The organism is Mucilaginibacter sp. P4_C11 (assembly GCF_056402115.1).
This window is the reverse complement of sequence record NZ_JBFUIA010000008.1, coordinates 1-115343: the sequence shown is the minus strand read 5'-3', so window position 1 is coordinate 115343 and position 115343 is coordinate 1. Positions and strand designations below refer to the sequence as shown.

General features: G+C 42.5%; 94 protein-coding genes, 1 tRNA gene and 1 riboswitch (1 of these 96 running past the window's edge). Of the genes, 56 read left to right on the top strand and 39 right to left on the bottom strand.

The window, feature by feature from the left end; all coding sequences use genetic code 11:
- The 7 genes from AC1DU2_RS09515 to AC1DU2_RS09485 all read left to right on the top strand — a co-directional run.
- Positions 1–561: the end of a RagB/SusD family nutrient uptake outer membrane protein gene (locus AC1DU2_RS09515; protein WP_477383910.1), read on the top strand. The gene continues 996 nt to the left of window position 1, outside the view; only the last 561 of its 1557 coding nucleotides appear in the window; its start codon lies beyond the left edge, outside the window; its stop codon occupies positions 559–561.
- A 10-nt stretch (positions 562–571) separates the two neighbouring features.
- Positions 572–1048 (top strand): hypothetical protein, encoded by a 477-nt coding sequence (locus tag AC1DU2_RS09510; protein ID WP_477383908.1) that lies wholly within the window; start codon positions 572–574, stop codon positions 1046–1048.
- 21 nt (positions 1049–1069) lie between these two features.
- Positions 1070–1489: a rhodanese-like domain-containing protein gene (locus AC1DU2_RS09505; RefSeq protein WP_477383906.1), complete on the top strand. Its 420-nt coding sequence runs from the start codon at positions 1070–1072 to the stop codon at positions 1487–1489.
- Positions 1490–1582: 93 nt separating this feature from the next.
- Positions 1583–3385 carry an arylsulfatase gene (locus AC1DU2_RS09500; protein WP_477384056.1) on the top strand — a complete coding sequence of 601 codons (1803 nt, stop codon included), beginning with the start codon at positions 1583–1585 and terminating at the stop codon, positions 3383–3385.
- A gap of 17 nt (positions 3386–3402) precedes the next feature.
- A complete protein-coding gene (locus AC1DU2_RS09495) occupies positions 3403–5283 on the top strand; it encodes an arylsulfatase (protein ID WP_477383904.1) in 1881 nt (626 codons plus the stop codon).
- A 4-nt stretch (positions 5284–5287) separates the two neighbouring features.
- The gene (locus AC1DU2_RS09490; RefSeq protein WP_477383902.1) at positions 5288–6019 is read left to right on the top strand and encodes a thioredoxin domain-containing protein; all 732 of its coding nucleotides are present in this window, start codon (positions 5288–5290) and stop codon (positions 6017–6019) included.
- A 51-nt stretch (positions 6020–6070) separates the two neighbouring features.
- Positions 6071–7612, top strand: coding sequence for an arylsulfatase (locus AC1DU2_RS09485; protein ID WP_477383900.1), 1542 nt, complete (start codon positions 6071–6073; stop codon positions 7610–7612).
- A 78-nt stretch (positions 7613–7690) separates the two neighbouring features.
- Here the strand turns inward: AC1DU2_RS09485 and AC1DU2_RS09480 are convergent, their stop codons facing one another.
- Positions 7691–8923: an RNA polymerase sigma factor gene (locus tag AC1DU2_RS09480; protein WP_477383898.1), complete on the bottom strand. Its 1233-nt coding sequence runs from the start codon at positions 8921–8923 to the stop codon at positions 7691–7693.
- A gap of 44 nt (positions 8924–8967) precedes the next feature.
- On the bottom strand, positions 8968–9321 hold the full coding sequence (locus tag AC1DU2_RS09475; protein WP_147055852.1) for a YciI family protein: 354 nt from the start codon (positions 9319–9321) through the stop codon (positions 8968–8970).
- 298 nt (positions 9322–9619) lie between these two features.
- Between AC1DU2_RS09475 and AC1DU2_RS09470 the strand changes: the two genes are divergently transcribed.
- A complete protein-coding gene (locus AC1DU2_RS09470) occupies positions 9620–10285 on the top strand; it encodes a Type 1 glutamine amidotransferase-like domain-containing protein (RefSeq protein WP_477383895.1) in 666 nt (221 codons plus the stop codon).
- A gap of 418 nt (positions 10286–10703) precedes the next feature.
- Positions 10704–11852 carry an acyltransferase family protein gene (locus tag AC1DU2_RS09465; RefSeq protein ID WP_477383893.1) on the top strand — a complete coding sequence of 383 codons (1149 nt, stop codon included), beginning with the start codon at positions 10704–10706 and terminating at the stop codon, positions 11850–11852.
- An 86-nt stretch (positions 11853–11938) separates the two neighbouring features.
- Here the strand turns inward: AC1DU2_RS09465 and AC1DU2_RS09460 are convergent, their stop codons facing one another.
- Together AC1DU2_RS09460 and AC1DU2_RS09455 are read right to left on the bottom strand one after the other, a co-directional pair.
- Positions 11939–13405, bottom strand: coding sequence for an oligosaccharide flippase family protein (locus tag AC1DU2_RS09460; RefSeq protein ID WP_477383891.1), 1467 nt, complete (start codon positions 13403–13405; stop codon positions 11939–11941).
- Positions 13406–13462: 57 nt separating this feature from the next.
- The gene (locus AC1DU2_RS09455) at positions 13463–14461 is read right to left on the bottom strand and encodes a glycosyltransferase family 4 protein (RefSeq protein ID WP_477383890.1); all 999 of its coding nucleotides are present in this window, start codon (positions 14459–14461) and stop codon (positions 13463–13465) included.
- Positions 14462–14628: 167 nt separating this feature from the next.
- On the opposite strand from AC1DU2_RS09455, the gene AC1DU2_RS09450 reads away from it, so the two are divergent.
- The 3 genes from AC1DU2_RS09450 (at position 14629) to AC1DU2_RS09440 (ending at position 19548) form a co-directional block, all read left to right on the top strand.
- Positions 14629–16182, top strand: coding sequence for a glycosyl hydrolase family 28-related protein (locus AC1DU2_RS09450; RefSeq protein ID WP_477383889.1), 1554 nt, complete (start codon positions 14629–14631; stop codon positions 16180–16182).
- Between the two features lie 237 nt (positions 16183–16419).
- Positions 16420–17976 carry a glycosyl hydrolase family 28-related protein gene (locus AC1DU2_RS09445; protein ID WP_477383887.1) on the top strand — a complete coding sequence of 519 codons (1557 nt, stop codon included), beginning with the start codon at positions 16420–16422 and terminating at the stop codon, positions 17974–17976.
- A gap of 216 nt (positions 17977–18192) precedes the next feature.
- Positions 18193–19548, top strand: a complete 1356-nt coding sequence (locus AC1DU2_RS09440; protein ID WP_477383885.1) for an O-antigen ligase family protein — start codon at positions 18193–18195, stop codon at positions 19546–19548.
- 415 nt (positions 19549–19963) lie between these two features.
- Here AC1DU2_RS09440 and AC1DU2_RS09435 read toward each other — a convergent pair whose 3' ends face one another.
- Positions 19964–20800, bottom strand: a complete 837-nt coding sequence (locus AC1DU2_RS09435; RefSeq protein ID WP_477383884.1) for a WecB/TagA/CpsF family glycosyltransferase — start codon at positions 20798–20800, stop codon at positions 19964–19966.
- Between the two features lie 480 nt (positions 20801–21280).
- On the opposite strand from AC1DU2_RS09435, the gene AC1DU2_RS09430 reads away from it, so the two are divergent.
- From AC1DU2_RS09430 to AC1DU2_RS09395, 8 genes are all read left to right on the top strand, one after another.
- On the top strand, positions 21281–24670 hold the full coding sequence (locus tag AC1DU2_RS09430; RefSeq protein WP_477383883.1) for a non-ribosomal peptide synthetase: 3390 nt from the start codon (positions 21281–21283) through the stop codon (positions 24668–24670).
- A 224-nt stretch (positions 24671–24894) separates the two neighbouring features.
- The gene (locus AC1DU2_RS09425) at positions 24895–25299 is read left to right on the top strand and encodes a hypothetical protein (RefSeq protein WP_477356698.1); all 405 of its coding nucleotides are present in this window, start codon (positions 24895–24897) and stop codon (positions 25297–25299) included.
- 81 nt (positions 25300–25380) lie between these two features.
- Positions 25381–26649, top strand: coding sequence for a glycosyl hydrolase family 28-related protein (locus tag AC1DU2_RS09420; RefSeq protein ID WP_477383881.1), 1269 nt, complete (start codon positions 25381–25383; stop codon positions 26647–26649).
- Positions 26650–26678: 29 nt separating this feature from the next.
- Positions 26679–27476 carry a polysaccharide biosynthesis/export family protein gene (locus AC1DU2_RS09415; protein WP_477383880.1) on the top strand — a complete coding sequence of 266 codons (798 nt, stop codon included), beginning with the start codon at positions 26679–26681 and terminating at the stop codon, positions 27474–27476.
- A gap of 6 nt (positions 27477–27482) precedes the next feature.
- Positions 27483–29810 (top strand): GumC family protein, encoded by a 2328-nt coding sequence (locus tag AC1DU2_RS09410; RefSeq protein WP_477383878.1) that lies wholly within the window; start codon positions 27483–27485, stop codon positions 29808–29810.
- A 66-nt stretch (positions 29811–29876) separates the two neighbouring features.
- The gene (locus AC1DU2_RS09405) at positions 29877–31019 is read left to right on the top strand and encodes a glycosyltransferase family 4 protein (RefSeq protein ID WP_477383876.1); all 1143 of its coding nucleotides are present in this window, start codon (positions 29877–29879) and stop codon (positions 31017–31019) included.
- Between the two features lie 9 nt (positions 31020–31028).
- Positions 31029–31466, top strand: a complete 438-nt coding sequence (locus tag AC1DU2_RS09400) for a GNAT family N-acetyltransferase (RefSeq protein ID WP_477383874.1) — start codon at positions 31029–31031, stop codon at positions 31464–31466.
- 129 nt (positions 31467–31595) lie between these two features.
- On the top strand, positions 31596–32990 hold the full coding sequence (locus tag AC1DU2_RS09395) for an undecaprenyl-phosphate glucose phosphotransferase (protein WP_477383873.1): 1395 nt from the start codon (positions 31596–31598) through the stop codon (positions 32988–32990).
- 339 nt (positions 32991–33329) lie between these two features.
- Here AC1DU2_RS09395 and AC1DU2_RS09390 read toward each other — a convergent pair whose 3' ends face one another.
- Both AC1DU2_RS09390 and AC1DU2_RS09385 read right to left on the bottom strand, forming a co-directional pair.
- Positions 33330–33944: a YdeI/OmpD-associated family protein gene (locus AC1DU2_RS09390; protein ID WP_477383871.1), complete on the bottom strand. Its 615-nt coding sequence runs from the start codon at positions 33942–33944 to the stop codon at positions 33330–33332.
- 84 nt (positions 33945–34028) lie between these two features.
- Complete coding sequence (locus tag AC1DU2_RS09385) at positions 34029–34928, bottom strand: helix-turn-helix domain-containing protein (RefSeq protein ID WP_477383869.1); 900 nt, start codon at positions 34926–34928, stop codon at positions 34029–34031.
- A gap of 802 nt (positions 34929–35730) precedes the next feature.
- Between AC1DU2_RS09385 and AC1DU2_RS09380 the strand changes: the two genes are divergently transcribed.
- From AC1DU2_RS09380 to AC1DU2_RS09345, 8 genes are all read left to right on the top strand, one after another.
- Positions 35731–36177 (top strand): protein-disulfide reductase DsbD domain-containing protein, encoded by a 447-nt coding sequence (locus AC1DU2_RS09380; RefSeq protein WP_477383867.1) that lies wholly within the window; start codon positions 35731–35733, stop codon positions 36175–36177.
- A gap of 440 nt (positions 36178–36617) precedes the next feature.
- A riboswitch (SAM riboswitch) is annotated at positions 36618–36731 on the top strand.
- Positions 36732–36948: 217 nt separating this feature from the next.
- On the top strand, positions 36949–38268 hold the full coding sequence (locus tag AC1DU2_RS09375; protein WP_477356719.1) for a peroxiredoxin family protein: 1320 nt from the start codon (positions 36949–36951) through the stop codon (positions 38266–38268).
- Positions 38269–38296: 28 nt separating this feature from the next.
- A complete protein-coding gene (locus AC1DU2_RS09370) occupies positions 38297–39625 on the top strand; it encodes a peroxiredoxin family protein (RefSeq protein ID WP_477383865.1) in 1329 nt (442 codons plus the stop codon).
- 66 nt (positions 39626–39691) lie between these two features.
- On the top strand, positions 39692–40360 hold the full coding sequence (locus tag AC1DU2_RS09365; RefSeq protein WP_477383863.1) for a YceI family protein: 669 nt from the start codon (positions 39692–39694) through the stop codon (positions 40358–40360).
- A gap of 190 nt (positions 40361–40550) precedes the next feature.
- Entirely contained in the window at positions 40551–41513 is a 963-nt protein-coding gene (locus AC1DU2_RS09360) for a cytochrome-c peroxidase (protein ID WP_477383861.1), read from the top strand.
- Positions 41514–41616: 103 nt separating this feature from the next.
- Entirely contained in the window at positions 41617–44382 is a 2766-nt protein-coding gene (locus AC1DU2_RS09355) for a TonB-dependent receptor (protein WP_477383860.1), read from the top strand.
- Between the two features lie 10 nt (positions 44383–44392).
- Positions 44393–45223, top strand: coding sequence for a DUF4397 domain-containing protein (locus AC1DU2_RS09350; RefSeq protein WP_477383858.1), 831 nt, complete (start codon positions 44393–44395; stop codon positions 45221–45223).
- 119 nt (positions 45224–45342) lie between these two features.
- Positions 45343–46077: a superoxide dismutase gene (locus AC1DU2_RS09345; RefSeq protein ID WP_477383857.1), complete on the top strand. Its 735-nt coding sequence runs from the start codon at positions 45343–45345 to the stop codon at positions 46075–46077.
- Positions 46078–47722: 1645 nt separating this feature from the next.
- On the opposite strand, the gene AC1DU2_RS09340 is transcribed toward AC1DU2_RS09345, so the two are convergent.
- On the bottom strand, positions 47723–47908 hold the full coding sequence (locus AC1DU2_RS09340) for a hypothetical protein (RefSeq protein ID WP_477383855.1): 186 nt from the start codon (positions 47906–47908) through the stop codon (positions 47723–47725).
- A 40-nt stretch (positions 47909–47948) separates the two neighbouring features.
- Between AC1DU2_RS09340 and AC1DU2_RS09335 the strand changes: the two genes are divergently transcribed.
- The 4 genes from AC1DU2_RS09335 to AC1DU2_RS09320 all read left to right on the top strand — a co-directional run bounded on the left by AC1DU2_RS09335 (position 47949) and on the right by AC1DU2_RS09320 (position 52676).
- Positions 47949–50135: a GH92 family glycosyl hydrolase gene (locus AC1DU2_RS09335; RefSeq protein ID WP_477383854.1), complete on the top strand. Its 2187-nt coding sequence runs from the start codon at positions 47949–47951 to the stop codon at positions 50133–50135.
- 133 nt (positions 50136–50268) lie between these two features.
- On the top strand, positions 50269–51387 hold the full coding sequence (locus AC1DU2_RS09330) for a hypothetical protein (protein ID WP_477383853.1): 1119 nt from the start codon (positions 50269–50271) through the stop codon (positions 51385–51387).
- Positions 51388–51648: 261 nt separating this feature from the next.
- Entirely contained in the window at positions 51649–51807 is a 159-nt protein-coding gene (locus AC1DU2_RS09325; RefSeq protein ID WP_477383852.1) for a hypothetical protein, read from the top strand.
- Between the two features lie 434 nt (positions 51808–52241).
- On the top strand, positions 52242–52676 hold the full coding sequence (locus AC1DU2_RS09320; RefSeq protein ID WP_477383851.1) for a hypothetical protein: 435 nt from the start codon (positions 52242–52244) through the stop codon (positions 52674–52676).
- A 362-nt stretch (positions 52677–53038) separates the two neighbouring features.
- Here AC1DU2_RS09320 and AC1DU2_RS09315 read toward each other — a convergent pair.
- Positions 53039–53126, bottom strand: a tRNA-Ser gene (locus AC1DU2_RS09315).
- Between the two features lie 266 nt (positions 53127–53392).
- On the opposite strand from AC1DU2_RS09315, the gene AC1DU2_RS09310 reads away from it, so the two are divergent.
- The 4 genes from AC1DU2_RS09310 (at position 53393) to AC1DU2_RS09295 (ending at position 56745) form a co-directional block, all read left to right on the top strand.
- Positions 53393–54364 carry a polyprenyl synthetase family protein gene (locus tag AC1DU2_RS09310; RefSeq protein WP_477383850.1) on the top strand — a complete coding sequence of 324 codons (972 nt, stop codon included), beginning with the start codon at positions 53393–53395 and terminating at the stop codon, positions 54362–54364.
- A 71-nt stretch (positions 54365–54435) separates the two neighbouring features.
- Entirely contained in the window at positions 54436–54915 is a 480-nt protein-coding gene (locus tag AC1DU2_RS09305) for a group II truncated hemoglobin (protein WP_477383849.1), read from the top strand.
- A 164-nt stretch (positions 54916–55079) separates the two neighbouring features.
- Entirely contained in the window at positions 55080–55868 is a 789-nt protein-coding gene (locus AC1DU2_RS09300; protein ID WP_477356748.1) for a diadenylate cyclase, read from the top strand.
- Positions 55869–55911: 43 nt separating this feature from the next.
- The gene (locus AC1DU2_RS09295; protein WP_477383848.1) at positions 55912–56745 is read left to right on the top strand and encodes a sterol desaturase family protein; all 834 of its coding nucleotides are present in this window, start codon (positions 55912–55914) and stop codon (positions 56743–56745) included.
- A gap of 114 nt (positions 56746–56859) precedes the next feature.
- On the opposite strand, the gene AC1DU2_RS09290 is transcribed toward AC1DU2_RS09295, so the two are convergent.
- From AC1DU2_RS09290 to AC1DU2_RS09260, 7 genes are all read right to left on the bottom strand, one after another.
- Positions 56860–60162: a GH92 family glycosyl hydrolase gene (locus AC1DU2_RS09290; protein ID WP_477383847.1), complete on the bottom strand. Its 3303-nt coding sequence runs from the start codon at positions 60160–60162 to the stop codon at positions 56860–56862.
- Between the two features lie 218 nt (positions 60163–60380).
- Positions 60381–61508 carry an acyltransferase family protein gene (locus AC1DU2_RS09285; RefSeq protein WP_477383846.1) on the bottom strand — a complete coding sequence of 376 codons (1128 nt, stop codon included), beginning with the start codon at positions 61506–61508 and terminating at the stop codon, positions 60381–60383.
- Positions 61509–61691: 183 nt separating this feature from the next.
- On the bottom strand, positions 61692–64640 hold the full coding sequence (locus tag AC1DU2_RS09280) for a beta-galactosidase (RefSeq protein ID WP_477383845.1): 2949 nt from the start codon (positions 64638–64640) through the stop codon (positions 61692–61694).
- Between the two features lie 487 nt (positions 64641–65127).
- Positions 65128–67326 (bottom strand): alpha-N-acetylglucosaminidase, encoded by a 2199-nt coding sequence (locus tag AC1DU2_RS09275; RefSeq protein ID WP_477383844.1) that lies wholly within the window; start codon positions 67324–67326, stop codon positions 65128–65130.
- A gap of 113 nt (positions 67327–67439) precedes the next feature.
- On the bottom strand, positions 67440–68915 hold the full coding sequence (locus AC1DU2_RS09270; protein WP_477356761.1) for a RagB/SusD family nutrient uptake outer membrane protein: 1476 nt from the start codon (positions 68913–68915) through the stop codon (positions 67440–67442).
- A 4-nt stretch (positions 68916–68919) separates the two neighbouring features.
- Positions 68920–72288 (bottom strand): TonB-dependent receptor, encoded by a 3369-nt coding sequence (locus AC1DU2_RS09265; protein ID WP_477383843.1) that lies wholly within the window; start codon positions 72286–72288, stop codon positions 68920–68922.
- 187 nt (positions 72289–72475) lie between these two features.
- The gene (locus AC1DU2_RS09260; RefSeq protein ID WP_477383842.1) at positions 72476–73558 is read right to left on the bottom strand and encodes a FecR family protein; all 1083 of its coding nucleotides are present in this window, start codon (positions 73556–73558) and stop codon (positions 72476–72478) included.
- A 311-nt stretch (positions 73559–73869) separates the two neighbouring features.
- Here AC1DU2_RS09260 and AC1DU2_RS09255 point away from each other — a divergent pair, with 311 nt between their 5' ends.
- Entirely contained in the window at positions 73870–76239 is a 2370-nt protein-coding gene (locus AC1DU2_RS09255; RefSeq protein ID WP_477383841.1) for an ABC transporter permease, read from the top strand.
- 150 nt (positions 76240–76389) lie between these two features.
- Here AC1DU2_RS09255 and AC1DU2_RS09250 read toward each other — a convergent pair whose 3' ends face one another.
- Positions 76390–76674 carry a hypothetical protein gene (locus AC1DU2_RS09250; protein WP_477356769.1) on the bottom strand — a complete coding sequence of 95 codons (285 nt, stop codon included), beginning with the start codon at positions 76672–76674 and terminating at the stop codon, positions 76390–76392.
- Positions 76675–77064: 390 nt separating this feature from the next.
- Positions 77065–77424 (bottom strand): nuclear transport factor 2 family protein, encoded by a 360-nt coding sequence (locus AC1DU2_RS09245; RefSeq protein WP_477383840.1) that lies wholly within the window; start codon positions 77422–77424, stop codon positions 77065–77067.
- Between the two features lie 181 nt (positions 77425–77605).
- On the opposite strand from AC1DU2_RS09245, the gene AC1DU2_RS09240 reads away from it, so the two are divergent.
- The 5 genes from AC1DU2_RS09240 (at position 77606) to AC1DU2_RS09220 (ending at position 83520) form a co-directional block, all read left to right on the top strand.
- Entirely contained in the window at positions 77606–78211 is a 606-nt protein-coding gene (locus tag AC1DU2_RS09240) for an RNA polymerase sigma-70 factor (protein WP_477383839.1), read from the top strand.
- A gap of 43 nt (positions 78212–78254) precedes the next feature.
- Positions 78255–78470, top strand: coding sequence for an addiction module protein (locus AC1DU2_RS09235; RefSeq protein WP_477383838.1), 216 nt, complete (start codon positions 78255–78257; stop codon positions 78468–78470).
- Positions 78471–78943: 473 nt separating this feature from the next.
- The gene (locus tag AC1DU2_RS09230) at positions 78944–79939 is read left to right on the top strand and encodes a FecR family protein (RefSeq protein ID WP_477383837.1); all 996 of its coding nucleotides are present in this window, start codon (positions 78944–78946) and stop codon (positions 79937–79939) included.
- 91 nt (positions 79940–80030) lie between these two features.
- Positions 80031–82697: a TonB-dependent receptor gene (locus AC1DU2_RS09225; protein WP_477383836.1), complete on the top strand. Its 2667-nt coding sequence runs from the start codon at positions 80031–80033 to the stop codon at positions 82695–82697.
- Positions 82698–82701: 4 nt separating this feature from the next.
- Entirely contained in the window at positions 82702–83520 is an 819-nt protein-coding gene (locus AC1DU2_RS09220) for a DUF4249 domain-containing protein (RefSeq protein WP_477383835.1), read from the top strand.
- A gap of 509 nt (positions 83521–84029) precedes the next feature.
- Here the strand turns inward: AC1DU2_RS09220 and AC1DU2_RS09215 are convergent.
- The 3 genes from AC1DU2_RS09215 to AC1DU2_RS09205 form a co-directional block, all read right to left on the bottom strand.
- Entirely contained in the window at positions 84030–84518 is a 489-nt protein-coding gene (locus AC1DU2_RS09215; RefSeq protein ID WP_477383834.1) for a hypothetical protein, read from the bottom strand.
- Positions 84519–84915: 397 nt separating this feature from the next.
- Positions 84916–85203 (bottom strand): type II toxin-antitoxin system RelE/ParE family toxin, encoded by a 288-nt coding sequence (locus AC1DU2_RS09210; RefSeq protein WP_477383833.1) that lies wholly within the window; start codon positions 85201–85203, stop codon positions 84916–84918.
- Positions 85203–85424, bottom strand: a complete 222-nt coding sequence (locus AC1DU2_RS09205) for a hypothetical protein (protein WP_477383832.1) — start codon at positions 85422–85424, stop codon at positions 85203–85205. The genes AC1DU2_RS09210 and AC1DU2_RS09205 overlap by 1 nt, the downstream gene beginning before the upstream one ends.
- A gap of 196 nt (positions 85425–85620) precedes the next feature.
- On the opposite strand from AC1DU2_RS09205, the gene AC1DU2_RS09200 reads away from it, so the two are divergent.
- The 4 genes from AC1DU2_RS09200 (at position 85621) to AC1DU2_RS09185 (ending at position 88612) form a co-directional block, all read left to right on the top strand.
- Positions 85621–85773, top strand: a complete 153-nt coding sequence (locus AC1DU2_RS09200; RefSeq protein ID WP_477383831.1) for a hypothetical protein — start codon at positions 85621–85623, stop codon at positions 85771–85773.
- 49 nt (positions 85774–85822) lie between these two features.
- Complete coding sequence (locus tag AC1DU2_RS09195) at positions 85823–86671, top strand: cytochrome b/b6 domain-containing protein (RefSeq protein WP_477383830.1); 849 nt, start codon at positions 85823–85825, stop codon at positions 86669–86671.
- Positions 86672–86673: 2 nt separating this feature from the next.
- Entirely contained in the window at positions 86674–87429 is a 756-nt protein-coding gene (locus tag AC1DU2_RS09190; protein ID WP_477383829.1) for a molybdopterin-dependent oxidoreductase, read from the top strand.
- Between the two features lie 154 nt (positions 87430–87583).
- A complete protein-coding gene (locus tag AC1DU2_RS09185) occupies positions 87584–88612 on the top strand; it encodes a TolB family protein (protein ID WP_477383828.1) in 1029 nt (342 codons plus the stop codon).
- Between the two features lie 66 nt (positions 88613–88678).
- On the opposite strand, the gene AC1DU2_RS09180 is transcribed toward AC1DU2_RS09185, so the two are convergent.
- The 3 genes from AC1DU2_RS09180 to AC1DU2_RS09170 all read right to left on the bottom strand — a co-directional run bounded on the left by AC1DU2_RS09180 (position 88679) and on the right by AC1DU2_RS09170 (position 91136).
- Positions 88679–89272: a hypothetical protein gene (locus AC1DU2_RS09180; RefSeq protein WP_477383827.1), complete on the bottom strand. Its 594-nt coding sequence runs from the start codon at positions 89270–89272 to the stop codon at positions 88679–88681.
- Between the two features lie 207 nt (positions 89273–89479).
- Positions 89480–90598, bottom strand: coding sequence for a metallophosphoesterase family protein (locus AC1DU2_RS09175; RefSeq protein ID WP_477383826.1), 1119 nt, complete (start codon positions 90596–90598; stop codon positions 89480–89482).
- A gap of 403 nt (positions 90599–91001) precedes the next feature.
- Positions 91002–91136, bottom strand: coding sequence for a hypothetical protein (locus AC1DU2_RS09170; protein ID WP_477383825.1), 135 nt, complete (start codon positions 91134–91136; stop codon positions 91002–91004).
- A 32-nt stretch (positions 91137–91168) separates the two neighbouring features.
- Here AC1DU2_RS09170 and AC1DU2_RS09165 point away from each other — a divergent pair, with 32 nt between their 5' ends.
- From AC1DU2_RS09165 to AC1DU2_RS09155, 3 genes are all read left to right on the top strand, one after another.
- The gene (locus tag AC1DU2_RS09165; protein ID WP_477356806.1) at positions 91169–91561 is read left to right on the top strand and encodes a DUF4267 domain-containing protein; all 393 of its coding nucleotides are present in this window, start codon (positions 91169–91171) and stop codon (positions 91559–91561) included.
- A gap of 17 nt (positions 91562–91578) precedes the next feature.
- A complete protein-coding gene (locus AC1DU2_RS09160) occupies positions 91579–91884 on the top strand; it encodes an NIPSNAP family protein (RefSeq protein ID WP_477383824.1) in 306 nt (101 codons plus the stop codon).
- A gap of 73 nt (positions 91885–91957) precedes the next feature.
- Complete coding sequence (locus AC1DU2_RS09155) at positions 91958–92539, top strand: Crp/Fnr family transcriptional regulator (RefSeq protein WP_477383823.1); 582 nt, start codon at positions 91958–91960, stop codon at positions 92537–92539.
- Positions 92540–92576: 37 nt separating this feature from the next.
- Here the strand turns inward: AC1DU2_RS09155 and AC1DU2_RS09150 are convergent, their stop codons facing one another.
- The 3 genes from AC1DU2_RS09150 to AC1DU2_RS09140 form a co-directional block, all read right to left on the bottom strand.
- Positions 92577–92750: a hypothetical protein gene (locus tag AC1DU2_RS09150; RefSeq protein WP_477383822.1), complete on the bottom strand. Its 174-nt coding sequence runs from the start codon at positions 92748–92750 to the stop codon at positions 92577–92579.
- Positions 92751–92881: 131 nt separating this feature from the next.
- Positions 92882–93562: a helix-turn-helix transcriptional regulator gene (locus tag AC1DU2_RS09145; RefSeq protein ID WP_477383821.1), complete on the bottom strand. Its 681-nt coding sequence runs from the start codon at positions 93560–93562 to the stop codon at positions 92882–92884.
- A 16-nt stretch (positions 93563–93578) separates the two neighbouring features.
- A complete protein-coding gene (locus AC1DU2_RS09140) occupies positions 93579–93734 on the bottom strand; it encodes a hypothetical protein (RefSeq protein ID WP_477383820.1) in 156 nt (51 codons plus the stop codon).
- A 233-nt stretch (positions 93735–93967) separates the two neighbouring features.
- Here AC1DU2_RS09140 and AC1DU2_RS09135 point away from each other — a divergent pair, with 233 nt between their 5' ends.
- From AC1DU2_RS09135 to AC1DU2_RS09115, 5 genes are read left to right on the top strand one after another with little or no spacing between them, the layout of a single operon-like run.
- Positions 93968–94348, top strand: a complete 381-nt coding sequence (locus AC1DU2_RS09135; protein WP_477383819.1) for a hypothetical protein — start codon at positions 93968–93970, stop codon at positions 94346–94348.
- 39 nt (positions 94349–94387) lie between these two features.
- Positions 94388–94792, top strand: a complete 405-nt coding sequence (locus AC1DU2_RS09130) for a hypothetical protein (RefSeq protein WP_477383818.1) — start codon at positions 94388–94390, stop codon at positions 94790–94792.
- Between the two features lie 18 nt (positions 94793–94810).
- Positions 94811–95377: a hypothetical protein gene (locus tag AC1DU2_RS09125; RefSeq protein WP_477383817.1), complete on the top strand. Its 567-nt coding sequence runs from the start codon at positions 94811–94813 to the stop codon at positions 95375–95377.
- 40 nt (positions 95378–95417) lie between these two features.
- Positions 95418–95831, top strand: coding sequence for a hypothetical protein (locus tag AC1DU2_RS09120; RefSeq protein ID WP_477383816.1), 414 nt, complete (start codon positions 95418–95420; stop codon positions 95829–95831).
- A gap of 23 nt (positions 95832–95854) precedes the next feature.
- Entirely contained in the window at positions 95855–97090 is a 1236-nt protein-coding gene (locus AC1DU2_RS09115; RefSeq protein ID WP_477383815.1) for a protein-tyrosine phosphatase family protein, read from the top strand.
- A 225-nt stretch (positions 97091–97315) separates the two neighbouring features.
- On the opposite strand, the gene AC1DU2_RS09110 is transcribed toward AC1DU2_RS09115, so the two are convergent.
- The gene (locus AC1DU2_RS09110; protein WP_477383814.1) at positions 97316–97531 is read right to left on the bottom strand and encodes a hypothetical protein; all 216 of its coding nucleotides are present in this window, start codon (positions 97529–97531) and stop codon (positions 97316–97318) included.
- Positions 97532–97887: 356 nt separating this feature from the next.
- On the opposite strand from AC1DU2_RS09110, the gene AC1DU2_RS09105 reads away from it, so the two are divergent.
- A complete protein-coding gene (locus AC1DU2_RS09105; RefSeq protein WP_477383813.1) occupies positions 97888–100425 on the top strand; it encodes a CHAT domain-containing protein in 2538 nt (845 codons plus the stop codon).
- Here the strand turns inward: AC1DU2_RS09105 and AC1DU2_RS09100 are convergent.
- The 6 genes from AC1DU2_RS09100 to AC1DU2_RS09075 all read right to left on the bottom strand — a co-directional run bounded on the left by AC1DU2_RS09100 (position 100399) and on the right by AC1DU2_RS09075 (position 107564).
- Complete coding sequence (locus AC1DU2_RS09100; protein ID WP_477383812.1) at positions 100399–101145, bottom strand: tetratricopeptide repeat protein; 747 nt, start codon at positions 101143–101145, stop codon at positions 100399–100401. The genes AC1DU2_RS09105 and AC1DU2_RS09100 overlap by 27 nt on opposite strands.
- 17 nt (positions 101146–101162) lie before the next feature.
- On the bottom strand, positions 101163–101711 hold the full coding sequence (locus AC1DU2_RS09095) for an RNA polymerase sigma factor (RefSeq protein WP_477383811.1): 549 nt from the start codon (positions 101709–101711) through the stop codon (positions 101163–101165).
- Positions 101712–101823: 112 nt separating this feature from the next.
- Positions 101824–102255, bottom strand: coding sequence for a hypothetical protein (locus AC1DU2_RS09090; protein WP_477383810.1), 432 nt, complete (start codon positions 102253–102255; stop codon positions 101824–101826).
- Between the two features lie 175 nt (positions 102256–102430).
- Positions 102431–103621 (bottom strand): hypothetical protein, encoded by a 1191-nt coding sequence (locus AC1DU2_RS09085; protein ID WP_477383809.1) that lies wholly within the window; start codon positions 103619–103621, stop codon positions 102431–102433.
- An 822-nt stretch (positions 103622–104443) separates the two neighbouring features.
- Entirely contained in the window at positions 104444–104833 is a 390-nt protein-coding gene (locus tag AC1DU2_RS09080) for a RidA family protein (protein WP_477383808.1), read from the bottom strand.
- 142 nt (positions 104834–104975) lie between these two features.
- Complete coding sequence (locus AC1DU2_RS09075; protein ID WP_477383807.1) at positions 104976–107564, bottom strand: ligase-associated DNA damage response DEXH box helicase; 2589 nt, start codon at positions 107562–107564, stop codon at positions 104976–104978.
- Between the two features lie 37 nt (positions 107565–107601).
- Here AC1DU2_RS09075 and AC1DU2_RS09070 point away from each other — a divergent pair, with 37 nt between their 5' ends.
- Entirely contained in the window at positions 107602–108321 is a 720-nt protein-coding gene (locus AC1DU2_RS09070; RefSeq protein WP_477383806.1) for a hypothetical protein, read from the top strand.
- Positions 108322–108404: 83 nt separating this feature from the next.
- Here the strand turns inward: AC1DU2_RS09070 and AC1DU2_RS09065 are convergent, their stop codons facing one another.
- From AC1DU2_RS09065 to nagB, 5 genes are all read right to left on the bottom strand, one after another.
- Positions 108405–111269: a M16 family metallopeptidase gene (locus tag AC1DU2_RS09065; protein ID WP_477383805.1), complete on the bottom strand. Its 2865-nt coding sequence runs from the start codon at positions 111267–111269 to the stop codon at positions 108405–108407.
- Positions 111270–111337: 68 nt separating this feature from the next.
- On the bottom strand, positions 111338–111841 hold the full coding sequence (locus AC1DU2_RS09060; RefSeq protein ID WP_477356824.1) for a DUF2059 domain-containing protein: 504 nt from the start codon (positions 111839–111841) through the stop codon (positions 111338–111340).
- Positions 111842–111844: 3 nt separating this feature from the next.
- Positions 111845–112951 carry an acyltransferase family protein gene (locus tag AC1DU2_RS09055; RefSeq protein WP_477383804.1) on the bottom strand — a complete coding sequence of 369 codons (1107 nt, stop codon included), beginning with the start codon at positions 112949–112951 and terminating at the stop codon, positions 111845–111847.
- Between the two features lie 25 nt (positions 112952–112976).
- Complete coding sequence (locus AC1DU2_RS09050) at positions 112977–113339, bottom strand: four helix bundle protein (protein WP_477383803.1); 363 nt, start codon at positions 113337–113339, stop codon at positions 112977–112979.
- Between the two features lie 81 nt (positions 113340–113420).
- Positions 113421–115343, bottom strand: a 1923-nt coding sequence (gene nagB, locus AC1DU2_RS09045; protein ID WP_477383802.1) for a glucosamine-6-phosphate deaminase, incomplete at its 5' end; no start/stop codon positions are given.

The following is a 115343-nucleotide window of genomic DNA, read 5'->3' as shown; positions in this document are numbered from 1 at the left end:
GCCAATGATAAACGTAAGCGGGTAAGCTTTGTAACACGTTTTCAAAGCCCTGCAACCAACCTGTACTATGGTAAGCTGAATGATGCTACAATAGCTAACGACTCGATCCCCTTCTTTAATAAATATTTTGACCCGAGTGTAGCTGCCAACGAAGCAGAATCGGGCGCTAATGTGCCAATCATCCGTTTTTCGGACGTGCTGTTGATCCATGCTGAAGCGGAGAATGAGCTGAATGGTCCTACTACTAAAGCTTATGCATCTATCAACCGGGTTAGGAAACGTGCCGGGCTTGATGACCTTTCGGGGCTTGACCAGGCATCTTTTCGCAATGCGGTTTATTTAGAACGAAGACTGGAATTTGTTTTTGAGTACCAGCGCTGGTTTGATTTGATCCGCGAACGTGATGCATCGGGCAAGGGCATACTTGAGGCGAGTTTGCTTAAGGTGGGCAAAACCAATGTAAGCAAAGGCGCGGCGGGTAAATTTTACCTGTTCCCGATACCGCAGCAGGAAATAGATAATAGCAACGGCAAGCTCACCCAAAATCCTGGCTGGCAATAAAACCATAGTGATGAAAAAAGTAATTGTTATCCTTTTGATGCTGACAGGCTTTTCGGGCCGGGTATTTGCCCAGGCGGCCCCTGTCGAAAGCGGCTCGCACGGTATCGACCCACGGGTAAGTGCTGCCGTGCTGCAGGTGCTTGATGAGTATATGACCACCTTTAATGCCAAAGATTTGAAGGGTTGGGAGGCCACCTACCAGTTTCCGCATTACCGGCTGGCCGGCGGAAAAATGTCAGTGTTAGAGAAAGCCGGCCTGCGCGATTCGGCCAAAGTTTTTGGCGAGCTGCATAAGGCAGGGTGGGACCACAGCCAGTGGGACCACCGCAATATTGTGCAGGCATCAGCCGATAAGGTGCACGTGGATACCCGGTTTTCGCGCTTCCGGGCCGATGGCAGCCTCATAGGGCAATATGAATCATTGTACATATTAACTAAGGAAAACGGCCGCTGGGGCGTAAAATTTCGCTCCAGCTACGCCGAATAATATCAAGATTAAACTAATGTCATGAAACAACTAAACATCATTATCCTGCTGCTCCTGGTGGTTACAGGTATACAGGCTCAAACTTACGTGCAAAAAAAATCGGCTAAAATTGTAGTAACACCCGAAGTAAGTAAAAAACTGCTTGCCGAGGTAGAGCAGGGTAAAGCCTACCTGGTAGATGTACGCACCCCGGATGAATATAACAAGGAGCATTTAAAGTATGCGGCCAATATCAATATCAAGGGTGCTGATTTTGCCGATCAGATCAAAAAATTAGACAAAACAAAGCACATATACCTGTATTGCCATTCTGGTAACCGCAGCGGCAAAGCTGCAGATTCCCTGGCAACGCTGGGGTATAGTTTGGGCTACAATATTGGCGCCATTGATAGCTTAACAAAGGTTGGCTTCCCTGCTCAACAGGCTCAATTTAAACCATAACATACACATATCATGAAGATATTAAACAAGTTGACAAAAAAACTGCCGGGGCATTCCGAAACCGGTTACCATAAAAAAACATGGCCTGTTATAATGGCCATTGGTTTAATTGGGTTGCAAAGTGCAAAGGCCCAAAATAATCAACCTTATGGCGGCGTGGTGGGCAAAACGCTTGATGATTCAAAGGAGTGGTGGCCCGAGCCGCATAAAGCGCCCGCCGGCGCCCCAAACGTATTGTGGATTATTTTAGATGATGTTGGCTTTGGGGCATCAAGCACTTTTGGCGGCATCATTAAAACCCCCAATTTTGATACGCTGGCCAGTAACGGGCTGCGTTATACCAACTTTCATACGGCTGGTATTTGTGCGCCAACACGGTCGGCCCTGCTTACCGGGCGTAACCACCACTATGTTCATGAGGGCGGTTTTTCGCACGTAAACTTGTCAGCTGGTTTCCCGGGGTATGATGGTCGTATCCCCTCAGACAAGGGAACCATTGCCGAAATATTACGCGAGAATGGCTACAATACTTTTGCAGTGGGCAAATACGGGCTTACGCCTGATGAAGACGCTACCGATGCCGGTCCCTTTGACCGCTGGCCTACAGGTAAAGGCTTTGACCACTTCTTTGGTTTCCTCGGCTCGGCTACAGATCAGTACAAGCCCGATTTGGTTGAGGATAACGCCCATGTAACACCGGATGGCCGCCACCTTAACGACCAGATAACCGATAAAGCCATATTTTACTTAACCCGTCAGCATAAAGCAGCGCCCGATAAACCATTCTTTTTATACTATGCCCCGGGTGCCACCCATTCGCCCCACCAGGTGGCCACCGAGTGGAGCGATCTTTACAAAGGCCAGTTTGATAGCGGCTGGGACGATTTCAGGGAAAAAGTTATAGCCAGGCAAAAACAACTGGGCATTATTCCGGCTTATGCCAAACTGCCTGAGCGCAACCCTCGCATCCCGGCCTGGAACTCACTACCGGCAGCCGAGAAAAAGCTGTATGCCCGTTTCATGGAAGTTTACGCCGGATATTTAACCTACACCGATCATGAAGTTGGCAGGCTTATTAATCATTTAAAACAAAGCGGGCAACTGGATAATACCTTGGTATTTGTAATCATTGGCGATAACGGGGCAAGTAAGGAAGGTACAGTTCACGGTGTTATCAATCCTAAAAAGAACTCAGCCAAACTGGTTGCAGAAGATACTTACCTGAAAACCAACATTGAAGATATTACCGATATAGGCACACCGCAGGCCACTACCAATTATCCCCTGGGCTGGGCACAGGCCGCTAATACACCATTTAAATACTGGAAACAGGATGCCAACTCAGAAGGCGGCACACGCAATCCGCTTATTGTGTATTATCCAAAGGGCATTAAAGATAAAGGGACTATCCGTACCCAATATGGGCATGTAATTGATGTGCTGCCTACCACGCTGGAGTTTACCGGTATCAAACTACCGGAATATATAAAGGGTGTTAAGCAAGACACTATACAAGGTACATCGCTGGTGTATTCCTTTGATCATCCTGAAGCGCCCACCCGCCATGTTTTGCAGCACTATTACATTTTTGGCTCACGGTCGGTTTATAGCGATGGCTGGAAAGCAGAGGCTGCGCACCACCCGGACAACGTGGAACTGGGTGATTTTAAGGTTGGACAGAATGTGCCCGATAAAAGCTTTGACGAAGATGTATGGGAACTGTACAACTTGAACCAGGATTTTAACGAACGTGTTGACCTGGCAAAAAAATACCCTGAAAAGTTAAAAGAGCTTAAAGCGGTTTTTGACCAGCAGGCTAAAAAGAACAACCTGTATCCGTTTATCGACTGGTACGATGTTTACCACCAGCGCATCCACAAAAATTATAAAAAGTAAAACTAAATAGTACGATCATGAAATACGCCTATCATCGAATTATAGCCCTATCGGCCATAGCTGTTGTGTTTAGCGTGCCTGCTTTTGCGCAGTTGCCGCAGGTACCGGTAACGCCGCAAAACATAGCACCTATTGATCCTTCCACTTATAAAGGCGTGGAGGGAAAAACGCTTGCCGAATCAAAAGAATGGTGGAACAAACCGCTTAAAGCCCCTAAAGGAGCACCCAATATTGTTTGGATATTGCTGGATGACGTTGGCTTTGGTGCATCCGGCACTTTCGGCGGGCTTATCAGTACCCCAAATTTTGATACACTGGCCAATAATGGTCTGCGGTATACCAATTTCCACACGGCTGGTATTTGCGCGCCAACACGGTCGTCATTACTTACCGGGCGCAATCACCATTATGTGCATATGGGTAACTTTGCCCACGCCTCTACGGCGGCCGGGTTCCCCGGTTATGATGGCCGTATCCCGGCTGATAAAGGCACCATTGCCGAAGCACTTCGCGCCAACGGTTACAGCACTTTCGCGGTGGGCAAATGGGGTGTAACGCCCGATGAGGATACCACGGCAGTTGGCCCGTTTGACCGCTGGCCTACTGGCAAAGGTTTTGACCATCACTTCGGTTTCCTGGAATCGGCGACAGACCAGTATCACCCGCCGCACTTGGTAGAGGATAACTTCCACATTAAACCAGATGGCCGTAACCTGAACGAGCAGATAACCGATAAAGCCATCGCTTATATTGACGCAGCACATAAGGCGGCGCCCGATCAGCCTTTCTTTTTGTATTACGCGCCGGGCGCCACGCATGCACCGCACCAGGTAAGTCATGAATGGAGCGACTTGTATAAAGGCAAATTTGATGAGGGTTGGGACGTATACCGCCAACGGGTTTTTGATAACCAGAAAAAAGCTGGCTATATTCCCGCTTATGCCAAACTGCCCGAACGTAACGAACGTATCCAGGCCTGGAACAGCCTGCCTGCCGATCAAAAGAAACTGTATGCCCGTTTTATGGAAGTTTATGCGGGGTATCTTACCTATATAGACAACCAGGTTGGCCGGGTTATCAGCTACCTGAAAGCATCGGGCCAGTTTGATAATACATTGGTTTTTGTGATGATAGGGGATAACGGCGCAAGTAAGGAAGGAACCGTTCACGGTGTCATCAACCCTAAAAACTCTGCTCTAACTACGCTTGAGGCTGATTACATCAAAAAAAACGAAAGCGATTACGAAACAATCGGCACACCCGAAGCTTCAACCAATTACCCGTTGGGTTGGGCACAAGCAGCTAACACGCCATTTAAATACTGGAAATCAGATGCCGATGCCGAAGGGGGGACCCATAACCCGCTGATTGTTTACTATCCAAAACTGATCAAAGAAAAAGGCACCATTCGCACCCAATACGGCCATGTTTCGGATATCTTCCCTACCACCATCGAAGCTGCCGGTTTAAAACTGCCCGGGTTTATTAAGGGTATTAAACAGGATACCTTGCAAGGCAAATCGCTGTTCAGCTCGTTTAATAATGCCCAGGCAAAATCGTTACATACCCAACAGTACTATTACATTTTTACTTCAAGGTCTATCTATAAAGATGGCTGGAAGGCCGAGGCTGCGCACCGCCCGGATAACGTAGACCTGATAAACTTTCCGAAGGAGAAAACCATCCCCGAGCGTAATTATGATAAAGACGTTTGGAAACTGTATAACCTGAACGAAGATTTTAACGAACGTGTTGACCTGGCTAAGAAATACCCGGAAAAGCTAAAGGAACTGAAAGATTTGTTTGATGCCGAAGCTAAGAAGAACCACATCTATCCATTTATCGATAGGGATGATATTAACAATAAAAGAATCCATCACCTCGAAAACAACAATTAAGATTATGAAAAACTTAAAAACTATTTTACTGGCCCTGCTGGTAATTTTTACCGGCGAGGTAAAAGCGCAATCGCCTGCTTTGTTATCGCTTGAAGCCTTTGCCGCTAAATTAAAACAGGCCAAAGATCCGCAGGTACTTGACGCCCGCGCTGCCGAAGAGTTTGCACAAAACCATATTAAAGGCGCTACAAATGTTGATGCCAAAGCTGCCGACTATCAGCAAAAACTTGATGGGCTGGATAAGGCTAAACCTACGTTTGTTTATTCAATAGCCAATGGCCGTAGTGCTGTGCTGTCGCGCGAGTTAAGGGCCAAAGGCTTTAAAGATGTAGAAGAGCTTCCGGGTGGTTTGGCTAACTGGATTGGCTCCGGCTATCCCATTATTTCAACTACTAAAAAAGGCGTGTCGCTTTCCAATGCCCAGTTTACCGAATTGGCCGCTTCATCGCCATTGGTTTTGGTTGATTTTGGATCGAGGTATTGCGGCGCCTGCAAAAAACTGGTGCCTGTGCTTGATTCATTGAAGGCCAATTCTGCCTTTACGCCCAAGGTGATCAGCATTGAAGTTTATGACAACACCGCCCTTGCCAAAGAGTTAAAAGTAAATGTGCTGCCAACACTGGTATTGTATAAAAACGGCAAGGAAGTTTGGAAAAAGCAGGGCTTTTCATCAACCACCCAAATAGCCGCCGTTGCCGATCAGGCGAAAACAGGCCTGGCTGCCAATGGTAAATAAAGCAAAGCTATGCTAAAACGAATTTGCTGCCTACTTCTTATTATATTGTATATGGGGCCTGCATTTGGGCAGGCCCCTAAACAAAAGCCCAATATCGTCATCATTTTGGCCGACGATATGGGCTTTTCTGATATCGGCTGTTTTGGCTCGGAAATCAGCACGCCTAATATAGACAGGCTGGCCAGCGAGGGCCTTAAAATGACCCAGTTTTATAACGCAGGCCGGTGTTGCCCATCGCGGGCGGCGTTGTTAACCGGTTTATACCCTCACCAGGCTGGTGTGGGCGATATGATAAAATATAAAGGCTCGCCCGCATACCAGGGATTTTTAAACGAAAACAGCGCCACCATTGCCGAGTTGTTAAAAGATGAAGCGGGTTATAATACCATAGTATCGGGAAAATGGCATGTAGGTTTGCAGCAATCTGCACTGGCCTATAATCGCGGGTTCGATAGGTCATTTACGATGTTGAACAACGGCAGCAGCTACTTTAATTCGGCACCGCTGTATAACGATGGCAGCAAGATTACTTTTATGCTGAATGATAAAGAAGTAACCCGCAATGATACTTCAAAATATCTAACACAGGCCATTACAGATTTTGCTCTCAAATCTTTAGACGAGATCGAAGCGCAGCAAAAACCTTTCTTTATGTACGTAGCTTATAATGCACCGCACTGGCCTATCCAGGCCTTGCCCCGGGATATTGCAAAATATAAGGGCCAGTACCTTAAAGGTTGGGACGTTTTGCGAAAACAACGCTACGAAAAGCAATTGGCGGCAGGTATCATCAAAAAGCAATGGCAATTATCTGCACGTGATAAGCGCGCACCGGCCTGGGATTCCTTATCTGCCGAAGAAAAAGATAAATGGGACACCCGTATGGCCATTTATGCAGCCATGGTTTACCGCATGGACGCTTGCATAGGCGAAATTATGACTAAATTGAAGCAACTGGGAAAAGATAAGAATACCATACTCCTTTTCGCCTCAGATAACGGCGGCAGTGCCGATGAAGTAAAAAGTTTATCTACGGTCATCCAAAAATCTGGCGTACCCGGCTCGGTAAATTCAATAGATAGTTATGAGATACCCTGGGCCAACGTAAGTAATACGCCGTTTAAACTGTTTAAACGCAATACGCATGAGGGCGGCATAGCAACACCACTCATAGCGTGGTATCCGGGGCACATTAAAGCAGGCAGCACCAACAGCAGTCCTGGGCACCTGATTGATCTGATGCCCACCTGTCTTGATCTGGCAGGCGTAAGATATCCAACTCAATTTAAAAACAGGCAGCTAACACCCCTGGCAGGTGTTAGTTTGGCTGATGCATTTAAACGCAAACCTTTCACCGGTAATAAAACACTGTTTTGGGAGCACGAAGGCAGCAGGGCCATAAGGAAAGGCAAATGGAAACTGGTTGCCGAGCCGGGGCAACCCTGGGAGTTATATAACCTTGATGCGGATCGGTCTGAAATAAACAATGTAGCAGATAAATTTCCGGCATTAGTCAATCAGCTGAAGGACGAATATATTCAATGGGCAGCAAAAGTGGGTGTTGTTGACTGGAGTAAAATAGCAAATCTTTGAGTGTCCCACCCCAAGTTTCCTTGCTGACCGTAGGAATGAAAATTCCTAATACGCGATCTTTTGACGTACGTATGCCGATCATTCTTCAAGTTCGTCTATTTTTTTCTGGATAATTTTTTTATCTGCTGATGTTCTGGCAATAGTCAGGGCGTTTTGAAAATTCGTTTTTGCTTTTTGGTTATCAATACCGGTATAAAGCTGGCCCAGCAATGCAAAATAAAACTGATTGTCCGTAAGGTTCAATTTTTCGGCTTCAACAATGGCTTCCTCCTTACTGTTTGCTTTAGCCAGCGCATAGGTACGGTTAAGCGCCGCTACAGGCGAATAGGCAATCTGCAAATAACGATTATAAAGCTGTAATATGTTTTCCCATTTCGCTTTAGTGTCCGCTTTCTGCGTGCTCCAATAGGCAATTGAGGCCTCCAGGTGATATTTTGAAAGTGTACTGCCTATAGCCGACTTGTTTAAATAATATCCGCCTTTGAGGATCATATCCGCATTCCACAGGCTTGTATCCTGATCATGATACAAAATTATTTCGCCGTTTTTATTTAACCGTGCATCAAACCGCGAGGCGTGAAAATACATCAGCGCAAGCAGGGCATTAACCGCAGGTTTATTGGTATGCTCATTGTCGGCAAGCATTTGGCATAGCCTGATGGCCTCAAAGCACAAATCCTGCCGCAGTACCTGATTTTGGCTAATGGAATAATATCCCTCGTTAAACAGCAGGTAAATGGTTGTCAGTACAACTTCAAGTCGCTTATCTATCTGCGCCGGAGCGGGAAGCTCTATTTTGATCTGCGCCTCGCGTAACTTTTCCCGGGCCCGATACAAGCGCTTGTTTATGGTTTCCTTGTTACTCAGGAAAGCCTCAGAGATCTCATCAATGCCAAACCCGCAGAGGATCCTGAGCGACAAGCCCACCTGGGCCTCAGGAGGGATACAAGGGTGGCAAATAGCGAACATCATTTGTAACTGACTATCGCTAATGTTTTGCGGCGATAAATCTATCTCAGTTTCATAGCGTCCTGAAAAGTCGCTTTTTACTTGCGGCGCAACTTTAGTTTGAAAAGTTAAATCGCGCTGTAAATAATTTTTTGCTTTGTTTTGAGCAACGCGATACAACCAGGCGACAGGATTTTGGGGTAGCCCGTTAAACCCCCAGGTTTGCGCGGCGGTGAGGAAGGTTTCACTGGCGATGTCCTCGGCTGTCTCCATTTCATCAAACCCAAAGCGCCTGCACAATACCGAGACTATCTTCCGGTATTCCGTCCTGAATAAATGTGGTATTAACTCCTGTTGTTCCATAAGCGGGAAAGCCCCTATAAATGTACAGAGGCTTTTTAAAGCTTTTAGTGTGCCCCATCATTTTTGGCAATGCGGCGTACTTCCATCGTATTGCCTTCGCCTTGCAAAACCGGGCAGCCTTTTGCAAATTCCGCCGCCTCGTCTGCAGATTCGGCTCTTACCACAATAAACCCACCTATAGTTTCCTTAATCTCGCCAAACGGACCATTGGTAACCATTTTGTTGGAATGAACCACACGGGCATCGTCAAAAGGCAGGCCCGTGCCGCTTACAAATTTGTTTTGGGCGGCGATACTGCCTATCCAATCCATGGTTTGTTTCATCCATATTTGCATTTGCTCTGGCGAGGCTATTTTTGTACCATCCTCATGTCTCATAATTAGCGCATACTCGTTCATTTTTTTAAGCTTTAATTGTTATTGAATTTATGAATTATAACCCGATAACAATTGAGGTTTTTGGAATTGGACAAGGGCTGCAAAAAAAGCATGCTCTCTCGTTTGACTGGCAGGGTTTAACTCAGATGTTACCGGCCATTCTTTACATGATTTTTTTGAAGCACATCAATATGGCATACCAATACACATCGTCGCAAAATACCTCCATATTGCCGCAATTGACCCACCGCTGTTTACGTCATGCATTTTATTTTTATACAATCATTATAATTACTTTAATCTATCAATTTGAAACATCATGAAGCTGCTTCTCACTTCTGCCGGCATAAGCAATACAAGCATCCATAAAGCACTTATTGACTTACTGGGGAAACCCGTTGCCGAAGCCCGCGCCCTTTTTATCCCTACCGCCATATACGGCATAGCCGGTGGGGCCGATATATCACGCAAGGTAATTTGCGGGCAGTTAGGCGATCCTTTCTGTGATCTGGGTTGGAAATCATTAGGAATACTGGAACTTACTGCACTGCCAACCATCAAAGAAGAACTTTGGTTGCCCATGCTGCAGGAGACTGATGCCTTGCTGGTTGGAGGGGGCGATTGCCAGTATTTGTGTTACTGGATGCAGCAATCGGGCCTGGCAAAACGTTTGCCTTCGTTATTGCAAAAGATGGTGTATGTGGGCTTAAGCGCCGGAAGTATGATCATGACCCGCTTTGGAACCACTTACGGTAACCATAATTTGCCGACCGAAAGTGATAAGTCGCTAAAACTGGTTGATTTTGCTTTACACCCGCATTTAGATCATGAATGGTTCCCGAAGAATTCTATGGACAATATTGAAAAACTGGCCGCTACGATAGCAGTACCTTCATACGCGATTGACGACCAGACCGCCATAAAAGTGACCGACGACGGCATTGAGGTTATCAGCGAAGGGCACTGGAAGCTGTTTAATCCCTGAAACCGGGAGGCGCGGTAAATTCGCGATAGCTATTTTATTCTATCGATTGTATGACTGTAAAAAAAGTAAAAAGCCATTTTTTTATCCGCTCCCCCTTTGTTTTTATGACGATAGCTTATCCTGGTGCCCGGAATTCCGAAAGATGGCATTCATTGTTTTAGCTAAAAACTCATTGATTGGAAATTTGCAAACCCTTTAAAACTTTTAGGGCATGTTAGGGTTTTTAATATAAATCTTATGGTATTGACTATTCTTTTCTCATGAACAATCCCAAATTTTTTGTAACGCTCTGGATTTGGAAAATAAAAGCCAATCAACTTATTAGTGGATATTTCAAAATCACTCCTCGCAAAAACGCTTTTCCCGGAAAACGCCGAAAATTTTTCATCATCGCCTAAAAAAATAGAAATAATTATTCATGGATCCATTTAATACCCAATTTATACGAAATGAAAAACGATGGCCGTGGATAGATTATGATAAGGGAATCAGTATTATACTGGTTGCTTACGGCCACTGCTATGAAACCCTGAAAGATCACGGACTGGCATTAGCGCAATATCCTTTTTTTAATTACATAGGCGTTTTTTTGTACGGCTTCCGTATGCCCTTGTTCTTTATTATATCCGGGCTGCTCATCGTAAAAAGCTTAAACAAAAAAGGATTACCCGCCTACATTAGCAACAGAAGCAATAATATACTACACCCCTTGTTTGTGTGGGGAATAATACAGGTTACGTTGCAAATTATCATGAACCATTTTACCCACAATGGATACACTGCAATAGATTATTTAAACCTGATCATCAATCCACGGCGAACGGGAATTTTCTGGTACCTGAATGCATTGTATTGCATCGGTGTAATTTATGCGTTCTTACACGTTAAGCTGAAGGTTGCCGGTTTGGTACAGCTGTGTATAGGTGCGGTGTTGTATGCGCTGTTCCCGCTGATGTATCATATTAAAGCAGGTTTGTTTACTGACATTTTTGAATATTATATCTTTTTTGCCCTGGGCGATTTATTGTCGGGCTTAATGCTTAACGATAAAAAAATGCAAGCCTACACGTCATGGAAATTTTTCATTCCCCTTGTTATTGCTTTTTTGGCAATTCAATATTATAGTACCCCCTTTAATTTACAGGCATCTGATTTTGGAATCAGGTATGTGGAAGTTAATAAACCTTACCTGTTTTTTGCACAGGCAATAATTGGCTGCGCCCTGTCAATCAATTGCTCTTTCTTTTTACAAAAACTACAGGCACTAAAATTCCTGCGTATTGTGGGTTATCATTCGTTGTATATTTATTGTGTACAAATAATTGTAATGACGGTAACACGCACTGTGTGCATGGGTATTTTACATATTACTTATGTGCCCGCACTGATATTTATTATCTGGACGGCCGGAATTGTACTACCCATTTTCTTTTATAATTTGTGTCTCCGATACGGTTTTTGGTGGTTGTTTAGCTACAGAAAACCCGAAAGGGAAATAACATACGTTAAAACTGCTGACATTTTTGGTTTTGTAAAACGCAAAAAGATAGCAGAAACAAGCCGATAAAAATGGACTTTTATTGTTTCGTTTAATATAGTGGCCGCCCTGAAAGCTTTGTTAAATACCAACAACTTAAACTAAACACGGTTTGCTTAAGCAATGGCGTTGGGTTTCACCACCAAAGCTTGTAGTTTTTTACCCGCAAAAATTATAATCAGCGTAATTACCCAGGCAAACGCAAAAAGCAGGTAAGGGTTCACTAATTTGCTTAATAGCATATAACCTCCTATAAATACAGTTGTCATGATATAAAATCCAAAAACCGATTTCAAAGACACCATTTTGCGCCCGAGCAGCAAAATATCCTGCGAAATGTGAAATACCAGGAACGAGGCAAATATGGAGTAATTTACTACGCTTAATGATTTGATATACAACACGCCTAAAAGGCACATAGACAGGTTTACTACCAATGCTATGATATTAAACAGCATATCTTGCTTTTCCATTTTCATGGCAATTAAAACGTTGGCCTGTAGCAACGCCGTTGGAAAAACCAGTATGGTTAAAAACATTTGTTTGGTGTATTCGGCATTGCTCAAGTAAGTGTTGCCAAAAGCAATGGGAATCAGTTTATCTGAAAAGGAATATATAAACGTAAAAGCCAGCCATCCGAACAATAAATAGTATACATGCATCTTTTTATAAAAAGCAAAAAAATCGGCTTTGTCGGGTTTTGAATAATGTTTTACAAGCAAAGGAAAAACCGAAGTTGATATAACTACAGGCAGTATCTGCGCTATTGAAAATATTTTAAACGATATTTCGTAATTGGCAACATCAAACGCCGTTAATACTTTTGATATGATGATGTTTGACATTCGCCAGTTGATGATAGATACTCCGCCGATGATGACAAACGCCCAGTTCATAATAACCAGGGCCTTCATATCATGGTACGTAACCCTACAGCGCCAAAGTGTTTTAACCGTAACCAGATTTGATGAACCAATAGTGAGGAAAAGGTTGAGGGTTAAAAACCGGATACCTATTAAAATAACAGATAATGTGATGATAGAAAACGGGTAAACAAATAAAAGACACCCGGCAACAAACTTTAAAACCGATTCGATAGTGAGGATGATAAAGGTTTTCTTTTGTTCAAAATTAGCAACGTTTAAGGATTTAATACCATTTATAAGGTTATCAAAAATAACGTTAACGCCCATCAATATAATTAGCACTCGTGTAAATTGATCGCCATAAATCAAAAACGCAAGTCCTACATTGATGACATAAAAGCCGATGCCGAAATATATCTGCATTTTGATAAACTTGCTTATCAGCGTTTCTTTATCATCAGTGTGTATGAATTCCCTGATAAACCATTGGCTTAAGCCCATGGTTGAAAACGCTGTGACTAATTGATAAATGGCGTTGGCCACAATATATTTTGCAAAAATGCCTGTCGGGTATTTTCGCGCAAGGATTACAAAAAACAGGCTAAGGAACAACGTTTGCGACATCTGGGATATAATACCCCAGCTGCTGTTTTTAAAAAGAGAACTTTGAAATAATCCTGAAATTTTATTGGTAATTGTATTATAAGCAATCTTCATTTTATCCCCGTAACTGTTTTTTTAATGTGTAAAATACGTTTGGCCATGAAGTTACAGTTATAAAGAATCAATAAGCTTTATATAGTTGTCAATCATTACGTTGTAGGTAAACATGGCTTCATAATGCTTGCGGCTATTCTGGCTCATTAGTTGGTAATCTTCAACTGATAAATTTACTATACCGTTAATATTATCTGCCAGCCTATTCCAATCATCTGTTAGTTCGATGCCATTAAAATCGGGGACCCCAATTTCTAAATTACCTCCTACATCGTTCACCAATAGCGGCTTGCCATGCATAATCCCTTCAATGAGCGATATAGGCAGACCTTCCTGCGTTGAAAAAAGCATCAAAAAATCAACCTGCTTTACCAGCTCGTCCACGTGCTCAACAAAGCCTAAGGCTTTAAAGTTTGTTGTTTTGTTACATTTTTCAACCAGTTCATCGTAGTCCGGCCCTTTACCGGCAAAAACAATTTCAATATCCGGGTGAAGCTTGCCTTTTAAATGATTGACGATTAATAATTGACGCTTCACATCAATAACCCGGGCCGAATATAGAATGCTGATGGTTTGTTGTTTTTTAAATGTAACAACCGGATTAGCTTCTCCCTGGTCCTTTATTCCGTTATATATTAAAGTGATTTTCCTGTTTTTAAGGTTAAAGTAGGTAAGCAAATTGTGGGTTACTTTTTTTGAAATTGACACGATATCACAAGGGAAAAATGAAAAGTGTTTGTGCGTACTGTATACATTATGCGCTATATAAACTATCCTTGTATTTAAAAAAAACAGCCGTTTAATAACCATGATCAAAGCCATGATATTGCGGGCATGCACCAGCAGTATTTTATTATTGAGGTAAAAAGGGTTGGCAAATTTTACATATTCGGCTTGCTTGATACCGTATTTTGGATGCAGTTTTTCGAATTCAGTAAATCCCAGTATTTTGCAATTATACTTATGCTTAATGCCGTTGTGTAAATCCAACAGTACTTTTTGCGCTCCGCCATATTCGTTAAGATCGGAGGTGGTTGATAATATTTCAAGAGCCATATTTAGTTTAATAGTTAAAAAATGGCGTCGTTTTAGGTAATTCCATGCAATGTTTTATTTTTTTTTACGTTGATACAAACTAAAAATTAAAATGTTTTCTATTTTTATTATTTTTGTTCTGGTTATTTAATGTTTTTACCTTTTTAGATAATTTAATACCCCTAATTATGAAGAAACTTTTAGTTTTAGTAGCATCTTTATGTTTAGTCGCGTGCAAAAAGGAAAATACTCCTTTAAATTTGTCTCAATCTGAATCATTTAGCAATTCCTTAACAATTAATTCATCCATTTCCGCTGCATCTTCAGTATCCGTAAACGTTAAAGATCACGGAGCCAAGGGCGATGGTGCGACTGATGACACAGAAGCAATTAAAAGCGCGCTTTTGTTTGCAAAAGCCAATGGAATTTCAAATATTTATTTCCCCAACGGCACCTACATGGTAGGCCAGACCGGTAACGGGGGTGGAATAATCCAACTGGTTGACGGCGTTGGCATGACTGGCGAGGGGCCTGCAACCTGCCATATTAAATTAACCGGAGGCCGAAAAAATCCAAACCCTTTATTTTATCAATATTATGTCGGCACGCCGTCTATCAGCAACGTGGTGATACAAGGTATAGATTTTAACGGCAACCTGGCCAGCCAAACTTTTGATGCCAGTTACCAGTTTTGTACGGCCTTGAGTATTAATAACGGCAAAAATATTGAAGTGAAAAACTGCAAATTTCAAAGCTTTCGCGGCGATGGCCTACTTTTTGGCGATGTTTTTGAGCCCAGTTTAAACGCAAGGATAGTGACCGGTGTAAAAGTGCATGACTGCGAATTTTATAACATATACCGCGAAGCAACCATGTTTTGCTGCGTAAACGGAGCATCGTTTTACAATAACAATGTTCATGGCGATGGTTACCTGGTTGGCGGGGTAGATATTGAGCGGCATAGCGTTAATGAAGCAGTATTGAACGTGTCTGTTTACAACAACAACTTCAACTTTGGCGACGGCTACGGCCCCGTTGAACGCGGCGGCCCCAAAGTAAGATATCGAAGAGCTGTAACAATGGGATTTTTTTACGATGGCTATAAAAACGGAATAGCGGATTCATTAAGCGGGCATCATAAAATTTACAACAACAAAATTTACCAGGGCCAAATTGATTGCTGGAACATTATCAATGTGAGTTTATCTGGTAATACCTTCAGCAATACTTACGAAAACATTACAGGCGTTAGTTATTTAACAGCCCCTGCTATCAACGTGTCTGACAACGCAGGAGCAACAGGTTTAATTAATATAAGCGCCGATAATAATATCATCCACTCGGAAATTGGTAACGGAATTACTTTTAAAAACTACACTAAAGTTACCGCAAATGGCAATACTATAACAGATACCCCCCTGGACGGCATAAGCATATTGGGCACCAGTGGCACTTTTTATGGCAACAACATAACAGATGTAGGTACATTGGCGGCGCCGGCTTCGGGCATCCTGATAAATGGTAATGCATCAGGTTTATACGTTGCAGCAAATACTGCAGGCAACACTACAACCGGTACCAACCGTACAACCGATTATGTGATAAAAATAGGAAGCGCGAATAATGGCGTTGTAGCTCCTAAAATAATTAGCAATAAAGGGAAGAATACTTTAAAAGGCATCGTTTCTGAATATTACTACCAGTTAAACTACGTTCAGGCTTCAAACAACACCGCCTTATAATTACAAAAGCAAGTTAAAAAAGGGAGAGTTAGTTTAAAACTCTCCTTTTTTTTGTCGTAATCAGCAGGCTGGGCAACATTTTACCCAATTGCCCGTAAACAGGCCGCTGCCAATAATCATTCCTGTTTTTTCAACAAAAATAAAAAATTTACGTAACAGATAATTTTATTAATTGTTTGTAACTATTTTGTCACAAAAGCCGTTAAACCGGGTGTGTTATTTGAAAAATACCCCCTCATGAAAAAAACTATTTTAATTCTGGCACTATTTTTTTTCGCTGCATGTAAAAAGGATAGTGTTATTTTAACCCCACAACCGGAAACTCCTTCTACAATTCAAACAGTTACTACATCATTAGCTGCTGTAACCACCCCGGCCGGCGCCTACAATGTTAAGGATCAAGGGGCAAAAGGCGATGGCGTTACCGATGATACTAAGGCAATCAGAAATGCTTTGATATATGCCAAGGCCCATGGTATGGCTAACATTTATTTGCCGGATGGCAGTTATATGATAAGCGAAACAGGCAACGGCGGCGGAATTATTAAATTGGTTGATGGTGTTGGTATGATAGGTAATGGGCCGGCAACCTGCCATATCAAACTAACGGGCGGCCGCTACAACCCCAATTCTATTTTTTACCAGGACTATGCCGGCACACCATCAATAACTAATATTACCATACAGGGTATAGATTTTAACGGCAACCTGGCGCTTCAAAAATTTGACGCTGCTTACCAATTTTGTCATGCACTAAGCATAAACAATGGAAAGAACATTGAAGTAAGGAACTGTAAATTTCAAAGTTTCAGAGGCGACGGACTCCTTTTTGGGGATTGTTTCGAAACCAAATTAAACCTCCATTTAGTATCAAATGTAAACGTGCACGATTCGGAATTTTTTAATATCTACCGTGAAGGCACCATGTTTTGTGCTGTAAACGGAGCATCCTTTTACAATAATAATGTACATGGCGATGGCTACCTGGTTGGTGGTGTTGATATTGAAAGGCACAGTGTAAATGAAACTGTGTTAAATGTATCTGTTTATAACAACATCTTTAACTTTGCCGACGGGTATGGCCCGGTTGAACGTGGAGGGTTAAAGGTGCGTTATCGCCGCGCGGTGACTATGGGGTTCTTTTATTCCGGCTATGCAAAAGGTGTTGCCGATTCATTAAGCGGCCATCATAAAATTTACAACAACAAAATTTATCAGGGACAAATTGATTGCTGGGGAATGCTTAACATAAGTATATCTGGCAATTGCTTTACCAACACATATGAAAACATTACCGGAACGCAATTTTTAACAGCTCCTGCTATAAACATCGCCGATCCATCAAATACAAAAGGACTTATAAAGGTTTCTGTTGATAATAACGTTATTAAATCGGCAATGGGAAATGGTATAATGTTTAATAATTATACACAGGCGCAGGCCAATACCAATGTAATTACTGGTACCCCTGCCGATGCTATAGCTATTTTGAATACCAGCGGATATTTTTACGGCAATAACATTACTGATGCAGGCTCAGTACTTAAACCGGCGGCAGGTATCCTGGTTAGCGGCAATTCATCAGGGTTAGAAATCACCACCAACCAGGCGGCTAACACAACGACAGGCAAATTACGTACAATGGATTATGTGGTAAAAATTGTAAGTGCTAACAACGGCAAAGTTGTTCCTAAAGTAACTAACAACAAGGGTCATAATATGCTTACCGGTATCGTATCCGTATACTGGCTCCAGGCAACGCTTGCGCAATTGCTTAATAACATTGCCAATTAACTGCTAACTGTAACGCTTAAAAAAGGGGATGCAAGCCAGCTTGTATCCCCTTTTTTATAGATAGTACTTTATTGCCCCTAAAGAATTTGAAAAACAAAAAACCTTTTTGCCAAATAAAGATTATAGTGGAGACGAATGGTTTAAATTAATGACGTATTCGTCAATGCTGATAGGTAAATATTGCTATCACAACAAAACCATAGCAGTTATTTATTTATGCTTTTAAAAATCCTGATTTTTTTTGCCATCATAGCGGTCTACCTGGCTTGGTATATAACATTACTTCTCCAAAAAAAAGACACGTCGCACCTGTTTTTTAGCTTTATAGTTACCTGCATACCTTTCCAGATGTCGTTTCCGCTATATACCCCCCCGTATGTATCTACAGATGGCATTGGATCGTTCACCGGGAAAATATTTTTGATGTTGCCGTTAATCGCATCGGTTGTGTTGCTGGTAATTCAAAAAAACAAAAATGTATTTTATATATACAAAAACGAACGGTGGGTGCTATGGATTGCGCTACTTATCGCTATTTCGTTTGTTAACCCGTTTAATATGGCCAGGTGGGGCACCATTGCTTTTGGTATTGTCATGTTTTCATACATATTTTATTTTAGGTTAATTTATAACAGCCTAAACCCGGTACAAATCATGAACGGGATTTTTGCAAGTTTTTTGTTTTTATGTATTCTTAATTTTTGCCTGGCAATTTTATACCCGCTACTGGGGGTAAGTTTTGTAACTACAATTTTTCAGGCCGGGGGCGATATGTGGGCCACCAGGAACGGTACCCGTGCGGGTGCTATTGGTATTTTTGTAACCCCTGCTAACCTTGGGCTGTTCTCGGTTATTGCCTCTGGCTTTTTCTTTTCGGGATATTTAAACGGGTTTAAAAAGAAGCTGAGTTTATTGGCGCTTGTTATGGTTAGCATAACTATTATACTTACCTATTCCAGAACTTCCTACATAACCCTGGTTGTTATCCTGTTTACGCTTTATTATATCTTTAAAAATGCCGATAAACCTTTAATATCGCTAAAAAGCTTTTTTTTAGGTATACTGCCTGTTGCAATATCGCTATATTGGTTAGTATTTCTGTCGCCTTTTAGCGCAACATTTCTTAAAACAGATGCCGACGATATGTACCAGGCCCGGCTTGATCATTGGACTATGGGGTTGGATATCTTTCACCGGTCGCCACTTATTGGTGTTGGTATTAACAGCCATCTTGAATTTGTGAACCGGTCGCCCGAAATGAGCAAGGTAATTCATAACGAATTTTTGACATCAAACCCCATTCATAACACACATCTTATTATTCTTTGCGAAACAGGTATTATCGGATTTGCCTTATGGTTAATTTTCATTGTTACAACCTTTGCAAAAGCAAAAGCCAATATGGCTAACAATGTAAATACCATATTCTCGCTAACGGAAATTGCCTTACTGATGACTTATATTATTTATGGTTTTACAGATTGGGCTCCGGTATCGCATTCCACATTTCCAATTTTCCTGCTTTTTACCTTTTTCTTCGGTAAATACAGCTTAGCGGCAACCAAGTCTTAGTAAAACATCTCGGTTAAAGTAATTCCTTTCGGTCATATCCYGAATTGATACTGCAATTTTTAAAGGAAAATATAAACTCAAATTTAACATAAACCTTATTGGCTGTTGCACCGTATAAAATGGTATCAGATGCCATATAAAGTATGAATAATAAAAAGTTTGGGATATTACTTCGCGTGATCAACTTCCTTAGCATTATCACGTTGGAGAAATATTGGAAGAACGGAATCAAATTCGTTTTCAAAAAAAAAAAGAATAGTCGCATAGCTACAGAACAAATGGTTGCACAGGAGGCCGTTATTCCTCAACTGGAAATGGTATCGTCAATAACAGCTCCATGATGCTATTAAACGAATAAAGGCCTCGTTTCCAAGGCCTTTTATTTTTGCGTTGTATCCGCTAAACAAGCTACTTTTTACGAGTTCGCGCATATTCTGTCATCCAATTGAATGTCGTTATTTCTGCTAACAACTTTAATTTTTTTGCGCGCCGCGTAAAATCTAAAATGTTTATTTATCGTTGTATCCCCTTCTTTTTTTTCGGGACGATTAAATATTTTGCGCAGAATTAGATAACAAAATTGAGGGTATGTTTTTACTGACCGCCCCAAAAAGCCCTGCTCTTTATACATTCGGTAAAAAAAACGGAGGTTTAATTTATCGATAAATTGCGGATAAAAGTTAATCTCGCGTTTTGTTTGATGCAAAAAGCCACCGCAGGTATAAATAGCCCCTGTGTAACCTGCCACCCTTAATTCCAAAGCCATGCTTTCTTGCAGAATAGTTCCCATGCCTATAAATATCATATCGGGGTTGGTGGCTAACACAGATGCAACCGTTTCCTTCCGTTGTAAATCTGACGCGAAATAACCATCATGAAAACCTGAAATTTCCAGGCCTGGGAAATTGCTTTTGAATACACTTACTGTATCTTTAATACTGTCGGCGTCTGTTCCAAGAAAAAAAACCCCCAAATTATTTTTTATTGCTATGTCAAATACATATGGCACTACTGACGTCATATCACACGAAAAACGTTTTATTTTAAAAGTAGCAGCTTTTAATAAATTTAATACAAATACCAGTAAAATTCCATCTGGTGCTATCCAATCAAAGCCCTCAAATAGCACAGCATTTTTAAATGCCAGTGTATATGAATGAGGATTCAAAAAAGTTATCAATTTCTTTTTTCTTGGATCAAAGTCTTCTATTGTTTGAGGTATTTTAGAGGTAAAAATATTATAGATATCCATGTTTTCAGGGGCGTTGTTGGGTGTCACTTTGTTTGTAAATTATGCTGAATGTATTTAACATCTAAATCCCCTTATTCAAACGCGAAGCCAAGTTTAGGTGTAATAAATCGTTAGGTAGTGTATTTTTTTACCAATAGTTAATAAAAGCCCTGAATTTTAATGGTTTAGGGTATTAAAGAATGCCATACGAAATACTTGTACAACGTATCGGAGTATTAAAGTTTTCTTATTACATAAATTTGTTTTCGTTAATTATTTATTCTTGTTGTAAAAAGAAATTTTACTGTCTCTTTTTCTTAAAATGAATACAGTATTGTTATAAATAAAGTACATTTTACGATAAAAGCACATCAAATTGAATAAACCGGACATCTCAAAAAACTTTTTATGGTTTTTTACTATTTACCATTTGAAAGAGCTGACAAATAACTTGATCAGTTTTTGGTAACAGGCCCAGCAAAACATCTATCTATCTATAATATGTCCCTAACATCTACCGCTCAAACTGAACCACTAAAATTAAACTTACTTGAAAATGCCAGTTCCGTCGCAGAATCAGACAACATTGTAACTCCGGATATTGGGGGCTATATCGCAGCAGATTATCGTGTGTTTGATTTACCTGCCGATAATATTATTAACGAGAATCTTCAACAGTTTAGTAAAAGTCACGGTTTAAGTCCTGTTTCAGTTTTTATAGCAGCGTTTAATATAGTTCTTCAACGATATACCGGGCAGGCCGCTTTGTTATTGGGGCAGGCCTTCGTGAAAAAAAATAACCAAAATGATGAAATCGAATTAGGGCACATTTGGAGCGAGTTTGATAGCGATATGACTTTTATTGAAGTGGTAACGCAAACGGGTAATAGTATTTTGAATGAAGCGGCATTAAAAAAAGTGGACCGAAGCCAAATACAGAACATAACGAAATCTGTCAATACGGGTCTTTTTCAGATATTTTTTATTACAGACACAAACGCCGATAAAGCCCTCGGTTACTTAACAAATAATCAAAATATTATCACACAATTGCTGCCTACCATTGATGACCTATATTTCGGGTTACATTTTAAAGAGACCAGTGCTAAGCTCGATGTATCTGTTTTTTTTAACACAAAGAGGTTTAATATTGGCTTTTTTGAACTATTTAATGACAGATTGCTTAATCTGTTAACTGAAGCCACGAAAAACCCTGGCTTAAAACTAGGTGCTTATAATATACTTGGCCAGGGCGAATTACATTCATTATTAAACGATTTTAATAATACCGTTGTAGCTTATTCAAGCGAAAAGACCCTGTTTAACCATTTTGAAGAACAAGTTGCTAAGCAACCCCAAAAAATAGCGGTAGTTAGGGGCGAAAAAAAAATAACTTACGATGATTTGAACAGGCAAGCCAATAAACTTGCACATTTACTTATAAACGCAGGCATAACTCCGGGCGATAATATTGGCTTGCTGGTTGGCCGCGATTTTGACATGATTACGGGTATGCTGGGTATACTTAAAGCCGGGGGTGCATATGTACCCATTGATCCTGATTACCCATTGGACAGACAGGAGTATATTTTCAACCAGTCGTCTATCAAAGTTGTTGTTGCTGATCAGAACTACCCATTAAAGTCGTTAATTAAGGCAGAGGGTTTTATACTAATTAACAGTGCGCAATCTGATAATTTAGATGATACTAATCCCGACTTAAAAATTGACAGCAACCAACTGGCCTACACTATTTATACATCCGGCTCAACAGGTAAACCTAAAGGGGTGATGATTGAGCACCATTCGGTAGTAAACCTGGTATCATGGGTAAACAAAAAATTCAACGTCGATACAAACGATAGTCTGCTGTTTATTACATCAATGTGTTTTGACCTGTCGGTGTATGATATTTTTGGCATGCTGGCAGCCGGCGGGACATTAGTAATAGCCCAAAAGGACGAAATCCAAAACGTGCAAACGCTGTCAGATATGTTGCAGAAGCATTCTATTACGTTTTGGGACTCTGTACCAACCACCATGGATTACCTGGTACGCACCCTTGAAAAAGAAACGCCGTTTTATAAGTACGCTGGGTTAAAAACAGTTTTTATGAGTGGCGATTGGATACCGGTAAATCTTCCGGATAAGATTAAGTCATTCTTTCCCGAAGCCACAGTGGTAAGTTTAGGTGGCGCTACAGAAGCTACGGTATGGTCTAACTTTTACATCATTGATAGCGTTAACCCATTGTGGAATAGTATTCCGTACGGCAAACCAATAGATAATAATTTTTTCTACATCCTGAATGATCATTTACAGCCTGTGCCTGTAGGCACCGTAGGCGACTTATTTATTGGTGGCGTAGGGGTGGCCCGCGGTTATGCCAACGACCTTGAAAAAACGCAATACTCGTTTATTGCAGATCCTTTTCATCCTGATAGCGGCGGTATGATGTACCGGACCGGCGATTTGGGCCGCATGATGCCTGATTATAATATGGAGTTTATTGGCAGAAAAGACAACCAGGTAAAAATACAGGGATTTAGGGTTGAGTTGGGCGAAATTGAAAGTACGCTTAATAACAGCGGGTTGATAAGCAATGCGGTTGTACTGGCCAAAGCCGATAGGCACGGAACCAGGCAGTTGGTTGCTTATGTAGTTGATAATCAAAACAATGAAACCGCAGACGAGACGTTAAAGGCTTATTTAAAAAAAACACTTCCGGATTATATGGTGCCGGCTATTTGGGTGAAACTCGACAGATTACCTTTAACCCCCAATGGCAAAATTGATAGAAATGCGCTTTCTATTGATGACGGTTTTACACCACTTAATACAGATATTATAGGCCCCGAAACAGAAACCGAAAGGATGTTGCTTAACATCTGGAAAGATTATTTTAAAAAAGAGAATATTGGCGTTACGAGCAGCTTTTTTGAAATTGGGGGGCATTCTTTGATGGCCGTTCAAATTTTGTCAAAACTTAAAAAAACAACAGGCAAAAACTTTCAGCTATCTATCCTTTACAAATATCCAACAGTAAGGTCACTGGCTCAATTTATTGACCGGGAAACCAGCGACTACAATTTTAAATCATTAGTTGCAATTAAACCGTCGGGATCAAAATCGCCCTTGTACATTATTCATGGCGATGGGTTGAATGTGCTTAATTTTAGTCATCTTGCCAAACACGTTCATCGCGAGCAACCTGTTTATGGCTTGCAGGCGCTGGGGCTTAATGGGGTAGATGAACCGATAGATAACCTGCCGGTAATTGCCTACCATTATATGCAGGAAATTCTGCAACATAACCCACAGGGCCCTTACCTGCTTGCAGGCTATTCGTCGGGTGGATATGTGGCCATGGAAATAAGGAAACAGCTAATTGCTTTGGGCAGGGAAGTTAAAATGCTTATCATTTTTGATACTGACGCCGAAAAAACGGAGTATAAAGATTGGTACTCTTTGTTACCCAAAAAAGCCAAAAGGCATTTTCCGCGTATGGTACAGGCTTTAAAGTTTTCTATAAATCAAATGTTTAGGAGCAAAGTCCTGCAAGAACCCGTACCCGTCGAACAAAAAAAAGATACCAGGGAGTTTTATAAACTGGTTCAGAAAATCAAAAGCAAACATATCACAGCTTTCAGGAATTACCACCTGGAGCCGTTTGATGGCAAACTGTATTTATACCGCGCAAAGATTAGCGTGCACTATGTTGAATACGGAAAATATTTGGGCTGGGACAAGTACGCCGAAAAAGGTGTCGAACTTTTTGAAATCCCCGGCGATCATTTCTCTATGCTTCAGCCGCCCCATGTAGCAATGCTTGGCGATATTTTGCAAAATAATATCGACGATGTGACAGCAGGTACAGCAACCGCAAAGTGACCGATAAATTAGCCTAAAAAAAACTATTTGTAGCAATAAACATGCATTTTGTTTATTGCTACTCCGTTTTTATTCGTTATAGTTGTGCGGCTTAACCCGTTTACCCATGGTGGCCCCATGGCATAAATATTGCACATGCAGTTTTAATAACGATAGCTAATAATCCACCCGAGGTTATTTTATTAGTTATCGTTATTAATTCAAACTTACTGACATTTACATTTATGAAAAAAATTTCACTTATTATCCTTGCTTTAACAATAACATTAGGAGCATGCAAAAAGGGTGGCCTATCAGAAAACGCGCCCGCCAATAACGACCCTAACTATGATGCGCATAACAGCATATTCAGGGTAAAGGCAAGCTCAACAGCTGAATTTAAAGTTACCATAACCGAATACGGCAATGATGGAGTTACACCTTATAATACCGAAAATGCAGATCAAACCACCGCGTTTGATTATGGTTTTACCCCGGTAGTAGGTCATAAAATAACTGTGGCCATTCAAAGTGCAAATGGGTTAATAACTTCCAGCGTTATGTACAAGGGTATTTATCTTGACCCTGTTACTATTAAAACATCAGGTGGTGGCTCAACCGGAAGTTTTAGTTATACTGTGCCTAACTAATTTGTAGCCCTAATTGCCCGCTATTGTTAAGTGTCTTATGGATAAGGCCGGGTGTAAATAAAGCCAGGCCCCCATTATTTTATGATTAATAACAGTTTATTTAAGCTCATTTTACTATTCCCGTTTTTTATTTTAAAGGTGGGAAACTGTTACGCTACAGAAAAAAAGCTGCTTGTTAAACACGCTACAATAGCTGATATTTTAAATGTAAAAGACGCCGGTGCGGCGGGTGATGGGATTCATGATGATACCAAAGCAATTTGCGAGGCCATGCGGCAGGCCAGGTCAAATGGAATATCCTCGGTTTATTTTCCTGCCGGAAAATACTTAATAAAGGAGCATGGCGATAAACCGGGAATTATCAAATTATTAAACGGCATAAGTTTAATTGGTGCAGGGGTGGCAAATTGCCATATCATTTTATCAGGTGGCCGCACCAATCCCAATTCTATATTTTACCAGGCCTGGTGGGAAGAGCCGTCGATAAATAATATTGTTATAGACGGGATTGATTTTGATGGCAACCTCGCTAAACAAAAATATGACCCCGAATACCAGTTTTGCCACGCGTTAAGTATAAACAATGGAAAAAACATCGAAGTAAAAAACTGCAAATTTCAAAGTTTCAGGGGCGATGGTTTACTTTTTGGAGATACGTTTGAACAAACGCTTAACGCCCGGATAGTTACAAACGTGGCAGTTCATAACTGTATTTTTTTTAATATTTATCGCGAAGGCACCATGTTTTGTTGCGTAAACGGAGCTTCGTTTTACGATAACCTGGTGCATGGTAACGGTTACCTGGTTGGCGGTGTTGATATAGAAAGGCATAGCGCCAACGAAAGTGTAGTTAATGTATCGGTATACAACAACCTGTTTAATTTCAGGGATGGCTTTGGCCCAGTTGAACGGGGGGAGGTAATAAAATACCGGCGCGCTGTAACCATAGGCTATTTTTATGATGGATATAAGAATGGCACCGTTGATTCGCTAAGTGGTAATCATAAAGTTTATGGTAACAAAATTTACCAGGGACAAATTGATTGCTTTGGCCATATAAACGTTAACATTACCGCGAATATAATAATTAACACTTTTGAAAACCTTAAGGGGGTACTTCATGTTAGTACACCGGCCATTAACGTTTCGGATGCCCGTACAACCGTAGGCTTGGCAAATGTTAAGGTTGACAGTAATTACATAAAATCAACCATACCAGGCAACGGTATTGTTTTTTACAAGTACCAGGGTATTTCGTCCAGGCACAACATTTTGCGGGGAAAGAACTTAGGTGGCGTGATGCTTATCAACTCCAAAGGGGATGTTGATTTAAATATCAGTAAAAACTAACAATCAAACACTATTACGTATCAAAACAATTGAAAAAGAAAATATCAATGAGCATTTTTAAAGTAAAAAGATTCTTTATCGCCCTCTCGCTTATCACATACGCCCTGTCATCATGCCAATCCTATAAAAATGTACCTTATTACAAGGATCTGGATAAAAAAGATATTGTGACAGAAAAGATTACCAATAACTCCGATTATCTTATCCATACCGGCGATATTCTGGGTATTAACATAACGAGCCGAAACCCCGAATCGGCGGCTGTTTTTAATTATAACCTGGCCCGTGTAAATGGCAATGCTTATAACACATCGCCCGATAATCCGGTTATAGGTTATATGGTTGATGGCAATGGAAATATTCACCTGCCTTTGGTCGGCGAAATAAAAGCTTCCGGCTTAACCACCACGCAGCTAACCGAAAGCCTGGGTAAAGCCCTGCTTACTTATTTAAAAGATCCTGTGGTAAACATCCGGATAGTGAATTTTAAAGTATATGTATATGGCGATGTGGCCCGCCCCAATGCTTACAATGTTATTGACGAACACCCTACCGTAATTCAGGCCCTTACCTTGGCCGGAGATTTAAATATTACTGGTATGCGTAAAAAGGTTTTATTGATACGAAACGAAGACGGAGAACGTAAATACATACAGCTTGACCTTACTTCAAAAAACATCTACAATTCGCCCTATTTCTACCTCAAAAACAACGACGAAATATATGTAACCCCCGGACGCTCGAAGCTTGTTGCCAACGGCCTGCCTGTTTTGGGGATAATTATATCGGCTTTATCTGTTGTAGCTATAGTGTTAACGCGTAATTAAATTTTTATGAGTAACAACCCCGCACAGTTTTTAACTTTTGCTACCGAAAAAGAAAAAAACTCATCAGTTAGTTTAAGGTCGCTTTTTGCTAAATACATTTTTAACTGGCCCATTATTTTAGCAACTACTATATTGATGCTTGTTATGGCGTTTGTATACCTGCAAATTGCCGATCCTGTTTACCAGGTAAAGGCAACCTTGCTGGTAAACATCCCGAAAGATGCAGATAAACCCGACGCCAACCAATCTGTTTTAGATAAGATCGACCTTCCCAAGACGGCTGATGTTGTAGAAAATGAACTGGCCAAATTAAAATCGGCCAAGTTGATTAACCAGGTCATTAATGATCTTCAGCTAAATGTAAGTTACCAGCAAAAAAACGGCCTGTTATATAATGATCTTTATGCTTCGATGCCCTTTAAGCTGGTTTTTATCAAGCCCAATGCAGATGCCGACGACAAAATCAAGACGCTGATCCAGGTAAAGGACGATAAAACCTTCCTGATGAAAACGGATGAGGATTACAAACAATACGCTTTTAATGACGTTATGCACACCGCAATTGGCACCTGGAAACTGGTGCCAGCCACTAATATCGCTTCATTTAAAGATAAAATTATCAGGATATCATTACTTGATGCTGATAAGCTAACAGACTACTATCAAAAAAACATTGATGCCAGCCTTGAAGATAAACTGGCTACTGCGGTCGATCTTACTTTCAGCACCACCGATAGGCAAAAAGGCAAGGATATCATTAACCACCTGATACAGGTTTACAACCAGGATGAAATAGCCGATAAAAACAAGGAAACTCAAAATACAATTAGTTTTATTGATCAGCGCCTGGCTTCATTAACCGGCGAGTTAAATGGCGTTGAAAAAAATATTGCTAATTTTAAAAGCTCCAACAGGCTCACAGATATTACTTCAGATGCAAAATTCGAATTGGAGAAACTACAAACTAATGATAGCCGCCTTAGCGAGATTAACGTTCAGTTAAGCGTTATTGACGGAATAGAGCGGTTTGTAAATTCGCCCCATACGGCAGATAAAACTCCGGCGGTAATAGGTATAAACGATCCATCGCTCATAAGCTCAGTTGAAAAGCTTTCGCAGTTGCAGCTGCAGCACGACCAATTACTGGCCACCACGCCAGAGACTAATCCCGATTTTGAAGAGATCAATTCGCAAATTAGAACCACCAAAGCGGCAATTAAGGAAAATGTAAAAAACATTAAGGCTTCATTGCTTAATGCCCAAAGCAAACTCCAGTCGCAAAGCTCAAGTTCCGAATCTTCGATATCAAACCTCCCTACACAGGAACGCCAGTTTATCAGCATTAAGCGGCAGCAATCTATCAAAGAAAATCTGTACGTATACCTGCTGCAAAAACGCGAAGAAGTTTCTTTAAGCTATGCTACTACTTTATCAAATTATAAAGTACTTGATACTGCTCATGCTTTACCATCAAAATGGCCAAATAAAAAAATAATATACCTTGTTGCCTTGATTTTGGGCATTGTTTTGCCGGCAATAGCTATTTACATCATGCATTTACTAAGGGGCGTAGTGTTAGATCCTAAGGATGTTGAAAACGCAATCGAGGTACCTGTTTTATCCGAGGTGGCTTTAGACAGAAAAACACCAGGTATAACGCCAAAAAGTGGCTTGGTAACGGAGCAATTCCGCAGCCTGAGGACCAAATTGTATGACCTTTATAGTGCCGATAACCATTCGCATGTAACCCTGATCACATCAAGCGTTTCAAACGAAGGCAAAAGCTTTATCACCGGTAACCTGGGGCTTTCGTTGGCCAATACCGGCAAAAAAACGATAATATTAGAATTGGATTTACGGAGATCAGCAATTAAAGACCTTTTTAAATTATCGAAAAAGCATGAGGGGATTTCTGATTATCTCAACGGAAAAACTACGCTAAAAAAAATTATTCAACCATCGGGTATTAACCCGGCGCTTGATATTATCAGTAGTGGCTCATTTATTTCAAACCCAACCGAATTACTGGAAAACGGCAAATTGGGTGAATTGATTGCAGAGTTAAAAAACATTTACAGCGACATTATTATCGATAGCCCCCCGGTGCACCTGGTTGCTGATGCCCACATTATAGCGCGCATAAGTGATGTTACATTGTATATAGTTAGGCAAGGAATTACCCGGAAAAGTGAACTGAAATTCATCCGGGCATTGGTTAAAGAAAATAAGCTGCCTAACATACAAATTGTTTTTAACGGCGTAGACGTGAAAAAATTTGGCTATGGCTACGAGTATGATAACTCTTATTACAAGGCAATCCCTGCAGCGGGATAACGTAACCTGAATATTAGCAAAACAGGAGATGTGCTTAACTATCATCTCGTGTACCATCGGTTTTAAATGAAAAAATTATTTGTCTGTTCAGAATTTTACGCCGGATTATTACCATTTGCCGCCACCATTGTAAATACAATGCGCGACGAAGATACCTTTGGTGTATTTGTATGTACACCTAAATGCGATTACCGGAAAGCACTTAAACCTAACGGCGAGAATTATACCTTTTTAGATTTCCCGGAAAACAAGTTCAGAGGGCTGCTCCACAACATATTTCCCGGGCAGCTGCTGAAAACTATTGATAAGGTTTGCCTGGAAAATAAAATTGAAGTAATTCACTTATTAACCGAGGATTCGTCGCTGGCGCTTCATCTAAAGCAATTAAAAAAGCGGGCTAAAGTTTACTACACTGTTCACGACCTGTTTTTTCACGAGAAGGTTTACAAAAATGTGATAAGCTGGCTTTTACGTACTTTACTGGTAAAAATGAGGGTGACTTATCTCATAAAACAAACAGACAACCTGGTAACCTGTAGTAAATACCAGTACAACTGGATGCAGGCAAACTTTTTAAAAAAGCATATTTACTATCACGGTTTCCCTACGCTGGTTACAGAAACTATTAAAGCAGGCGATGTAACCCCTCCGGAATTGAAGGGCATCAATAATTACATTTTGTTTTTTGGGCAGGTTGAGCAATATAAAGGGGTTGATATTTTATATAATGCTTTTATAAACGATAATAAAGCTACTTCAAACCGGCATTTGGTAATAGCAGGCAAAGGACATATTTATTTTGAACGGAATTTGCAAAAGGAATCAAATGTAGTTTTCATTAACCGTTATATAGATGACGAAGAAATAAAGAGCTTGTTTACCAATGCTTTTTGTGTAGCTTTTCCATACATATCCGGCACGCAATCGGGTATATTATCCATCCCTTATTACTTCAGGGTGCCATCGCTTGTTTCTGATATCCCATTTTTTAAGGAATTGATAATAGATGATGTAACCAGCCTTAGTTTCAACAATGATGAGCCACGCTCAATTATGCAAAGAATAAACAATCTTGACGCCTCTGCAATCGAACCGTTAAAAGCTAACGCGTTTGCCTTTTACCAGCAAATTTATGACCCGGCAGCTTTAAAACAGCAGCTCATCACTGCTTATGCAGGCAGCCCAAAATTCCAGGAGGAATTAATTTAACCTGCTTTTATGGAAATAATATCAATAACAGAAAATCATGTTGATGATTGTGTGAAAGTTTTTGTGGATGCCTATAATTCTCCGCCCTGGAACTGCAATTGGACTGCTGAAAAAGCAGGCGCATACCTTTCAGAGCTTATAAACAATACTAATTTTATAGGATTTATAGTATATGAGAATGATAATGCCGTTGCTGCAATTTTAGGACACAAAAAAACATGGTGGACTAACGACCAGTTGATGGTTGATGAGCTTTTTGTAAGCAAAAGTGCTCAAAAAAAAGGATACGGAAAAAAGCTAATGTCCTATTGCGAGGAATATGCTAAGGAAAACCAAATTGAACTATTGGCATTAATGACCAATAAATACCTGCCCGCATTTGATTTTTACGAAAACCTGGATTTTATCGCTGCCGACCAATATGTTTTTATGTTTAAGCAGTTGTAAATTGTAATTTTCACAACCAAAGGTTTTATTTTTTTTAACCAGGTAATAAAAAAATATTTTTTATCGCAATTCCTTTAATTTAAAGAAGTGTAGCATTGTATTTGTTAGGCCATAACAAAATACTGACCTATGGAACATAGCAATACTAATTTGAGCAGATCTTTAAACCTTATTGCCGATTATTTTCTTTTAAACCTCTCATTAATTATCGTTTACAGCGTACAACACCAAAATTATTTTAATTGGGTAAGCGATAAAAGTTATGTGCATGTAATTCTGATATTCAATTTGGTTTGGCTACTGGCGGCCAATATCACCAATTTATATCAGCTGCCAAATCCTGGTCACGTTTACAAAAAAACGGTAAAAGCTTATATTGTATACCTTGTCCTGGTATCATATATTATTATGTACCTCAATACTATCGAGTCCTATAATACCAATAGCAGATACATTTTAGTGTCTATGAGTTTATTTGGCGTTTTATTGGCCGGTTGGAAATTGTTTTTCTTCAAAGGCCTTGTGCATCAATCCGTTTTTAACAATGTTTCAAAAACAGCTGTTATTGTTGGTGACGGACGGGCAGCATTTGAGCTCCAAAAACGGTTTAGGAATGACCCGTCATTGGGCTACCAGGTTTTAGGGATCTTTAACGACAACCCGTTACGTAGTAATTTCGACCATGCATATATTGGCGAAACCGTTGATTGTATCAATTTTTGCAAGCAAAACAACGTAAGTGAAATTTTTTGTGCACTACCCTTTTCGCAAAAAAACACGATACAGAAACTGATCAAAGAGTCCGACAAAAATATGATCAGGTTTAAACTTATTCCCGAGCATTACGAATATTTTCAGGGGGCCTTGCTATCGCAAAGCTTAAATAAAATCGACGCGTACGCCATACGTGTTGAACCACTTGAAAACACCATGAACAGGATTGTGAAGCGGCTATTCGATATTGCATTCTCACTATTTGTTATAGTTTTTGTTTTGAGCTGGCTGTATCCTATTATTTATTTGCTTATTAAGTTAGAGTCAGCCGGGCCGGCAATATTTGTACAACCAAGGTCGGGTCGTAACAACGTTACTTTTAACTGTTACAAATTTAGAAGCATGCGGGTTAATAAAGATTCAAATTTGCTGCAGGCAACAAAGGGCGATGCGAGAGTTACTAAAATTGGTGCCTTTTTACGCAAATCAAGTCTTGATGAAATGCCGCAATTTTTTAACGTGTTAATGGGGCATATGTCGGTAGTTGGGCCAAGACCTCATATGTTAAACCATACCGAACAATACGCAAAATTAATTGATCATTTTATGGTGAGGCATTTTATAAAGCCAGGTATAACGGGCTGGGCACAGGTGCGCGGGTTTCGCGGAGAGACAAAGCTGGTAGAGGATATGGAGGCGCGTGTAGAAGCCGATGTTTGGTATATCGAAAACTGGAGCTTAGACCTTGATATGAAAATTATATTTTCAACTTTCTTTAAAACCGTAATTGGTGACAAATATGCCTATTAATTTGGCGATGACCATTTAGGTAAACTAACCTTCGTTATTATTGCGATTACTCGTATGATTTCCGGTAAACGGATAAATCAGAGAGTTCTATCTCATCTTTTTGATGAAAACTATGTATGAAATGGTTCCCTGATTAAATTACAAAATCCTGCAAATTATTGATATTCAGGCTTTTGATATGGATTCCAGCGGGGTGAATGGGAATCTGTTAGAACATCTCGCGGCGATTCTGGCAATAATCAAAAAGGTCACAGAAAATAAAAACAAGCAATGGTCCGATTGGTTGTTGTTTTTATTTCCCAATAGTTTTAGGCAAGGTGGTACAGTATTTTGGGATGTCTATTTTTGGTGTTTCCAAAACCTGCCTTTTCCTTCGGCTATCCATTCTAAAGCTTCATCTATTCTTTTTTGTCGTGTTTCGTCGGTTTTGGCATCGGTAATCCAAACTATATATTCCTTGCGGAATGAGTTGGATTTGCTTTCAAAAACTTCTTTTGCTTTTGGGTTAGCCACTAATGCGGCCAACAAATAATCGGGCGTTTGCAGTACTTTGGGTTTGTCGGCTTCTGGTTTCTCTCTTTTTATCCTGATACCTTTTTCGTTTAACTGTACGGCTTCTTTAAGCATGGCTATAAATTCGTTGTCCGGCGGTAGGTCCTCTATTTTACTGACCTTCCCCAAGAATCGTTGGATCGGCTTCAAGTCCTTGTTTGCCTTCAAACGCGGGTCAGTCATCAATTCGGCCTTCAAAAACGTAAAAGAGCAATGGTTTTTATAGGATGCTACTACACACATGTTATCGCTGTTGTACTCAAAATGGGGCAGGCTCCATTTTATCGCCTCTACTACATTAGGGCAATTTTCATGAATAAGGCGGCGCCAATGCTCAAGAATGGGTTTTGCAAAATCTTCCGAGTTAGTTATATAAGCATCCACCGCAGGGTTATAGTTCATAACGTTATTTAATTTATGGTAGCAAAAAAACTTAAACTTACACAGAAGATTTGGTCGAAAACTTGGACAAACAGGTCAATTTAATCACTTGCGTTGTTTCCGGAACTCCGAAGGAGACAAGCCTACCTGCTTTTTGAAAAATTTGCCAAAATTAGCAGGGTCTGAAAAGTTGAGTTGATAGGCAATCTCGGCAATCTCAAAATCGGTGTATTGAATGAGCGATCTGGCTTCGGTGGCCAGGCGTTCGGCAATAAAAGTAAGTGCATTTTTGCCCGAAACATGTTTGACAGATTGGGAAAGATGATTGGCAGTAACCGAAAGCATATCTGCGTATTCCTGCACGGAGTGTTTATTGATATAATGGTTATCAATTAACTGAATAAATTTACGCAACAGGATTTGTTGCGTTGTAGCCAGACGAATGTCTTTTTTCTTTTCCAGCGCAAAGTCTTCCAGGTAGTAGAGTAAGCCGAGCAACTTTACCCTTGCTTCCATATGTTGTGTTTTAGCCGATTTTTCATAAGCGGTAAATACAGATTCAAAATGTGGTGCCAATCGTTTAAATGTGGAGTGGTCAAACTTAAACAGGTTAGTATGTAACACGTCAAATAGGGGGAATTGCTGTTGAAAGTTTGGTTTGAAGAATGAGAAGCATTCCGGCTTAAAATAAATCACATAACCCTCCAAGGCATTGTTATGAGCAAAGCTATACACCAGATTGGGCGAATGAAAGACGAGATACGACTCAGGATCATGAATGGTCTGATCGCCATAGTTAACTTCGATCTTACCGGAATTGAATAGCAGGGCGAAAAAATAAAATGAACGTTTAAAAGGTTGCCGGTATATTTGTCGGTCCAGATCGAGTGGCTTTAACCTCAAACAGTAGAAGTCTGGATCAGTTGTTCGTCCTGGCCATGGAATAGAGGCTAAAAAGTCATTGATTTCTGTGTAATAAGGAAGCGTGATTTTTATTTTCGCCATAAAATGAACCACAAGAGGGTTGATCCTAAAATAGAAAAAGAAACTGTCTTCAGCTACAGATCACGAAAAGATTCACCGCCTGGAACCGTTAATACTGGTATATTATATAGTTTTCACCCTTGTTCACGGCAACATCTCGTCAAAAACGTACAAAGAGATTTAGAACATGTCGATAGCTTCTGTCCATGTTATGAAATACGAAAACCCGACTAATGCCAGGTTTGTTGGGTTTGCGGAGAGGGATCAAACAACCGTCGATTGTTTTCTTCTCCATATCAGAAGAATTATATTTTGAAAATCTTTACGGGTCACCCAATAGGGCACCTCCAAATTCAACCAAATAACGCGAATGGCTTATAATGTAAAATTTACTGTTTTTTGAATTATATTGCAAGGAGAAGGCTTCGGTATATACATTAAATTGCGGTGGGATGCAATGTCTTACGGTTTTGGTATTTCATACTCACCCCAATACCCTATAGTTTTTTGAACAAATTACAATGCAAATGTCGTTGTAATAAATCTCTATTGAAAACAATTAATTCTATAATATCTATGGATTTAATAGAATTAATTATATATTTACAACGCCTTAGCTTTTAATGCTCATTCGACCCAAAAAGGGGAGTGCATTTAATATTCTTAAGGCAAGCTATAGTCAGGTAAACTTAATCATAATGAATACGCTTTATAACCAGTTTTTTCATAAGAGCAACTTAAATTGTAACGCTATCTTAACGAGTTGTTGATTCATCAGTCGCAATTTTATATATAGGATACACTCTACAAAACAATTTACTTTATGAGAAAAATTATACTGGTAGCCATAACTATTACATTAAGCAGCACAGTCTTCGGACAAATACTTACCCCTGTAAAATGGTCATATGCTGCAAAAAAGGTAGATAATGACCTGGCTATCGTTTTCATTAAAGCAACCATCGATAAGGGCTGGCATATTTATTCGCAGCATTTGGCAGATGGGGCGCCGATAAAAACTACCCTTAAGTTTGCCGCTAATGAAAGTTACACCTTATTGGGAAGCACAGAAGAACCGAAGGCACTAAACAAGTACGAAAAGTCATTTAGTATGAATGTTCAGTACTTTGAAAAGTCTGTTATATTTCAGCAAAAAGTAAAGCTTAAATCCGGGCAGGCATCCGTTAGTGGTACCGTGAACTTTATGGTATGCAGCGATAAGCAATGTTTACCGCCAGACGATGTAGAATTTAGTGTACCTGTAAAATAAAAATATAATATAAGCCAAATCATATACAAAGCAGCACGATAGCCACCAGTCGGTCTGTTAAAATGGTAATCGTTTTTAAACGCGTTATCATTATTAATAAAACTAATACCATGAAACCAAAGTTTACTTTATTTACAAAAGCCCGAAAACAGCATGGTGGCACCCCTGGCTGTTGTTACCATAATTGCTAACGCTTTACATTCCAGGTTTAAAAAATATTGAGCAAGATATACATCCTGGCTGTACTAAGTGCGTTGCTTTGCTATGGTGGTAATTCAGGCGTGTGCTGTACAGTCCAGGATGTTTATCGTTTTACAAGAAAAAATTAAAAAAGACATACAAAACTTAAAAATATTCTACTAAATCTATAGATTTTATTGTATTTATCATATTTGTTGTTATCTTTACACCATTCTAATTAACCCCACCATTAATTAGTTGATTTATAAAGAATAAGGGAGAGGAAGTCTCGATGATCTTATAGCAACTTTTCAGCAGTCTGAAATAAGTGCTAAACTTTTTCCGATAGCAATTATGCCGCCGGAATATAAATTAACTAACAGTCATGAACACACTTAATAGCCATTACCCACAGCTACAACCCGCGGCCATCAAACGATGTTGTTGCCTGGTTCAGTACGTTTTCTGGTTTTAACAGCCGGATACCCTAAAAATTTATAGTGTTTTTTCAAAGGCTGTAAAGCCCAATGGATAACCTATGCCCAAATTTCCGGCATCGCATCAATTAACAACAATTAAAACTTATACAAAATGAAAACTACAAACTACTTAACCAAAACAAGGCTGCTATCTGCCGCTTTATTGCTCAGCGGGGTAAGCGTGTTATCGGCCCATGCAACCCCAAAGCCTAAATTTATAAAAGAAGGAAAATGGCGCGGCGAATTTACCGTAAGCGAATCAAAGGTGCCTTTTAATTTCGAGCTGAAGGGAAAGGATGCCGAGCATGCTGTTTTCACACTCATCAACGGCTCCCGCAGAGATAATTTTCATGTGAAATCAATTGGTACGGATTCTGTATATATCAAAATGAATACCTATGATGCCGCGCTGGTAGCCAAAATTCAGGATGATGGCTCGTTAACCGGCGAATACCGTAGCCTGGTACCGGGTTTCAGGGGCAACTCATTACCATTTACTGCAGAATATGGTAAAACCTACCGCTTTGTAGAACCCGGCAAAGATGTAGCCCCTAAAGCCGACCTGACCGGTAAATGGGAAATCAAAACATACAGTAAAGAGGCCGTTCCTGCATCTATAGCCTTATTGAAACAAAAAGGGAACAAGCTTACCGGTGTGGTAATGACCGTTGTTGGTGACACCCGCGAACTGGAAGGTACCGTACAAGGCGATGAGTTTGCGCTAAGCGGCTTTACCGGCCCAAGTCCGTTCATTATAAAAGGTAAGATCAATGCCGATGGCTCCATCAGCGGCGAAGAAGGTTTTGGCATCTATAAAAACCTGAAATTTGATGCCGCCAAAAAAACAGAGGTTGAATTACCTGATCCTTACAAACTCACATTTTTAAAAGAAGGCTATAAAAAACTTGATTTCTCATTCCCCGGTATCGATGGCAAACAGGTTTCCTTGAGTGATAACAAATACAAAGGTAAAGTAGTAATTGTAGAGATTATAGGTACCTGGTGCCCTAACTGTACTGATCAAACCGTGTTTCTATCCCCATGGTTCAATAAAAACCATCAGCGCGGTGTAGAAGCCATTGCATTAGGTTTTGAACAGAAGGACAGCCTGGAATATGCCAAATATACCTTGGGCAAGCTGAAAGAAAAATACGAAATCAATTATGATATCGCTTTTGGAGGGCTGGCCGATAAAAAACTGGTATCGCAAAAGTTGCCTGCTTTGAATAAATTCATTGCCTTCCCAACTACCATCATCATTGATAGAAAAGGCGATGTAAGGGAGATATATACCGGTTATACGGGCACCGTGACAGGTAAGTACCACGAGGATTACGAGAAGAAATTTAATAAATTATTAGATGAGCTTATTGCCGAACCGGCCCCGGAAACAGCCGCTATTGCAAATCCATCAACCCACCCAGGAAATTAACATTAACTGATCTTATATAACTAATCAAATGAAAACCATCAACTTAATCACTTCATTCAAATGCCTGTCTGTGGGCTTATTGTTTAGTGGCGCAGCGGCGTTGGCTGCGGATAAAAAAACGCCTGTAAAGTTTATCAAACAAGGGCTATGGCGCGGCGTATTTACTGTGGCCGAAACTAAGGTGCCTTTCAACTTTGAACTAAAGGGAAAAGATGCCGGGCATGCTGTATTTACACTGATTAACGGAAGCCGCCGGGACAATTTCCACGTAAAGCAAATTGGTAAAGACTCCGTATTTATCAAAATGAATACCTATGATGCCGCCCTGGTGGCCAAAGTTCAGGAAGATGGAACGCTAAGCGGCGAATACCGCAGCCTGGTACCAGGTTTCAGGGGCAATTCTCTGCCTTTTACCGCCGAATATGGTAAAACCTACCGCTTTGTTGAACCAGGGAAGGACGTTGCGCCAACCGCCAACCTAACCGGAAAATGGGAGTTGAAAGTTTACTCAAAAGACCAGGTGCCCAACAAAATTGCCGTGTTAAAACAAACAGGCAATAAACTTACCGGCGTAATTATGCAGGTAACAGGCGATAGCCGCGAGCTGGAAGGTACGGTTCAGGGTGATGAGTTTCAATTATCAGGTTTTACCGGCCCAAGCCCTAAGATATACAAAGGCAAGATCAACGCTGATGGAACTTTAAGTGGCGAAATTGGCTCTGGCATTTATGACAATACCAAGTTTGACGCGGTTAAAGACGATAAAGCCGAATTGCCTGATCCGTATAAATTAACCTACCTGAAAGAAGGCTACAAAAAACTGGATTTTACATTTCCGGATTTAAACGGCAAACCAGTATCACTTAGCGATGATAAGTATAAAGGGAAGGTAACCATCATTGAAATTGTTGGTACCTGGTGCCCTAACTGTACCGATCAAACGGTGTTCCTATCACCGTGGTTCAATAAAAATCATAATCGTGGGGTAGAAGCAATTGCTATCGGTTTCGAACAAAAAGACAGCCTGGAGTATGCTAAATACACATTAGGTAAGCTAAAAGATAAATACAACATTCAGTATGATATCGTTTTCGGCGGACTGGCTGATAAAAAGCTGGTTTCACAGAAACTGCCCGCACTAAACAAATTTGTGGCATTCCCTACTACTATTATCATTGACCGTAAAGGCGATGTACGTGAAATATATACAGGTTACACAGGCGCAGTTACCGGCAAATATTACCAGGATTACGAAAAGAAATTCAATAAGTTATTGGATGAACTGATTGCCGAACCGGTACCGGCCAGCGCGGCCAACCTTACAGGTAACAACAATAAAGAACTTAAAGGAAAATAAACTAAACTAAATCCCGGCAGGGGTAACAGCCTTGCCGGGTACACTTAAACAACCATAAAAACCACCATGACCAAATTATCAGGCGCTGTATTATTTACAGCATTAGTATCGTTAACCGCGTTTACACCATCGGCTATTAAAAGTGTTAAACTGACCAAAGGCCGGTCTGCCACTATTAAAACCTCGCCAGTAGGTAAAAAATTTAAAACATCAACCTTTAAGGTAGATAATGAAAGCAGCAAACTCACCTGGGCTGCAAAAAAAGCCACAGGCGATCATAATGGCGAAGTAAAGGTAAGTAACGGCAACTTTGCCATTGAAAATAACACCCTTAAAGGCGGCAACTTCGACATAGACCTTAACACCATTACCGATGCTGATATTACCGACCATGCATCAAACGATAAACTGGTGAGTACTTTAAAAAGCGAAACATTTTTCAATACCGAAAAATTCCCGAAGGCTAATTTTGTAATCTCATCGGCCACAAAAACTACCGGCAACCAATATGATGTTAAAGGCAAACTGACTATAAAAGGCATTACCAACGAGGTAAGCTTCCCCGCGACAGTAACCGTGAGCGGCAAAAAGCTGGCGGCTACCGCGAAGATCACCATCGACCGTACCAAGTACGATATCAAGTTCCGTTCGAAAAACTTTTTTGAAAATCTGGGCGACAAAGTGATCTATGATGATTTTGATTTGAATGTAAACCTCAACGCTGTGGCGCAATAAACGCCAAAGCTCAACACAATTTTTAATAGATAAAATGGGCCACTAAACAGGTGGATGGCTATTGCTTTGACTAAAAACAGCATTTAAGAACTCGCGTAAAGTTTGGAAACGGATGTGTAGCCGGGGCGCATTGGGTACCCTGGCAACTATCCGGACAAGTTTATCGGCAGCAACATGAATGCATAAGGATATGAAAAAAGGAAATATACTTCTGGTTATTACAGCTATCAGTACATTGATAAGCTTTATGAGTTTTGTGGGCACTAAAGATGATGTGCAAACCAAAGAGCAATTGGGCGAAAAGCTGTTTTTCGACCCGATACTATCTGGCGATAATACCATCAGCTGCTCCTCATGCCATAAACCGGAGTTTGCTTTTGCAGATACCGCTACCTTTAGTGTAGGGATAAAAGGAAACCTTACTTCCAGAAATTCGCCCGGGTTAACTAACCTGTCCGGCCGTCCGCATCTGTTTTGGGACGGGCGCGCTTCGTCGCTGGAAGAACAGGCACTTGGGCCTATTACATCGGCTACAGAAATGGGGCTTCCTATTGAGGATGCCGTTAAAAAATTAAATGAAAATAAATACTATGCCGATGCATTTCAAAAAATATTTAAATCAGCACCCACCAAAGATAATCTGTTGAAAGCCATAGCCTCTTTTGAGCGCACACTTGAAACTTCCAACAGCCCCTATGATCGCTATATTAATGGCGACGATAATGCCTTGTCTGTTTCGGCAGCGCGTGGCCGTTTATTGTTTATTGGTAAGGCCAATTGTAACAACTGTCATTCGGGCGAGGATTTTACTGCCGATAGGTTTAAAAGTATCGGTTTGTACAATGGTAAAGATTTGAATGATCCGGGCCGGTCAAAAATCACCAACAACAAAACAGAAGAAGGGGAATTTAAGATACCCAGCCTGCGCAATGTTGCAGTTACCGCTCCTTACATGCACAACGGAAAGTTTAAAACTTTGAAAAGTGTGGTTGAATATTACAACAACCCATCTCTTATTGTGAAGGATGGCATTAACCGGGATTTGTCATTGGATAAACCGCTAAACCTGAATGATGGGGAAGTAAATGATATCGTAGAATTTTTAAAGGCCCTTACCGACGATCGTTTTAAGCAAAAAATCGCCTCAAACTGATAATAACTCCCCTGTTAAATAATTAATTAATCATGGACATATGCTGTGCATGCGGTGTAAAAAACACCGTCTTAGCCACTGCTTTGTCTAAAACTATTGTAAAATGAAAAAAGTTGTACTCCTGCTTATATTTTTCAGCCTGGCATACGGGCAAAACATATTTGCACAAAAACGAACGGTTAGCGGAATAGTTACCGCTGCCGATGACAAGGCCCCTTTACCGGGCGTATCAATACGCATTAAAGGATTGAATGAAGGCGCGGTTACCAAGGCCGATGGTACTTTTACTATCGTAGTGCGTAATGGCAAGTACCTGGTGTTTTCCTTTTTAGGGTATGAAAGCCAGGAAGTTGAGATAGATGGACTCAAAGAGTTCAATATTGTTTTAAAACCAGCAGGTAATAATCTTAACGAGGTGCAGATTGTTGGCTCGCGTAATGCCAACCGTACCAAGCTCAATTCCGCATCAGCTGTCGATGTTATTGATATCAAGCCTTTACTTGAATCGGCCCCGCAAGTGAGTGTTACACAAATACTACAGTACATTTCGCCATCGTTCCACTCGGTTAACGGTAGCAATGCGGGTGATGCAGGTTCGGCGCTTAGCTTAGCCCAGTTACGGGGGCTGGGACCGGATCAGGTGCTGGTACTTGTAAATGGCAAGCGCAGGCACAAAAGCGCAAACGTAAATTATGGTGGCCTGGGCAATGGGTCTACAGGATACGATTTAAACTCCATTCCGTCGGGGTCAATTGACCGCATCGAGATATTACGCGACGGCGCGGCTGCCCAATACGGATCAGATGCAATAGCCGGCGTTATCAATATTGTGCTTAAGAAAAAAACAGATGACCTTGCTGTTAGTACTTCGGGCAGCACCCGAAGGCGTGGCGACGGGGCAATAACCCGTACCAGCGTAAACTATGGGGTTGGTTTAGGCAACACAGGCGGCTATATTAATGCTACTGCCGAATACGCCACGCAGGCTATCGCGCTGCCCGCCGGAAGAAAAGACGCCGGATTATACAATGGTCCTATTTATGGCGGCGGTGCCAATACCCGCGCTTATGATGCCATTTATACCAAAGAAATTGACGACGCCATTTTGAAAAGCCGTGGTATCGACCGTCATTTTTTTGATCAACGTGGCGGCGGGGCAAACGCTGGCCAGGATGCATTACTGTCTTTTAATGCAGGCTTCCCATTAAATAAGACTACCGATATATACGCTTTTGGTGCTATCAGCAGCCGTAATTCTCAGTTTACCGCCGTTTACCGTTTGCCGGGCTGGACATCAAGGAACAATAATTTTATTTATCCGGATGGGTTTTTACCTGCCATGGAAAATAATATAGTAGATGGATCAATTGCCGTAGGTATAAAAGGAAAGGTTGGTGATTGGAACGTGGATCTATCTAACGTGTTTGGAAAAAATAGTTTTACCAATAGGGTTGATAATTCTTTAAACGCCAGCCTGGGGCTAAAAAGCCCTACCAGTTTTGATGCAGGGAGATATAATGCCGGACAAAATACCACCGGGCTCGACTTCAATCGTTACTTTGAAAAAGCTTTAAAAGGCCTGAATGTGGCTTTTGGAGCACAGCATAGGATAGAAAGCTTCCAGATCATCGCCGGTGAAGAAGGGTCGTATTCAAAGGCAGATCAGCGTACTATTGTTGATGTTGATACAACTGTTGGCGGTATTCCCTATTTGTCAAATGCGGGGGTAACGTCGCTGAACGGCCTGGCCGCAGGTTCACAGATCCACTTAGGTTTCCGGCCCGAAAACGCGGTCAACGTAAGCCGTTCAGTAACTGCCGGGTATGCCGATGTAGAACTCAACGTAACCAAGGCCTGGCTTATATCGGGTGCCGGGCGTGCAGAGTATTTTTCAGATTTTGGCAATGTATTTACCTGGAAAGCTGCCACCCGTTACAGTTTTGCCAGGTGGCTCAACATCCGCGGATCGGCCAATACAGGCTTCCGGGCACCAGACCTGGCGCAGTCTTATTACACCTCCGTTTCTACTACATTTCAGCAGGGCAGAGGAGTGGATATTTTAACCGCATCAAATCAAAGTGCGGCAGCAAGGGCATTAGGTATTCCTAAACTTACGCCCGAAAAATCAAAAGGATATGCACTGGGCCTTACATCGGCACCCGGCAGTAACGTTGAATTAACCGTTGACGCTTACCTGATTAACATCGATAACAGGGTAGGTAATACGGGTAACTTTACCTCAACAGATGCCAATCTTCCGGCAGATGTTAAAACGCTTTTTCAGCAAACAGGCGCGGCACAGGCAAATTTCTTTTACAATGAATTCAGCACCCGTACCAAAGGGGTAGAATTTACCGGTAGTTATAAAGTATTGCTGGCTAAAGGAAATATCAATTTCCTCTTCGGCGGAAACTTTTCAAAAAACGAGGTCACCAAAGTAAATACTCCGAAGGGACTGGAAGCTTATAAGAATGTGATACTGAGCCCAGGCGAACGGGCCAGGGTTACTACAAATATCCCTGCACAAAAAATTAACCTGCAGGGGATTTACAGCCTTGACAAATTCACTTTCCTGTTAAGAACAGTGTATTTTGGCAAAGTTACAACAGCCTCCCTGCTCAGTGCTGCCGACCCGCTTAACCCGGTATATTTTTACCAAACCCTGAAACCCATCTGGGTTACCGACTTTTCGGTAGGATACAAATTTACCTCCAAACTACAGGCTACTGCCGGTGTAAACAACGTATTTAATGTATTGGGCGATTATACCGACCCATCTATAGCCGGTTTGCGCAACCCTACTGTTGTGGGTATTCAAAACGGCAGTGCAGGCATTCAGCCATTTATCAAACTATCCGCTCATTTATAAGCTACATATCATGAATAAGAAAAATTATAATAAATACAGGTTGGTGTTAAAACCAGCGCTATATCAATTAACCTTACTTTTAGCGGGTGTATTGTTTATGGCAACCTCCTGCAAAAAAACAGACTACCTGAATATTAACGATGCAAACAGGCCGGCACTTGCAGCACATATCAGTTTTGTAAACGCAAGGCCGGTAAACGTTGGTATCCAGTTTTGGACGTATACCACCCAGGTAACCAAAACGGCCGTAGCCATAAACGCGAAAACCGACTACCTGGACACTCAGTTTGGCGATGTACAGATCAACTTTACAGAAGGTACTAATACATCTTACAAAGCGTCACGCCAGTTTGGCAACAGTGCTGCTTTTACAACTACGGGTGGCCCCAACGGGCCCATAGCTACTTACTATCATACGGTATTTGCGGTAAAAAACACCAAAGCCACAGCCGATTCACTCATCCTTTTTTATGATGACCTGAGTGCGCCCGCTGCCGGTAAGGCCAAAGTGAGATTTGTACACCTGGCACCCGGCAATGCGGCTGTTGATTTTGGAATTACCGGACAGGCTGCCCTGTTTACCAATACGGTGTACGGCCGTGCGGGCGGATCAATACTTTCTGGTACCGGATTCAACGTTTGGTCACTTGGCCCGTTTGTTACCGTTGATGCGGGTACGGTTAACTTCTCTGTAAGCAAATCTTCAGATCATTCTGCGGTAAGTATACTGAACAACAAGTTAACCAATGTAGTGCTGGCGCCTGGTAAAATATATACCATTTACATCAATGGCACACCGGGCACCAATGATGTTGGCGCAACTATCATTACCCATAATTAATAAAAAACATAGCACAAATAGCAGTGATTTAATAGATGTGCCAATGGAGCTGTCCCGGTTTTTTTTCCGGGAAGCTTTATTTCTTAATCAATCAATTTCATAACTAATCAACATCCATCATGAAAAGCAATAATCGCAGAAAATTTATTGAAAATGCAATAAAAGTAACCGCTGCCATCGCCGTAACCGGGCCGCTGATCTTAAGCAGTGAAGACACGTACGCGACCTCGAAAAGCCCAGCAACTATACCGGGCGATGTGCTGAAGTTTGCACAAGTACCGCTGGGCTTTGATTATAAAGCGCTGGAGCCGCATATAGATGCGCTCACAAACGAGATACATTATAGCAAGCATCATGCTGCTTACATCAAAAATGTAAATGAGGCTATAGTTGCCGAAAAATTAAGTTTTACTACCGAAAAGGAGTTTTTTGATCACGCTTCACAGCTTTCGCCCAAAGCGCGTAATAACGGGGGCGGGGCCTGGAACCATAATTTTTTCTGGCAAAGCCTTACGCCAAACTCAACCGCGCCTGATGGAAAGATCAAAGACGCTTTGAACGGGGCATTTGGATCTTTTGACAAGTTTAAGGAACAATTTACGCAGGCTGCGTTAACACGTTTTGGATCGGGCTGGGTGTGGCTGGTGATTGTTAACGGTAAGCTAACCGTCGCTTCTACAGCTAACCAGGATAATCCATTGTTTGATAATGCTACAGTAAAAGGTGTTCCTTTGCTGGCACTTGATGTTTGGGAGCACGCCTACTATCTTAAATACCAAAACAGGCGTAATGAATATGTTGCCGGTTGGTGGAATGTAATTAACTGGAGCGAGGTTAATAAAAGGCTGGGATAATGGCAAATACAAACGATTTCGCCGCTCCTTAATGGAAGTGGTATAACACACTTTTTTTACGAACATTTACTGTTTATGCGGCAATAACCATTATACCGGTTGTTCCTTCATTTTACAACCAGGACTTTGATGCCGGTTTTTCAGTAGCAAATTACCCCTGGAGATGGTTGGATGTGATCAGTCAGAATAGCCGCTGGTTCTTCAGCATCCAGCCTTGTAACCCATCGTGAATTTTCAGGCCGATTATTCGTTTGTTAGTATCTATGGGTCAACAACATGATTAGTAGTCGGTTTGGTTTCGAGGAAAGCGACCGCTACTATCCTATGAATAGGTACACAAGCAATTTTCATATATCCAGTTTTGAAATTAGACTTATCAAAAGGCCATTGATTATCAATTGCACACTTCCGCTTACCACCATCCCGGCATCGTAGTATTGCGCCGTTATCGCGAACCTTATATCGTTCCGCTTTGTAGATACAACCTACTTCCTGATTAAAATCATGGACAGATGTTTCATTTGGCATTTTCCACTTGCTTATGTCCTGCCGGACGGTTAATATCCTAATTGAACTTTTACCAACTGTATTTATTGATCTGTTTGATGGCGCCATTTCGTAACTTCAAATTGTAAGGTTATCGAAAAATATTTAATGAAAATAATAGCCTGTGCCATGAAATCTATCTTATTAAATTGGTATGGATCAGCTTGCTCGCCGTTACGCTGGATTGGATAGTTAAGCCTAACGATCCAAAAAATGAACCAATAAATAATATTGAAATGTTAAAAGGATATTCATCAGGAAGGCACAACAGGTTTGCAATCGTTTTATTTCTACTTACCGCCATTTAGGTAAATGCAAATGGTCAAGCTGAAATAAACGAGAAAAATTTTTCAAACTACGTGGCTAACCCCACGCCTTGCATCAAAATCCTCCTATTGAAATGCCCATAGGGGCTATTTAGCCAGAGAGCTGGTCAAAACAGATACTGATTCGCCCTGAAAATGGAGCAATGGGAAACCTTGATAAGTTATATCCTGTGGCAATGAACCACCGAAATGATTGGTTAAGCGTTAATTGCGATAAATGCTGACTTTGGCCCTATTGAACAGACGGTTTGGTACCCTTAATTCGGCATAAATAACTTGCTTAAATCAATCGCTCGATTGCCTTATTGTACATATTTATTGACGAAGCGTACATCGCACCACCTACATCGCACCAGCCTAAAAACTTATGATTATTATTGCTCATATAAACCGGCCTATTGCCCATAGACCCTCACAAAAAATGAAATAATGATAAAAAAGAATAGCCTGGCAGCGGGCGTGTTGCTGCGAACGCTCATATCGCCGATCGCGTTTTTGCGGGAGGCGCTTCTATGCGATACTTTGACCAAGCCAAAACTGGTTGCGCGTCAATTCCACTTTACGGAGGGCTCTTCGGTCGAAAAAAAGGGAGTTGTTTTTTTACTGAGCAATATAATAACAATATCTGGACATATGATACCGATGGAAAGCTGCAGACGCCAAAATAGTAAAATAATAAAGTGGTGGTAAGCAACCCGGACGTGGCTAACCCGGTTTATGTAAGATACGCCGGGAGCGATGAAAGCAGCGTTACCCTGTATAATAAAGAAGGTTTACCCGCAGCGATATTTACCTTTGAACAATAATAAACCAATGGAAATAAGCTTGTAAAAATACACATCGGTAAAATCATATACAGCGTGAATATAGCCGGTTTTATTACGCCGAAGGTGGCGGCCCAAATCGGCTTTCCAAAGCTTAGCACCGCTATGCAAATAACCGGGTACTACAAGGGGCATTTATTTGCCAGCTATTAAGTACCCGATAATTATAAATAACATGAAAAGAAACGTTTTACTAACTGTATTATTTTTTCTGGCAACAACCTATGCCCAAGCCCAGAAAAAGACCCCGCCAACGCCCGTAACATCTTACGTAAACCCTTTATTGGGCACCGCTACTTTATGGGACCCTAAAGATCTTGGCTTTGTGCCTACCTATCGTAGCTGGGGCGCTGAAGTATTTCCCGGCGCATCCTTACCCAACGCGATGGTGCAATTAACCCCGGTAACACAATTCCATAGCGGTTCTGGTTACCAGTATGAGGATACTGTTATTTATGGCTTTGCTCACACCAGCAAAGGCCACTGGAATTTATGTAACATTCCGCTGATGCCCGCATCAGGCAGCAATTTTTCCGCTGATGATTATGAGTCGCCTTACAGTCATAAAAACGAGTCGGCTCATCCTGGCTATTATCAGGTTTATTTGCAGCGTTATGGTGTAAATGCAGAACTAACTTCAACCTTACGTTGTGCATTCCATCGGTATACCTACAAATCAAACACCAATAAAAAACTCATCGCCGACCTGTCAATGGCCAATGAAGGAGTACGTAGCTGGAAAATTGACCGCGTGGGCGACGATGTGCTAATCGGGTTTCAACAGACCGGCGAAAAAATGTATTTCTACGCGGTGTCTAATCACAAGATCACCGGAATAGACACCCTAACCGCGGTCGCTTCTGCAACCCAGGCCCACGGCCGCCGGGAAAGGCCAGCAGGACCGAAAAAGACGCCGGTGATCAGTTTTGGAGATGCCGCAAAGCCTTTGGAATTGCAAATCGGCTTTTCCTATGTTTCTGTTGAAAATGCTAAAGCGAACTTGCAGAAGGAAATGTTGGGAAAGACCTTTATACAAGTTAGAACGGAGGCCATCGCCGCATGGAACAACTTGCTCGGCAAAATACAAGTTACGGGCGGTACGGATCGCCAGAAAGGATTATTTTATTCCTGCCTTTATCGATCATTCCTTTGGCCTGCATTACGAAGTGATGCCAACGGCGATTTTACCGATATAAGCGGTAAGGTGGTCAATAAGGGCTTTAATTATTATACCGAACCATCCATTTGGGACGACTATCGGAACAAAGATGTATTGTTGGGCATGTTATCGCCAAAAGTACTTAACGACGTTATACAATCGCTGGTTGACAAAGGTAAAATAAGTGGCTTCATGCCGACATTTTTTCACGGCGACCACGCCTCGGTAATTATCGCGGGATCGTATTTAAGAGGACTAAGAGATTACGATGTAAAAGGCGCCTACGAACTGATGTTGAAAAACGCTACCGTTGAGGGTACCCGTAAATACATAGATGAATACAATACAAAAGGCTACATAGCCGAAGACGCGGTAGAAAAACCTACGCTTGGCATTGTCCGAAAAGCTGCAGTTACCAAAACCCTGGAATATGCTTATGACGATTATGCTACCGCCAGGTTAGCGAAAGCGTTGGGCGACACCCAAAGCTATGATATGTTGATGAAGCGTGCTGGTAACTATAAAAATGTTTTTAACCCCGAAACAGGGTTTATGCAAGGCCGTTTGGCCGATGGCAGTTGGGTAAAGAATTTCGATCCGGGCTTTGTATATTACGAATACATGTACCGCGAAGCGAATGCCTGGGAGTCAACTTTCTTTGCCCCGCATGATCCAAACGGGTTAATCTCACTTTTTGGCAGCAAAGCCGCTGCAGAGAAAAAACTGGATGCCTTGTACACTACGCCATATAATGGACGCGAAGCAGCTAATATGTCGGCCTTTATTGGCAATTACTGTCAGGGTAATCAACCTGACCATAGCACTACCTATTACTATTATTTTGTAGGTCAACAACCAAAAGCGCAAATGTACCTGGATAGTATAATGAATCATTTTTACGGCATGGGTAAGTACAAACTGGCCTATCCAGGTATGGACGATGCAGGCGAAATGTCGGCTTGGTTTGTGTATAATGCGATGGGATTTTATACATTTTCGCCTGCTGATCCGAAATATATTGTTACTGTGCCACTGTTCGATAAGGTAACGTTGAGCCTGGGTGCAAAACCTGCCACCATTATTAAAAAAGGTAAAGGCCGCAAAATAACGGGTATAGCCTGGAACGATCAAAAAGTAAACGGCTATTTTATTGACGATACAGACTTGAAGAAAGGTAAAACCCTGACAATTACTACGCAATAGATGATCAAATCCTGAAAAAGCGGCTGTTTTTTCAGGAAACTTAACTTTCTGCAAACATATTATCCAATAATGCCCGGTTACCAACTATTTAAATAGCCGAAAATTCAATAACGAATATTAATCGATAATTATCATGACACACATCAAAAGTATCCTTGTAATTTTGTTTTTGTTAGGTTTCACAAATCTTGCCGCTGCACAAAAGAAAGATAAAACTGTGGGAGCGAAAAATGTATTTTCAAGGGCCACACCATGTATGGACGTGCTTAATCTTTTTACAGCTCCTAATGTTCCTGAAGTAGGCCCAGGTGAAACCCCTGCTGTTGCGGGTAGCTGGGTTAAAGGAGAAACACCTGCAAACCTGCCGGGTATGGGGTTGGCGCAGCATTCTATGCTGCTGGTGGGCGAAAACTACGATAAAATGTTCCTGGTTAATAAAGGCAAAGTGATCTGGACCTATTCTACAGGTACAAGCTATGAATATGATGATGTATGGATGCTTTCAAATGGTAATATCCTGTTTTCCCGAATGGAATATGTAGAAGAAATCACACCGGATAAAAAAGTGGTGTGGCGTTATGATTGCGATCCCGGACCCGGACCTAAACATACCGAAATTCATACTTGTCAACCTATTGGCCTGGACAAGGTGATGTTTGTGGTGAACGGTTTTCCGGCCAAACTGATGGTTGTAAATATTAAGACAGGTGCTGTAGAGGTTGAACATGAGCTTCCATATTCGCAACCACCGAACCCAGATAACATCCATGGCCAATATCGGAGGGCCCGTATTACCGCCGATGGAACTTATCTCGTTTCCGTTTTTGGACTAGGATATGTTGTAGAATACGACAAGGACTTTAAAGAAATCTGGAGGTACGCTTGCAGGCAGCCATGGTCGGCTCTTCGTTTAAAAAATGGAAATACATTGATTACCAATGAGGCCGACTCAAAGGCACAGGAGGTTAATAAAAAAGGGGAGACAGTATGGGAATTCAATACTAAAACCGACCTGCCGGAGGCGTATCGGTTTGCTACCGCGCCCCAAACCTGTACCCGTTTAGCCAATGGTAATACCATTTTTACATCGCGGGGTGACAATAATGGCAAGGGCCCGCAGATGGTAGAAGTGACCAGGGACAAGAAGGTTGTCTGGGTAATGCAAGACTGGAAGACCGTAGGCCCGGTCACAACGGTGCAGGTTCTTGATGATCCGGGCATTCCTGAAATTCCTGGTCAATCAGAACATTGATGGCTAAAATATCTAAACTTTTATGCGCTACATACTAACTTTTTCCGCTAAATTTTGACAATACACTTTTTAATGATTCAGCGTTTGTCTCACCTACAAGAGGCGAACGCTGAATCATTAAAATTTGATCTTGCCTGCAAATAACATTATTAGCGCTAAATGTTATAAACCAATTAGGCTTATAAGAAAAGGCTTGCCCTATTGTTCTGGCCGGGATTGAATGGGCCTACTTTATAGGTAAACACAAGATAACTTTCAGTTATGATATTTAAGGTAGGAGATAATGTAGATAATTGGAATGCCCAAAACGCAGACGGCCGGGTTGAACGCGCATGGGGTGAAGTGCCGCAGCTGGTTCAGGCGAAACATTACTCCAACCCGGATGCTGCAGACCGTGTCGGACAATATGCCACCAGTTAGGAAACATTATATGAGAGTTCCCCGGCACGTTTCCCAGCTATATATAATCTTAACGATGTCAATAATCTTGAGAGGTATGAAGAAAGCACTGCTGATGGAAAAGGCTCAGGATCAAAGATACCGAACAATTCAAAATTATATGAACAGCTGAAAAAAGTAGAGGAGGGACAGAAAAAATTTCAGACTAATAATTAAAACTTGCCGATTCCATATATCATCAAAACTATACGCCATGTCAAGAAATATATATGTTATGACACCCCGGAAAAGGAGATTCTTCGGAAATAGACGTAATCAGGACCTATGCCGAGAATAAGTTACTTAACGCCGTTTTAAATATCTAACCCATCGAACCTTTATCACGATCAAATCTTCCGGCAGGAAGCTCTATGTCAGATAAGTCAGCACTATAAAATCAACTATGACACCTTGATATGAAAACAATTAAGAGACTCGCAATCATTTTCATCATTTTGCACCTGGTAGTGATTATCTCCTACGCTCAATCTGATGAGAAACAATTTGTCGGCACCTGGGAACTGGCGCGGCAATCGTACAATAATATTCCAATGAAAGCCCCTGACGGTTATCTCAAAATTTTTAATGCCGACAAGACTTTTGCTAATATGCTCATGCAGAATAATAAACCTATTACCACACACAACGGCACTTATAAAATTGACGGTCAGTATTACTTGGAAAAAACATTATATCGAAGCCCAACAATGATAAGTAATTCTCCTTTAGGTACAGACTTTAAGATAAGGTTTGAATTTAATCAGGAGCATACTGAGCTTACGCTTAACTTTACCGCAGCAAATGGAATACAGGTTGTAGAAATTTGGAAAAAGCAGGTCGTTGCTATTTAATGTTATTCTAACTAAGTATTGGAAACTGTCAATGATAAACCGGTGCTGTTCCTTCACCGGTAATTTTAGATCTCTTTACGTAAAAGAGTAGTGCAAAAGATTTGTTCATCGCGGGTCGCTTTTTAAGTGAATAAAAGTAGTTTTTAATCATACTGAAATTAAGATGTTTTGTTATTTAATATATTGATTTTCAGGCCTTTATAAGATTTCTGATGACCTGTTGGTTTTTGGCTTCGACGGGTCACCCCCAGAGGTCACCAGAAGTATGCGATTATTTGGTTTATTTTGACTTTTGACATAAACAGAAAACGCCGTAAATTATTTATTTACAGCGTTTTTGTTGTTTTTTAAAATATACTTAGCGGAGAGGGAGGGATTCGAACCCTCGATACCCTTTTGAAGTATACACACTTTCCAGGCGTGCTCTTTCGACCACTCAGACACCTCTCCGTATTTGCTAAATGGATTGCAAAGGTAAAATATTATTGCATTTGCCGCTAATAAAAAAGCGGGCACCTTTTTTAAGGTAACCCGCACACACAAAACTTTAACTCAACTTATAAATATGGCAATCATTGGTATTGACTGTTTGCTGACCAGATAGTTTAATTTGGGTAAAAAATATTCTGCATCAATGCAGATAAATAATTTTAGCTTATGTTTGCCTCATATTGCCACATGGCAGTTTTACACCCATAAAAGCTTGTTTAGTTTAAATGCTGAGCATCAACGACATTAAGAAACCTATCGCTGCCGATATTGATGCGTTCGAGGAGAAGTTCAAGTCTTCTATGCATAGCTCGGTACCGTTACTGGATCGTATTACCCATTATATTGTTAAACGTAAGGGCAAGCAAATAAGGCCAATGTTTGTTTTTTTTGCTGCCAAAATTTGCGGTGGCATCAATGAATCTACCCACAGGGGGGCGGCTTTGGTCGAGTTGTTGCACACCGCTTCGCTGGTGCATGATGATGTGGTTGATAACTCTTACCAACGGCGCGGTTTCTTCTCCATCAACGCTTTATGGAAAAACAAAATTGCCGTTTTGGTTGGCGATTACCTGCTATCCAAAGGTTTACTGCTTTCTATCGAAAATAACGATTTTCAATTACTGCGCATTGTTTCGGAGGCAGTTAGGCAAATGAGCGAAGGCGAACTGATGCAGATAGAAAAAGTGCGCCGGATGGATATTGGCGAACCTGTTTATTACGAGGTCATCCGCCAGAAAACTGCTTCGCTTATTGCTTCCTGCTGCGCCTGCGGGGCCTCATCGGCCGGGGCAAGCGACGAGGTGGTTGAAAAGATGCGCCTTTTTGGTGAAAAAATAGGCATAGCGTTTCAAATTAAAGATGATATGTTTGATTTTGGTACCGACGATGTGGGCAAGCCCCTGGGTATTGATATCAAAGAAAAAAAAGTTACCCTTCCCCTTATTTATTCGCTGGCCAATACCACGCCGGCTGAAAAGAAAAGGATCATCAACCTGGTTAAAAACCATAACGACGACCCTGCCAAAATTGCCCAGATCATAAGATTTGTGAACGAAACGGGCGGTTTGCAATATGCCGAAACCCAGATGAAAAAATACCAGGACGAGGCTTTTGAAATTCTGAACACCTTCCCACCGAGCGATTCGCATAGTGCGCTGGAGCAGCTGGTACGTTTTACTACCGAACGGAATAAGTAAAGATTCCTGATTTAATTCCACATTTTAGGTTGTTCTCTGCTATCTTTATTTTGAATTAATGGCATCAAGATATGACAGCTAAGAAAATCCCTTCGCTTTTTGAGTGGGCCGGTGGTATGCCGGCGTTTGAAAGGTTGTTTGATAAGTTTTACGATAAGGTTTTGGCCGACGAACTGCTGGAGCCGGTATTTAAGCACATGTCGGCACAGCACCGCCTGCATGTTGCCCATTTTGTTGCCGAGGTTTTGGGCGGACCTAAAACTTATAGCGAGGAGGAGGGCAGCCATTTTATTATGATAAGCAAACACCTGCAAAAATACCTGACCGAGACCCACCGCAAACGCTGGATGGAACTGTTGCTGCAAACTGCCGACGAATTACAACTACCCAACGACCCCGAATTCCGGTCGGCATTTTTGGCTTACCTGGAGTGGGGTACACGCATTGCGGTTATCAACTCAAAAGAGAGCGAAGCAACCGAGGCTATTGATGCACCAATGCCCGCCTGGGGTTGGGGTGTGCCTGGTGGCCCATATATGCCGGGTAACTAATGCGGATAGTCCTTAGTCGAAAGTCTTAAGGTCTAAGTCAAAAAAAGAGCAAATTCGACTTATGGCTTATAACTTACGACTTAGTGCTGTTAACTAAATTAATTTACGGCTTTCCGTTATAACAACTGTACTTTTTAACTTGCCGAAACTTGTTAACTTCGTAAATGCAATCCTTTTTAAGCAGCCTTAAAATTACCCCTTTTGCCATACTGGATATCCTGTTGCTGGCAACCATCATATACCAGCTTTACAACCTGCTGCGTGGTACTATAGCCGCTAATATTTTTATAGGGCTTGCATTTATATACCTGCTGTACTTTATTGTGCCCGAAACCAAAATGCCGCTATTGGCCGGCATCCTGAAAAAGGTGGTTGATGTAGGTATTATCGTGGTGATCATCGTTTTTCAACAGGAAATCCGGAAGTTTTTGCTGCTGGTAGGTAAAAACGCATCCTTGCAGCGCAATAAGGCCTGGTGGCAGTATTTTTTTGGTAAAAAGGAGGTGGAGAAAAACAACTACGCCCGCATTAAACCCATTATTGATGCCTGTAAAAGCCTGAAGCAAACTAAAACCGGCGCCCTCATTGTGTTTGCCAAATATTACGACGAGCAGTTTTATCAAAATAGTTGTGAGGTTGTTGAAGCCCGGATATCTAAACGATTGCTGGAAAGTATTTTTCAAAAAACAAGCCCCCTGCATGATGGGGCCGTGGTGATTGCCGAAAACAAGATTAAATCGGCCAGCTGCATTTTGCCGCTGACCGAGAAGACCGATCTGCCCGCGCAATTTGGCCTGCGCCACCGTGCAGGTATCGGCGTAACCGAAGCCAACGAAGCAACTGCCATCATTATATCCGAAGAAACCGGCGAATTATCCTACGCCAAACAAGGCCGGGTAAAAATGAACATCAGCTTTGCAGAGCTGGAAAAACTATTGAATAAGGATTTTTAGTTTCAACTATATAAACTAACCATTGTTAAACGTTTAATAACAGATGTTTAAAAGTTTCCGCATAGATGATCTGATCACCATATCCAACGTTTTACTTCGGCTGGCTGTGCGTTACCTGTTATTTGCAGGATCATTTTACCTGGTGTTTTATGTGTGGAAGAATAAAACCATCTGGCGCGCCAAAATACAGCAGCGATATCCCGAAAATAAACACGTGATCCGCGAGGTGGTGAACTCATTTATCACCATCATTATTTTCGGCCTGGTTATCATGGGTGTTATTTACGCAAGTAAAGCTGGGCTAACCCGCATTTATCCCAATATCAGCGATAAAGGATGGGGTTATTACATCTTCAGTATTGTGCTGATGATATTGATGCATGATACCTATTTTTATTGGACACACCGTGCCATGCACTGGAAGCCTTTATTTAAAGCGGTACATAAAACCCATCACCTATCTACCAATCCAACCCCATTTGCGGCATACGCTTTTCACCCGCTTGAGGCTGTTATAGAAGTAGGCATTGTGCCCCTGATAGCTTTCACCTTTCCGTATCATGGCACAGCATTAACCCTGTTCTCGTTATATTCACTATTGCTTAATGTAACAGGGCACCTGGGTTTCGAGCTTTTTCCGAAAGGCTTCGCCAGCAATAAGCTGTTTAAATGGCATAATACATCAACCCATCATAACATGCACCACCGCCTGGTTAAATGCAACTACGGCCTTTATTTTAACATCTGGGACAGGCTGATGGGCACCAACCACCCCGACTACGAAAAAAAATTTGACGAAGTGGTAAAAAAGCGCACAGCGCCTGTTGCAGCTAAAACCAACGATGAGGAATTGGTGGCTGAAGCGCAGGTGAGGTAAAACTGTTTGTAAGGGGGAGAGGACTAACTTAACCGCCACCCCGATAAACTATAGAACAATAAAAATGCTTTTCTCCTACATATTATCCGATAACTTTTAAAGTTGGCAATGTAATTAATTGGGGCTGTCTGTTGGTTTTTCAGTTTTTACTATCTGCAATACTTCATCAGCGCTTAGGGCGGCCTGGTAAACTTTTACCTTATCCATATATCCATGAAAAATCCTTTCAGATGGAAACTCCTCATTCCTACCCAGGGTCCATTTGTTGGTTATAGATAGGTTTGCCGTGGTTTCCATCACGGTGGTGCCCGCCAATACGCCATCAATATATAGGTAGAGTGTTTTACCCGTGCATACTCCGGCAATGTGGTGCCAATGGTTATTCCAATTAGCGGGCAGGTTAACGGTGCAATCGCCACGGCCCCAGCCGCCGGCAAAAAAAGTAAGCGTTTGATGATCTGTTACCTGCAAAACGTGGCTATCGCCTTTGGTTATCATATCAACCAATCCTTTTTCGTTCCCGGTGGGGTATACCCAGCCCATCATGGTAATGGTTTCGGCCATGTTATCCAGGGCGGGAGTGCTGGGAACCTCTACAAAAGTATGCTCATTAAACCCCAGCCTGCCGCTGGTTTTAGGTTTCTGAGTAATGGTAATTTGCCCGTTATGCTGAAATCCGGAGTTGTCTTTTACTGAATTATTGGCCGAATAATCTATAGGAGAAAGATCAAGCAAAAGCGATTCAACATTGTCTTTATACACCTTATAAACCACCTTTTGATCACCCGTGGATATCCTTTGGAATCCTTTTGAAGCGCCTGCCAGTACGTGTTCTATCACCCTTTTTTCGCCGGGTTCCAAAACAACGGTATCGGTAAAAATCAAGGAGCCGTTTTGGGTTATTGGGATGTTAAAAGTATGCTTTATGCCGCCAATATTTTGGACGATATAAGCGAGATGCTGCGGCTCATTAACTTTAAGCATTGCGGTAGCGGTAAGGCTTGTAATTTTGAAAGGATAAGCCGGCGGATTTGGCGGCAGTTTTACATCAACCATAACCGGGGGCAGCCCCTCCAGTTTAAGTTCCGTTTTTCCGATGGGGTAAAGCCGGCATACCAACGAGCCTGTTTGAGTGCCACCCGAAACTACCATGCAATTTTTGTAAGCATACGGTTTGCCATTTACCAATAGCGTAACAATTTTAACGCCGGTAGCACCCGAGTTACTGACTGAAAAATGAACAGTGAAAGGTTCATCGGGCGCAACATTGTTTTTTGACACCGAGCAACTCAATATTTTAAAGCCAGGGTTTTGTTTTGTTTCCGATAGCTCAACAGGGTTATTATTATTTGGCCAATTGCCTGCCTTACCTGCTAAATCAAAAATCATCGAACCTCCGGCTGTTAATACCGAATGCGGCAGGCTTAGCTGCTGCCAGGGTTTGCCATTAACAGTTAAACCCTTTACGTAACCTTTTGCATCTGAAACATTACTACTTACAGTAAAGTGTTTTCCGTTTGGCAGGTGCAGTGTAACAGATTTGAACAAGGGCGTGCCGATAGCATAGTAAGGCCTGCCGGGACAAACCGGGTAAATACCCATGGCGCTAAAAATATACCAGCTGGATGTTGAGCCCAGGTCGTCATTACCCGGTAAGCCGCCGGGGCTGTTGCTAAAACGATGCAGCATAATTTTTCGTAACCATTTTTGGGTTAATGCCGGTTTGCCTGCCTGGTTAAAAAGGTAGGGCAAATGAAATACAGTCTCGTTATCAAACAGGATCACATTATTGCTAAGCGCCGAATCGAGCCGGCGGGCAAATTGGTCGGTGCCGCCTGTGAGGTTAATAAGGTCTTTTGTGTTTTGGGGCACAAAGTAAGAATAAACCCACTTATCCCCTTCTTTATAACCCGACATGCCGGGCTGTAATTTAAACTCATTATCGTTGCGGGGCAACAGCAATAGTTGATCGTTATTTAAAAGGTTGCGGTAGCTGTAGCCCTGGTTTGCCAAAAGCTGGTAGTCTTTATCATTATGGATAACCTTTTTTGCAAATCGTGATAAGGCCCAGTCGTCATAGGCATATTCAACAGTGCGGGTAACCGACTCGGACCGGGTGAAGGGGATATAACCTTTTTGATTAAAGATCTCCATATCCGGCTGGACAAACGGCGGCTCCAGTACGCTTTTCTTCATGGCGATATAAGCCAGCTGCTTATCAAAACCGGTGATGCCTTTCAGGTAGCTATCTACAATAATGGGTATAGCGTGGTTGCCTGTCATAGATTCGGTTGGCAGGTGGCCGGTTTGTTTGTAAATATCCAGCATGGATAAAATCACATCCCGTTGCTTATCCGGGTAAAGCAGGGTAAGCAGGGGGTGCAACGAGCGGAAAGTATCCCAGGGAGAGAAAGCCCCATATTGGTGAGCGCCTGTTTTCTGGTGGATGTTGCCATCGGTCCCCATATAACGGCCATCAACATCGTCGATAACCCAGGGGATTAAAAGCGAATGATACAGGGCGGTATAAAAAACAGTTTTATTGGCATCGTTGCTGTCGGTTACATCAACAACAGCCAGTTTTTTTTGCCACTCATTGGCGGTGCGTTTATGCAGCTGGTCAAAGGATAATGCTCCTATTTCCTGGTCTATATTGCGCTGGGCACTTGCATAACCAACTGTGGAAGCACTCAATTTAAGCCCGATAACTTTATCGCCCTTTACAGATGCTGCAAAACTGAAGATCCAGCCACCGTCAACCTGTTCTTTTGAGATAAAAGGCTCGGTAAAATTGACAACCATGTTGCCACCGGAGGCCTGGATTATACTCGGGGATATTACGCTGATCTTGCCGGCTTCGCTGATAAACAACTGCGGTGATGAACCGGCAGCAAATGTAAACCGGAACATGCCCGTACGGGTTGTTGCTGCGGCCTCTACGGTACTGTGGTCGTCATCAAAACTCACCTTATAGTAGCCGGGGCTTGCCGTTTCTTTGCTGTGCGAGAATTTTCGGCCGTATTTACGGGGTTCAAATCCATCAACTGCTTTAACCGGCATCACATAAAACCTGCCGGCTGAGCCCTCGGGAAAGCCACTCATATGCCTGAAGCAGCTAAAATAACAAATAGCACTATCGCCGTAGTTATAGCCCTTTCCAAACCTGGTTTCGGGGCTTAACTGCATGAAACCCGATGGCGCCACAGCACCAGGATAGGTGCCGCCTTCGCTGCCCCATTTAGTAAGTACATTACTTTGGGCTGTGCCGATGAAAGGGTTTACATAGGGCAGGTGGTTTGTTTGTTGGGCTGAGGCGGTGTGGGATAGGAAGAGGGTTAAAATGAAAGTTATGAGCCGTAAAATCCGCGGAATACTCAAAGGGCTGTCATCCTGAGCCTGTCGAAGGATAGCGGACAAAGGCCTCTCCGCGCGACCCTTCGACAGGCTCAGGGTGACAGCCCTCCTTACGTCGAAAATAGAACACATGACGGGTAGTCCCGTCGAAGCATCGTGGGCAAAGGCATCCCAATCCTGCAAAGTTCGGGATTGCTTCGTACCTCGCAATGACGGTAGAATAGACATTTTATCTACGTATAATACCATTCTCCAATAATATCCTAACACCTTTAACATTATCATATTTTAATGTATATCTTCCTTTTATCCAACACATAAGCCACCAGCCAGCACAGCAACATGTAGCAAATGGCAAATACCAGTGTGCCCAGTGCGCCGGGGAACGCCCGCTGGTAAAATACCCGGTTTATCCAATCGTAAAAACTCAGTTTGGGAGCTACCCATATGGTTTGAAAAACGGTAAGCAGCAATTCAGATAACAAGTAGATGGCTAATGAATTACGCCCCAGGATGAGGAAAAAGTTGGTGCCACGTTTTACTTTTTCTATTTCGATAACAAATATCAGCAGGGCCAATATGGCAAGGTCGATACCGATGGTGAGCACCGAGAAAGTGCTTGTCCATAGTTTTTTGGCTATCGGGAAAAACTGGCCCAGGAACAAGGCAGATACGATAAGCAATCCGCCAAATATCATGAGTTTGGCCACTGTTTCGTAAGTTTTACCTTTACGCTGGATGAACGCGCCGGCTAAAAAACCGCCTATCACATTTACTATCCCGGTTAGTGTGCTTAGTAAACCTTCGGGGTCAAAAGCTATGGGGCCACCTTTGTCGTGGTATAAATGATCGTTGCCAAGCAATACAATATCCAGTTTGGTGCCCGCATTGCCCAGCATGGTATACTCCTTACCTGCCTCGCCAAATAGGATTAAAAACAACCAGTAACCAACCAACAGTAACCCCGATATAATAACCGCCGTTTTTTGAGAGCAGTAGTGAACAATCAAAGCACCAAAAAAGTAACACAAGGCTATACGCTGCAATACACCCATTATACGGGTATGGTTTAGCGGGTTAAAAGCCCAGCCATCGGCAACGCGGTGAAAGAACGGGAACCAGTACATGAGGTAACCTAATAAAAAGATGATAACCGTACGTTTAAATATTTTGCTGATAAAGGCGGCATCCGATTCAAACTTCTTTTTAGAGAAGCTTAAGGCGTTACCCACCGCAAACAGGAACGACGGAAAAACCAGGTCGGTTGGTGTAAAACCTATCCATGGGGCGTGGTCAAGCGGTGTCCATACATCCGCGCCCGAGCCGGGGGCGTTTACGATGATCATGAAACAGATGGTCATCCCCCTAAAAATATCTAATGCTGTAAACCTTTCAGTACTTAGTGCCATGTTTTATTGATTATTTCTTTACTATATGCTATTTGGTTCAAACGGCCCGGTGTATTAGATTCCTCTCTCAAGAGGCGGCAGGGGTGTGTTATCGCGCGTTCAAACACACCCCTGCCATTACACCATTCCTGCCCGCCCCCTCTCAAGAGGGGAATTTAAAACCAAATAACGAATACTCATTGATTATTTAATATCTGTAGTTGTTTGTGTTGTAGCGCGGCCTGCTTCCGGTTCGGCCACTATTAGTGTATCACCGGGCTGTTTGCCATCTTCATCATAAATCACCAATTGATTGGGGCCTGTTTTTAGCCAGCATTCGGGAATGTATAAACTGGTAATGGATATCTTTTCCGGGTACCGCCCAATATTGTGCCCGTTAACCCATACCGAGCCATGCCCCAGCCCCTTAGGCTCAAACCGCCAGATAAAGGTTTTTCCTTTTGCCTGTGGTACGGTAAACGATGACTGGTAAAAACAAGGCGCATTGGTTTTAACCTTGCCGGTAAATTTTTGCCAGCCTTTTAAAGCCAGCGCATCGCCGGGGCCGCCTTTCATTTTCCAGCCGGTTACGGCCGGCGCATCGCCAATGGCATTAATTTTTACAGGCTGATCGATACCGCCCTCGTTAGAGTAGTTTTCTATAAACACAGCAAGCCGTATAGGTGCTGTTAAAGTAGTGCCGTCGGTTATATTCACTTCAAAAGGCTGGTTCCAGCCATCGTGTTTAAATACCTGTTTGCCATTGATGAATATGGTAGCATTTTCATCCACACTTTTAAACTGCAGGGTTATTTTTGATGTGCCTGCGGGCTGTTGCGGTATAGTTGTGGTAAACCAGCCGTATCCTTCCTTTAAATTAAAAACATCGGTGTTTATTTTATAGGGTTTAAATGTGGTGGTATCAAAAGCTGGTGGCCCTTGTTTAACATCGCTTATTTTATTGGCCCTGGCAAAATACCAGTTACTTAACTCGCTGATAAACGGACCTCCTTTTTTGATGAGCGCCGGACCAAACAGCCCTTTACTGTCTACCTCATCAATCGGGCCAAGGTAAGCGRCCAGTTTGTCCCTTCCATCATGCGCAGCAAAAATGGCGAGGGTATGTTTCCCTTTTTTCAGGTCGAGCGTTAGCTCTCCATCGTTCAGTTTCCATTTAGCGGCAGGCTTACCATCAACAAAAGCCTGCCCTCTGCCGCCGCCTTTTACCTGTAAGGTGTATTTACCGGCGGTAGAGGTGGTAATTGTGGTACGATACCAGGCATCGGCAGTTACATCGCCGTCGGCACCCATCGGAACCGGATTTTTTGAGGATAGCCATTTGCCCGCATTATAATTTACAGCCGCCGCGCCCGCAGCATTTTTAAATTCCCAGTTGTTGAGTGCAATGGCTTTGGGCTGATTGACCTTTGGTGATGGAATCTGTTTTAAAAGCACCGTTTTTTGAGCCGTGTAAATCCAAACCGGTCCGTTTTTATCTTTTAATAATGGCTGCTCTATATCAGCGGTAAAAGGGTGATCATTAATATCGATTTTTCCTACATAATCTGCACCACATATAATGTAGGGGGTATTGTGCGGCTTATCGATATAGGTTTTATCTGTTAGTTGCCTGTTCATGGCCAGTACACGGATGGTTTGCGTACCTGCTTTAAAGCTATACTCTAATGGCTGGGTAATGGAGGGCATAGTTAGGTTGATGCTTACATTTTCGCCATCAATTTTTACGTTGGGGTTTCCTGTTGATGCCTTGCCCTGGGTTTTAAAATATAGGGCAAGGGGTGTACCGGCTTCGGCATCTGTAACAATGGTAGTAACATCTCCCTGGTTAATCGTAATAAATACCCGGGTTAAAGCCCAGTTCAGCATCACCTCATCATTAAGCTTATAGTTATGGATCAGCGGATAAATCTCGCCGGGTAAAATGGTAACTTTATTGCCAGGCACGTTATCATCAATGTGCAGTTGGGTTGTTATCGCCTCTTTACCTGTATTATCCAGGAAAACAATTTCACTGGCGGGGCTTTTGCGGGCACTTACTTTTACCGTTGGTTCCGAAACAATTTTGCTGTGCTGGTCAGTATTGTTTACACTATTTGCCAATACATCCTGAAATCTGCGGGCAAACAAAGCCGCCCGTTTAAAGGCATAATATATCGGCCTTAAGTCGCCTGCCTGGCCAATGGCCGCGCCGTAATCGTACGATGCCGCGTCTTCGTCGTTATTGGTGTACCCAAAGTTCGATCCGCCGTGCACCATGTAATAATTGTAACCATTGCCGCCGTTGGCGATGATTTTCCAGGTGCGCCTGTCGTAAAGCTGGTCGTCGCCCGGTTTGGCGCCGTATTGCGAATACCATACACTCCAAAACTCGGTAGAAAACCAGGGATTTGGCCGCGCAGCGTCGTCCAGTTTGCCATCTCCTGCCGGGTCGCTGGCGTGGTGCAGGCCGCTAAAAAAGTAAGGCACCTGCAGGCCCATACTCAGCGCCTTGGTTTGCAAATGTTTAAAATAGCCATCGGGCATAACAGTACCCCATCCTTTGGGATGCTCGTTCTCCAGCTGCACCATTATCACCGGCCCGCCTTTGTTTACCTGGTTATTCATCACGATAGGTAAAAGGTGATCAAAAAACCTGTCGACATATTTTTCAAACAATGGATTATCTTCCCGAACACTCAGACCTTTTTTAAACTTAAGCCAGATGGGGTAACCGCCGTTATCCCATTCGGCACAGTAATACGGACCAACGCGTACAATGGCGTACATGCCTAATTCATTAACCTGTTTTAAAAACAGGTTCAGATCGCGGTCGCCGGTAAAATCAAATTTGCCTTCCTGGGCTTCGTGAAAATTCCAGATGGTGTAAATCTCGATACAATTAAATCCCGCACGCTTGATGCGCAGCAACCTATCGTACCAAAGCTGGTGGGGGATACGGGCATACTCCAACCCTGCAGATACGATGAACGTTCGACTGCCATTTATCAAAAAGCCCTTGTTATCAAAATTGATATAGGGTTTAGCCGCTGCAGATGGCGGAAAGATGTGGTCGTTACTATCCTGGGCTTTTATGGTTGTATTGAATGCCAGGCAAATCAGAATTGTTAGAAAGAGGTATGTGCTTTTGATCATGTGTTTATGATTCAATGTATTTTGTTGTTGTGGATAATGCGGGCTTCTTCTTTCATCTTTTGACCAACTTTCGTGTCATTTGAACGCTGGCGACGACTCACCCCGGCTACGCTGCGCTGGCCGACCCTCTCTCCGGCTTACGCCGCATAGAGGGTAAACCCCATTTTTCTTTTTTAGCCCTTCTATGCGACGCAGTCGGAGAGAGGGGCAGAACGAGCGTAGCGATGTTCGGGGTGAGTCGTCGCCGCCAAGTAACATACGTCATTCTTTTCCAGATGCATTCGTGGGACCTCCCACCCCTAATCGAAAACATTAGGAACAGCGGTCTGTGAAGACACAGACCGCAGGGAAGTATTGCCTTTTCGATGTAGAGACGCATAATTGCGTCTCCCGCCTGCAAATCACACATGCAAATTGACGACCTTACAAATTCGGAATGTCCTCCGGGAGACGCAATTATGCGTCTCTACAAAAAACCGAATATCTGCTAATACGTCGCCTGCAACACCAAATTATTATACTTTGCAAACAGCGCTTTCGCCTTCTCTACCCCGTCGCCTTTGGCAATATCAGTATAGGCGTTATCGTGTTTGTTTACCCATTGCCATTCCCAGTTTTTTACCTGGGCGTCAAATGCTTTGGCATCAAAGGCGGTGCCTGTGGCCATGGTTTTGTTTAGCTGGCTAAAGTATAGTTCCCAGCGTTGTTTGTAATAGCCTTTTATTAAGCCGGCCCATTGCCTGTTAGAGTATTCGCTCAAGCCGCTTTCTTTATCGCCCCAAAGGGTTACCAGGTCGCGGGCATTTAGCTCATACAAATTCTTTTCTTTATCGGTAATGCCATTGGCCCTGGCTTCGTTAATCCATTTGCCTAATAAAAAATCTTTGCGGGTGCTTAGCAAATCGTCCATATCATCCATCAGCTGTAAAAAGGCGGTGCTGTATTGTTTAAAGGCTTCCTTATCGCCGCTTTTATAGGCCGATGCCAATTTTTGCTGCAATGGCGATGCATAATTAGCCAGTACCTGCCGGGTCACGTCAATTACATCGTACTGATAGCCGTCGCTTTGTTTCAGGCTATCGGCGGCGTTTACTAACAACTGCCAGGCTTTGGCCAGCTTTAGGGGATCGTAACTTAGTTTAGTTAAAACCCTGTCGATAGTTTTCTGCATGTTTGGCCTGGCCACAATGATTGATTCGGGGCCGCCCTCGCTCAGGCCGCTGCTGTAAACCGTGTTCAATAATATCTGCCACGCTTCGGATGCATTGGCATTGGTTTGGCCATAGCGCCTGTGGGCATAATTATTTACCCAGGCATCGGCATCAATAGGGGTATCGCGCCAAACATTCTCCAGCATCAGGGCAAACAGGGCCGGGTTTTGCTCAATACCCTCAGGGGTTATGCCTATGCCTACCATGTTTTTTGATTCGGGGTCATGCAGGGCAATGGCCGGATCGGCAGCCACATGGCGCATGCGGCCAAACAGGCTGATGTTGCCGCCAAAGTTTTGCAGCATACTCCAAATCCAGGGCTTACCATAATAGGCTTCGGTACGGTTCCATACCGGGTGTGCATCGCTGTACAAATCAAGTACAATCATCTGGTCGTTAGGTACCGCATTCAGCAGGGCTTTGATTTGTTGCGGCTGCCAGAATTTATTGTTGTAATGGAACATCCAGCCCTGCATCACCCAAACAGCTTTTGGGTCGGCAGCGGTCATGGAACGGAATACTTTTTTGCTCATGCCATCCAGGTAGGTTGAATCATTGGTGGGCGGCACATTCTCGTTAAAAGTATCTGCCGAGTACAAATGATCGGTACCAAACTCCTTGTTTTGAGCCTCGATATATTTTTTGCCGATGGTTTCAAAAAGTTCATCGTCGGGGTCAAGAATGAATACATCAGGAAAGCCTGCATCCCAGTTGGTCCTTTTTACCTTAGCTTTCGGGAACCTGTCCTTAAACGATGGCGGTACGTGGCCGGTAAATGACGACAATACCGGCTTCATCCCAAATGAACGTTCGCGTTCCAGGATCTTTTTTTGCAGTGCCCTATGGCTGTCCATCCAATGCTGTGGCAGCGGACCGCCCCAGGCATCAATGTTGCCCATCCAAAACCAGGAGAAATAAGCCGGTCCGCAGAAAAAGGCATCCAATTCTTTATCGGTAAAGCCCATGCTTTTGTATACATCCTGCCAAATGGCTTCTTCGCCGGTAATAGCCAACGGCATGTTAATGCCGTTGAGCGCCATCCAGTCAATTTCTTTTTGCCAGCGGGCCCAGCCCCACCAGGCCATGGTATAATTAAATGTGCAATAGTTAAGGTAATAGCGGTATTGATACGGCGTGGTTTTATGAATTTTGGCGGTTACCGCGGGCAGGTTTGCAGGCAGGTTTAAATTGGTACCATTCCAGCCTATATCGCAAAAACAGTAGGTTTTAAGGTAATAATTTAAAGCTGCAGCTACAGATAGCCCGTTGTTACCACGTAAAACTATTTTGCCACCGCGGCTATCCAGCTCAAACGTGTCTTTATTGTTATCTGCCGTTATTGGCTCAACCAGGAACGCGCCCGATTTGCCGGGGATGATACGTTCAATAAACTCATACGATGCTTTCTGATCAACCTGTGCATAGGTATTTAAGCAAAAAACGGAAGCAATAAGTATCAATAAACCTTTTTTCATTATTTAAGCTGGCTCTGTTTGTTTGGGGTTTTATAGAATAAAAATGCCGGTGACCAACACAAATTGACTTAACAAATTATTGATAGCTACCGGCATTTAATAGATTATTTTACTTAAAAGTTTGGATTTTGTACTAAAACGCCCTTACTCTTATCAATCTCTACCTGTGGCAGCGGGAAATAATAATTTTTAGGACGAACAAATGTTACCGTTTTCGATTGATCAAGCGGTGCTTTTGAAACCGAACGGTTATATATTGCTGCAATATCAACAATGTTTTTCTTGTCCCAACGCATCAAATCCTGGTGACGCTCGCCTTCACCGGCAAGTTCTACGCGGCGCTCATGAATCAGCTGCGTCATACCGGCGCCTACAACAGGTGGCAACAATGTTGAAGCGCGGCGTCTTACCTGGTTTATGAGTGCATCGCCTGCGCCGGCACCTTGTGTACGGATAAGCGCTTCGGCTACCAAGAGGTAAATATCGGCCGACCTCATTAAAGGTACAGCAAAGCTATGATCAACACCACCACCATCAGCCGCAGTGTTAAATACGGCAAACTTTTTGAAAGCAAAACCGGTTGCCGACAGATCGGCAGTAAAAGTAGTTAAACCATTACCATCGCCCAGGTTAACTTTGTCTCCAACACTTAAAACAGTTGCAGCTTTACGTGGATCATTAGCTTCAAACTCATTTACCAATCCCTGTAAAGGCTGGCTAAAGCCATAACCACCCCATGGTCTTGGAATGTAGTAAACGGTAAAGTCGTTTTGTACTACGTTTTGTACTGCCTGGATAGAGAAAAGCAACTCGGTGCTGTTTTCATTTGCACGGGTAAAGTTATCAGTATAGTTGGCAGCCAATGCATAATGCGAATTGGAGATTACTTTTTGACCGGTTGCAATTGCCTCCGGAAGTTTTTCCCAATACATATAAAGCTTTGTTAAAAGGCCCAGAGCCGTTCCTTTGCTCACGCGGCCACGATCGGCAGCGCCATAGCTTTCGGGCAGCATATCAACCGCTTTCAACAAATCTGATTCTATTTGCTTGCGCACTTCTTCAATCGGCGATTTAGGAACGTTAAAGTTTAGTTTAGTATAATCATCCTCGGTGATGATAGGCACATCGCCGTGAATAATCATTAAACGCCAGTAACCAAAGGCCCTTAAAAAGTAGGCCTCGCCCATGCTGCGGCTTTTAATATCGGCAGAAATGGCGGTGATTTTTGGGATATTGATGATGCAATTTGTAGCGCGGTTAATTTCTTCATATCTCCATTTCCATGGGTACCTGATAGCGGCGTTTGAAGCATCGTAAGTTAAATTTTCAATACCTTCATCCTCGCCGTGGTCACCAGAGCGCCAGTAATCGTCAGATGGTACGTCAAAAGTACATTCGGCATGGCCAATGTAATCTTCTTCAGGTAAAATGCTATAGATACCAGTTATCGCGTTAACAGCATCAGTTTCGTTACGAAAATAGTTTGTTGAGCTGTAAACACCTTGTTGCTTTAAATCGAGCGCTTTTTTACAGCTACTGCCAAACAGGGCAAGTGCCGTAAGCATATATAATATTTTTTTCGATTTCATGATCTTATAATTTAACTGTTAAACCGAATGTGATTGTTCTTACCGACGGATACTGGGCTACGTCGACCCCTCTTTGCAGGTTACCGTTAGTATAACCCAACTCTGGCGTATAGCCTTTGTATTTGGTTATAAAAAACAGGTTTTGGCCTGATGCATAAAGCCTTACGCCTTTTAAGGTGGCCCTTTTTGTCCAGGTGACAGGAAGGGTATAACCTAAAGTGGCGTTTTTAAGGCTCACGTAATTTCCGCTTTCCACAAACAGGTCAGATGTGCGGTAGTTATCGTTTGCACGATCCAGAGACATTCTTGGGATGGTATTGCTTGTACCGGCGCCGGTCCAGCGTCCTAAGTCTTCGGCATAAAGGTTAAACGGATAAGTAGGATCGATACCCTGCATCCTGTCGGCATTATAAAGGCTCACACCGAATACCCCGGTAAAGTTTACCGAAAGGTCGAAACCTTTATAGGAGATACTGCCCTGTAAACCTGCCGTAACATTCGGATTTGGGTTACCAAGATTAGTACGGTCGTTACCGTCAATCAGCCCATCGCCGTTTAAATCAAGAAAGCGCACATCGCCGGGTTTAATATTGGCCTTGCGGGGATCATTTTTCAAGGCAGGGTCGTTATCTATATCAGCCTGGGTTTGATACAAGCCATTGGTTTTCCAACCATAAAATGAGGCTATTGGCTGGCCCTGGTAGGTTCTTGAAATTTCCTGGCTTGAGCGGCCGTAAACTGTGGCGCCCACAAATGTACCTTCGCCGTTTAGCTTGGTTACCTTGTTTTTGATGAACGAGGCATTGGCACCAAAAGAGTATTTTACTTTATTACCGCCCTGGTAATTAACTTCAAGCTCAACACCATGATTGTTCATGGTACCGATGTTTTGGTTAGGGATAGATACCGAACCAGCCGCTCCTACAACAGGTGGCGATAAAAGCATATCCTTAGTGTTTTTGTTAAACCAGGTTAAGGTTGTTGATAACTGGTTATTTAAAAAACCGGCTTCAACGCTCACATTGGTCATGGCTGTACGCTCCCATGCAATATCCGGATTGGCCAGGCTGTAAACTGCCGCACCTGTATAACCTGTGCCGCCAAATGTGTAACCATTGTTTTCATAGGTACTGCCCAACTTAATTAAGCTGGCGTATTGAAATGTGCCTATGTTTTGGTTACCCAACTCGCCATAACCACCGGTTAGCTTCAGGTTGCTTATCCATGATATATTTTTGATGAAAGCTTCGTTTGATAACCTCCAGCCCAAAGAAAATGCCGGGAAATAACCCCATCTTTTGGTTGGTGCAAACTTTGATGATCCATCCGCACGGAAAGTTAATGTAGCCAGGAACCTGCTATCGTAGTCATAAAACAACCTGCCAAAGCCCGATTGCAATGACGATTGATCAGGAACTACGCTTGAATTGAACTGGCTGTTACCAAGGCTAAGCACCCTTTGATCTTCCGACGTATCATCATATCCTAACCGAGATGCATTAAAACCATAGGTTTTAAAGTTTTGGTAGGAGTAACCGCCGGTAAACGTTACGTGGCTTTTACCGAATACCTTATCATAAGTAAGGAACGACTCCAATAACTGGGATGATAACTCGCCCTCGGTTTGGGTTAGCGATGATGTGGTGTTTTGCCGTGCCTGGTTAACATCAGCTATACTAAAGTTGTATGCCCTGTTCAGGGTGCCATCATACGCGTAGTTTACCCGTAGTTTTAATTCTTTTAAAAACGTAACCTCGGCAAAGGCGTTGGCCAGGGCACGGTATTTTTTGTTAAACCTGTCTGCTTCCTGGATGGTTGCATAAGGGCTGTTGATATCGCCCAACTGGTTGGCAAAAGCCTTTGATGTACCGTATGATCCATCGGTATTAACCAATGGTATGGCAGGGTTAAAGCGCAGTGCCGAAAACAGAAGTCCTGTTTGCGAATTGTTATTGTCAAAACCATTGTTATTGGCATAGCTCAACTGGATATTTTCGCCCAGTTTTAACCAGCTGCTTACTTTATGTTCTGAATTTATCCTGGTGCTGAAGCGCTTGAAGTTGGTTTTATCGATGATACCATCCTCATTATAAACAGCAGTTGAAAAATAATAGTTAGATACCTCGTTACCCCCGGTGATGCTGACATCGCCATTGGTTACATGGCCGGTTTTCATGATGGCCCGCTGCCAATCCGTTCTTTGGGTGGCATAATAGTTATCGTTCCAGGGTGCATCAATGGCAACACCATCATTGGTGTAGCGTTCCCTTTTCAATTTGTAAAGATCGGGGGCGGTTAACAGGCTCAGATACTTGGTTGTATTTGAAAAGCCGTTGTAAAAGTTAACATTGGTGGCCAATTTTTGATTGTAATTGCCTTTCCTGGTAGTTACCATTACCACACCATTGGCAGCACGCGTACCATAAATAGCAGCAGAGGATGCATCTTTCAATATCTCAACAGATGCAATGTCATTAGGGTTGATATCACTTAATGCATCGGGGTTGCTGGTAGGCACACCATCAACAACTACCAACGGGTTGGCATCGTTTAACGTACCCGTACCACGAATCCTGATACTCGGCGCGGCGCCCGGCGATCCATCGTTGCGTACAATGCTTACACCGCTGGCACGGCCATCCAGGGCCTGTGCAGCAGATGCTACCGGCAGGTTTTGAATATCAGCGCCCTTAACGCTGGCTACAGAACCCGTTACATCTATTTTTTTACTGGTACCATAACCTACCACAACAACTTCTGTTAAAGCAGATGGCAAGGCAGCAAGCGTGATAGATAGGGGCTGATCGCCGGTTACGGTCACTATCTTTTTCTCGAAGCCTATATAACTAAACTCCAATACTCCGTTAACCGGGGCGTTTATTACGAAGTTACCGTTAATATCAGTTGTTACCCCAAGGTTGGTACCCTGCAACCTAATGTTTACGCCAATGAGCGGTTCGCCTTTGGCATCAGCCACTTTTCCTTTTACAAGTAACAAGGCATTGGTAGTTTCGGCTGTTGATATGATCACTACATGGTCATCGGCCATTTTGTAGGGCAGCTTATTATCCATAAGCGAGCTCAACACTTGTTCGATAGAAGCGTTTTTAACGTCCAGATCAACCTTACCCAGTTTTTTTATGGCGGCGTAGTTGTAAAAGAAACGGTAATCGCTTTGTTTTTGAATTTTGGCAAGTATGGTACTTACCTCAGTTTGCTTAATGCTGAGTGTAAATTTCTGTTGTGAATAAACACTGGCCGAAACCTGCATGCAGGTAACCAGGATTAGCAAGAAAACTGCTTTCATTAGCAAAATAACTTTAAGGCATACGGGGGCACCCGGAATGGCAAATGCCCTTCTTGTTTTTTTCATTACATTTGTTTTGAAAATTAATGGATAGAGTAAGCTCGGTTCCAACTCGCTTACTCACAATGATAAATCCCAGATTTTTGCGGGGAAGAGTTGCACCTCTTCCCTTGTTTATTTATGGGTTTTAGGAGTCTGTTAGGTAATTGTTTTTGTTCATGTGCTGCTGTTAAGTTAATATTAGTTGGTTGTTTTATTTTTTACTCTTGTAGGATAAGTAAACCGTACCGCCATCAATTTTTGATTGCAACGGCACAATTTGCCTCAGGAAATTCAGGGCGGTATCCAGGCTTTCGTTTTCAAGCACGCCGCTTATCTGCTCTTTTTTGAGGGCTTCATCTGCAAATACTATCCTCACATTGTATTTGCGTTCCATTTGCCGGGCCACGTCTTCAAAATCATTATTGGCAAACATAATTTTGTGGTCTATCCAGGCATTTTCTGCATACGCGTCATTGCTTACAACCGGTAATGTGGCTACTTCATATTTTATCTTGGCTACAGCTGCTTTAACGGGCTGGTTAGTTACAATTTGTGCCGGGTTATTAATGGTCAGTTTTTCGTGGGGCGATAAAATGATCTTTTTCTCGGGGTCATCGGCCAGCTCAACCTGCACCTTACCTTTTAATAAAGTAGTTTCGGTGGTTTTGTCGTCGCGGTAAGCCTTTACGTTAAATACAGTACCTAAAACTTTTACTGTGAAGCCGGCGGTATGTACCAAAAATGGTTTCTTCGGATTTTTGGTTACTTCAAAAAAGCCCTCGCCTTCTAAACTAACCTCCCTTTGCCCGGCCTGGAAAACCGAAGGGTACGAAAAATGACTGCCTGCATTCAGCTTCACCTGGGTACCATCTGATAAAGTAACCTGCATCATTTTGCCAAAAGGCACATCTACCTTTTTTGTTACCGCGGCGTTAAGTTGCTGTTTGGCCTGCTGTCTATAAAACAAAAAGCCAAACAAAGCAAGTACGGCAACAGCCGCAGCCGCGCCAATCCACTTCCAGTTAAATGGCCGTACATGGTCTGCAACAATTTCGGTTTCGGTTTCTTCAGCGTCTTTTATTTTAACCCATAACTCATCCAGCTTACTGTTTATGGTAGTGGGCAAAACCTCGTGGTTGTTATTAAGTGTACCCGTTAAGGCGTCTGTTACCTGCTGAATTTTTTTATATCCTGGGTGTTGTTTTAAAAACAGTTCGAGTTCATCCAACTCTTCCTTATTGGCCGATCCGTCCATGCTTTTAGCCATCAGCTCAATAAACCTTGATTTTCCCATAATTTAGTCGATCTGATGTAAGGACACTTGTCAATAGCGATTTTCCTAAAAGAATTTAAAATAAATTTTAAGCCGGAAAAAACAGTGCGGCTATCAAGCTTATGATGATCCCATTATGCAGCAATTGAAGTGCCTGGTGGCAACTTTCACGGCAATGCCAAAAACGTACGCAGATCGTCCGTTTTTGATACAGTGAAAAGCTTTAAATAAAATCAAAAAATACTGATAATCATATAGTTAAAACTAAGGCATAATATTTACACTGATTAGGGCAATAACGTCTGTTTGTAAACTCCTAAAGCCCTGGCATCATGTTTAAAAACTACATCAAAATTGCTTTCCGCAATCTAAAAAAGGATAAACAGTTTACTTTTTTAAATGTGCTTGGTCTTTCGGCCGGGCTGGCTTGTACGCTGTTAATTTATTTGTGGGTACATGATGAATTGAGTTACGATAAATTTTTTGATAACGATAACCAGGTTTATCAAATTATGGAACACCGCACCGGCGGCGGCAGCCAGCAAATTACCGACGAATCATCGGGCCTGGTGAGCGATGTACTGAAAGCCCAGGTACCCGAGGATGTGCAATACGCCGCCGCCGTGGCCCCTGCTGATTGGTGGCAAAAATTCACTTTAACGGTTGGTGATAAAAACATTAAGGCCAGCGGACAGTACGTGGGTAAAGATTATTTCAACATCTTTTCTTTTAAAATGTTGCAGGGCGAGCGCGGCAAAGTGCTTGCAGCCAAAAACGATATTGTAATATCCGACGAGCTGGCCAAAAAGCTATTTACCACTGTTGATAATGCCATAGGCAAGTCCGTCCGTTTTCAGCACGACAGGGAGTTTGCTGTCACAGGTGTATTTGAAAAATTGCCCGTACACTCGTCCCAGCAGTTTGATTTTGTGCTATCATTTGATTACCTGGCCGACGTGCAGGGCTGGGTAAAAACCTGGAACAATGGCGGCCCGCATAATTTTGTGATGCTGAAAAAAGGGGTTAACGTGGCTGCATTCAACAAAAAGATATTTGCCCTGGTGAAAAAGAATAGCGGCGATACCACGCGCAGCGCCGTAGCCATGCGCTTTTCTGATAACTACCTAATGAACACGTTTAACCATGGCGCGCGGGTGGGGGGGCGCGAGGAGTACGTGAAACTATTTTCGATTATAGCTGTGTTTATTTTACTTATTGCCTGTATCAATTTCATGAACCTGAGTACGGCCAAAGCGTCGGGCCGGATGAAAGAGGTGGGCATTAAAAAAGTAGTAGGTGCAAAACGCGGCCAGCTGATTGCCCAATTCTTGTCCGAATCATTGCTGATGGCCATATTTACCATGATATTGGCTATAGGTATAGCCTGGGCATTACTGCCCCAGTTTAACCAGCTTACCGGCAAACAAATACGGCTTGAATTTGACCCGCAGCTTATCATGATGCTTGCGGGCATTACCCTGTTTACCGGTTTGGTATCGGGCAGTTACCCGGCGTTGTATTTATCTAAATTTAATCCGCTGGCTATTTTAAAGGGTAAGCTTAGCTCATCATTTACCGAGCTGCTGGCCCGTAAGGGATTGGTAGTGTTTCAGTTCACTCTATCCGTAGCACTTATTGTGGCAGTGCTGGTGGTTTACAGGCAAATTCAGTACATCCAGCATACTAAACCCGGTTATAATAAAGATAACCTGATCCGCATTGACTCGGAAGGCAAGCTTGCCGGAAACGAAGAGAACTTTGCCGCCGAACTGAAAAATATCCCCGGTGTTTTAAATGCCAGCTTTACACAGCACAACATGGTTGGGCGCAATTTTGGCACCGGTGGCCTGAGTTGGGATGGCAAACAATCAAACGGCGACGTGTATTTTGAGGGCTTTTTTGGTGGTTTCAACTTTATCGAAACTATGGATATGCAATTGGCTGCCGGCCGTTCATTTAACAAAAACTACGGCACCGAAGGCAGCAAAGTAATACTTAACCAAACCGCCGTTAAGGCCATGCAGCTCCAAAACCCGGTAGGCCGCACCATTAAAGTTTTGGGTAATACCTGCCAGGTTATTGGTGTGGTAAAAGATTATCATTTCGAATCGTTGCATGAGGTGGTAAGGCCATCGTTTATCTTGCTGGCCCAAGGCAGTAGCCCGTATTTTAAGATGATGATCAGGCTCAAAGGCGATCATCAAAAAGAAACCATTGCCAAAATTCAACAACTATATGAATCCTTTAACCCGGGCTTCCCATTCGTGTACAGCTTTCTGGATGAAGCTTACCAGAAACAATATGAAACCGAAGTAAGGGTATCTGCACTGGCGCAATATTTTTCGTTCCTGGCTATTTTGATATCCTGCCTGGGGTTGTTTGGTCTTGTGGCCTTTACCGCGCAAAAAAGGCAAAAAGAAATAGGCATCCGCAAGGTAATAGGGGCGTCGGTAAACAGCATCATGATTATGCTTACGCAGGATTTTTTGAAGTTGGTGGCCATCGCGGTAATCATCGCCTTCCCCATATCCTGGTACGCCATGAGCCGGTGGCTGCAGGGTTTTGTTTATCGTATTGATATTGGCCCGGTTGTTTTTGTTATTGCAGCTATGTCGGTTATTATTATCACCCTGCTTACCGTAGGCTTCCAGGCTATCAAAGCTGCATTGGCCAACCCGGTAAAAAGTTTGAGATCGGAATAATATTGAAGCGGGAGTGGTAATTTATGCCACTGTTATGAGCACAGGAAAACTTACACTCTCATTTATTAATGGAACTTAAGCCGGTTGGTATTCGTTAAAAGAAATGTACAGGTGTAACTGGAGCAAATATCGCATAGCACGTTTAAACCATTAGCTAATCGTTTCCATATCGGCAAACATCAAATCGGCCATTAACAGGCCTTTGTTGCCGTTAGCGGTTTCAATGGTATGGATGTATTTATACGTGTTGCTAAACTGGTCAAAACACTGGTCAATTACCTGGATGTTTAAATCGGCAAGCGAAAAATTTTCACTGTTCTGGAGGCAAAAAAATTCATTTTTTACGGGTAAAAAATCGTCAGTGTAACCTTGGTTATGCAGGTCTATCACCCTGCTGGTTAGCGCATTATTAAGTTTAATTTTATTGTTTTTCATGATCAAGCGTTTTAATAGTTAGTAGACGTAAAAAGTGAATGTTTTGTTACGTTAAATGCAACAAAAATCAAACCATCTTCATGAAAAACACATTATTAATCAATTAGTTATATTTTTTAATTTGAAATATGGATAGATGAGTAACGACTGTTTGGCTTTCAGTACATCAGTAAAAAAGGGTGCATCTTTTTTACACACTATAACAAGAATGTTTAGATGATAGTGGCAGGTCGAAAACAGGTTTTAACAATTGGTGGTTAAGGGAATTTGCTTTTATTGATGTCAACGGGTATTACAATAGGGTAGCCGAGCGCATTTAGGCATAACTGTGGGGTTTGGTTGAGCCCGAACGACACACAGTGACAGTTTTTTTTATCAGTTAATACGCATTCAATTATACATCACAATAACCTTATCAATCATACCATCACCATTAAAAAACAAATTTTCCACGGCATTTTTGCCGCTATCTGTATTGTGGTAATAAATGCTGATGCTGTTTACGCCGGTAAGCACTTCCAACAGCTCGAAATGCAGGTTAGGCAGTTTGCTCAGGGCGGTTTCCCAGTACAGCCTCACGTTGCTTTTGCCCGCTATGATGCCGCCGCAATGGGGGTATATTTTCAGGGCGTAGGGTGTTTGAATGCTAAAATCATCGGTGTAGTGTGCCATCAGCGTATCTAAATCCTGCTTGTTCCAGCAGGTTATCCATTCGGCGGCAAAACGGGCTGCAAATTGTTGGTCTATCATTGTTTATATTCAAAAAGTTTAAAATAAAGCGTTGGCCCAAAAGCAAAGGCCGGGCGCTACATTTCTTTTTACTAACGCATATAAAATTACCATTATTTGCGTTTAGTGTAACTTTAGCCGTTTAACTTCGTCCTATCAATACATCACCCAATAACAAATTGGGGCATCCTATGCGTAAAACATGCCCATTTTGACCCTCATTAAGCCCTATACTGATCAGCAGCTCCTGGATTTGATCAGGACGGACGACCGCGGTGCATTTACCGAACTGTACAATCGTTACTGGGATAAAACCTATGCCGTTGCCCTGCACCGCCTTGACGACGAGCACGAGGCCGAAGAAGTGGTACAGGAAGTGTTTTTAAGTATCTGGCAGCGGCGGGCGACACTACAGCTTACACATACGGTGGCTACTTACCTTGCTGTTGCCGTAAAATATAAAGTGATTAACCACCTGGCCAAACAATACCGCAGGCAATTGCAGCACGATGAACTTACCATGACATCGCCAATTGTTGCCGATAGCACTGCCGACTGGCTGTATGAAAAAGAATTGCGGCAACTGTTAGAGAAAACCATCAGCCAGCTCCCCGAAAAATGCCGCATTGTTTTCCTGCTCAGCCGCGACGAAAATAAAACCTACGCCGAAATTGCCGCCGAACTGAACATATCGCAAAAAACAGTAGAAGCACACATGAGCAAAGCCCTGCGCGAATTAAGGGAAACGCTGGGCGTATCGGCACCCGTAATGGCTCTCATATTGCTCAATGCAGACAGGTTTTTGTAGAACTTGGCAGTGATTTTAATATTTTAATGATTATTTTTAATTTATGATAGCTGTAAAACTATCACTCAAACAATTGATGGATGCTGTAAAGCAATTATCACCCTCCGAAAAACTCGAACTCAATGAGATGATTTGGAAGGATGATATGGCCATTCCCTCTGAACATCAAAAATTAGTTAAGGACAGGAAAAGCAAATCTGACGCAAACCCTGATCTACTGTTGGATTGGGAGACAGCATCCAAAAAGCTTGTTTCTTAAATGTCCCGTGCAAGGGATAAAACTTCGCAAAACGCTGAAGGGGCACTGACGTATATCGCATAGCGGCTAGGACTCACCCCGCCACCGATGCATCAGGGCAACTTTGTTCGGCTTCGCCGGAAAGACGGTTTGGAAATTATAGCTCCATAAACAAATGACTGTCAAATAATTAAAACAAAAACCCTCTTTCCGCTACAGATGAATAGAGGGTGGTCGGGCGTAGCCTCGACCGGGGGAGTCTTAGCCAGCGTTCAAGCGGACGTTTATGTAAATTCCAATACGCGATAGGTAAATACGAAACCATGACAGTCTGTTTCTTTATTTTTAGGCAGCGCCTTAGCAATCTTTGCGCGAAATCAAACCCCTCATATTCCCTTAACTTACCCCCTCCCCTTCAAAATAAATTTCATTTCCCACTAAGGGTATCCGGCCCCGCCGTTGACTATATGTACAAAAGGTAGATATATTTTACGATGGAAAACAACACCTACGATATTAAAGAGCTTGCCCATAAGCTTGAAAACGGCACCATTACTCCCGAAGAAATGGCCTGGTTTGAGCAATGGTACCAGGGGTTTAATGATGAAGAAGTGTTGCTTGCGGGCAGCAGGCACTCCGGCATCAATGACCTTAAGGATAGCATTTTTAATCGTATCGCATCGCAAATGGAAGCGCCTGCACAACCAAAACGTAAGGTTGTTACTTTATGGCGTAACATAGCTGCTGCAGCGGCTATAGTGCTATTGGTTGCCTTTGCGGCCTTTTACAAAAACGCTATCCTGGATATTGTCGACCCGGTGAAACAGGTGGATTTATTGAGCCAAGCAGGCCAGCACAGGCAAATCAGTTTGCCCGATGGAACCCTGGTGTGGCTAAGCCCGTCGACCCACATTAGCTACCCGGATAATTTCAGGGGCGCACAGCGTTTGGTAAAGTTAGATGGTGAAGCTTTTTTTGATGTAAAGCACGATGCCAATCATCCCTTTGTTATTCAATCGGGTGCCATCAAAACCGTGGTGCTGGGTACCAGCTTTAACGTAAGGGCTTACGCCGATGCAAAAACGGCCGAAGTTACCGTAGTAAGCGGGAAGGTGGGCGTGCTCACATCGGCAAGTGGCAAAAACCAGCGGCAAATCATGACGGCCAGGCAACGGGCGGTATTCAACAAAACTGACGGCTTGCTGCTAAAAGAAAACTATCCCGATGCCGCAAAATTCCTTGGCCAGCGCAATGGTAATTATGATTTTGAAGGTGCATCAATGCAAACCGTTGCCGATGAGCTTGGCAGGCAGTATGGCGTGCAGATAAACGTCGACCCGCGCATAGCCAATAGCTTATACTACGGGCACTTAAACACCACACGCCTTATCGGCACCGAGCTTGATGTGCTTTGTACCGTAATGGACAACACCCGCTGGCAAAAAGCGGGCAACCAGTATTACATCCGGGAAACTATAGCTAAACATTAACCTTTTGGCCCGGCTAATTACCGGGCATGAAAATCAACTCAAACCACGTAAGCTTTTTACCGGCTTACCCACATTTAAAAAACCTACACAAATGAATAAAACCAAACCCACATGGTTATCCATGTTGATTTGCGCTGTACTGCAAATACCTATCCTGTTCCGAACGTTACTTTGTGCCATCGTTTTATTGATAGCAAGCCAACAGGTTTACGCGCAAGGCCCATTGGATAAAGCTTTGACTATCAGCATAAATAATGAACCTGTTAAACAGGCCTTAGATAAAATAACCGCCGCCTGTGGTGTTAGGTTTACCTATAACCAAACCGTTGCCCAAAGCCCGGCAAAAATCAGCATCGATGCCAAACAACAGCCTTTGGGCGATGTATTAAAGCAGGCTTTTGCATCGGCCCCCTTCAGCTTTTCTGTGTTGGACAAGGACGTTATGATTAAATATGATGCGGCCAAAATAAAAAAGTTGCCGGCCGCCGTGGCAGGCGGCAAATTCACCCTAAGCGGTACCGTTAAATCAAAACAAAGCGGCGAAACCATTATTGGCGCCACCATCAGGGTGCCCGATGCCAGCCAGGGCACCTCGAGTAACGAATACGGCTTTTATTCTATTACCCTGCCCGCCGGCAGCCATCAGCTGGCCATCAGTGCTGTTGGTCAAAAAAGCGCTTTTGTGCAGGTAGACCTGGCAGCTAACCAGCAGCTCAACATCAGCATGGATAATAACGAACAGGCCCTGCAGGAGGTTACCATCAGCGCCAAAGCACCCGGCACCCGCGATTTGGCCAGCCCGCAAATGGGGGTTGAACATTTAAGCGTTCAGGAAACTAAAAACATCCCGGTTTTGCTGGGCGAACGCGATATCATTAAAACCATACAGCTGCTGCCGGGCATCAAATCGGCCGGCGAAGGCAGCGGCGGCTTTTATGTGCGTGGCGGCGCATCTGATCAAAACCTGATACTGCTGGATGAAGCGCCTGTTTACAACGCATCGCATTTGCTGGGGTTCTTCTCAACCTTTAACTCCGATGCCATCAAAAACATCAGCATTTATAAAGGCGATATGCCGGCCCAATATGGCGGCAGGCTATCATCTGTGCTGGATATTAAAATGAACGAGGGCAATAACCAAAAGTTTGGTGTAAGCGGCGGCGTTGGGCTGATAGCCGCCCGCATTAATGTGGAAGGCCCCATTCAAAAAAATAAATCATCGTTCCTGATCTCGGCCCGCCGTACTTATGCGGATGCTTTCCTGGCTTTCTCCAAAGATTCTATCGCCAAAAAAAGTCAGCTGTATTTTTATGATATCAACGCCAAGGCCAATTATATTTTGGGCGATAGGGACAGGATCTTCTTATCCGGGTACTTTGGTAAAGATGTACTGAAGGCCAGCGATATAGCAGGCATTAACTGGGGCAATACCACCGGCACCCTCCGCTGGAACCACATTTTTAACAGCCAGTTATTTTCAAACACTTCGGTTATTTACAGCGACTATGATTATAAGATCAATATTAAAGAAGATGTAAACCAGTTCCAGATTTTCTCGCAGATAAAAGACCTTAACCTGAAGGAAGACCTGCAATACTATGCCGGCGATAAAAACACCATCAGCTTTGGCTTTAACGCCATTTACCATACCATTAAGCCCGGCGAAATATCGTCGACAGGCAACTCAGGCATTATATCGCAAAGCCTGCAAAACAGGTACGCGTTCGAAAATTCGCTGTATGCTACCAATACCTGGAAAGCATCTGATCGTTTTAACCTTACTTATGGTGTACGCCTGTCGGCCTTTACCATCCTGGGGCAGGGCGATTATTATACCCTTGATGCCGATGGCAATATCACAGGCACAAAACACTACTCCACAGGGCAGGCGGTTAAAACCTATGTTAACCCCGAGCCACGCATCGCGGTAGCCTATTCATTGAATGACTATAGTTCGGTAAAGGCATCGTATGCACGTAATGCGCAAAATTTGCACCTTATTTCCAACTCCAACTCGGGTTCGCCAACGGATAAATGGGTGGCCAGCACCAACATTATTAAACCCGAACTGGCCGACCAGCTTTCGGTAGGCTATTACCGCGATTTTAGCGACCATAAATATGAGTTTACCTTTGAATCCTATTATAAAAAGCTGCAAAACCAGGTTGATTACCGTAACGGGGCCAATATTTTTACCAACCAGCCTATTGAAACCCAATTGCTTTATGGCAAAGGCCGCGCTTATGGCGCCGAGCTGCTGCTTAAAAAGAAAACCGGCCGCTTAACAGGCTGGATAAGCTATACCCTGGCCAAAACCGAACGCCAGATTGATGGCATTAACAACAACCAGTGGTACAATGCCCGGCAAGACCGCACGCATGACCTGGCCATTGTTGCCATGTACAAAGCCACCGAAAAGTGGACTTTATCGGCCAATTTTATATACTACACCGGCGACGCGGTAACCTTCCCCAATGGCAAGTACCAGGTAGATGGGGCCAATTACTATTACTATACCAGCCGTAATGCCGACAGGATGCCGGCCTACAACCGGCTTGACCTTGGCGCAACCCGCCAGCTAAAAAAGAGCAGTAAATTTGAGTCGGATTTAACTTTTAGCCTGTACAATGCCCTGGGCAACCACAATGCCTACCGCATTTATTTCCGCAATAATAAAGACGATGCCAGCCGCACCGAAGCCGTGAGGACAACCCTGTTCACTTTTGTGCCTTCCATTACCTATAACTTTAAATTTTAATTGTATGCACACCACTATAAAATATATGATACCCGCCCTGTTTGCCATAGCGCTATGCTCGTGCGAAAAGGCCATTAACCTGACACTTAAAGATACCACGCCCCAATACGTTGTTGAAGGCGTGCTCACCAACGAAACCGGCGGGTGCAAAGTAACCCTGAGCCAAACCAAAAACTTTACCGATAATAACGATATAGTAGGTATTGATGGCGCACAGGTAACCATTACCGACGATAATACCGTGTACCCGCTTACGGCATCGGGCGGCGGTATTTATAAAAACAGCACCCTGACAGGGGCCTACGGCCATATTTATAAACTGAATGTGCTGGTTGCGGGCAAAACATTCACATCAACCTGCGCCATGCCCGCACTGGTACCACTGGATAGCATTTACCTGGTAAAAAGCGACTTTGGCAACAACAAGGATGGTAGCATCCGTAAATTTGTAACCGTGAAATACCACGACCCCGTGGCTACCAAAAACTACTACCGTTTTGTGCAATATGTAAACAACCGCAAAGAAGAATCGGTACTGCTGGATAACGATGAATTTACCAACGGCCAGGAAGTAAACACCCGCCTTAATTTCGACAACAATAACGACGACCCGGCCCGCGACATCCGCCCGGGCAACCAGGTAACCATCGAGATGCAAAGCATCGACCCGGCCGTGTACAAATACTTTTTTAGCCTTACCACCGGCGCCACCGGCGACGGCAATAACGCCGCACCGGCCAACCCACTTAGCAACGTTACCGGCGGCGCGCTGGGCTATTTCAGCGTACACCCAATTTCAAGGAAAACACTAACCGCGCCGTAATGGGGCGTGGGGTTGGTAGCCGGCTCAAAACTATTGATGTTTAGCACTGCCAAAACACACCGACAAACCACTCGCAACAATTTTTTGACTTTTGAATTTTTACTTTTGACTTAACAGAGCGTTCCCCCCGCTGATAGAAGCGGCGGTCAGGCTTTCCGTTACAAGTCCTCGCTTTGCCTTTGCCGCCCCGGCCTACACACGCTGTGGGCTTTTCACTGCAATCCTTAACGCGAGCTGCGGGTATACAAAAACACCCGGATGCAATTGTACATCCGGGTGTTGCGTATTTATTACTTAGCGTTTACCTATCAGCGGGGCACAAGGCTGGAGGCGGCAGCGAAAAGCTCTTGCGGTAGCTGGGCGAAGTTTTTGCGTTGATAGTGAGCGCGAATGCCATGGCGCTATATAAATATCTTAGCGGCCTCCTCGGGAACTATACCGAACCCCTTTTCGTATGATTTATGGAAGATATGTAGGAAGTAGGAAAATTCGATGCTTCAGTGAATCTGTTAAAGGTACTTCCGCCCTATAAGTTCACATTTTTTTGTAACATTCCAAAAAGCAAACCCGGCATTTCCAGATGGAATCAACCAATATATAATTTCACGTCTTTGGGTTTTCAAACCAAACTCAGCAAAATACCCATCTGACTTAATTCCTATTGACGTCCCTTCTATCCTTATTGAATTATAACCACAATGCCATATAAAATCTTTATAAAAAATAGAATCAAGATGAGATTCGCCGATCCTTATGAATCTATGAGTCGTATTCAATACAAATCCGGCGTTGCCACAATTAAGCAAAAATACGGGTTTTTCATGCTCATCTAAACTTGCTCGCTGAAGAAGCGCCCGTTGGAGATCTTTAGGTATTAGATCAAAAAAGGTGAAAGTTTCGAACCCCGAAAAGAAATCTCTATCCTTACGATGATAAGAAAGGAACCAATGCTGCATTAAAGCAGATATTTGATCAGGTGTTTTAAGAAACTTCTCCATGGGGATTTCTGAAATAAGGCAACGGCTTCAAAAATAGCAAAAAAGCCACTTAACTTTATGCTCAGCGGCTTTGTAGCCCCCGCTGCCTCAATTGTACTCACTTGTGGCCCGCGTGCTAAGTATACATCATGCCTTTAGGACAGATCATCGTTTTAAGTTAACCTACGTCCCATCACTTTAATCTAAAAATACAAAACTCCCGGATGAAATTAAACATCCGGGAGTTGCATATTCATTACTTAGCAAGATTCTTGCCGTAGCCAGATGAAATCCTGTAGTTACAAACTAAAAGGATAGCCGCTCGAAGTCGGAAATCGGACAGCGGTAGACTAGGGATAACGGGAAAATAATCAGCTTATTAAGAAACAAAGCAACAACAATGCAGATTTAATGGTTTTTAAACAAACCGTTTAGGATTTCGGCTGGTATGAAATACCGAATTCACAACAACCAATTGCTTTTTAATTTTGAAAACAATTACAAATGGAAAATCGTGTACTTTGGCGAGTCTGAATTTTTTTGAAAATCTTTCCTGGTAATGTAAAGGGTTATTTTCAATCGATCTGAATGTACTAATTACTTTGAGCAGAAACCTGTCGCCAAGCCCGGCTTGTTGTTCTTCATACCATTCGGCAGATTTTTGCATGTCTTCCCTCGCTTTGCGAAGAACCTGCAGATGGTACACTATTTTTCTTTGATGTTGAAGTGAGCGATGATCTCCTCGATTGAATAGGTTTCGGTTTCTCCGGATTCGTACTCCCTGTCGCGTGCCAATATGTCCTTTTGCTGAGCTTCAGACAAAATAAAAGTTTCATCTTCCCGGCTATAGTCGTACTTCATATTATCCAGAAATGCCAGTAAGGCCTGTTCTTCCTGTGGATTATGGGGGTTAACTACGATGGTCATATAACAAATATAAGAAATTGTACTTGAGTTGAAAAATCGTCGATTAATATTTATCCGGTCGGGGTTTGTAACCTCCGCGCCGATGGTTAATCGGGGTGACCCACATGCTAAGTACACGCCATGCATTTAGGGCAATCAACAATGCTTGTTGTTAACCTTAATGCTTTCGTGTTACTCTTATGCCCCGTTTAAAAATATGCAACACCCGGATGAAATTAAACATCCGGGTGTTGCATATTCATTACTTAGCATAGCATTTACCTATCAGCGCGCGCACAAGCCTGGAGACAGCGAAGGCGATCAGTTTAGTGTTAACCATGATAAAATACAAAATATTCATTATCAATAACTTGTAAATATTTTATTTGAAATGTGTTAAGTTATGTTAACCCAATCAGATGCGTTTACCCTGCGGCAAGAGCTGGTTTCTTGATATTTTAAACCAATATCTTTATATTTATTCTGTTTATATAAACGTAGTTATCACCGCCGCAGGAATGAACTTATCGCAAAGCACTAAAACCGAAGTTGTACCACACAAGCCCTGGGTTAAAGGCGCGCACTTTATCATCACCCTAAGTTTTTTGGCGCTTACGGTTAGCGGCTTTGTTATTTTGATGTCGCACCCCAGGCTTTACTGGGGCAAGGCAGGTAACGACCTTACCCCGGCATTGTTTGAGCTCCCGATAAGCCGCAACTACCACCATGGCGGCTGGGATAAAAGCATACCGTTTAAGCACGTAACCGGCCGGCAGGTAACCGCCGCCCGCACTTACGATATTTTTAATGAGAACGGCTGGGGGCGTAGTATGCACTTTTTGGCCGCCTGGTTCATGGTATTAACCGGCGTCATCTATTTTATAGCAGGGTTTTACAGCGGGCATTTTTGGCGCAACCTGGTGCCGCACCGCCGCGAATTTAGCTTCAGGCTACTTTGGCGCGATGTTGCCGTGCATTTGCGCAGGCACATGCACTACACGGGCAAATATGGGCTATTGCAAAAAATCACCTATCTATCGGTTATCTTTTTGCTGTTTCCGTTGGTTATTTTAACTGGCTTTGCCATGTCGCCTGCTATTACCGCGTCTTATCCCTTTTTGCTGAAAATATTCTTCGGCCATCAATCGGCGCGCACTATCCACTTTTTTGCGGCGGTTTTACTGTTGCTGTTTTTGCTGGTACACGTGGTTATGGTGATCAGATCGGGCTTTAAACGAAATATTTGGGCAATAACTTTTGGCAGGTAGCTATGAAAAGAAAACTACTGATGAACCGCCGCCAGGCCATTTTAACTGGACTTACCTCCGCCGGCGCGCTTTTGCTTTCGGGCTGCCTTAAAAAAGCGCCGCCCACTTATGGCAATATTTTGCGAATGGGCGACGATTTAACCTACATTGCCCAGCGCGGCCTGCTTTCGCAGCGGGCCCTGGCTATGGAGTATCAAAAAAGCGAGATAACCAGTTTCCCGGTAACCGATATTGGCGACCCCGCCGATCCGTCGAGCAAAAAAGCCTACAGCAAAGCCTACCAGCAACTGCAACTTGATAACTTTAAAGATTTTGCACTTGTTGTAGAAGGTTGCGTGGCCACACCGCGTAAGTATTCAATGGATGACCTCAAAAAACTGGGTGCGCGAACGCAAATAACCCGGCACACCTGCGAGGAAGGCTGGAGCGCCATTGCCGAATGGACAGGCGTACCGCTAAGCGCTGTACTAAAAGATGCCGGTATTTTAAAAACCGCCCGTTATGTAGCCCTATACGGTTTCGATAATTATGCCGAAAGTATTGATATGCTTGATGCATTTCATCCGCAAACCATACTGGCCCATACCATGAACGGCGAAGACATACCCGCACGTAACGGCGCTCCCTTACGCCTGAGGGTAGAAACGCAGCTGGGCTACAAAAACGTTAAATTTTTGCAGCGCATTGTGGTGACTGATAAATTCACCGATCCGGGGCCCGATATTACTTCAGGATGGTCATGGTATACCGGCATCTGATTTTTGGGGATTTGGTTTAGGATGCCATATCGCTTATTTGGCACTTTTCTTTCCGATAGCAATATTTGTAGAGTGGTGTTATAAACATAACATCGTTATCGTATATAGTGATATATTACGGCTGTTATTCTGATATCGACAACTAAACCTAACCATGAAAAACAAATTCCTTGTTCCAGTTTTATTTGCCTTCCTGCTCGCGGCATGCCAACAAGACCATAAATTCAACTTCACATCCGGCACTTTTCCCGAATTGCCTGTAAACATGGGCGATATTAATTCTGAATTTGATGATTATAACTCCGCCCTGTCTGTAATTGGTTCAACCTCGCCTTTATGTTTCTCCTCAAAAAGGAACAGTAGTGGCGGCAATTTTGATATCATTTATAAAATGCTGGATGTATACTCATCGCGCATAGATGGTAAATTAACGGTTGCCGAAAACACATCAAGCAGCCTGATGGATATTGTTATCGAAAACGCCAACCTGAATAATGCCATGGGTACCATCAATACATCAGCTGATGAGTTGGGGCCGTATTTAATAAGCCAGGGCATGAAATTTACGGGCAGCACCAATATGAATAAGCGCTATAACAGCTATATATTGTTATATGCCACCAACCAAAGCGGCAATTTGGATATCAAATACACCGAAAATCTTAACCAGGAAAGCTACACCACACCCAAACCCGTTAAATTCCTCAACTCGCTAAAGGATGATGCCTACCCCTCGTTTACGCAGGATTTTTCGTCGGTTTATTTTTGCTCAAACAGGGATGGCAACTTTGATATTTATCAAACAGACCTTGACAAAAGCAAGGATATTATAACCAACCTTGACGATGCCTCCACAAAAACAATCACCAGGGATGCCATACTATCATCGGCGGCCGACGACAAGTGCCCTTACATAGCTAACAATGTGATGGTTTTTACCTCGAACCGTCCCGGCGGATATGGTGGCTTCGATTTGTATTATTCGTTACTGGTAAACGGCAAATGGTCGGCGCCGGTAAACTTTGGCCCGGCCATCAACACTACCAGCGATGAATACCGGCCAATTATAAAATCGATGCCCGGCTTTACCAACGATTTCATGATCTTCTCATCCAACAGGCCGGGTGGCAAAGGCGGCTTCGACCTTTATTATGTTGGCGTAAAAAAAATGATAGCGTTTTAGGGTAACGTTTTTGGCGCAGGTCTTTTGCCATGAGCTGGAATGATTGTTGAACTGCGCTTTACATTGTTATCTCTCTACAGGCACATTTTTATTTTTAGGATTAACATGAATAACATGGCCGCAGGTATCCCTGCTGCCATTGATGATATATCCGGTTGAAGGACAATCGGAGCCGTTTTTGCAACGCACAGTATCCCGTTTATCAACTACAACCAAAGTTTTCCCTTTGCAATCAACGATAGATCGCCATAGCTTTTCGGCATCGTGTGACACACTCATAGCCTCGCTTGCGAATTCGGCAGATTTAGCGGTTTTTACTTTTTTGTTATTCACCCATTTCAACATTGTTTTTTTATTGAAGTAATATCTATCCTCTGTTGTACGGACTACTTTTGACCCTCGCAGGTACATTGGTTTGTTATAAAAATGCCCCTGCACAAATGCAAAGAAGAACCCATTTTTATTAAAATAGTATTTTTCTATTGTGTTACCGGTTTCCCCATAACTAATTTCGATGATCTCCCGGGGCGAATTTCCGTTGCAATAAACTGCAATAAACCCACCCTCGGTTGTTTCTCCTGTCACATCCTTTTCCAGTACCTTGTACTCCTTTTTATGCCGGTTAATTTCAACATAATCTCTTTGTATACCCGTTATCATTTGGGACGTGTCGATAACTTTCGTCGGGCGTTTTGTATCACTATAATTGCTGTTAGCTGCAATTGTAAATCCAAGTAAAAGTGCCACATAAGGAAGTTACATCGCGTTCAATTATTATTGTTGCTGTTGCTATAATTGTTGCCAGGTTTAACCAAGTTCCATTTGCAAACGGAGCTTTGAACGCCAACAACCCCCGCTTTGTAAAAACTATTTTATTTTAATGGTTGATTGCTGGTAAAAGCGCAGGTCCCAGGCTATTACAGCCTCGCCGGCTTTTGGCGTTTTTTGCTTCCTGTTGGTGAAATAGTTCTCTACAAAACGCTTGCCTTCTGCGCTTCCAGCGTCATAGGCCGACATCAGGAATTTAAAACTGAAATCTTTAAAACCGAAGGCATGCCAGTCACGATGTAAAGAATCTGTGTAGTGAGTATTCACTTTGCTTACAACCTTGGTCGTGCTATTATATTGTATAACCTGGTAAGCGGGATTGTTCCCATTTCTTGAACATAGTCCCGGAGCAATATCGATGTAAGAAATTAACTTTCCTTTATTGGTTATTAGCCGGTAGTCGTCCATATGGGTATGTCCGGCCAATTGAAACCTGATAACCGGGGCATATTTCTTTATGGTGTCCAGATACATGTTTTCGACGTTATTGTGCCATGACGGTGTATTGCCGTACCTGTCCATTCCGGGCGGAACATGATAAACCATCCAAACTTTTTTATTCTTCCGTTTAGCATCCTGTAACGCCGCGCCCAACCATGATAATTCTTTTTTTGCCTTTCCATCCGCGTCGGATGCCGAACTTAAAAAAATCACGGTGTTAAGCATAATGAACGTCCAATCACCTTTGCTGTATTTGTAATAGCCACCGGCCATAAAATCCCGGTATATGGCATGGTTATGGTCTATCGGGCGTAGCATTGCGTTATAAAACAAGGCATTGGTTGCCCTGTCACAACTATCATGGTTGATGCAATCATTATTGCCCAGGGCAGGTAAAATAACCGCATTTTTATCTAATTTCTTCAAATGGTCAAGCACATACTTAAATGTTTGTTTCATGATGGTAGTATCATGTTTTTTTGCTGGTCCTTTCTCGTGCCACAGCATATCGCCGGGCAAAATAATGAAGGGAAATTTTTGGGAGCCAACACTGTTAATTGCCGAAAGAAAAAGCGTACTGTCGGCATCTAAATGATAGGAGTTGTTATTGCCTAAGCTTAAATTAACATGCACATCAGATAATACAAGTATAGATTTTGTTTGGGCGTAGCCCGGCAGCGGCAGCGCGGTAAGCAACAATAGAAGCAGCTTTTTCATATTTAATTGAATTGGTGATTGGGTGCAGATTTAAGTGTTGAGTATAGCCAAGTTACTTAAAGCTTATATATTATCAAAGGAATAGGACAATATTAGTTCATGGTTATTCTTTAGCTGCGGCCATGATGTTAAAATAGCGAAGGTAATACTTTAATATCGCAGCCGCTGCCCGGCACTTTCTTCCGGGCCAGTGTTTTTTTTGACTTGAAATTATGGCAATGCCTTCGGCCCGGGCTCATTCGCTTATACGGCCTCAGGCATTAAGCGCGAGGCCGGTATTCGCTGCTATCCCTATTGCGAACCGCCCGTATACAAAAACATCCGGATGAAATTAAATGTCGGGGGGCAATATGTTCAGCGAAAATGCAGTAGTTACAAACTACCACCACAGGCTGAATTCTAATCACGGCACTTTTTCCTTATCGTAAGTGCAGCCATAAGCAGATAGCTTATATACTACTGATTCGGCTATTTCAAAAAACGGCACCAGGATCGGATTTGTTAACCCAGGTGCATGAATGCCGGCTTTGGCGGGCATAATTTTGTGTCATTATTTAAAAACAAACGATCATGACAACAAAAATCTCTTATGCAATTGCATTTTTACTGGGCCTGGGAATGGTATTCCTCGGAGCCCGCTTTTTTTTCTCTCCCGAAGTAGCGACAGCCGCTTTCGGCATCCGCTTTAACGCCAATGGGGATTACGCCTTTCATCACATCAAAGGAATCAGGGATATATTTTCCGGGATACTGTTGTGCGCACTGGTCCTGATGAAGGAGCGCCGTGCCCTTGGCGTAATGCTATTTGTGGCTACAATCATCCCGGTTTCGGATATGCTGACTGTGCTTAGTAAAAGCTATACCGGTTTGCAGCAAGCGATGCCACATATTGTAGCAACCATCATTTGTTCGGTTGTTGGCATCCTGTTATTAACAGCAAAACCTCAAACTAAATCAATATAACCAATAAAATAAACACCATGGAACAATTAAGAATTTATACGCTTGCTGATAAAGAAACAGCCGCACAGTACTTTACAGCAAATTGGGCCAGGCACAGGATAAACCTTCCGAAGTTTGGCTTCGCTGTCAAAGGTGTTTGGATCGGCAATACCCCTGGCATCGCCAACCAGGTTATCGCCCTCGTGTCTTTTCCAGACGATGCCGATGTGGATGAAATGACCGAACGTTATTTGAAAAGCCCGGAGTTTGCCGCCGATACGGCAGATTTTGACAGAAACAAAATTACTAATGTAGAAACCAAAATTTTAAGGGCTGCAAGCTAATAGGTTTTGCCGCACCAGGATTGCTACACAACTTGTTCGCAAGTTGTGTATTTTTGGCTTTGATACAGTTCAAATGATGATAAACAGCTTACTGAACAGCATACAAAAGGTGATTACGCTCAGCCCGGAAGAGATAGATACCGTGACCTCTTTGTTTAAGGAGAAAACTTATAAAAAGGGCGACTATTTTTTAGAAGAAGGACGGATCTGCAAACAAGTAGGATTTGTGGCAAAGGGATTAATGCGGTTTTATATTAACCATGACGGAGAGGAAAAAACATATGATTTTTCCCAGGAAAATGAATTTGTATGTAACTATGAAAGTTTTCTTCCCCAGGCCCCTTCTTCAAAAAACATTCAGGCTTTAGAGGATAGTATTGTATTTGTGATCTCGCATGCTGACCTTCAACTATTTTATGCGAATGTTCGTGGCGGGGAACGTTTTGGCAGGATAGCCATCGAAGCAGTTTTTGTAAAAATGCTGCAGGATATCAGTTCATTATATGCAGAAACACCCGAACTCCGTTATGAGCGTTTTTTGAAAAACCATGCCGATCTGCAGCAAAGGATCTCCCAGTACCATATCGCCTCATTTGTTGGGGTGAAACCACAATCACTCAGCCGTATCCGTAAAAGGATTTTTACACAGTTCTGATTAGTTCATGGTTATCCTTTCGCTGCTGCACCAGTGGTTAATCGGGGTGGTTTGGATAACCATAAGCGAATAATATTACCATCGATAACGCCACACCATCGCGAATCATCCACCAATAGCCCGGGACATGTTTCGCCACAAAATCAACATACAGCATCAACCCCAAAAAAAGGACACCAAAAATTAAAAAAACACGCCTTTTTTTATTCATAAACAACCAGCAATAGTCAATTTCCCCGATACCACCCTGATGTTTGTAGCCATCCGCTGTTCGGATGTTCTCTCAAAGCCGTTGTTGGATTTGCTGAACAAGGTTCGGGCATCCACAACTAACATCCGTAGTTATATTAAATCAAAAGCCCTTGCATATTCGCACAGTTCAAAATAAGCCGAGGTATTTAACTTTCTCCGGATATTTTTACGATGCGTTTCTACTGTACTTTCGGTTATAAAAAGTTCATTAGCCGTTTCGGCGGAACTTGATCCTAATGCTAAATGTTTTAATACCTCGCACTCCCGTTTTGTCAGTTGCGAAAACCGATGGAGATTTTTTCTCAGAAAATCATTTTCTTTTAAAATTCGGTCAACTTTTTTAGTAATGTGTTGCATCGGGTCAACCTTGTAGGCCATATTAATGATCAGTAGCGGAAGCCCTTCATCATCGCGCAACAAAATTTTTACGATGCTCATATGCCAGGCCCAATCCTGGCTGCCGTTTATTTTTACCTGCTGAAAAAAAGTAACATTTTCGTCGGTATTGTTCTCTATCATTGCATGTAATTTGGGGGCATAATCCTCGGCATCTTCAAGGTTAAAATACTTTTCGGTATATTCCAGGATGGAGTAGTTACGGAATTCCGCCAGGCTGATACCCAACTGGGCCAGGCCATTTGGCGACATATATTCCAACGAAAAGCCAGGCATACGGTGAATGATAATAACACCGGGGAATAAATTGGCAACAGCATTTATCTCTTCAATTCTGTCGCGAATTTTACTTTCTAAATCAGGAACTGTACTCATATTTTGGGAAAGGGGGTTACAAGGTTGGAAGGTGATTGAGTCCCCTGGCAGACATGCGGGTCGCCGACCAATCGCGCAGATCGGGAATAACCACCACACCGGGCAGTTCGGCAATTAAAGCTATTTCGGCAATACTCCGGGCTATTATACCGGCAATGTCGTTTTCAATCATGATAATTAGGGTATAGCTAAAGTAAATAAATTACGGCAGTTACGCCTGTTTTTTTCAAAAAAATCCCCGGAAGCAGGGATTTTTTTAGATGCTTATTTTGCTTTATTTAGTAGCAAAAACCTTATTGATGTTTAACCAAACCCTTGCCATAATTTTGCCCTTTTTTATTGATAACAATGAAATGAATTCAGTTGGGGCTTAAACTATCCATCGAAATTATAATATGAATTAATATGAAAACTAAACAATCACTTTTGTTATTACTGGTTCTTATTACAGTGCTACCGCTAAGCAGTTTTAAAAACAAAGCAGGCCGACCAGATGCGCTCTATTGTTTTTTACGGTACGAAAAACTGGCTAAAGACGATAAGACATTTGTGCTCATTGTATCAAGCACCGTATCCTATGATGACTGGAAAGATAATAGCATTGATATCAAGAAAAAGTTTGCTGCCAAGGCAATTGAGCAAACCGGTGTTGATGTATGGCAACCCGCCATTAAAGATGCAGGCTTGAGCCATAACGAAGACGATGTGAAAATAGCCCGGGCCAAAGCACTTAAAAGTTTTAAGGACTACCATGAAACTTCCCAAACGTACACCATCGATTTGTAAATGCTTTTGCGGCAAATATTAAAACACTTTATGAATAATATGAGGAAATTTTTACTTGTAATAAATATCTGTTTTTTAGGACTTGGTTTAAAGGCACAAACGCTTGAACAAACTACCGAATATATTCAAACCACAGTACAGCCTTATCTTTCAAGTTCTTGGACCGTTTCATGCGCCGGAGACTCATTGACTTCTTACGCAACAATAACTCATTTTAAAGACATAAAAGGAGTTAACTATTTGAAAGAAACCTCTAACGGTTCCTTTCAAATAAATTTAATAGGCCAATGTTGTTATGATTTTAACCATACAAAAATAATGAATAGTAACCCTATTTATTTAAATAAAAATACCCCCATCCCAGTAGTTGAAAAAATAATAAAAGCCATTAAGCATGCTGCTGAATTGCAGGGGGCCAAACTGGTAAATGAAAATATGTTTTAAACTTAAACCTTATCAAAAATGAAAAGCCTCTTATTCTCGGCAGCGGCTGTTATAGTGATAACTGCTGCTTTGTCTTTTAATCAGAAAGAAACCCCGGCCGGATCGTTAGGCGATGTTAAGTATTCTATTTTGCCCCCCGACCAGTTTAATCAAATAAACGGCAGCGGCTGGGTGTTATTAGACGGCCGGAAGGTTAATGGCAGCCAACTTCAAAAACACTTTTCGATAAGCAACATACCCGATGCAAGGGGCATGTTTTTGCGCGGGCTTAATTATGACCGTCAAGACGCCAGTATTGATCCTTTTTTTAAAGAGCATAATCGTGTAAGGTTGGTTGGCGAACAAGAAAGCGACGCTTTAAAAAGCCACAGTCATCAAGTGACATCAGTGGAAAAGAAAAGTCATGTTTTCATTGCTCACTCATGGCCTTCAGGACCGGGCAATCAACCACAATTTGAAGCTGTAGCTGCCCAGAAAGATTATGCGGCGCGTTCCGAAAGCGATATATTCGAAGCTGCTCCGTTTGGTGGAAACGAAACACGGCCAAAAAATATCGCCTTTTATATTTACATCAAAATAAACTAATTAAAAACCGAAACATTTTTAGAAATCCCCCCACCCCATCATGAAAAAAACTTTACTCATCCTTTTCCTTTCAATTGCAGCATTCACCTCAAAAGCCCAAAACATGAGCTTTGATGAAACGGTGAAATATATTAATGATAAACTGGCTGTCTGCCAATATCCAGTTACATTTACCGCCCAAAAAGATGGAAACATAACAGTAGGAAAAAAATCATATAACTTGTTTGATTTGTATCAAGAACCAATTGATGACAAAGCCTATATTAAACAGGATAAAGGAATAGTTTACTCTAATAAACCAGGTTATGAGAGCATAAAATTTATTTTAAGTAGCCAAGGAAATCCTGCAACCTTTGCTTACTTTACTGTAGAAAAAGATCAAGAACGCGTATATAACGCATTAATATATTTACGTAGCTTATGTAGCAAAAGCAAAGACCCGTTTGATAAATAGCAACCCCGCTAAGGCCTGAAGCCATGCAAGATGAAATAAAGCGGATCCTCCCGTTAATCCAAGCCGGCCAAATACCCAAAGCCGAGGGAGAGCAACTGCTTAACGCCATCCGTGCCGCCATTAAAAACAATCCAACCAAAGGAAAGGAGCTGGGGCCATATATCCGCCTAATTAACGATGCCATCAAACCGCAGCCCTCATCAACAGGTATTAACTGGATACCTGTTGATGAAGGTTTTTTAGCTATAGGCCATAAACCGGGCGGGAAAATTTCTTTTGACGGATTAAAGCACGATGGTGCCACGGCTATACTTACCCTGTTACATGAAAACGAAGGCGCCGCGCAAATTGGAACAAAAACCAAACAAGCCGGTATTATGGAGTGGCTATGGTTCCCGTTTTCGGCTTCCAAACCGAATGAGCAGTATGACACTACCAACGTTTTACAGCTATTTAATCAGTTGCACCTGTTATTAAAAAGCGGCGGTAAAATATACATTCATTGTTCGGCAGGTATACACCGTACGGGCATGGTTACCTATGGCTTGCTACGCTACCTTGGATATGATAAAAGCGTGGCACTGCAAATGCTTACCAATTTAAGGGAAGTAACAGCCAAACAAGTGGGTGCCGACCGGCTGCTATGGGGAGATAGATACAGCACTAAAAAGGAATTAGACTATATGGCTTACGGCTTTGCAGATTATAATGAGGATAAGCCTGTTGACTATTTTAGTTACGATGCAGGCAACTGGCCCTATTTATCAGAAGACGATTACATCATTTATGCCTATTTCCAAATTTGGGTACAATCGTTGCAGTCTCAATTCCCGGCTCAAGACTTTCTGCTGTGCGAAAACCGGGGCATTCCCAACTTTAGTTACAATTTTTTCTCGTTAGTGGTCAAAGAAAAAGGCGCCGAAACAAGCGACAGCGCCATTGTTTTTATGATTAATAAAAATGTACCGCTGGCAGTATGGGGTACTGTTATTGATAAAACGAGCGGCTGGGATGATGAATGGTATATTCCACTTCATAACCTGTTTATAAACAGCCTTGGCGAAAGTTTTAACCCGGTAATTGAATACATGGTAACCGGCTTGGTTAACGCAAATTTAAACTTCAGCCCCAGGGCGATTTTATCACGCAAACACAAGCTACCGCCCGAAGAAATAAAACATTTCTGTATCAATTTGGATGGCTCATTGGATACTTTATACGGATGTACTTATAATGTGTACGACAATATGTCCGGATAGGACAACTTTGGGATTACAATCAGCCAATGTGTTAAGTATACGCCATGCCTTTAGGGCAATCAATAATGTTTGTTGTTAATCTTGATACAGTCTTATTAGTTGTTTGTTACGTATTCATTAATTAGCATGATGTTTACCTGGTGGGCGCACCCGGTTAACCATCGGGGCGGTAGCTAAAAACCCTTGCGGTAACCGGAGAACACCACCAAGTGCAAGGGCCTGCCATTAACTATTACCCTGTTGTTTTTCTTTTCGGATTGCTTGCCTGTTGGCAAGCAATTTTAGTTGTACCAATACCGCCACCAGCATTAAAAAGCAGGTCAAATAAAAAGCAAAATTTTGCCAAAAGCCACCGACACTCAAATTATCTGCCGCCCAATTCATAAAACCCTTTATATCCAACTTTGAACGTATAAGCAAAAAAGGTTCAATTGTAACCATGGCAACTAACGGAAAATTAAATTTTTTATAAAGCAATAATTAACACACACAACTTGCCGGCATATATGATCAGTAAATAAATCCCGGCGAATATTTTTCATCTTATTTTACCATTGAAGATGACAATGGGCAATAAACAACTTGAAAAATTTGGTGATTAGACATCGCAGCCTATCCTCCATTTTTTTATTTGCCTATATATTATCTTTAACGATTCAGTCATTTGATTTTCCCCCGCCCTATAATAATATTTAACTATTCCTTACATTTGAAGTTCAGATTGGATAGCCAGGGGGAGCTCTGTCTTTACGCTTGAGCGTATCCTATTAATTACTACGGTGTACGTAGTTTAGCCGATGCAACAAAACAATTTAAAATGCCTTTTCCTTATCGCAATCATTCAAATCCTATTACCAGCTTTATGCTATGCTCAAAATACATTAAGCCAAAGTAATAACCTTCAGCAAGCTGATTCCCTGGTAGAAGCCGGCAAACAGAAACAGGCATTTAATATGTTGAATAGCCTCGTCAAAAAACCATTGGCAGCAGCTGATATCATTAAGGCAAAGGTGCTATTAGCGCGAATTTTAAACGAAAATGGAAACCGCGTGATGGCAATTCAACAATTGCGAAGTACTCTTGCTACAGGTGTATTAAATGCCCCTCCAAATGTTAAAATAAAAACAGATGCTTATTTGGTTTTAGCAGAATGTTATTTCGGCCTGTTTAAAATGGAGGAGTTTAAAAATATTTCTGATACCGTTTTACAACTTGCAACGCGCAACCATCTTAAAAACTTTTATAAAGCAAAAGCCTATATAAATATGGCCCGATATTATGCATATCAAATTGTGCCTAATACGGGCAAACCTTATTTAGATTCGGCACGCTACCTTTATAACACCGCCGCCCAAAAAGAAAAGAAGTTTTACAATCCGGTATCGTTTTACACTGCATCTATCAATATATACCGCAACCTTGATGACAAAAAGGTATTCGTAATAGCAGACACGGCCATCAAACTAATAAATAAGGGCTATAACAGAGAGCGGTATAATCAAAACTTATTGTGGAGGGCTATCGGCAATGCCAATATTGATCAAACCAGAAATAAGGATCCGCGAGTTAACAGACGGTGGTACCCAAAATCACTTGTTGGCTATCAGATGGCGGCAACCATATTAAAATCTAATTACCCATCCAATAAGATTGATTTATTATACCTTAACAATTTGATTGGTTTACTCAATTACCAATGCCGGTTTTTTAAATTGGCCGAAAAGTATTTCGACTCATCAAAAGCAATTTTGAAAAAAAATAACTTTTCCATTGCTCAATACACTTTCGCTTATTCAAACACATACCTGTGGGAATCAGGGGTAAAAGACAGTATTTATACCGGCAGGCTATTGGTTAAAAAGAAAAAGGAAGAATTAGTGCAATGGCTTCAATTGGCGCCTTACTGGCAAAATTGGCAAATGATTAACCAGAGTAAATCATTACATTATTTTCGTGAAAATTATGCCAAAAGCCCTTATGAAGATGTAATTAGAATTTGTTATCAGCTATACCAAACAGAAAAGGATAAAAAATATTTAGATTTGGCGTTTAGTGCCCAGGAAAGCAGCAAGAATTATTTTCTTAAAGATGAGTATAAATGCCGAAACCATATTGCCGAACCCATTTTACCCCAAATACAGGCCATACAAAAGCACCTCCGTTTAAATGAGGCAATAATCAGTTTTTCGGATTTAACATCTTACTATGACTATATATATGCCATAGTAATAAGTGCCGACACCGTTTCTATTCAAAAAATCAACTTCGGAAATCTTAAAAAGCGTTTCGGCCAAATACAAATCTCCGATTCTGTTTGTAACAACCTTTCTCATTTTAAAAAGTATTACTATGCCGCATACCAGGCTTTTTTTGACCCCATAAAAACGTTGCTGGGCAACCGCATAAACCACCTGCTTGTATATTCATCTACCTTATCATCCATCGTTAAGTTTGACATGATGGTGTCTGATACATTGGGTATCCGGTCTTTTGGCAGCCTCCCTTACCTGAGAAATAAATACATCGTTAACTACGACTTTTCGTATCAATTTGCATCCATGAGGAGCCGGTTAAAAAAACAAAACGGCAATGTGTTAACCAATCTTCAGGCCTATATACCAAGCTATACTAATACCATATTTTATAGTTTGCCGTTTTTCAACAAATCGGGCAATGTTTTAAAAACAACATTTGGCTTTAATGTTTTTAACCAGTCAAACTCCACCATTCCCAATTATCAGTTAAGCGCTGGTAAGGCAAATATCATCCAAATTGCCGGCCATTGTTTCAGCGATGCGGTGGCTGCCGAGAATTTAAAAATAGTTATGGATAGTTCCCATTATGGCGAAAGCAGGTTTTTAACCATTAATGAAATTATCAACACAAAGTTACAAGCGGATTTAACCGTATTGTCGCTCTGCCAAACAGGCATGGGCGATATCAGGGTGACCGATAGTTATCTAAATATGGCTTATTGGTTTACCTATGCCGGTTCTAAAAGCTGTTTGTTTTCCTATTGGAAACTGGATGACCGTTCTGCCTCGTTTATTGTTGAAAAATTCTACCATTATCTGTCGGCAGGAATGAAAAAGTCTGACGCTTTAAGGAGTGCTCAAAAAGACTATTTAGCGCAAACCAAAACAGAAGAAGAAAAGAATCCGGTTTACTGGGGCGGATTAACAATAATAGGTGATGACTCGCCGGTTAAACTTGTAGAAAAAAAGGCTGTAAGCTATTATTTTGCCGTATTTTTAACTATACCGTTGTCAATCTTTCTGGTAAAAAGGAGAAAAAAAAGTAATAATAAATTACCAAAAACCACTTTTAGACAATAATAGTTTAGCATCTTTTTGATAAGGGCTTAATTTATCTCTTTGAATTTTTTCAAATAATTGTTTTGATTCTGTTTTTTGGCCGGCAATATAACAGCTGATTGCCTGCATGTATTCAGCCTTATAACGGTAACTCCCATTTAATGTGTTGGCCGCAATTTTAAAATCATTCATAGCCAAATGAGGCTGTTTATTCATAAAAAACAGCCAGCCGCCAAAATAATGCAGCGTATCATTAGCGACATCTTTTTTTATCAGCCTGTTATAAAAATCCAGCCCCGTTTTTGTATCCCCCATCCTATATGCCGACATTAATTCCTGGAAGTCTTTTTTGCCATTGGCTGCGGCAAAAACAGGCAAGCCCGGCTCATAAAAAACAGCTGCCGTCATTTCTTTGTTTGATTTGTTTTTATATAGCAGTAACCAAACAATTCCTATAACCAGCACTATAGATGCAGCAGTAGCTATAACAAATCGATAATTAATTTTCCTGGGCGCTTTTGTATCAGACAGATCGATGGCCAAATCAAGAAATTGATATAACTCATCAAAATTATAGTTATGATTTTTCAGGAATTTAATCACACCTTCCAGCGCCTCGTCGTTCGAAAAAGTATTTTCCAGTTTCCTTTTTACTGATTCACGAACATCCAAAGAAACTCCCGGCTTTGATGCGGCAATAACATCGTCAAATGTTAGCGAATGGTTGTTTTGGCTTTCCACAGAGGTTTATCTTTTTTTTAAGACATAAATAAGTTCCAAAGGTTTTTCAGTTTCTTTCTGGAGTCATAAATGTTATTTTTAACTGTATTGTAGCTAATATTAAGGCTGGAGGCAATTTCCTGATTAGAATACCCGTTTATGTGAAGTTGAATAATCTGGCGCTCTCTTGGTTGTAAATTGGTTAACATTTCATTTAATCCATCAATAGAAAATCTTTCTAACGAAGTTATCTTTATTGATGAATTAAAAGGATAACGACTGCTATTTAAAATTTTCTCCCTGTTACTACTAATTCTTTTTGCATCAATACATTTGTTTTTTATGATAACTGTTAAATAAGCGAGGATATTGATATCCGGGGTGCCAAAATACTCCTTCCGTTTTTCGACAGGTAAAATCAATAATTTCTCAAAAACATCCTGTACTATGTCCCTGCTCAGCTCTTTGTCCTGGCAGTAGTTATATGCCAGCAACAGTAATCGGTTTTTAAATCTATCGTATAATTCACCAACAGCATAGCTACGGCCTTCTATGTATTCAGCTATTAAAACAGGCAATTCTTTCATTAGGTGCTCAAAGATGAGCAAAACGGGGCAGTTTTAAAATTTTATTTCCCTCGCTCCCGCAACACTTTTAGCTGCCTACCCAATTGTTAATCGGGTGCCGTAGCGAGGATTATCATTTACGTTGTATGACAGATTTAAATTCCACCAAATTATCTGGCGGCATAACGTTATAGCAAAACATAATTAAGGATGATTGAAAGTCGTTTTTCAGCATCTGTTCATATTTCGACTCAAACTGTTCATGAACCCCAAGGCCTAAAAACAACGATCCGTCTTGGTTAAAAAACATCATGGCGAAGGGCGCTTCGTTATTTGCCTCATTTTCAAAATAAAAACAAAATCTGCTCTTTTCCTTTTGTAAAACAAATGACAACATTAATTTATAATCATCCGTTTCAAATTCGGTTTCACCCCTAAAAGGCGGGTATTCGTAGTAACCATTAGTCTCCTTAAAGCCTTTTAAATAGTTTTGGGTGAATGTGTCTATACTTTCGTTTCTTTTGGGGAACTCAATAGCTACATATATATCCGCGATATCTTCCATCTTATTATTTTTTGATCCTGGGGGTAATGTATTTACCGCCAGTCCGGCCTTTGGTCGGCGTTTCCACACCGACCACTTTTGGTTAACCTCACGAAATGCCGTATTACAGCTCCGTAACTGAAGCTCAACGGCACAGCTACGGACAGCGATTTGAATATTACGTATTCTTTTACGGTCAAATTTTTAGCAAGCCGGGCACTAAGCTTGTGAGCACAGATGCTAATATGGAAAGTATGACTTGCAAACTTTCAATGGGAGTTTGCTGAATGCGTAACGTTGCTGTAATGGATTTTAAGTTACCTTCCTGGTCAGCTTGAGAAACATCGTCCAGCATCTGCTCACCTTTAAGTTTCAATCGCGAATAGATAGGCACATAAATGACAGCCAGGCAAGATGTAAATATAAGCCCGTACAGATAAACAAAATTCTGTGGTAAAATATCCAAATTAACTTGAATGTCTGCAATAATAGCCCTTCTGAAAGCATCAACTGTAAGTACGGAAAGCACAATAGAGACGGAATTAATTATGAGAAAAAGCTTAAGTTGATTTCGGAGCAATAAAAATTTCTTCCTGACGTCTTTCTGTTCCATCTCATCAAGAAATGCAATCGTATCGGGCAATTTATTTATTGAAGTATTAACCAACATTTGCCCTGCAAAACCGAATAATCCGGCTACAACACCTGCCACCACAAAATAATGCAAACTGTCGGGTTCACTAACTAAAATGCCGAATTGTCTGACAATGGTAATTGTTCCCATAAAATAATCAATTTTGTCAGAATGGTACATAAGCCAGCCAATTACTGCAGAAAAAAATGTTATGAATCCAAGTGTCCACCACCTAATTTTAAACTGAAGAATTAAATTTCTGATAGACATAAGCAGCACAGGCAGAGAAGCCAGCGCAAAACCAAACCCAATTGCACCGAATGCAATCCACACCATGAAAACAGAATTATATGTAAAGTATAGCTGTTTATAGTTGATAGTAGATTTGCCGTTGGTATTTTCGAGCTTCTCGTGGCTTTTCAAGGCACGTCCACGGTCCTTTGCCGAGCTGTCAATATGAGCGCTAATCAGAGGATGATAAACGACTTTTAATGTATCTTCGGTCGTGATTACGGTATCGGCGGCGGTTCTGGTATTGCCTCTAACTAATGTATCTTTTACCAGCCAATATTCTTTTTTAAATTTCGTAGTCTTCAAATGCGAAAAGAAAAAACTCGTATAAAAAAACATTCCGCCTATGCCTAACAATACGATTAGGAAAATGTGGCCGTCGTTAAGTAAATGTTTTAATATTTTTTTAAATTTTGGAGTATTCCCATCAGCATGTTCCGGTGTATCTTTTAGTGAAGCCATAAGGTTAAGTTATTTCCTATAAATTTAATAAAAGACTAAAGCGAAACAAGAAAATGCCTCAATAATTTAGCTCCCACCCAGTTTAGGCTGTGTTGGTATTAGTATCCCTGCACTCGTTGCTTAGCGAAAACGCCGTATTATATAGTTCCACAACCGAAATATGCGTAAAATGCAAGCTTTCGCCGGTAAAGTGACAACACTTCACCAGAAGCTTTGCTTGTCCACAGCAGGGCAGCCAGTCGTTGTTTAGCCGCTCAATTTACCTTCTCTCCAATACTATTAAATTTTGGGTCTCAAAGGTGCTCCAGAGGAGTACAAGCTTTGTAGCACACACGAATTAACGTTTTTGCGTGCCAGAGGTACGCCACCCGTAAATTGATCACAGGATAACTCTAAAATCTGTAAGCTTTTTTAGAACGATGCCTAAAGTTCCGTACCTCTGGCACGGTGCTACATTTTTCTTTTTTGCTACAAAGCTTTTCCCCCTCCGGGGGATAAAATCTTTAACTTAATAGCATTGCAGAAACCCAAGGGTACAGGAAAACGCCACCTACCGTTCTTCCCTCAAATATTTTTTTAATGCCCGGATAATTAACAATAAAGTATAAGCCAAAACGGCGACAACTATTATTGTCAATATCATAAAAAATAATTGCAGATATTCGTTTGTTATTACGAATAATACATTAAGCATTTTTCAACCTCCTTATAAAAAATTTAAGTATAAATATCATGTGCTCCTTTGGGTTATTTTTTTTTATTTTCATTAAATAACCCAAACATTTGCACTGAAAACTATAGCGTGATGTGCCGCAATTCACCTTACGCCAGCGCCACGCACTCCACCGAAACCAGGATACCACCCGGAAAAGGCATTACCTGCGGGGCGCTGCGTGCCGGCGGGTTTTCGGGGAAGAATTCGGCATAAACTTTATTGATGGCTGCAAAGGTTGGGTCCTGGCCGCTAACCATCCAGATGGTGGTTTTTACAATGTTATCCATATTGCTGCCGGCTTCCTGCAGTATGGTTTGGATGTTAGTAAAAGCCTGCCGGGCCTGCCCTTCAAAAGTATCGCTGATAAGTTTGCCGGTCTCGGGATTAAGCCCCGCCATGCCCGAAACGTATATTAAACCGCCTGCTATTACGGCCTGTGGAATAAACGTATTTAAACGCGGTATTTTATCGGTATTGAAGCTGATTTTTGAGGCCATGGCGATAGGTTTTTGAGGTGATTTACTGCTTATAAATATAAAAAATATGCGATGATATCCAGCGCTGCTGAACAGTTTTTATTTACATGGCATGTTAATTAACTACAGGTGGATACTCGTAAAGTGCAGTTTTTAAGGGCACTTAAAATCCCTTCTTCCGGGTGATGCCGGGCTTGCGGTTTTTGCGGGTTTCATCAACTTCGCCAACGCCTTCGGCACCGTAGCGGCGGGCCATTTTGGCAATACGTTCCTCCATAGTTTCGGTAGTCAGTTTTTCCCGGCCCAGGCTGTCAACCATTATCGGGAAGGCAAATGGCGTAGGCCGTTCAATGGTTTTCAGGATGATGGTTTGGGTGGCTATCCGTTGTAAAGCTGCACGCAGCCTAAACTCCTCCAGCTGGAAAGCCAAAGCCTCATTATATGCCTGGCGCACCAGCAGGTTATCCGGCTCGTACTCGGTAAACACCTCGAACAATAAGGAGGTTGATGCCTGCAAATGCTTATTCTTCACCTGCTGCCCGGGATAGCCGGTAAATACCAGCCCGCCAATGTGGGCTATGTCCCTGAACCGCCTGCGGGCCATCTCGTTGGCATTCAGGCTGTGCTGGATATCATCAATGAGGTTATCTATCGAAAAAAAGCTGGCATCTTCCAGCACGTCCTCAATGGGTACGTCCTCGTCGGTAAGCAACTCAAAGCCATAATCGTTCATGGCGATGCTGAAGCTGGCATTCCTGATTTTACTGATCCTGAAGGCCAGCAATGATGCCATCCCCTCGTGTACCAGCCGGCCTTCAAAAGGATAAAATAACAGGTGGTGCCCTTCGCGGGATTTAAATGACTCGATCAAAAACTCGTGGCTCTGGGGCAGGTGCGATAACTCCTGCTGCAATTTAAACAAGGGCTTGAGGGCGATGACTTCAACATCTTTTTCGATGCCATGCGCCACCTCGTCCAGCTTATCCCTGAACACAGCAGCCAGTTGTGACGACAAGGGCATGCGCCCACCATTCCAGCTGGGTATCAACCCCTTGGTGGAGTTTGATTTTTTGACAAAGGCCGTCATTTCCTTTACCCGGATAAACTCCAGGCTACGGCCTGCAAACCAGAAGGTATTGCCTGGCTTAAGCTTGGATACGAAGGATTCTTCGATGGTGCCCAGGCTGCCGCCGCTTAACCATTTTACCCGGATGCTCAGCTCGCTGGTGATGGTGCCTATACTCAGGCGGTGCCGCATGGCCACCCTGCGGCTGTTTACTTTGTACAGGCCGTTCTCTATTTCTACCTTTAAAAATTCATCGTATTGCGCCAGTGTTTTGCCGCCGGTGGTTATAAACTCCAGCAGCTGGCCAAATTCGTTGCGGCTAAGGTCGGCAAAGGCGTAGGTACCCTTTACCTCGTTAAATAGCTCATCGGCCCTAAAACCGTCTGATACGGCCAATGTAACCATGTATTGGATCAGCACGTCCATGGTAAGCAGCATAGGGTCGCGGCTTTCAAATATGCCGCGTTTGATGGCGGCTTTAAGCGCGGCCCCTTCCAGCAATTCCAATGAGTGTGTAGGTACAAAATACGCCCGTGATACCGCACCCGGGTGGTGGCCGCTTCGCCCGGCCCGTTGCATAAAACGGGCCACGCCTTTGGGGCTGCCCACCTGTATTACGCAATCAACCGGCCGAAAATCGACCCCAAGATCCAGGCTGGATGTGCACACCACCAGTTTCAGGGCTTCGGCATGCAGGGCCTGCTCTACCCAGTTGCGCAGCTCGTTATCCAACGAACCGTGGTGCATGGCCATAATGCCGGCATATTCCGGGTAATTATCTAAAATAGCATGGTACCAGATCTCGGATTGCGACCGAGTATTGGTGAATATCAGCGTGGTTTTACTTTTGGCCACAATCTCCATCACTTGCGGCAGCAGCTTTAAACCAATATGGCCTGCCCATGAGTAATTCTCCACATTATCGGGGATGATGGACTGGATATCCAGTTTCTTCTCCAGGTTGGCCCGTACCATCCTGATCTGATCTGCCGGGAAGTTATTGCCCAGCAAAACCTCGGCCGCCTGCTCCAGGTTGCCTATGGTTGCGCTGATGCCCCAGATTTTGAGTCTTAAGTTCTGAGTCATAAGTCCTGAGTCTTTTTCGGGGACCTCACTAAAGACTTCAGACTTCGGACTTAAGGCTTTCAACTTAGACAGCCCCAGCTCCACCTGTACGCCGCGTTTGGTGCCCAGGAGTTCGTGCCACTCGTCAATAACTACAACCTGCAGGTTATTGAACAATTTGGGGTAGTCTTTTTGGGCCAGCATCAGGTGCAGGCTTTCGGGGGTGGTAAGCAGCACCTCGGGTAATTTCCGTTTCAGCGCGGCTTTTTCTGCTGCCGATGTATCGCCTGTGCGGGTAGCTATATGCCAGGGCAAGCCCATTTCGTCGCAGGCTTCCTGCATGGCTTTGCGGATATCGTTGGTGAGCGCACGCAATGGGGTTATCCATAGCATCAGCAAGCCATTGTTTTTTTGCGTGGTGTAAGTATCGGGGTATTTGTTAATAAAATCGACCAGGAAGGGCAAAAACAAAGCAAAGGTTTTGCCGCTCCCAGTAGGGGCGTTAAGCAAGCCGGAGTAGCCGCCCAGGTAGGCCGCCTCCATTTCCTGCTGAAAGGCGAATTGCTGCCAGTTTTTTTGCTTGTACCAATGCTGTATAACCTGCCGGCCCTTTGTAATCATCCTTTGCTTAACAATTGAATTTGCGTTTAGTTAGCCAATGCAACAAATACGCGCCAACAAATTAGTGATAAATCCTGTTAGCTATAGTATGATAAAAAGTAGCCTGATCATATTGCTGGCAACAGGCCTGTTATCCTGTAACCAGCCAGCCCAAAAACAATCAACTGCCGATACTGCCAAAACCGGGGCGGCTGATACTACACTAACCGATAAATCTATCGTTGATGATTCTGCAGCCGATAAGCTGATAATGTCAGATACCTCAACTATGGGTACCGTTACAAGCGATCGCCTTATTTTGCCGGGAAAAGGAATAGGCCATATACTGATTGACCAGGACCTGGAGCTGGCCTTAATGCAATTAGGCAAGCCCGATAGCTCGGATGCTGCCATGGGCAGCTCATTAATGGTATGGTTTGCCAAACACGATACCAAAGGCTACCGCACCAGTATTTATTCGCACCGTAACATGGGCGGCAAAGATGAATCTATCAGCCGTGTCCAAAAAATACTGATAACATCGCCGTGGTTTAAAACTGCCGGTCATTTGGGTGTTGGTGCTACTTTAGATGCTGTTAAAAAAAATTATTCGCTAAAACCTGTTACCAGGTATAAAGCCAACGGCCACAATGTACAGGTTTATACTGATGCCGATAAGGGCATATCCTTCGAGGTAGACGACGCTACTAAAAAATGTGTGGCTGTTGTGGTGCACAAAGCACATGAGACGGCTTCTGCCTATATCAATATACATTAAGCGAAAGACCATATTGATGGGACCAACAAAAAGCGCCCTGCCGGGTAAACCAACAGGGCGCTTTTACTATCAGCAAGAAATAATTATTTCTTCTCGGGCAGTAAAATCAATTTGATAAAGTTTTTGCCGCTTAAGTATTTATTGGCTGCATCTTTGGTACTTTGTACAGTTACCTGTTCCAGGTTACCTACGTGTTGCAAAATTTGATCCGGGTTTTCGCCGTTTTGTGACGATGACGCCAGGTATCCGGCCCAAAAAACATTTTCTTTCATTTGCTCGCGTGTGCTGCGGGCTTCTTCGGCTACAAATTTTTGGATATCGGTTGGTAGGGCACCATTTTGTTTAAGCTTGGCTATCTCATCCAGGGTAGAGGCAATCATTTTGTCTACATTCGCTGGCGCACATCCAAAATAAACGGTGATGCTATACCTGCCGCTTGGCGTTTTGTGGTAACCCGCCCTTACGCCAGGAGCGTAAACACCGCTTTCCTGCTCGCGCAGGCGTTCAATCAATTTAATATTCAATACTTCCTCCAATGCATCCATTTGGATGTTATTGGCATCGTTATACTCATAATCTCCGCTGAATACCAGTTGCACACTGCTTTTTTCGGCTTCACCCTTATTAACTATTTTGGTGACCTCGCCTGCCGGAGGTTGAATGTTCAAATTCTTGTAGGTTTCTTTGCTATTGGTTGATGGCAAACCTCCTAAGTAATGCTCCAGGTATGGTTTTACCGTTTCCACATCAAAATTACCCACCAGGGTGAAGGTGAAATTGCTTGCATCGGCAAACCTGGCTTTATAAAAGCTGTAGGCCTTATCCAATGATGCTTTGCTCAGCCTTTCGGGCGTGGTAACCATTCCCCTGAAATTGTGGTTGCTTAACGTGGCCGATACTGTATCCTGGAACACGCTCGGCGGATCGAGGCCCCTGTTGGCCAATACAGATTTTGTTTGGGCAATTGTTGATTGCCAGATATCGTTATCCTTGCGTGGCTGGGTAAAGTACAGGTAAATTAACTGCAACGCCGTTTCAAAATCTGCAGGCGATGAGTTACCCGAAATACCCTGGGCAAACTCGCTGATGTACGGTGTAATGCTCACATTTTTGCCGGCCATTTTTTTATCGAGCATACCCTGGTTAAACTGCGCAATACCGCTGCTGCTAATGATAGACGAAGCCAGGTTAGCCGATGTAAAATCATCATCGCTTGCTAACGACGAGCCACCAAAGGCATAGCCATTAATCAGGATCTGGTCGTTTTTATAATCGGTTGGCTTTAATACCACTTTAAGCCCATTACCAAGGGTTATAGTAGTAGTACCAATTAACGAATCGACAACGGTATTCACAACTTTGGTACCCTCGGGTAATTTACTCAACAAAGGCTCTGATGATACATTGTCAACATAGGCGGTAACACCTTGTCCTGCCGCACTTATCCATTGCAGTAATGTGGCTTCGGTTGGTAAGGTAGCCTTGTCTTTTTCGGGGGCTTCAACAATCACGGCCCTGTTTTGGTCGCCAATAAATTTACCGGCCAAAGCATTCATCTGGTCTACCGTGATCTTGTTAATATTGTTTACATAATAATTGTATTCGTACTCAATACCGGGGATTGCTTCGCCTTCTAAAAAGTGTTGCTGATACTCACGTACAAAATTTGCCGATCGTGTTTTATCACGCTCTTTATAGGCATTACCCATTTGCACCAACGCATCCTGTTTGGCGCGCTCCAGTTCGGTAAGGGTAAAGCCAAACTTGCGGGCCCTTTCTGTTTCGGCAACAACGGCTTTAATGGCGCCTTCTAACTCGGCAGGCGTTTTGGCAACGGCAATGGAAGTAAAGGCATCCTGTTCACCCAAAAAGCCGCCATAGCTTGAGCGGCCAAATAAAAACGGTGGATTTGGTTTTTGCAGCAATTCGCCTAAACGGGCATTCAGCATCTGGTTAAACAACCTGATCCTGACACTCTGCATATAGTCAACGGTGTTTTTAACCGTTGTACCAGGATGTTTTACAATGATTTCGGCCAGCGTGTAAGGGAATTCCTTATCTGTAGCTATTTTAACAGCAGTACCCGGTGTAGCAGGTACGGTGTACTTTGTGCGTGGTTTTTCGGCAGTTGGGTTTTGCAGGCCCGAGAAGTTTTGCTTTATCAGCTCTTCAACATGTTTAGGGTCAAAATCGCCCACCGCAATTACCGCCTGCAAATCGGGGCGGTACCAGTCATGGTAAAAGCTTTTTATTGTCTCGGGTTTAAAGTTTTTAAGGATATCTTCCTTACCTATAGGCAAACGCAATGCGTAGCGGGAGCTATTAAGCAACACGGGCAATATCTGCTGTTGCAAACGCTCCTGCGCGTTTTTGCCGCGCAGCCGCTGCTCTTCTAAAACAACACCGCGTTCTTTATCAATTTCAGCAGGATCGAAGCTTACGTAGCCTGCCCAGTTGGCCAATATTTTAAAGCCATTATTAAAAATAGCTGCCGTATCGGTAGGAATGGGTAGCTGGTAAACGGTTTCGTTAAATGAGGTGTAAGCATTTAAATCGGCGCCAAATTTCACACCTGATTTTTGCAGGTAATCAACCATTTGGTTTTTAGGGAAATCGCGGGTGCCGTTAAAGGCCATGTGCTCGGTAAAGTGGGCAAGGCCTTGCTGATCATCGGTTTCTAAAACAGACCCTACCTTGTTTACCAGGTAAAGTTCGGCTTTGTTTTTAGGTTCAACATTTTGCCTGATGTAATAAGTAAGGCCATTAGGCAGTTTGCCAATTATTACCTTATTATCTATGGGCAATACATCTGCCTTTGCAAGCAATTGCGATGCTACCGGTTTGCTTTTGGGCGATGGTGCCGGCTTTTTTTTAACTTGTGCAAAAGCACTTCCTGAAGCTATAAGGAAAGCTAAAGCGGCTACAGAAAGCTGTTTATTTAAATTCATATTATTATAGGGAATATTTTATGCTAAGATGCTAAACGAAACTATTAGTTACAAATTGTGGTCCTTAATTATTGCTTTGTCGCTGGTGCTTCTTTTTTCGCAAATGCGTCTTGCATCATTTGCTCCAGCTCGGGCCTGTGGTCGGCTACGGTTTTTTGCCCTAAAGCCATGCCCTTTTGCATTAAAATTGGCGTTTTCGCGCTTAACTTTTTACCAAGCGGCGAATTGTAAAAGGCCGTTAACTGATTGAGTTCATCTTCGGTATACTCTGTGGCGTATATTTTTGCAAATTCAGTTTTTAATACATCCCACGAATAGTATTTGACCATAAAACGTTTCATTACGTTTACAAATTCTCCTCGTTGTGCTTCGGGAACCTGGGCGCTTGATGTATTTATCATGTTATCAACAATTCCTCCAAATTGGCTGTTTATCCCGGTGGCTATCAAAAAATTTTCGGCCGCTTTTAATTGCGATGCACTGAAGGATGGAGTGGTGGTTTGTGCCTTTGAGTTGGTGATGCAGAAGAGCAAAATGCCCATTAAGGCGATAAGGGTTGGTTTAAATTTCATTTACTATATTTTGATAATTATTTTTCGAAGATACAATATCCACATCACCAGCCATAATATAATAACTGTAAATATGGCACTTGCCAAGGAGGCATTCAGGGGCGAGAAATGGGGCGCAAAAAAGGTTTGATAAATAGATAATCCGCCAATTTTTATCATGTTCATATAATGCGGAATAAAACCCGAAAGCACATAAGCCGTAATGGCGTTGGCCCCAAAAACCACGAAAGGATAAGTAAACCGTTTACGCCCCTGCACATCAATAAGCCAGTAGCTTAGTGCCAGTGCAATGGTGGCCAATCCGCCGGTGTAAAGCACAAAAGAGCTTGTCCACAGGGCTTTATTAATGGGGAAAAACAAATCCCAAACCAGCCCCGCAACAACGGCTATAACGCCATAGGTAAACATCCAGCTTACCTTAACATTATCGTCTACATCTTTTCGCTTCAACCAACTGCCAATCCTGATACCGAACAACCCGGTTGCCACAGCAGGTAAGGTGCCCAATAAGCCTTCGGGGTCCCAGGTGTGCGATTCACTCCAGAGGTGATTGGTGGTAAAAACCAACCTGTCTACCCAGGCCCCCATGTTAGTGGCTGGTTCCAGGTTGGCATAGCCTACACCCGGAACGGGGATAAACGTCATGATGATAAAATAACCAATTAACGCGCCGGCAAAAATCCAATCGCGTGTTTTTTGTGATGTTTTTAGATAGATGATGGTACAAATGAAATAGACCAAAGCAATACGTGGCAATACGCCGGGAAACCTTAAATGCGAAAACCCTCGATCCCAATGAAATATCAATTGTGTTATCCACGGGATAGCAATTAAGATAACGGTGCGTTGCAGTGCTTTCAGAATTAATTTGGAATGAGGAACAGTTGCTTTCCTGCTTTCCATAGCATAGGTAACCGATACCCCAACCATAAACAAAAAAAATGGAAACACCAGGTCTGTAGGCGTACAGCCATTCCATTTGGAATGTTCCAGCGGCGGATAAATATGCCCCCAATCGCCGGGGTCGTTCACCAATATCATGGCGGCAATGGTAGCGCCACGCATTACATCAAGGGAGAGGAGTCTTGGGTTTTTTTCCTGTTGGGTCATTAGGTTATACGTTGGACGTTTTAAGTTATACGTTTTTGTTCCTTACTTTTTCGAGTAAGTTAATATTCATTGCTCTTACCTTATTGATTTTTTCCTGTAATATGACGAAATCGCCTTCGGAAAGATAGTTTAGATCTTTCGCCAATATTGTTAGATAATCAGTTTCATTAGTTGAGCCGAGCGAAATTTGAAGGAAATTTGCAAAGTCTTTCGAGGTATATCTACCGCAACCTTCTGCTATATTGCAAGAGATTGATGTTGCCGCCCGCCTTAATTGGGACGTAACACCAAATAGCTCTTCCTTTGGGAATTTTTTGGATACCTCATAAACTTTAACGGTAAGTTGATGAGCTTCTTTCCATAGAATTAAGTCCTTAAATTTCTGCATAAATAGAACCAGAATAAGTAGGCGATAGAATTACCTTGTTGTGATCTGACGTATAACGTACCACGTAAAACGTACAACCTCTTAAAACTTATAACGCTTAAATCCTTCCATGGCTTCATATTCTGCCAAGCCAAGTCTATCGTATTTTTTAGCAGTATCTCTCGTCCGATCCTCAGCCCTAACCCAGAATTCCCTTGCATCGTCACCAGGGAAAACAGGCCTGTCTTTTTGTGATTGGTGTTTAAAGATAGCGTTGCGCTTGCGGATAACTTCCTGTGGTGAAAGTGGCACAGCCATTTCAATTTCATAAGTTTCAAACTCGTGCCATGCGCCGCGGTACATCCACAGCCAGCAATCTTTAACCCATTCTTCTGTGGCTTTCAACCGGTCGAGTGCTGCAAGGATAATGTTGAAGCAAACCAGGTGGGTTCCGTTAGGGTCGGCAAAATCGCCGGCAGCGAAAATCTGGTGTGGCTTTATTTTTTGTAACAGGTCGATGGTCAGCTGAATATCTTCTTCGCCAACGGTGTTCTTTTTGGTTTTGCCTGTTTCGTAAAAGGGCAAGGCCATAAAGTGGATATGGTCATCGGGCAAACCTGCATAACGGGCTCCCGAGATCGCCTCTGTTTTACGGATGAAACCTTTTACATTCCTGATTTCGCGGGTATCAATCTGGTTGGGTTGTTTTTGCGGGAAGAAAGCGCGCATTTCTTCGTATAATTTAGTCAGATGGCCGCCGTCCTCGCCAATGCTGTTGGTAAAATCGATAGCAAATTCCATGTAGCGCAGCACATCATCGTCCCAGACGGCGGTATTGCCCGATGTTTGGTAGGCCACATGCACATCATGTCCCTGGTCAACCAGGCGGATGAAGGTACCACCCATCGATATCACATCATCATCCGGGTGCGGGGAGAAGATAACCGAGCGTTTTTTKGCWGGYAAAGCTCTTTCAGGCCGTTGTGAGTCATCTGCATTCGGCTTGCCACCCGGCCAGCCGGTAATGGTATGCTGTATCTGGTTAAAAATATCAATATTGATGTTGTAAACCGGGCCCTGCTCTACTGCTAATTGAGCCATACCGTGGTTGTTGTAATCTTCTTCGGTAAGTTTTAATACAGGTTTACCAATGGTATCAGCCAGCCAGATCACGGCTTTCTTTTTCAGGGTATTATCATCCCATGAACAATCTTTTACCAGCCATGGGGTATCAAAACGGGTGAGTTCAGATGCGGCTGCTTCGTCAAGCACAAATTCAACATGATCTGATAATTGCAGGTAAGTGGCAGGTACTTCGCCGGATATTTCACCTTCCACGGCTTTTTTAACAATAGGTGCTTTTTTGGCGCTCCAGGCCATCAGGATGATCTCTCTTGCTTTAAAAATGGTACCAATACCCATGGTGATGGCTTTGGTAGGCACATTGGCCTTGCCGCCAAAATCGCGGGCGGCATCACTGCGGGTCAAATCATCTAAAGTAACCAAACGGGTACCCGAATTTGGCGCCGARCCCGGTTCGTTAAAACCGATGTGGCCGGTACGGCCGATACCTAATATCTGTAAATCCAGGCCGCCTAATTCTTCAATCTGTTTTTCATAATCCAGGCAGAAGGYTACCACGTCTTCTTTATCCAAAGTACCATCGGGGATATGCACATTGGCCTTATCAATATCAACATGGCTGAAAAGGTTCTCGTACATGAAAGTAACATAGCTTTGGGCAGCATCGGGCTTCATGGGATAATACTCATCCAGATTAAAGGTGATAACATCTTTAAACGACAAGCCTTCTTCTTTGTGTAAGCGTACCAGTTCGGCATAAACACGGATGGGGGTAACACCTGTTGCCAGGCCAAGCACTGCCTGCTCGCCTTTTGCCTGCTTATCGCGGATAAGTTTAGCTATCCTGCCTGCTACGGCAATGGATGCCTCCTGCTGGTTGCCATAAACGCTTACCGGCAGCTTCTCGTACCGGGTCTCTTCCAATAAATTTAATCGGGCCAT

What these genes read in the sequence shown, in the direction of transcription:
- AC1DU2_RS09225 (WP_477383836.1), top strand. Translation starts at nt 80,031, where the DNA reads ATGAATAAAACCAAACCCACATGGTTATCCATGTTGATTTGCGCTGTA.
- AC1DU2_RS09145 (WP_477383821.1), bottom strand. Translation starts at nt 93,562, where the DNA reads ATGAGTACAGTTCCTGATTTAGAAAGTAAAATTCGCGACAGAATTGAA.
- AC1DU2_RS09245 (WP_477383840.1), bottom strand. Translation starts at nt 77,424, where the DNA reads ATGATAGACCAACAATTTGCAGCCCGTTTTGCCGCCGAATGGATAACC.
- AC1DU2_RS09090 (WP_477383810.1), bottom strand. Translation starts at nt 102,255, where the DNA reads ATGGAAGATATCGCGGATATATATGTAGCTATTGAGTTCCCCAAAAGA.
- AC1DU2_RS09255 (WP_477383841.1), top strand. Translation starts at nt 73,870, where the DNA reads ATGTTTAAAAACTACATCAAAATTGCTTTCCGCAATCTAAAAAAGGAT.
- AC1DU2_RS09160 (WP_477383824.1), top strand. Translation starts at nt 91,579, where the DNA reads ATGGAACAATTAAGAATTTATACGCTTGCTGATAAAGAAACAGCCGCA.
- AC1DU2_RS09370 (WP_477383865.1), top strand. Translation starts at nt 38,297, where the DNA reads ATGAAAACCATCAACTTAATCACTTCATTCAAATGCCTGTCTGTGGGC.
- AC1DU2_RS09505 (WP_477383906.1), top strand. Translation starts at nt 1,070, where the DNA reads ATGAAACAACTAAACATCATTATCCTGCTGCTCCTGGTGGTTACAGGT.
- AC1DU2_RS09180 (WP_477383827.1), bottom strand. Translation starts at nt 89,272, where the DNA reads ATGATAACGGGTATACAAAGAGATTATGTTGAAATTAACCGGCATAAA.
- AC1DU2_RS09310 (WP_477383850.1), top strand. Translation starts at nt 53,393, where the DNA reads ATGCTGAGCATCAACGACATTAAGAAACCTATCGCTGCCGATATTGAT.
- AC1DU2_RS09070 (WP_477383806.1), top strand. Translation starts at nt 107,602, where the DNA reads ATGCAACAAATACGCGCCAACAAATTAGTGATAAATCCTGTTAGCTAT.
- AC1DU2_RS09475 (WP_147055852.1), bottom strand. Translation starts at nt 9,321, where the DNA reads ATGAACGAGTATGCGCTAATTATGAGACATGAGGATGGTACAAAAATA.
- AC1DU2_RS09385 (WP_477383869.1), bottom strand. Translation starts at nt 34,928, where the DNA reads ATGGCGAAAATAAAAATCACGCTTCCTTATTACACAGAAATCAATGAC.
- AC1DU2_RS09355 (WP_477383860.1), top strand. Translation starts at nt 41,617, where the DNA reads ATGAAAAAAGTTGTACTCCTGCTTATATTTTTCAGCCTGGCATACGGG.
- AC1DU2_RS09220 (WP_477383835.1), top strand. Translation starts at nt 82,702, where the DNA reads ATGCACACCACTATAAAATATATGATACCCGCCCTGTTTGCCATAGCG.
- AC1DU2_RS09405 (WP_477383876.1), top strand. Translation starts at nt 29,877, where the DNA reads ATGAAAAAATTATTTGTCTGTTCAGAATTTTACGCCGGATTATTACCA.
- AC1DU2_RS09490 (WP_477383902.1), top strand. Translation starts at nt 5,288, where the DNA reads ATGAAAAACTTAAAAACTATTTTACTGGCCCTGCTGGTAATTTTTACC.
- AC1DU2_RS09065 (WP_477383805.1), bottom strand. Translation starts at nt 111,269, where the DNA reads ATGAATTTAAATAAACAGCTTTCTGTAGCCGCTTTAGCTTTCCTTATA.
- AC1DU2_RS09410 (WP_477383878.1), top strand. Translation starts at nt 27,483, where the DNA reads ATGAGTAACAACCCCGCACAGTTTTTAACTTTTGCTACCGAAAAAGAA.
- AC1DU2_RS09350 (WP_477383858.1), top strand. Translation starts at nt 44,393, where the DNA reads ATGAATAAGAAAAATTATAATAAATACAGGTTGGTGTTAAAACCAGCG.
- AC1DU2_RS09460 (WP_477383891.1), bottom strand. Translation starts at nt 13,405, where the DNA reads ATGAAGATTGCTTATAATACAATTACCAATAAAATTTCAGGATTATTT.
- AC1DU2_RS09190 (WP_477383829.1), top strand. Translation starts at nt 86,674, where the DNA reads ATGAAAAGAAAACTACTGATGAACCGCCGCCAGGCCATTTTAACTGGA.
- AC1DU2_RS09510 (WP_477383908.1), top strand. Translation starts at nt 572, where the DNA reads ATGAAAAAAGTAATTGTTATCCTTTTGATGCTGACAGGCTTTTCGGGC.
- AC1DU2_RS09230 (WP_477383837.1), top strand. Translation starts at nt 78,944, where the DNA reads ATGGAAAACAACACCTACGATATTAAAGAGCTTGCCCATAAGCTTGAA.
- AC1DU2_RS09170 (WP_477383825.1), bottom strand. Translation starts at nt 91,136, where the DNA reads ATGCCCGCCAAAGCCGGCATTCATGCACCTGGGTTAACAAATCCGATC.
- AC1DU2_RS09395 (WP_477383873.1), top strand. Translation starts at nt 31,596, where the DNA reads ATGGAACATAGCAATACTAATTTGAGCAGATCTTTAAACCTTATTGCC.
- AC1DU2_RS09155 (WP_477383823.1), top strand. Translation starts at nt 91,958, where the DNA reads ATGATGATAAACAGCTTACTGAACAGCATACAAAAGGTGATTACGCTC.
- AC1DU2_RS09110 (WP_477383814.1), bottom strand. Translation starts at nt 97,531, where the DNA reads ATGGTTACAATTGAACCTTTTTTGCTTATACGTTCAAAGTTGGATATA.
- AC1DU2_RS09165 (WP_477356806.1), top strand. Translation starts at nt 91,169, where the DNA reads ATGACAACAAAAATCTCTTATGCAATTGCATTTTTACTGGGCCTGGGA.
- AC1DU2_RS09195 (WP_477383830.1), top strand. Translation starts at nt 85,823, where the DNA reads ATGCGTTTACCCTGCGGCAAGAGCTGGTTTCTTGATATTTTAAACCAA.
- AC1DU2_RS09445 (WP_477383887.1), top strand. Translation starts at nt 16,420, where the DNA reads ATGAAAAAAACTATTTTAATTCTGGCACTATTTTTTTTCGCTGCATGT.
- AC1DU2_RS09365 (WP_477383863.1), top strand. Translation starts at nt 39,692, where the DNA reads ATGACCAAATTATCAGGCGCTGTATTATTTACAGCATTAGTATCGTTA.
- AC1DU2_RS09295 (WP_477383848.1), top strand. Translation starts at nt 55,912, where the DNA reads ATGTTTAAAAGTTTCCGCATAGATGATCTGATCACCATATCCAACGTT.
- AC1DU2_RS09440 (WP_477383885.1), top strand. Translation starts at nt 18,193, where the DNA reads ATGCTTTTAAAAATCCTGATTTTTTTTGCCATCATAGCGGTCTACCTG.
- AC1DU2_RS09095 (WP_477383811.1), bottom strand. Translation starts at nt 101,711, where the DNA reads ATGAAAGAATTGCCTGTTTTAATAGCTGAATACATAGAAGGCCGTAGC.
- AC1DU2_RS09215 (WP_477383834.1), bottom strand. Translation starts at nt 84,518, where the DNA reads ATGGAGAAGTTTCTTAAAACACCTGATCAAATATCTGCTTTAATGCAG.
- AC1DU2_RS09500 (WP_477384056.1), top strand. Translation starts at nt 1,583, where the DNA reads ATGGCCATTGGTTTAATTGGGTTGCAAAGTGCAAAGGCCCAAAATAAT.
- AC1DU2_RS09260 (WP_477383842.1), bottom strand. Translation starts at nt 73,558, where the DNA reads ATGGGAAAATCAAGGTTTATTGAGCTGATGGCTAAAAGCATGGACGGA.
- AC1DU2_RS09400 (WP_477383874.1), top strand. Translation starts at nt 31,029, where the DNA reads ATGGAAATAATATCAATAACAGAAAATCATGTTGATGATTGTGTGAAA.
- AC1DU2_RS09390 (WP_477383871.1), bottom strand. Translation starts at nt 33,944, where the DNA reads ATGAACTATAACCCTGCGGTGGATGCTTATATAACTAACTCGGAAGAT.
- AC1DU2_RS09115 (WP_477383815.1), top strand. Translation starts at nt 95,855, where the DNA reads ATGCAAGATGAAATAAAGCGGATCCTCCCGTTAATCCAAGCCGGCCAA.
- AC1DU2_RS09420 (WP_477383881.1), top strand. Translation starts at nt 25,381, where the DNA reads ATGATTAATAACAGTTTATTTAAGCTCATTTTACTATTCCCGTTTTTT.
- AC1DU2_RS09465 (WP_477383893.1), top strand. Translation starts at nt 10,704, where the DNA reads ATGGATCCATTTAATACCCAATTTATACGAAATGAAAAACGATGGCCG.
- AC1DU2_RS09055 (WP_477383804.1), bottom strand. Translation starts at nt 112,951, where the DNA reads ATGACCCAACAGGAAAAAAACCCAAGACTCCTCTCCCTTGATGTAATG.
- AC1DU2_RS09325 (WP_477383852.1), top strand. Translation starts at nt 51,649, where the DNA reads ATGATATTTAAGGTAGGAGATAATGTAGATAATTGGAATGCCCAAAAC.
- AC1DU2_RS09335 (WP_477383854.1), top strand. Translation starts at nt 47,949, where the DNA reads ATGAAAAGAAACGTTTTACTAACTGTATTATTTTTTCTGGCAACAACC.
- AC1DU2_RS09430 (WP_477383883.1), top strand. Translation starts at nt 21,281, where the DNA reads ATGTCCCTAACATCTACCGCTCAAACTGAACCACTAAAATTAAACTTA.
- AC1DU2_RS09175 (WP_477383826.1), bottom strand. Translation starts at nt 90,598, where the DNA reads ATGAAAAAGCTGCTTCTATTGTTGCTTACCGCGCTGCCGCTGCCGGGC.
- AC1DU2_RS09125 (WP_477383817.1), top strand. Translation starts at nt 94,811, where the DNA reads ATGAAAAGCCTCTTATTCTCGGCAGCGGCTGTTATAGTGATAACTGCT.
- AC1DU2_RS09275 (WP_477383844.1), bottom strand. Translation starts at nt 67,326, where the DNA reads ATGAAAAAAGGTTTATTGATACTTATTGCTTCCGTTTTTTGCTTAAAT.
- AC1DU2_RS09435 (WP_477383884.1), bottom strand. Translation starts at nt 20,800, where the DNA reads ATGGATATCTATAATATTTTTACCTCTAAAATACCTCAAACAATAGAA.
- AC1DU2_RS09135 (WP_477383819.1), top strand. Translation starts at nt 93,968, where the DNA reads ATGAAAACTAAACAATCACTTTTGTTATTACTGGTTCTTATTACAGTG.
- AC1DU2_RS09185 (WP_477383828.1), top strand. Translation starts at nt 87,584, where the DNA reads ATGAAAAACAAATTCCTTGTTCCAGTTTTATTTGCCTTCCTGCTCGCG.
- AC1DU2_RS09250 (WP_477356769.1), bottom strand. Translation starts at nt 76,674, where the DNA reads ATGAAAAACAATAAAATTAAACTTAATAATGCGCTAACCAGCAGGGTG.
- AC1DU2_RS09320 (WP_477383851.1), top strand. Translation starts at nt 52,242, where the DNA reads ATGAAAACAATTAAGAGACTCGCAATCATTTTCATCATTTTGCACCTG.
- AC1DU2_RS09485 (WP_477383900.1), top strand. Translation starts at nt 6,071, where the DNA reads ATGGGGCCTGCATTTGGGCAGGCCCCTAAACAAAAGCCCAATATCGTC.
- AC1DU2_RS09085 (WP_477383809.1), bottom strand. Translation starts at nt 103,621, where the DNA reads ATGGCTTCACTAAAAGATACACCGGAACATGCTGATGGGAATACTCCA.
- AC1DU2_RS09240 (WP_477383839.1), top strand. Translation starts at nt 77,606, where the DNA reads ATGCCCATTTTGACCCTCATTAAGCCCTATACTGATCAGCAGCTCCTG.
- AC1DU2_RS09080 (WP_477383808.1), bottom strand. Translation starts at nt 104,833, where the DNA reads ATGGCCTCAAAAATCAGCTTCAATACCGATAAAATACCGCGTTTAAAT.
- AC1DU2_RS09425 (WP_477356698.1), top strand. Translation starts at nt 24,895, where the DNA reads ATGAAAAAAATTTCACTTATTATCCTTGCTTTAACAATAACATTAGGA.
- AC1DU2_RS09150 (WP_477383822.1), bottom strand. Translation starts at nt 92,750, where the DNA reads ATGAATAAAAAAAGGCGTGTTTTTTTAATTTTTGGTGTCCTTTTTTTG.
- AC1DU2_RS09075 (WP_477383807.1), bottom strand. Translation starts at nt 107,564, where the DNA reads ATGATTACAAAGGGCCGGCAGGTTATACAGCATTGGTACAAGCAAAAA.
- AC1DU2_RS09120 (WP_477383816.1), top strand. Translation starts at nt 95,418, where the DNA reads ATGAAAAAAACTTTACTCATCCTTTTCCTTTCAATTGCAGCATTCACC.
- AC1DU2_RS09235 (WP_477383838.1), top strand. Translation starts at nt 78,255, where the DNA reads ATGATAGCTGTAAAACTATCACTCAAACAATTGATGGATGCTGTAAAG.
- AC1DU2_RS09270 (WP_477356761.1), bottom strand. Translation starts at nt 68,915, where the DNA reads ATGAAATCGAAAAAAATATTATATATGCTTACGGCACTTGCCCTGTTT.
- AC1DU2_RS09105 (WP_477383813.1), top strand. Translation starts at nt 97,888, where the DNA reads ATGCAACAAAACAATTTAAAATGCCTTTTCCTTATCGCAATCATTCAA.
- AC1DU2_RS09265 (WP_477383843.1), bottom strand. Translation starts at nt 72,288, where the DNA reads ATGAAAAAAACAAGAAGGGCATTTGCCATTCCGGGTGCCCCCGTATGC.
- AC1DU2_RS09495 (WP_477383904.1), top strand. Translation starts at nt 3,403, where the DNA reads ATGAAATACGCCTATCATCGAATTATAGCCCTATCGGCCATAGCTGTT.
- AC1DU2_RS09140 (WP_477383820.1), bottom strand. Translation starts at nt 93,734, where the DNA reads ATGATTGAAAACGACATTGCCGGTATAATAGCCCGGAGTATTGCCGAA.
- AC1DU2_RS09200 (WP_477383831.1), top strand. Translation starts at nt 85,621, where the DNA reads ATGCAACACCCGGATGAAATTAAACATCCGGGTGTTGCATATTCATTA.
- AC1DU2_RS09470 (WP_477383895.1), top strand. Translation starts at nt 9,620, where the DNA reads ATGAAGCTGCTTCTCACTTCTGCCGGCATAAGCAATACAAGCATCCAT.
- AC1DU2_RS09480 (WP_477383898.1), bottom strand. Translation starts at nt 8,923, where the DNA reads ATGGAACAACAGGAGTTAATACCACATTTATTCAGGACGGAATACCGG.
- AC1DU2_RS09205 (WP_477383832.1), bottom strand. Translation starts at nt 85,424, where the DNA reads ATGACCATCGTAGTTAACCCCCATAATCCACAGGAAGAACAGGCCTTA.
- AC1DU2_RS09060 (WP_477356824.1), bottom strand. Translation starts at nt 111,841, where the DNA reads ATGAAATTTAAACCAACCCTTATCGCCTTAATGGGCATTTTGCTCTTC.
- AC1DU2_RS09305 (WP_477383849.1), top strand. Translation starts at nt 54,436, where the DNA reads ATGACAGCTAAGAAAATCCCTTCGCTTTTTGAGTGGGCCGGTGGTATG.
- AC1DU2_RS09450 (WP_477383889.1), top strand. Translation starts at nt 14,629, where the DNA reads ATGAAGAAACTTTTAGTTTTAGTAGCATCTTTATGTTTAGTCGCGTGC.
- AC1DU2_RS09285 (WP_477383846.1), bottom strand. Translation starts at nt 61,508, where the DNA reads ATGGCACTAAGTACTGAAAGGTTTACAGCATTAGATATTTTTAGGGGG.
- AC1DU2_RS09330 (WP_477383853.1), top strand. Translation starts at nt 50,269, where the DNA reads ATGACACACATCAAAAGTATCCTTGTAATTTTGTTTTTGTTAGGTTTC.
- AC1DU2_RS09345 (WP_477383857.1), top strand. Translation starts at nt 45,343, where the DNA reads ATGAAAAGCAATAATCGCAGAAAATTTATTGAAAATGCAATAAAAGTA.
- AC1DU2_RS09375 (WP_477356719.1), top strand. Translation starts at nt 36,949, where the DNA reads ATGAAAACTACAAACTACTTAACCAAAACAAGGCTGCTATCTGCCGCT.
- AC1DU2_RS09300 (WP_477356748.1), top strand. Translation starts at nt 55,080, where the DNA reads ATGCAATCCTTTTTAAGCAGCCTTAAAATTACCCCTTTTGCCATACTG.
- AC1DU2_RS09380 (WP_477383867.1), top strand. Translation starts at nt 35,731, where the DNA reads ATGAGAAAAATTATACTGGTAGCCATAACTATTACATTAAGCAGCACA.
- AC1DU2_RS09130 (WP_477383818.1), top strand. Translation starts at nt 94,388, where the DNA reads ATGAGGAAATTTTTACTTGTAATAAATATCTGTTTTTTAGGACTTGGT.
- AC1DU2_RS09360 (WP_477383861.1), top strand. Translation starts at nt 40,551, where the DNA reads ATGAAAAAAGGAAATATACTTCTGGTTATTACAGCTATCAGTACATTG.
- AC1DU2_RS09340 (WP_477383855.1), bottom strand. Translation starts at nt 47,908, where the DNA reads ATGCCCCTTGTAGTACCCGGTTATTTGCATAGCGGTGCTAAGCTTTGG.
- AC1DU2_RS09050 (WP_477383803.1), bottom strand. Translation starts at nt 113,339, where the DNA reads ATGCAGAAATTTAAGGACTTAATTCTATGGAAAGAAGCTCATCAACTT.
- AC1DU2_RS09455 (WP_477383890.1), bottom strand. Translation starts at nt 14,461, where the DNA reads ATGGCTCTTGAAATATTATCAACCACCTCCGATCTTAACGAATATGGC.